Below are 115,343 nucleotides of genomic sequence, written 5' to 3' on the forward strand. Positions count from 1 at the left end.
CAATGGCTGCTGAAATATCTGATTGAAAATAATTTGGTAGATATAAAAAAGAAAAAGACAGAGAACGGATCGCAAGAGCTGATCCAAGCACCAAGTGTTTATTATCGAAGAAAAGATTCCCTAGATTGTTTTACCTTCAAATTGGGTGGAAAACATCACAAAGAATTTCTATTGATGGGATCAGTTCTGGAAGAACTATTCTTAGGTGATCTAGTTGAAGTGGATCGTGCACCTATGTTTGTCACGTATAAACTGTTGCTGGACACGAAGGATCGTCGTCTATCTATTCGAGAGGTCAAAGCGAAAGATGGATCAATCGAGCTGATGAAAGGTGTCTTTTGGGATTTCGATAAAATGCCGAATCTACTCATAAGTGGAGGAATTGGGGGCGGGAAGACTTTTTTCATTTATACATTAATCAAAGTATTTATGGAAATTGGAACGGTGAAGATTGCGGACCCAAAACGTTCCGACTTAGGTGTTTTAGCAGACCTTCCTGCATTTAAAGGGCATGTCTTCATAGAAAAGGAAGAGATCTTTCGTTTACTGGAAGATAGTTATGAAATGATGATCAAGCGCTATAAATATATGCGTGAACATGAAAACTATACCATGGGAAAAAACTATGCCTTCTATGAAATGCCACCATATGTTGTGATAATTGATGAGTGGGCCGCCTATTATAGTACGTTGGACTATAAGGAATCAGAGAGAGTCTTAAAAGTATTAATGCCATTGATCTTACAAGGCCGTCAAGCAGGAGTCTATATGATTATTGCCTTGCAGCGGCCCGATGCTCAAAATTTACCCAATGGACTACGAGATAATTTACTCGCCAAAGCATCACTAGGTCGCTTATCTGAACTTGGATACACGATGTGTTTTGGTGCCGATCATAAAAACAAAAGTTTCGTCAATAAATCCGGTGTCGGTAGAGGGTATCTGGATATTGGCAAAGGCATTCCTCAAGAATTATACAGTCCATTTGTTCCCGATGACTTTGATTTTCTAACGGAGTTCGCCAAATTTGATCGAATGATCGAGCTTGATTTTGAGGCGATGCGAATCACGAAAAAGGACCAGGAAATGATGAATGCCATGTATAACGAGGAAGATGAACTGCAGACAAGAAAGTTGGTTTCAGAAGAATATCAAAAGGAACGACAAGAACGATTGAACCAATTGGAAAACATTACGATAGAGTAGCTTGCGTTGTTCTGTAACGAGGAGGTGACGGACGTGAGTGAAAAATACTACCGAGTAAAAACGGCAGCTAAATTAATAGATCCAAATTTTTCTGCTCGAACCTTATATTCTTGGATCGCAAAAGTTGAAAAACGAACCACCTATCATTTTTTACGAAAGAGTATTTTGCGAAATGGCATTCCTGTTGTTCAGATTTTATTGAAGGAAGAGGACATTCAACTACTGAAAAAATTGTACTCATTGAGGAATAAGGAAAAGAAGGAGTTAACAGCGGCTATTTTCGCCACCTTCTTGTCACCAGAAGAACTCGATGAACGATTAACCATGGAACGAAATATTTTTTAACCAACTACTATCCAATAGAGATACTGGTGGGGAACTATGCCCAGCATAGCCATGCACTCAATCGAGCGTGGCGTTTGCACGGACAGCGGCGGCAGCCGCTTATGTCAAGGGCAAACGCACACGCCATGAGTGTGCGTGGATGGATGAGGGCAGGCGCCAGCCTGCCCTCATCCGTTACCCCCCAGTATCTAATAGGGGGGGTAGAATTAAAATAACGAAAAGGAAAAAGTGGAATTAAGGTTGATATAGCAGCATCCATCGAAGATGGCGTTTTGTGCGAGTTTTATACTTTTTGAAGTCGCACAAAATTGGAAAGCCAGTTGTTGCAAGGAGATAACCTCGTTGACGATTCATCCACTAAAATTGGAAATTGTTATTTAAAAGTAGGAGTGAGGAAATCGAGTCCAAAAGAATTGAGAAATTATCGGTACAAATTTGGTTTACGCAATACTAAGACGAAGAAGGTAAGACCCGTCTCGCAACGAAGGTTTGCAGAAATTGTGGGCGTTTCTTTGTCCTACTACCAAAAGATGGAACAAGGAAAACGTCCCATCCCAGAGGAGATACAAGAGCGGCTAGAAGCATATTTCCGCATTTATCTTAAACATGGTATGGATATGCGGGTCATGATTGATTATTTACGCTTATCCTTTTTCGGAGTTGATCCAAAAGAGGTCATTCGAACGATTCTAGGAATGAACGAACTCGAATTTGAGACTCGATCCACAGGGCTATATTTATTTGATCAAGTCTCTGTACGAGGTAACATTTGGGTTTTCTGGCATACAAAAGAATCCACGAAAAATGTGTTGGTTCAATTTTCGGGGCAAGGCTGTCGAGAATATGAGGAATTGTTGAAAGAGCGAAAGACAAATTGGCAGGATTTCTTACTTCGTATATGGCAAAAACAAGGAATGGCGGAAAGTTGTTACGACCGTGTACAATGCAGCCGGATCGATATCGCGATTGATGAATTGTGGCTACGTGAAGATGAAGAACACTTTGATCTCTTTTCCATTTTAGAAAAGAAACCCAAAGGATTGTTGGAAGATCGCTTTAAATTGTTTGAAAATTATGGTGGTTATGTGACGGAATCGGATGTTGTTCGAAACAAAGGCTTGTCTTTGTACTTTGGTTCCCGAAAATCACCGCTGTACTTCATTTTTTATGAAAAGCGCCTTGAAATAGCAAGTCGAGAGAAAATGACTGAGGAGGAGGCATTACTGGATTATGGCATTTTCAATCGGTATGAAATTCGTTGTGCAGCGGAACGAGCCATGGATGTGATCAGTCAATTTATTACTGGAACGGATTTAGGAGTGATCGGTGCTGGAATCATTAATTCGAGAATTACCGTGTACGATTTATTGGATTCAGAAGCAAAAATTGTAAATAAGCAATGGGCACAAATGTTTCGAACCGCACGAGAACTAAATTTTACGATGAAAGCAGAAAAGTTCTCACTGGAGCGGGCGGAACGTTGGTTTGAAGGACAAGTCGCACCGACACTGAAACTCTTAAAGCTGGTGGATGAATTAACGGGCCGTGATTTTGTGGATGCAACCATTGAAAAGGTAGAACTAAGTGCGGATCAAGAAAATTATCTGGCTTGGTTTCAATCTTCAGGAGGCGATCAAGTTGGAGGATAAAAATAAGAGTATTTATTCAGGAATAGAAAATCATCAGAAGAAAATCAAGGCGATTGAGCAGCGAATGATTGCTTTGACTGCGTTTAATTATTCGTTGGATTTAGTCGAACGAATGCTTGAGCGTGGAGACTATGAAGGCGACTCCGCATGGGATGAAATCGCGCGATTGATGGAAGTCCGGAAGGACTGTGAAGAGGACTTAGAAGCACTGAGTTGGCAGGTCGCTCCAAGCGACTTGAGTCAAATAGAATTCTATGCGTTCAGTATTCCTAAATCTGCATTAATCGCAGTAAAGATGGGCGTCAAACCATTGCTGGTGTATTCGAATTGTGTAACAGAGATTTACCAGCAACGTGTGTGTTATGAAAAGTGTTCGTTGACGGAAGTCGAACACGTTTTAAGAGAAGCACGCTGTGAGTTAACCGAACAGAAACTAACAGAGCAACAGATTCAAGACGAATTGGTTGACCTAGGAAAACATGGCGAAGAACGTTTTTATCAAGGGTCGGTGTTGTTGATAGAAAATTATTTTGTGTAAGAAGGATCAAGGTGGGAGGAAATATGATGGACGCACAAATCTATATTGCCAATCTTTCTAAATATGTTAGTGGAACGATTCAGGGCGGCTGGTTTGATTTACCAGTGGAATATTTTGAAATTGTAAACAAGTTAGGATTAAATGAATTCGAAGAGGAAACGATTATTTTGGATTCTGAGACACCATTTATCGTGAATTCATACGATAGTTTGGATCAATTAAATGAACGTTATGAACAATATTTGGAATTACCAAGTGAGGTTCGTGATCATGCCAAAGAATTAATTGGAGATTTGTTCGAGTCTGAAGAAGATTTATTGGAAAATGCTGGAGACGTCACCTTTTTATCGGAGGTTGACACGGATGAAAAATTGGGAAGTTATTGGATCAATGAAGGATTGATCACTGTACCAAGTGAATTGGCCTATTATATTGATACGGAAGCTCTTGGTCGGGATATCCGGTTAAACGGTGAAATCCTATACGTATCCGATGGCTGTTTCATGAAATAATGTTGAAAGAAGGGGCAAATTTGGATGGTTGAGTTGAACTATGTCGGTTCGTTTCATTTTGGAAATACTGATTTACTGCAGAATCCAGAAGAATGCCAAGATTTCTTTGGTGAAATGTATCATTGGTACAAAGTAAAATTGATCAACTTTCTTGAAGCCAATCCATTCGAAGATTTACCGTTTGAACCATTTTTTGAACGATTCAGAAATTTATTTATCAAAGAGCGAGAACAGTTGAAAAAGCTAGATGATCCAGTCACATTTGAGAGATTAGATGGACTCTTCAAAATGAACGTTTATGATCCGATACTTGGTCAAATCGTTGAACGCTTGAGAGAGGTGGACCAAGAGCGGACGTACTTCATGAACTATGTAAAAAAGCGACAATGGCAGGTAACAGATCAATTTTGGGAAGGCCTTTGGGCCTATGGAGAGATTCGTGTAATAGAAATCAATTCTGCTTATGCTGAAAAGTTGATCCCAATTGATTTTGTAGAAAAATGTCATTTGAAAATAATCAGATAAACCCGCATTTTATTGTAATAAAAATTGACTATCGAATCAGAGCCACGTTCTAAGGAATCCATTATATAGAGCGTGGCTATTTTTTTGTCTAAAAATGGTGGTGATTGCTTTTCATCGAATTAGAAATAGAAGTCCTTAATCATTCCAGCAGGAAAAGACCCAACGAAAACTATTATGGAGGAACGTTTATGAAAAGAAAAATCAGTAGAATTATTTTTTCACTCGTAATGATCGTGACACTGCTTACTCAGATAATCCCCTTCAATGTGATTACTGCTTATGCAGAAAGTACTGAGACAACACAAGTACAAAAGAATGAGGAGAAACAACAAACCTCAGATTCGACAAAAGAGGCGCCACCTGAGTCAACAAGTGAACCAGCCAAGGAGACTACAGAAAGTACTAGTAGTTCAAAGGTTCCTGAGAGTTCAAAAAAACAAGAAACTGTTGAATCTATTAGTAGTGAAGACAACAATGAGAAAGATAAAGTGGACTTAGATGCTAGTATATATGGTTCTGGTGCAGGTGTTCCTGGAGAACAAGTCCTTTTTCCAAGAGCGAGAGCACTTTCACCTGATTTGCCAACATTCTTTGGTATTTCGACAAATGCGATTACTGCAGAACTGACCGCCCATCAAAATGATTCATTCTACTTGGGCACACCTTATCGTGGTTTATATTTGAATCCCGATGAAGCCTATTGTTTGAGTCCTAATGGCGCTCCAACAAGTTATGGACCTGGGATGAATTGTACAGGATTTGTGGCAACGGTCATTCGTAGAGCTGGCGGCGATATTTCAAGAATCACTAACAACAGTTCTGGTTTTGGTGGTGCTGCGAATGCCTATAACTGGCGTGATGTGTTACGCTCAACGACTTATGCGGATACCTACAATTCGGTATCTGAAATGTTGGCAAGTGGCACGATGCGTAAGGGCGATATTATCTACTTTGAACCGGATAAATCAGTGACAAATTACGATTGTCATATTGGCTTTTTCTGGGGAAATACTTCTAGTGACAACAAATTCTGGCATAGCTATGATCCTGGTGGAAATATTATTTCTGATATCAAAGCGAAATCCCCTGCAGAAAAAATCTATGTTTTCCATAATGCACCACCAGAAGTACCAAAAGGAAAAGTACTGTTGAAAAAAGTCGATGATACTGGCAAAGCGCTTGAAGGCGTTGAATTCAAGCTTACTGCAAATGGAAAAACGACTACGAGTAAAACCAACAGTAAAGGTGAATTAACAACCCCTGATCATGAAGTTGGAACAGAGCTTCATTATGAAGAAACAGCTACCATTGCAGGCCATTATATCGATTCTGCTTCAAAAGGAACCGTCACAATTAAAGAAGGAACAAACACGATTACCGTTAAGAATCCTCGTTATGCCAATCTGACCTTGAATAAAAAGAATGATGCAGGCACTAACTTAGAGGGTGTTGAATTTAAACTTACCTATAACGGGAAAGAGCACAAAGTGAAGACCGGCAAAAACGGGATGATCAAAGTGACCAACGACTTGAAACACAATACCCAAGTCGATTGGGAAGAATTAAAAACGATTAAAGGCCATTATATTGATCCAAAACACTCTAAAGGTTCTCTAGTGGTCAAGTCTGGCGAGAATGCTATTAATGTGAATAACCCAACGTTAAACTTTGGGATGACTTCTCAAGCGAGTAATCAAGATGGCGCTCAATTTGTCAATCCAATGAAGGGCCAACAATTACGGGATGAAGTAATGATTCAAGTCAACCAAGCTCCTGCCAATGCGAAATTACGATTAACGAGTGATTTTGTCGAATTTGGGACAGGGGAACAATTGGGCGAAGAATCATTGAAGCAAGTCAATGAGTTCGAAGCGAAACAACCCGTATTTGTGAAGAACGTTTATTTAGACTTTGACGCAACAGGCATGAATGGTAAAAAAGGTGTTTGGACGAATGTCTTAGAATTTTACAATCCTTCCACTGAGTCATGGGAAGAAGTGGCTCGCCATGATGACTTGACCAATGAAGCAGAGTCGATTCAATTTGTAGCTCCTGAGATTCATACTGAGTTTTTCTTCTATGATCAAAACAACAACGAAACGAAACTGACTGACCCATTGAAAAAGGTGAAAGGTTTTGACCGTGTCTTCTATAAGTATTTGATTTCTGGTCAAACTTATACGTTTGATTTGTCTGTGATGGATCGTGAAACAGAAAAAGAGTTCAAAGACCCAAATGGAGAAATCGTTACAGGATCAATTACAGTGGTTGCAGGAGTTGATGGTGAAGTGACTTCAACCATCAATGCAAAAGAGTACTATGAAAACAGTGCAAAAGAAGAAGTGGAAAAAGAAGCCGAAAGTGAAAATGCGAAAGAAGAAAGCAACGATTCAGACGAGTCAAAAGAAGCGGTTAAACCCATGGATGCAGAAGTCCCTGCAGCCAAAGAGGAGCAAGAAGACGAAACGGAATTCTCAACATTGAGTGAGGTAGAGTTACTCGAAGGTTATGTCGATGTGCCGTTTGAAGCAGACTTGTCCGCAGCGAATGGAAAAATCTTAGTCGCTTATGAGCAGCTTTCAACCAATGGCACACCGATTGCGGAAGAGAAGACGATTGATAATGAGAAACAAACAGGGAAGGTAAGAAATCCTAAGATCGGGACAAAAGCGCTGGTCGATGGTGAGGTAGAAGTAACCACTGACGGCAAAGTAACCCTAACTGATGAAGTCGGTTTTGAAGATTTAACGCCTGATGTGGAGTATGGACAAAAAGTCATCTGGATGGACCCACGGACAAAACAGCCCGTCATGATCGATGGGAAAGAGTTGACTTCAACCATCAAATTCACACCAAAAGAATCAACAGGATCAGTTACGGTCATGATTGAAGATGTGGCGGTTCAACAATTATTTGGGAAGGACAATAAGATTCAATTGGTTGCGTTTGAGGAAACAACTTCTAATGATGAAGTGGTTGCTTCAGAGAAAGACTTCAACAATAAAGGCCAAACCATTACTATCAATAAATCGGTTGAACCATTGAAACCAACGAATCCAACAAATACGTTGCCTCAAACATCAGGATCGTTAGGAGAGTCTATGCTGTGGGTATTCATAGGTGGAATACTGATAGCTGGTGCATTGATTATATTTAAGAGTAAATACAAGAAAAATAGCTAGAATTATCTAAATCGATTCAGCAGATAGTGACTCTGAAATATAGTAATATTCGTTTTCAGAATGATCTCAAACCAAGGTAAATAATAAGCGGACGTGTTGCCAACGTAATCCCAACGTGATAAAATGAAAGTGATGAAGGGAAGTGATTTCATGACTGTATCACGTTTGAATATTCGTATTGATGGAGAACTCAAAGAACAAGCAAAAGAGGTTTACAAAGATATGGGAATGGATTTAACAACGGCAGTGACAGTCTTTTTAAAGCAAAGCGTCAGAGAACAGCGTTTACCATTCCAACCAAGTAGAGAACCTGTAGAAAACATTATTGCTCGTTATGAAGTAGAGAATGGGATGACAACAAAAGTAGATTCCGTCAAAGACCTAATGGAGCATTTAAATGCGGAAGATTGAATATACGTCCATATTTAAGCGAGACTTCAAAAGAATAATGAAAAAACACTACGAAATAAGCAAATTTGAAGACGTAGTTGAACTGCTTGTTGAAAATGATCAAGACACATTAGTACGAAAATATAAGGACCATGCGCTAAAAGGAAATTGGAGAGGGTATCGAGAGTTACATTTAGACAAGGATTGGTTGCTGATTTACAAAATTAATGCTACAAAGCTTGTTTTGACGATGGTAAGAACGGGAAGCCATGATGAACTTTTGTAGAGCATTTGGACTTCAATTAATCTTATTATCTATCTTAATGAACGAATGATTTTTCAGAGTTCCCAATAAAGCGAAAAATGACTAAATCATATGATAATCTTACTTTTTCTAGAAGAAGGGGTAAGGCTATTTTGTAGTAGGAAGATCATTTTCTAAAAAGTAATATTGAAAATCAAAATAGTGAACCAATACCAGCCAGGTGTTAGTAAATTAGCATCTGGCTGTTTTTATTGTCCGCTACGAGGAGGCAAGAAATGATGAAAAAAGTTTGGAAGGTGTTTCCAATTCTATGGTTGAGTTGTGGGGTGTTTTTTTCCGTCGCAAGTTACTATGGCTATCAGTTATTACTTCATGCGAATGAGCAGGCAGAACAACTAACCTATCCTATTGAATCCAAGGGCAAAATGAAAGAAAAGCAGAAACGAAAAATAAAGAATGCCGTTTATTGTCCACGACAAATTAAGCCCGTTACACCAAAGACCTATGCGAAAGCGCAATTACATTATACAGAAATCGTGAATCAGTCGGGCATAGGTGCTTTGTTTATTCCGAGTGCAAACATTCACTCAAAAATTCTTGCAGGAATGGCAAATAAAAACTTGATGGTCGGTGTTGGAACATACTACAAGGATCAACAATTATCCAGCGGCAATTACGTTCTTTTGGCTCACAATTTAGTTCAAGGAGGCGGAATCCTTGGAAGCCTACCAAAAACTTCTTTACAGGAAATCATTTATGCGACTGACTTTACGAATGTGTATGAGTATCAAGCGACAAAAAATGAAGTCGTACCAGCAAGTCGTGGTGATCTGTTGGTTATTCCAGATGATGATAAACCTGCAGTTCTGACGCTTATCAGATGTGAAGGCGGCATCAATACGTCCAATCGTGCGATTGTTCAAGGGGAGTTTTTGAAGGAATATCCAGTAAGTAAAGCTAGTGATTCAGTCAAGCTTGGATTGGGATTAGTTGAAAGTCATTTATTCATTGATGACACAATGATTAGCTCGCAAAACAAATTCCGTGAAACAAAGAATGACGTACAAGCAAAAAAAGGATTAAAGCAGGGGAAGCAAGAACCCAAATTCTCTCCAATTGAAACTCTTTGTATTTATCTATTTACGGTATTGAATGAGTTCCCATTTTTGATGGGAATCAGTTATTTGGAGGGACTTCTTATTTCGACACATATAGCAACTCGCAAACAGGTTGAGCTTTAAAAAAATAGGAGGAGATTATTTTGATTTGGATTATTTTAGCATTTATAGCAGGAACGACATTAGGTGTATCTATGATGGCTTTGTTAAGCGCCGGAAAATACGATGACATGATGAACAACAGGATTGAATGAGGGGATGATTAAATGAAGAAATTTTCAACCATTACTTCGGCACTAATACTTAGTTTACAGGCATTTCTTTCAACACCAGTGACTGTTTTGGCACATGACAGTCTGCCCATTCAAGAAACAACTGAACAAGTTGAACAATCTACCGAAACAGCGGGATCAACAGAAGATAGCAGCGGTTCAAGCAGTGAATCAACTACTACAGAATTGAGTGAAAGCAGTACCACTTCGAGGAGTCAATCAAGCGCTGAATCTTCTAGTAGTATGACGAAACCATCAGAATCTACAACTTCTAGTAGCCAAGAACCACCAAAAAAAGAGAAGCCAAAAGAAGAAACCATACAGGAAGATCCTAAGAAGGAACCAGCAGTAGAACAAACACCACAAAGTCCACAAGAAATCTCAACACGACAAACGATGATTGATCAAGAAGCAACAGTCGATTTATCCCGCTCTGTACCATCAAGCAGTGTCACTCAAGATGGAGCGATTCACTTTGAAAAGGATGAATCAGTCGATAGTTTTATTCGGAAAATAGGTGAGTCTGCTCGGAAAATTGGACAGGAAAAAGACCTTTATGCGTCTGTCATGATCGCACAAGCAATCTTGGAATCGGGCTCTGGTCAAAGCCAATTGGCACAAGCACCGAACTATAATCTGTTTGGTATCAAGGGAACTCACAACGGAAAATCTGTTTCAATGGCAACACAAGAAGACTTAGGAAACAAAACCCTTTATGCGACGCAAGCTGGGTTTCGAGTCTATGAGAACTATGAAGATTGCTTCAATGATTACGCCACCTTGTTAAAAGAAGGTCTTACAGGTGATCCAAATTATTATGCAGGTGTGTGGAAATCGAATGCAAAAACGTATCAAGAAGCAACGAAGTTTCTGAAGGGGCGTTATGCGACAGATACACAATACGATCAAAAGTTAAATGGTCTGATTGAAACCTATGATTTGACCACATATGACAAAGAGATTCAAGGTGCGCCAGTTAGTGCTGCAGGCTATATAGTTCCATTGAATCATTACACAATCTCAAGTCCATATGGAAACCGTGGCTCAGAATTCCATCGAGGGCTAGATATGGCTGCAAATCAAGGCGAAGCAATTCATGCCAGTAAAAAAGGAACAGTCACAAAAGCGGAATACCATTATAGTTGGGGGAATGTCGTTGCCATTGAGCACGAGGATGGTATGACGACTCTTTATGCCCACCAGCAACAGTATATTGTTCAGCCTGGGGATCAAGTCGAACAAGGGCAAATCATTGGTTATGTGGGAAGTACGGGCAACAGTACAGGGAGCCACCTTCATTTTGAGCTTTGTAAGGATAACAGCCTTTCTCAAGGCATGTTGCTTAATCCGCAAAGCGTGATGTTTGGCAATTAAATCTGAATCATTTGTCTAAAGAGTCTTTATTTAAGGCTCTTTTTTGTGGAGGTGAACCTGCAAATGGAGTTTATTGGAAAGCCTATCTTAGAAGAGGAATTTATTGAGCATTACATGCATTTGTTTGAATCAGCCATTCGGCGGTTATGTTCGATTGATGAGTTCTTTCCAAAAGAGAAAGAATACCTTCAAGCAGAATACCGATATGCCTGGTTGTTGTATAGACAATTTGAAGTCGAACAAAAGAGGCCGCCTGACTATCGGTTTTTGAGTGATAGTGTGACCAATGCGGTTATTGCTCGTGAGTACCTGTTTCAAGAACGAGAAAAAAATATCATGAATGCGGAACATTTTGCGGAAAGATATGTTGGTCTTTTACGATCACACGGCTTATTGTCGGTCACAATTTTTGGATCGACTGATTTTGCCTTTGTGCTACAAAGTGAACAACATCGAGCAATGAAACGGTATGAAGAGGAGGATCACTATACTGAGGGCTATGAAATGATGCGTATTCAGAACAATCGATTCCTGCAGAACTATGTGATCCAGCAATTGGCCGATGACTTTCTTGATCTTTACTCCGTGTACATGAAGAAAAACCAGGAGGAGTGAAAAATGATTCGAGTCATTGTTCTATTAGGAATTGTGGTTGCTTTAGTGAAAGTAATTTTCTATGTTTTAGGATCAAAATTTGATTGGTTGCAGAGGAAAGACAAGCTGTCTTGGAAACGAGGATTCAAGCGGAACCGCTATGAGTTGCTTCTAAAATTTGAAGATGGCCGTTTCGCTTTTTACACCTTCTATGCCAACTATACAAACTATAAAGCGGCAGACTTAGTAGCAAAATTATTCAGCGATCATTCTTTTGTCGGAATAGAAGAAAATGGACGTGTCTGTTACTACCATTCTTCCGAGATTACCAAAATTGAAACGCAAAGAATTCCCTTGAGATGGCGAAAGGAAGGCCCCATATAGCATGGTCAATTTCCAAGTTTTGTATGATCATTCTCAGTTTCAAGAATTCCGACACTTGATTGCCGATGTGTTAGCAACAATGAAACCTACCATTCAGCCATTTGTTGGATTACCAAAAGAAATGAAAGTTCAATTTAAACATGATCCAGAAATGTATCAACGGTATGTACAGCAACGAGTTCGATATATCAATGAGCGAGAGCGAAAAAGAAAGCAATTTATGCAGTGGTGTACCAAAGAAGTGATTGAGCAGTGCAAAGAAATCTATCCTGATGAAGATCATGTTCAGTTAGTTACGGAAATAGTATCGGGATTAACTCAATTATTTATGAATCGTTATGAGTTCATAACGGATTTCTCTTTGGAAATAAATTTTTAATGAATGGAGAAAACAAGATATGAAAAATAGAAAGATCACCTTATTAGCTATTACAAGTATGACGTTGTGCGGGCTGCAGCTTGGAGGTCAGATGGCAAACGCCAATGAGCTAAATTTAACAACTGCAGACTCAGAAATACCACTGATGATTTTGCCAACGTCAGAGGGATTGGATGAAGAATTACCAGGAGAGTTGCCGACTGATCCTGAGTTACCCACTGATCCAGAGCTGCCAGAAGAACCAACGGACCCAGAGATTCCGACTGAACCCGAAATTCCTGTAGAACCTGAAATCCCAATAGAGCCAGAAACACCTATTGAGCCAGAAACACCTATTGAACCAGAAGTTCCTGAAACACCCAAGGAGCCAGAAAAGCCGACTGAACCCGAAATACCGATTCAACCAGAGCAGCCGAAAGAACCACAGAAACCACAAGAGCCAGCAGCACCTGAGAATGGGGCTGGAGAGATTATTCATCAACCTACGCCAGAAACACCTATCGTGACCGATACAGGGGAACAAATTATATCGGTTAAGGATGGTGTAGCGTATAAAGAAACTCCAGCAGGATTAACGGCCATTGATAGTGCAGTAACTGCTTTGCCTGACGGAAACATTTCTATAAAAGCGGCAGATGGTTCCACAAAAGTTTTGCCTAATACTGGTGAAGTCGGGGCCAATGGATTATCCATTTTAGGGATGGGATTGATTTCAATGATTGGTTTGATCTGGAAGTTTAAACGATAGAATGAAGTTGATCATTGGAGAGGTGTTGGCTAAGAAATGAAGAAACAATCTCTTCGGAAAAAAGAAAAAACAACAAGTGACAAAATCCCTAAAGCAAGAAGAATCCATACTAAAACAATGAGGCGTGTTTTCTGGGCAGGGATTTTTTTCTTGAGCATTTCTGGCGTTTTGGCGATTCTTCAAACCCAGGGATTGCGATTAAAAATGAGTTCACTCAATAAAGAAGTAGTCACGATTCAGCAGAAGAATAAAAAGGAATCTAGCAACTCAGTGGTTTTAACCCCTGAGATTGAGTCATTCATGAATCGATTTGTCGCTTTGTATATGGCAATTTCAGAAGATAATGAGACTCAGAAATTGCGCCAAGAAACACTCTTGAAAGAGTATTATGCAAAAGGGATCAAGGAAGAGGATTCCTTTTTTTCTGTAAAGCGAACACTTAAATCAGCCGCTTTTACCTCGTTGAAAAAAGTAGATGGGATTGCGACAGCAAGCTACAAAGTGACCTATCTCATTGAAACAAAAAATGAAGAGGATCAAGTGAAGAAATTGACGGTCAGCCAATTATTGAATATTCCTTTTCAATCGTCCAAAGCAGGAAGTCGAGTCATTTCTTATCCCTATTTCACGGCATTAAAAGAGAACAAGGAACGAGCAAAAATCTTAGATTATGATCCCAACGAGTATGATTCTGTCGATGCAACAACTCGTGAAAAGGTAATGGCGTATATCGAGGAGTTTTTAGAAAAGTATGCGGAAAATTCGTCAGAAGATATGCGCTACATGATGGATGATCCAGAAGGATTAAATGGTTCAGCAACCATTGATCAAGTCAGTGGTCAAGTGTTTCAAGAAAATGATCACCTACTGGTGAAGGTTGCAGTTAAGTTTAAGGACAAGGGAATCGATTTGATTTGGCAAGAGAACATGTCAATTGAAGTTGTGAAAAAGGCGGATAAGTATTATGTCCAGCAATTATCACATACGTGGTAATTATCAAGGAGGGAACAATATGGGATTAAAAGGATTGTCGGATTTTGTTTTAGAACAAGGAAAATATGTGATCATTATGTTGGTGGTTTATTTGGCTTCCAAAAACTTTGCAAAATCCAAAGTAGTGCAGATTATTTCTGCATTTGTAGGCGGAGCGGTAGCATATTTCTTCCTAAATGATCCACAAAAAGTATTTGATGGCATGGGAACGATTATCGGAAAGCTGTTTGGTGGGTAATCATGAAATGGGAACCATACAATTACTCAGCGGCCTTCAAAGAACCCTATCGGATACAAGACTTAGGAAATTTAGGTCGATTACCAGCACCAATCGCTGCAGCAAACATTGGAAGTTTCCTATTAGTGTTGGGATTAATGTGGGGAATTTTTCGGGAAGTAATCCAAGGAATATCAGAGACACTTCCTTTCTTTCCAGCTCTATGCTATATCGGAATACCTGCAGGAAGTGTACTTCTAATGAATAAGGTCCAACCTGATGGAAAGAAGATATATTACTATATCTTTGATCTAATTATTTATATTGCGACGATTCAATGGCGAGGTGTTGTTTTCTACAATGGAAAAACCTATAAACAATCAGAAGTAGATGAAACCCTGCATTTCAAATAGTAAGTAAACTCGCATGTCTCAAGAGATGCGAGTTTTAATCCGTAAAAGGGTGTGATAATTTTGGTGTTGAAAACTAAAACTTTCGAGGAAATGAAAGCATTATCCGAAAGCGAAGTGATAAAGTATTCTTGCTATTTGATGGATAGAAAGCTAGAACTCGCTAATTTAGCAATTACCAACGAAAAAAATGTAACGGATGAGAGTATTTGTGAAGCAAATAAAATCAGTGAGCAATTACAGTTATTAGCAGAGGCAAGACAAAGAAGTAAGATCAATAGTTAAATGTTTGATAGCTTTGTCAAATATTACTCATTATTCGTCTAGTTAAGAAAGAGGTTTGTATTTTGAGTATTAACGGCAAATTATTTTGTTGAACGATTTAATGTTGTAAAAATATATCTAATTATTTGATGAAATGGTAGTATTAAATCATATAGATGGATTGTTTGCCGTTATCCTTGGAAGGAGAGGGTTTGATGAATGAAAATAAAAACCAAAAGAAGCATGACTTTTCAAATGAAGAACTCCGCAAGCTTCTTTCTCAACGGATTGAAAGATTATCTAATAAACATTTGCGAGATGTCATGAATTATATTGAACCGCTTTATGCAGAAGATATTCTCAAACCATACTTGCTCGGAAATGAAATGCCAAAGCCAACTTCACAAGAATATATTTTCTTGCAAATGGCTAGTAAGTATAATGGAAACATTATTAGGACGCTTATGCTGGAAGTTGGAATCAGCAGATACAATTTTCGATCATTTGTAGAAAAATATGAATTATTAGAAATTTCACCAGGCTCGTACGTTTATCAAGAAAGCGAAATCGATGGTCCTTTTATGTTTCAACAAAAATATAGTAAAGCAACTATTGCGCTAGAATCAGCGCTATATTTTTATGGGTATTCTGATGTCATACCAAAAGAGACAATTATGTATATGCCTAGAACCTATAATTTGAAACAAATTCATTTTGGGGATCAATCTTTAGTTAAAATAGAAGATACCAGTACTTCGAATACAAGGCAGCAACTAAAGATTTTTTATCCAGACAATGATCCGATTCGCTTAATAAAAAATGTGAAAACAAAGATGGAGTCGCATTCTCAAGTGTCTCAACAAAGTTCTCTTCCTTATTTTGTAGCTACTCTTGAACAAACGCTTGTTGATATCGTGAAGCCACAATTCGCTGTTGAAGAAGAGATCAAAGTTCAGGCCTATAAAAAATACATTGAGAATTATCCAAAGTTTATACCGAGGATTCAACGCATAGCATCCGCTGATGGCGTATTGAACAAGGTCAACTACTACTTAGAAAGAAGGTTATACTAATTGAATCCTCAACGTTTCAAAGACATGATTAGAAATATGCATGGAAATGTAGGATATGAGGAGTATTATGTGCGGTTTGTTACCGAACGTTTCCTTGCCAGATTGGAAACCACACCATATCTCGATAAATTTGTTATTAAGGGCGGCTTTTTGTTAGAGACAATCTATGACATCCAACAACGTACTACTCAGGATTTGGATACGTTGATCAGAAATATGTCTAATGATAAAGAAGAGCTTTCAATAATTTTGGAAGAAATTGCAGCAGTTGATTTGAACGATAATGTTGCCATGGAAGTTTTGAGCGTTGACTCCATTCAAGAACAGAAAAAATATGCGGGAGTTAGGGCGAAATTTGTTTTAAAATTTCTAGGTGAAAACGCAAGTTATCATTTTACTCTTGATATTGGCGTTGGTGACGCAATTACACCGGAACCTAAATTGCGTAAGATTCCTTTATTGTTCAATGATAAGAAGCAGGAGAATAGGGCAATCACTGTCTATGCTTACCCAATAGAAACCATACTTGCAGAAAAAATAGAAACGATTCTTACCCTAAGTATAAGTAATTCTCGTATGAAAGATTTCTATGATATCTATTTAATTCTTTCTGATCCCAATCTGCCATCAATAGAAGACTGCTTCCTAGCCTTTGAAAATACTTGGAAGTTTCGAAGTGGTTTTCCTATTGAGGCGAGTTTTTTTGAAGATTGGTTTTTTGTTATTGATCTGATCCAACAAAATAAATTGATTCAGGAAACGTATTGGCCAAACTATTGTTCAAAGCGAGCATACGCAAAAGATATAGACCTTAATGAAATTTTGTTCCTATTACGAAATTATATGGAAGAACTTCAGCAACAGTTTATAAAACAAACAAGAACAAATGGGGAATGAAATGACAATTGCTAAAAGTCCTATTAAGGCATTGAAAGAGAATCTATTACTGACAAGTGACAATGATATCTGGGCATATTACCAAGTATCACCCAAAACCATTTCACAGAATAATCCGAATGCCATTCAAGAGAATAAAGAGCATATGGCAAATTTAGTACAATTGCTTGCACCTTATGAAGATGTGGAATTAATCATGTTTCCTCGAACGATGAATCTATCCAGTAAGTTCACAAAACTATCCGAGGGATTTGATAAGGAGAATCCAAATTTAGGCGAGTACTATTCAAGTGAAACAGTCAATCTATTAGAAAGGGAAGGTACGATTTATCGTCCTTCTTTTTTGTTGGGCGTAAAGATAAAAGACCAGTATATAGCCGAAAATTTAAAAGAGGTATTTACCAAGTTGACGACAGAATTGGTCGATGAGGTTTTAGGTTTTGCTGGCTATGAATGGATTGATAACAAAGAATTATTGGATCGAATGCTAGAAGTTTCAAATGAAGTGACACAATTACTTTATTCTTTTTCAATCCGACCCTTAGATGAAAATGAAATGATCTATGTGAATCGGCTGCAGTATATTCGAGGAATGTCCCATAAAATTGAAGATGAAAATCATTGGCAGGATATTGAGGATATTCAGTCGGCAGTGATTCGCCCGATCAAAAAAGGGAAGGGAATTCTAAAAATAGAGGATGAATTGGGAGAAAGTTTTTTATCTATTCTGCCAATAGGTAATTTTCCTGACAATATGAGCAATATGAATATCTTTCAGTTTGCGCAGGATTTGAATTTTCCAGTAGAATTTCGAATGAAACTCCATTATCCAGAATTGACGGGTTCTCAAGGACTTCAAATTCGAGCCGGATGGTTGAACAATCGGTTTAAGGATGAACAAAATGATCAAGAAAAACACGGGGATGAACCAACGGATCGTGTACTAACGATTCGCTATTTATTGAAGCATATGCGAGAGCGAATGAATAGTGGGGAACCTATCATTGATTGGTTAGGATGTTTCGTTGTATATGGAAAAACTAGACAAGAAGTACGGCATCGTAGTTTAACCATCATAAAATTGCTGAGTCAAAGTGTGAAAATTTGCCGAGGAAAGAATGATCAAATCAAACTATTTTACAAATTATTAATGGGTCAATCACTTGGAAATCAAACACATTGGAAGCAACGTACGAACGTGGATGCCATAGCTGAGCTTCTTTTTGGGACCATTACCGAATTAGGGATGGATTCGGGTTGGTATATTGGCCGACAAGATGTGGTGGGGTTGAAAGGCTCAAAAGGTGAGAAGACAGAACTGGAAGAATTAATTTATGCTTCCAACAAGTATGTTTTTTTGAATCCTTTGGCGATTGCAGAAGGGATCAAAGGGGCCTTGTATGATGCACCACATATGGCGGTCACTGGAAAAACAGGGAAAGGAAAGACATTTCTTGTTGGATTAATTTTTCTCTACAGTTCGTTTTTAGAAGCCCAAAGTCTTTTCATTGATCCAAAATCTGAAAAACGAATATGGTTTAATAAGCTAGTGAACAATCCGTATTATCAGCAGAATTATCCGCTGTTTGTCCAGCATCTTAATCGAATCAGTTATGTCACCTTAGATGTGAACAAAGAGAAAAACTATGGCGTATTGGACCCTTTTGTTTATTTGGATCGAATTGAGGCAAAGCAAGTGGCTCAAGATATGATCGATGAATTGAGTCCACTAGGATCAGAACACAAATTGAAAGGAGCCGTACTAGAAGGGATTCAGAAAACACTGACTCGCCGTGATGAGGGTGAACGGGTGGGGTTGTTACATGTAGTGGATTGGTTAGAAAAACATTCAGATGAAAAAATTCACGAATATGGCCGATTCTTGCAATTGAGTATTACCGATTCTATTCTACGTTTAGGTTTTTCTTATGGAGAAAATAATGGACTGGATTTTAAAGAGAAGACAACCGTGCTGGAAATTCAAGGATTAACATTGCCGAAAGATGATATCTCGCCTGAACTTTATTCTGATGCCGATAGAAAAGCCTTGTGTTTAATGATCAGTTTAGGTCGCTTTTGTGAAATGTTTGGGAAACGAGATATTGAGAAAAAGACCGCTGTTTACTTTACGGAAGCCTGGATTTGTGCGAAACGTTTGTAGTTGAAAAGACTGCGCACGCTCTAGTAATTTGTCGCTTAGAAAACAATAAGCGAGAAAACTAATTTAAAAGAGCGGAGAACTCTTAACTTGAGAAGTGGAATGATAGAGTAACGTCTTGAAACGCTTCCTCTAATCCCCCGACATGCAATGATTTCGTGCAAAAAGTTATTGTATGAAGCTCGGTAAGGTCGGCAGAAGGTTACCGTAATGAAGACTTATCTTTATCGAAATTGTCCTAGAGGTAGGATATGTAACGGATATGCCGGGAGTCACAAAAAGTTGAATATGGTGAGAATGTCCCGTTCGGGACTGACGAACTGGCGAATGTACGCTCCAAACGCTAACGTATAGAAATATACGAACAATTGAATTGAGGATGAGTAAGAATAGATCCTATGAAAATCCTTGATGTGTTACAGGCACATGATAATTCAGTGGGGTAAAGTCAGCACCTAAGTTCAGCATTGATAGAGTTAAGGGAACGTTGAAAGCTAAAGACGTGGAGGGATGCACAACCAATGAAACGTAGAAAAGGAAATCATAACTTTTCATCATCTTTAGTGAGAGTAGTGGCATGACCAAAGAAGATTCTGTAATGGAATTGGAGGAATAGCCACAAGTCATTTATTTATTGAATAAAACTTAATCACTACTCATGGATTCTGGTAAGACTCAAAAGGTCACGAATCTGACGAGAGGAGTGATAAACCATGAAACAAACAGTAAGAGAAGAAGTTATCTTAAAAGATAACAAGCTGCGTTATGCAGAATATTACGGAATGACGGAGACTTTTGATGAATTATATGGAAAAAGTTGCAATGGAAATACTTTCCATCATCTTATGGATATTATTACCTCCGATGAAAATATTCAACTTGCTTATCGAACAATCAAAAGTAATAAAGGTAGCAGAACCAAAGGTATTGATGGTGTAACGATTAGAGATATCGAAAAACTCCGCTACGCAACTTTTCTGGATATTGTGAAAAAAAGATTCAAAAATTATTCACCAAGAAAAGTTCGTAGAGTAGAAATTCCGAAACCAAATGGTGGGAAACGCCCATTGGGGATCCCCTCAATTTGGGATCGAATTGCTCAACAATGTATTTTACAGGTAATAGAACCAATTTGCGAAGCAAAGTTTTACAAGCGTAGCTATGGATTTCGACCGCAACGTTCTACGGAGAACGCTCTAGCTATGTGTCTACATCGAATAAATAAAGTTCATATGAGTTATGTAGTAGATATTGATATTAAAGGATTCTTTGACCATGTTCATCATGGGAAACTAATGCGCCAAATTTGGACATTAGGTATCCGAGATAAACAATTATTGGTTATTCTTCGGAAAATGTTAAAAGCACCAATCGTTTTTCCTGATGGAAATATTAAAATTCCTACCCTCGGAACCCCCCAGGGAGGCATTCTAAGTCCATTGTTAGCAAATATCAATTTAAACGAATTTGATTGGTGGATTGGCAAGCAGTGGGAAGAACGTACGTGTCGGGAACTTAAACCTTATTTTAGCAAAGAGGGTCATTTAAACAAAGGGTATTGTTTTACTAAATTACGTAAAACAACTACTTTAAAGGAAATGTATATTGTTAGATATTGTGACGACTTCAAAATCTTTTGTAGAAACAGATCAGATGCACATAAAATATTCCACGCTGTTAAATTGTGGCTAAAGGAACGATTAAAGCTTTCTATCTCAGAAGAAAAATCGAAGATCACCAATCTAGAAAAAGAACCAAGTGAATTTCTTGGTTTCACACTTAAACTTGTTTCAAAAGGAGGCAGGAAAATCTGTCATTCCCATATTTCGCCAAAAGCACTAAAGCGTATTAAATTGGGCCTCAAGAAACAAATGAGAAAAATTGAAAAGGTTGGAACACGGTCATATATCGTCAAAGAAATTCAGAAATACAATTCTATGATAATTGGTATTCACCAATACTACAGCATGGCAACTCATATAAATATCGACGTTATGCCAATCAATTATCAATTAATGGTTAGCTTTTACAACCGTTTCCATCTCCATGGGCTAACAAAAATTGGTGTATATAAAGGTCATGACAAAGGAATCAAGAGATATCTAAAGTCAAAGCAAGTAAGATACCTACAAGAATATCCTATCTTACCTTTAGGCTATGTTCAAATGCGAATACCTATGCTAAAGAAACATGCCTACAATAAATATACGCCAGAAGGGCGACGTTCGATACACAAAGAACAACAGTCTGTTCCAGCTTGGAAAATACACTGGTTGCGTCAACATCCTGTGATAAATAAGAGAGCAAGTATTGAACTCAATGATAATCGCATTTCACTATTTGTCGCACAAAAAGGAAGATGCGCAATAACAGGAAAAGAACTGTTTCTGGATGACTTCCACTGTCATCATAAAAAAACTTGGAAAGAGACAAAAAACGATTCCTATCGGAACCTAGTTCTTGTAACAAAAGAAGTCCATATGCTTATTCATGCAACAAAAGGTGAAATAATCAGACGATTGTTGAAGCAATTAGCATTGCCATCAGACCAATTGGAAAGACTAAATAAGCTTCGCGAATTAGTAAATAATCCTGAAATACCAATACCCAATGAAATAGTAATGAGCAATTGACTCTTCTTTTAACTGATTCAAAGATTAAGAAAAATGAATTCAATAAATAAACGATAGAGCGCCGTATGAGGTGAGAGTCTCACGTACGGTGTGGAGCGGGGGAAAATCTGAAGATAACTTCAAAGGATTACCTATCGCTATTCAACAAATCGAATTCAGGTCGAGCCATCATTTCCTCAATGGCTCGTGTAGGTCGGTCGCAAATGAATCAATTGATATTGGATACGCAATTTATTGATGATTTGGGTACAGAAGATGAAAAGGGCAATTATGGCGTAGTCTTTGCCTTTGATGAAGACAGTGAACGAGATAAAATTCTGACTCATCTGGGATTGGAGTGCAACGAGGAGAACCGAAAAGAGATGAAACGAATGATCAAAGGTCAATGCTGGATGCGTGATATTTATGGACGAGTAGGCAAATTGAATGTTCATAGTTTATTTGAAGAATTTACGGAAGCATTAAAGACCACTGAAAAGACTAGTAACAGTGAGGCAGAAGAACAAGGTGCTTAGAATTACTATCTTTTATGAATGCGAGAAATCTTCTACGGTGATTTGAAGAGTCTGGAAACGGGCTCTTTTTTTCTTGAGAATAGGAAAGAGGGATGCTGTGAAAAAAAGCAATAAATATTTGATCCATCTGGTTTTACTCTCCATTTTTTTCGTGTTGATTCTATCGGCTTCTGTTTATGCAAAGTCAGATAAGAATGATCTTTATACGGTTGGGAAGTACCACCTAGATACGTTTTCCTCTTACATTGGTGATACGGAGTATTCGCTTGGGAAAATGCTGTTTGGAAAGAACGGGACAGACTTCATTCAAATGATTACCAATATGATGTTTAGTTCCAATAAAATTGTCTGGCAAGTTTTTGATTTTGTTATCGAAAAACTCTACAAAGGTGCTGCAATGGATGGACTCATTCACACCTTCTTTCAGTTCTCCAAGAATATTTACGATAAGCTATTCAACGCTGTTGGCTTAGGATTAACAGGTATGTATGTTGTTTATATATTCTATTTGAAAGTATGTAAAAGTGGTAATCAAGCAAAAAAGACATTGGTTCGTTTCTTATGTGTGGTTGGATTCTCCATTCCATGGTTTGGCAATGGGACAGTGGCTAGTCAAGGGGAAAAGTTGACCAAGGATTTAAACACCTATTCTACTGCAGTCGAAGGTTTGATTTTTGAAGCGACAAACGGCATTGATGATTTAAGTGTTGCTACGACGAGTGAGGACGCCATCAAGCAAATTCGAGAAATGTATTATCAAAAAGCGGTGGTAGAACCTTATTTATTGCTAAATTATGGCACGACAGATATTGATGAATTAGCCAAAGCAGGGATTGATCCCACAGAATTTTTATCCGAAAACATAAAAAGTGACGATTTAAAAACTATTTCTATAGACGTTACGGATGCCGCAAAAGAAGAGGATGACCAAAAAGAAACCTATCGTGCCTTTATTCAACCTACGAAAAGCATTTATAAAATGATCGTTGGGATCATGAGTCCTAGCTTAAATGTCTCATTAGGAATTCCGATTTTAATGATCGGGATGGTGCGCTTTCTATTTCAATTAGGAGCCTTATTGATGTTGTTGGCACTGGCTTTCATGTTGCTTGTCTCTTTTTTCCCTGGGATGGACTATCTGATTTTTCGAGGGATCAAAACGTTTGTTGGCTTTCTTTTTCAAAAATCGATTTATAGTGTCTTGATCCTAGTGGCCTTTCTTGTCTTCAATAGTATTGATGAGTTGATTCCGATGAATACCGTTGCAGGATTTATTGGCAATATGGTTGTTCGAGGGCTTGTCTCACTGATTGTATTTCTAAAGCGAAAAGCCATTCTGGAGAATCTAGGTTTAGGACAAGTGGATCGAATATTATCCAAAGCAAAAACAAAAGCACAAAATACAAAAAGAGAAGTCACTCAAACTACTCGTAGAGGCAAGGCGTTGACAGAGCAACTTATTTTGAAAGGAACAGCTATTGCTGGGAAGATCCATCCAGGTATTTTGGCAGCCAGTCAGTTGTATCAACGGACGAAGCAAGAAAAAGCTACACCTGCTAGAAAATCGAAAGAAAAACCATTAGAGATTGCGGATGGTCGCAGGAAACAATTACCCTTTGATGATAAGTTGCTTGTCAGTAATATGCCGTCACCATCAATACATCAGACTGTGGCAGCATTACGTCCACGGAAAACTGCTAAGCCAATAGATGAAAAAACAGCAGAGATCAATAAAAAAATCCCCTTACAGACGTCCTCTTTGCCTATTGATCGACTTCTTCAAGGTAGAAATGCAATAGGAGAGAACGATCGGAAATTTTCTATCACTCAACCATCCATGAAACACATTGGACAGAGTATTCCTTTAGCAAAAAATATTCCTCGATTAGTTGCGAATGAGTCATTGACTCAACAAGTAACGCAATTGAAACAATCACGAGCATTGATCACAAATCAAAACAGGATGAAGTCATTGAAACAAGTAAATGCATTATCACAACAGGATCGAACCATAAAAATGATTGATAGCCCAAATGAATCCGTTGGGACGAATCAAGGATCAATCGATTCTACTAGCAGCAAGACAACAAGAAAAACAATTGATGCACAATTGGGTAGAGACTTCACTTTACCAGAAGGAAGAAGCCCACAACAAAGATAAAAATATCTGCAGTCCTAGAGAAAAGACTCTCTAGGGCTTTTTTCATTTAGTAGGAGGGACGGCTGGGATGGAAGAGACAAAGAAAAACAGAGGATGTGGATGTGGTTGTTTAGGGTGCTTGATCCCTCTATTGATTGTTGGATTCTTTTTCATGCTAGGCATGTATATCATGGGCGTGGATGAAGAGAATTATTGTCAGGATAGACCTAGCATGGTATCCGTTGATATTGACAATGCTGGCTCAGAAGAAAATGCAAAAGCGATCTATGATTTTTTTATAAATGAACTGAATGCTACACCTCAAGGAGCTGCAGGACCAATGGGATGTATGGATTTTGAGTCAGGTGGATTTAATCCTGGGATTGAAAATTCTTCCAGTGGTGCCTTTGGGTTAGCCCAATGGTTAGGTTCTCGCAAGGAAGCACTACGGGCATTTGCGGCTGAAAAAGGAAAAGAAATGTCCAACTTAGGACTTCAATTAGAGTTCTTAAAACAAGAACTGGAAAATCCTTACTATGCAAAAGCGAAAGCGGCCCTACGCTTGAATGATGTTCATGAAGCTCAGCATCAATGGTTGTTATGGTTTGAAGGACTTAGCCAAGATTCTTCTCAATGGCATTCTGAGGAACGGAATGCTAGAGCGGATAAATGGTTTGCGAAATTCGGCAATAGTAATCCAATCTCAAGTGTTGCAATGGAAAATGCGGCAAAGGGACAACTAGAAAATTTGGCAGTGGAATGTGCGACAGCCAATCTTGGTGATGGCGGTGATATCCTTGAAGTAGCAAAAAGCTTGTTAGGATACTTTAGTTATTCTCAGGAAAACAGAACCTCTTTTGGCGATCCGATGAATCCAAAAAAGAGCGGACAAGCAGACTGTTCAAGTTTTGTTTGGCTGGTACTTACGAAAGCAGGTTATAAGACACCACAAGTAGCATGGGCGACTCCAACTATGACTTCTGATGCGCGAGGAGCAAAACAATATCTTCAAGAAATACCAGAAAGTGAGGCAAAAGCTGGTGACATACTTGTGGTCAATTTAGGCGCAGGGTTCGGAAATGATGGGCATACGGCAATTCTGGCTGAAAACTGGCATGGGGATACTACGAAAATCATTGAAATGGGGGGCTATGGAGCTGATTCCGTTCATGAAGGACAAGTAGACACCTCTTTTGGCTATCTATTGGCGGGAGACATTTGTTTTGTACGAGCAGTGGGAGCACCAGCAGGCAGCAGCAACAAAGGACAAAAAGGCAATTTTAAAGCGCTGGACCAACTGAATCAATCTGCAGGCAAAGTAGCTTTCGGTATTTTCTATTTTGATGATAAAAAATATCTATCGAATAACAACAATGAGCCAATGATCTCTGCCTCCGTGATAAAAGTATTTATCATGGAATATTTTTATGACAAAGGAAGAATAGATGAAACTGCAGGCGAGCAATCAGTTCAAAATTTGATTGAACGAATGATCACGGTAAGTGATAACGAGGCGACCAATATACTCATTGATCATGTTGGGATGGAAGAATTGAATCAATTCTTTTCAGAAAAAGGCTACTCCAGTACTAAACTGCAACGAAAAATGTTGGCACAAGGAAATGAGAATTATACTTCTCTTCAAGACTGTATGAAGTTTCTTAGAAGGCTTCACGAGAATCAAGGCAATTCAAAGTATTCAGCTATGTTGGAAATCATGAAGCGGCAACAAATAAAAACAAAAATCCCAAGTAAACTAGACGTTCCTGTAGCAAACAAAACGGGTGAGTTGCCAAGAGTTGAGAATGATATCGGGATTGTGTTCAGTGACAAGCCCTATGCGATTGTAGTGTTAACCAATGAAGTGGCAAAGACAAATGAAATTCAAATAGGGATAGGAAATCTAGCAAAAGAAGCGAAGAAATGAGGAGGCTTATGAAAAAGCAAGCAATAGTGTTGGCGACCCTTTTAGTGATTACTGTTGGCATTAGCTACTGGAATGTGGAACAGCACCAAACGATTGTTTCGTTACGAGAAACATCAAGTATACTAAAAAGGGAAAATAAAAAGGTGAAATCGGAAGAACAGGAACTGTCTTCTGAAGTTGATCAATTGAAAAATCAATTGGCTAATTCATCAGAGACATTAAAAAAAATACAAAAACAAAGAACTGATACGGCAACGAATGCTGATCTAATTGGGGAGTATGTCCTTACTGTGACGAAATTATATGAAGCAAATCTGAACTTCACGCCAGAAACTTATAAACACTGCAAGGAGGAAGTGACGAACTATTTATCTGAGGAGTTAGTAAAGGAGTATTTTGGACAGAAAAGAAATACTTATCAGGAAGCCAATGGAATGACCTCTAAGTTGATTTCTTTAGAGGTCTATCCGAAAGTGGAGAAACAGGATGAGATAGAAGGTCTGGCTGTAGCTTATCACCAAAGTAAAATGAATGGGGAGGATTGGATTTCTGGTATGAATATTTTCAAAGTTACCTATGATAGGAATATGAAAAAAGTGACAAAGATAAAGAACTTAGGAAGTGGTTATGTTGGAGACTGAAAAGAATAATGCTCTAAAGAAATTTTTTTGTGACAAGAGCCCCTGTTATTATTAAGTTTGTTTGGTCGAAAAAGATTGTGGCAATTGTCTGTTCAGGATAATTTAGCATCTGTACAAAAATAGAAGCTTGAATTTTGAACTATTGACTGACTTCCTCCCCAACTTCAAGTATATTGAAAACATATTAGATTATGAATCGAAGGCAGTAAGAAAAACTGATTTTTGAGACAGAGTATTTGGTATATTCTTATTTAAGAGAACATTGTTGTGGTGGGGAGACCGAAATACGCTCTTATCAATTTCTAAGAACTAGATGCTCAGATATAGAAATAAGTAAAAAATAAAAGATAATTAAACTAGAAGGAGAAGTCACCATGGGGGAAAGAAATGATAATTCCAAAAGACGATGTACTAATTGTCACAGAGTTATGAAACAACAATTCATTGGATTAAAACATTGCAAATGCGGAATGAGTTGGAGCAAAGAGATGGGCTATTTTCAGCGAACAACTGACATGACTTTTGCATTGCAACGTCAAAAAATAAAGAAATCAAAACATTCAATGAAGAATAAACGAATTCCGATTATTCGCGAGGAAGATTAACATAGTTGAAAAGATAAAAGAAAAGAAATTTTTTAAAATCACATAAACAGACTGTAGACATCAGCCCCGATATGGACTTTGTCTATAGTCTTAGAACTACAGAAGGGGCCTATTGTTTATGGATAACCAACTGAAACATGGGTAGTGAAAGTGGAGGCATTGACCATGGTATTAATAACTATTCCATCTTGTGGTAGAACACCATCCTTCTCTTTGTTATCGTTAAATTCTCTAATTGAAAATATCACAATTTTTTTAAATCTCACTTTATCACTCCGTTTTTGATCATATTCAAATAGTAATTTCCTTCTATTTGATCAAATAAAGCAATGCTTGGAGTTTTTTTGTCAGGAATAAGTATTAAGTATGAAAAAATGGGATTAAAAATATCAACGGACGTGAATGCTTCGAACCAAATATGGTGCCATTTTAGGAGTTCATCAAAGCTCTATCCTGGCCACCAACATATATTCAGTGTGATTGTAATAAAGTAATCGGAAGATCGCAAGGAGGTAACGGATCATACTATTGGAAATGTTAAGAATACGGGAAAGTATTTTCTATGAAAATGGGCACTATTGTTGGAAATTAAGTTGTTTTGACTGTATGCAATTTAGATATCATCATTTCACGCACTTGTGAGCCATCAATCCGCAATATTCACATACAAAGACGATACTTGTTTTTATTAGCTGCAGCAATCGACCAGCTTCACTAATGAGTATCTTTTTTTTTTATTCTCACGTTTTCAATCAGTGTTTGAGCCCCTGTCGGTACCTCATAGTGAGTAAATCTGTAGTTGTTGGAAAGGCTAAAATCATGCTAGAATTTGATTCAAGTAGCTACCAATGGAAGAAGGTTTGAAATGAAGGCGGGTGAAATGTTAAATAGATTAACTGAGAATCCATTTCATGAAGAGTACATAGGCATTTATACGCAATTAGGTGGAAAACTAGTTCCATTGACTGCAGCAAAGCCTGATGATGATGGAAACCTTATTTTTTTTCGCCAGAACAGAAAGCCTCCAATGAGTACGAAAACATTGTTTACGATCTTGTTGTTACACAAGAATAAAAGGATCTTCTGCTGGAACAATCATAAGATTGAGATATACAGTTATCAGATCGATCATGGAAAAATAATCGTATGAAAAAGACCAACAAAGGTGTCTGATCTAAAACAAAAATGTTAGTACATGAAACGAACGTTTTTTTCCGTATTTCAGTTGTCTGTCTTGTCAAATACAAAAAAAAAGACTGACTATCAGGCATAGTCAGCCATGGTCAAAAAACTTCAATTATCTCTTGGTGCTACCAATCGATATTAAAAATATAACATATCCGTGAAATCATTCAAGACTTTTTTTATGTATATGGTCGCTGATGTAGGGAGCAATCGTATAAACAATTCTCAATGGAAGTTTATATGAAGCTTGTCATTTTTGGATTTAATTGGCGTTTTTCTAATGAATATATGACGACAAAAAATCACTCTTCAACTTAAGAAGGGTGATTTTGCTTTTTCTATTTGCTTGTAAGGAAATTCTTTTGCCATAGTTCGATTCTACGTCTATCTATTAATAATTCGAATTCTCATTATTAATTATTTGATCTCCTAGTATTCCATAAAATATTTGTTGTAAAAATATAATGATTTAAGAGTTTTTTTCATAGTTTTATAAAAAACTAGAAACAAACAGGATACGTCAAAAATAAAATAACTAATATATGACATATCGAAAATAATTCATAAAGCAATTATATATTATCTATTATTAATAGGCAATACGAATTATGAAAATAATTATTTTTCAATAGTAAAAGTGAAGATAGGAGAATAGACATACTCCTATCCCTAGCTTTTCAATTAAAAGATTATATAGGACAAAAAATATACACCGTCAGTTACGCCGTCAAAAAATAGGAGGAATGATCGTATGCGCAAAGGTGAAAATATTTATCTTCGGAAAGATGGTCGTTGGGAAGGGCGATTCCCGAAAGGGAGAAAAGCGAGTGGACAAATCAAGTATGGATATGTCTATGGGAAGAGTTATACGGAAGTAAGGCAAAGAATTTATCCGCTTCGAATTCATTATCAATCCCTGCAAAAAATTCAAGGTTCCTCAGTGGTATCTTTTGAAAAATGGACCGAGAGATGGCTTGATGAAGTTCAGGACGAGGTCAAGTCATCAACACTTTCCAGTTACCGTTATAAGTTAACAAAATATGTTTTTCCGATGATTGGAGAAGTTAGTTTAAATGAATTGTCGATTGACTCAGGAAAAATTCTTTTAAAAAGACTGCAGGAGACTTTATCCTGTTCAACCATTCAAGTGGTTTTCAGAATATTGAATAAATGTTTGAATCACGCTAAGAAAACAGGGAAGATTCATTCGAATCCCTTTTTAGAGTTGAGAATTCCAAAGGCGAAACAAACCAAAGTACGGGCCTTGACCCGCATGGAACAAAAGAAAGTGATGGCTATTGCACTGAATGAGAAGAAGGGCTATGGGGTCCCTTCGCTGCTCGCTCTCTATTCAGGCATGCGAATAGGTGAAATTGCGGCGCTTAAATGGGCAGATATTGATTTTGATGCCAACTTGATTCATGTAGTTCACACGTACCAAAGAATTCCAACCAATAGTCCGATTAAAAAAACACAATTGATTTTAGCAGACTCAAAAACGGAAGCTTCTGGGCGGATAATTCCTATGAGTAAGACATTGAAGAAACTATTACTGATGCATCGGAAGCAATCAAAAGGCCACTTTGTCTTTTCCACCAATGGTCAACCATGTGAACCGCGACTACTTACCTATCATTTTCACCGGATTCGTGAAAAAGCGGAGCTTCTCCATATCCATTTTCATCAATTGCGGCATACATTTGCGACTCGCTGTTTAGAAATAAAAGAAGACATTTCCTCTGTGAGTGCTCTTCTTGGTCATGCCTCTACACAGATGACGTTGGATACCTATGTGGACGCGATGCTAGAACAACGGTTTTCAGTAATTAACGAATTGGACAGTTTTCTAAGAAAAAGTATTTTGTAAAATTTTAAAAAAAATAGTCTCTCTTTTTGGGGTATTCTTTTTTCAAAAACCAAGAAAGCGCTTACTTATAACTGTAAATGAACCTCCCAGCAGGAACCCTTCGGTTTATTCATTTTTTTTTGCCAAAATAAATTGATAATTCTAAGCATTCTATGATAAGCCGTCATTCATCGTCAAGGAAGGAGGATAAAGCCCTATTCAAAGGGAGTGGGGGTGTGTTTCTAGTTTTTTATAAGACTAAGAAGAAAATAGTGTATAGATCTATTAAAAACTAGAGGTTTTAACAAAAATGATGAACTTATATCAAGCTTTTGAAAGGAGGTATGTTTATCGAAGGACAGACATACTAGTTTTTCATTAATTTCCAATATAGAACTGGAAGGAGATGTTCTCCATTTGTGTATTGGAATGTATTGGAAAAAATAAGCAATTAGGAAATCGATAATCCTTCTTTCTAATTCTTTATTTTAGCTAATTTAGGAGTAAAAAACAAAAAAAAGCAAGGGAGATAATTATGAAGAGCAAAAGAAAATGGATAAGTAAAGCAGCAATGACGTTGGGTGTATTAACAGTCTTGGGTGCAGCGGGAGCAGGAACGATGGATGTTGCCTTTGCAGTAGATCAAAATATTGGTTCAAATGCGGTTTCTGACAACACATCTGACCGTTCGATCACGATTTGGAAATATGAAATCAACAGTTCATCTGAATTAGGCGATCGTGGAGACGGAATCAATCCCGATCCAAGTAAAGCACCTGATCTTAATGGAAAGAAATTGATGAAAGACGTGAACTTTGAAATTATCCGAGTGAAGCCCAAAGGAAACGCGTCCTTGACGGACCCGTTAAAACAAGTCGAAGGTACAGATTGGGAAGTCGATGCAACATTCACAAAATTGACTGGCAAAACTGATGCTGACGGTAAATTGACCTTTGACGTAGGCACAGGTAAAACAGCGGATGGGATTTACTTAGTTCGAGAAATCAAAGATTCTGTGTCTGGTGATTATACGTATACAGATGAAAACGGCGATACGAAGAAGATCAACAAACCAATGGATCCATTCTTTGTTCACTTGCCACAAACAAAACGAGATGACACTGGCAAATTGATTTATGATGTCCATGTGTATCCGAAGAATATCGTGACGGATACAGAACTAGACAAAACGATCGAAGATGGAAAAGGCTACTCAATCAAAGCGGGAAATGATTTCCAATGGGAAGCAACAACGAAACTTCCATCAGGGCTGTACAGTGAGATCGATAAAGAAATGACGATTACTAATTGGTTGGATCCGGCAGATGGTACGATCAAGGATTTGGTGATTGGAGCGGGCGACTTGCCATTTGATTTATTTGCCAACTACTTCCGAGTAAGCGATAGCATCGATGAAAGACTGAAATTACAAGATGTGGAAGTTTACGTGTTAGACAAAAATGGTGATCCTGTCAAATTAACCAATGGGACAGAATATGAAGTGACACTAGGTGGCACGAAGATTACTGCACCAAATAAAGTAGAAGATTTAACGTTGGGTGCTAAAAAAGAAGTCGTTGTTAGTTTAACGCAAGCTGGGATGAAAAAAGTGACTGTTGATGAGGACACACACTTGCAAGTTGTGTACAAAGTAACGACGGACAAAGACTTTAACGGTACAATCGCCAATAAATATGGCATCGAATACTTGCTTCCTGGACAAGACCCAGTTACAGAAGAAAGTGAAGAGAATCCAGAGTACTTTGATGGTGGATTTGACATTGAAAAGACAGATGAAGGGTCAACAGCGTTGGATGGCGCGGAGTTCCATATTGCGACCAGTGAAGCAGATGCGAATGCGAAGAAATACTTAGCCTCTGATGGCAATTCTTATACATTAAATGATGATGGGACAAGTACACCGGCATTACCGAGCGGCGTTACTTACCTAAAAGCAACTTCTCTTAACGGAAAAGCAGAATTCAATGGATTAGCATTGGATTGGTTTACTGATGATGATGGGGATGGGAAACAAGATCCGACGAATCCAGTTGAAGCAACATGGCCTAAAGCGAACATCAAAAAAGATTATTGGGTAGTGGAAACGAAAGCACCTTCTGGCTATGAATTGATTAAAGATCCCCAAAAAGTAACGGTAACTTTGGATACGGCAGATGATGCAGCTGTAGAACTAACCGTAGTCAACAAGAAGAAAACGGACCTGCCATTTACTGGGGGCGTGGGTACAACATTGATGATTGTGATTGCTTTAGGAGCCATTACAATTGGTACAGCGACGATGGCGATTGAAAAAAAACGTCGTCAAGCGTAAGCGATAACTAGCGCATGACATACGTTGTATTGCAAACTGCTTACGAAGGATTGTCTGAAAAAGACATCCTTCGTATCAATCTGTTAGACAAAATATATGTTTAACGGCTGATAGATTGTCTCTTAAGAAGGCAATGGAAAGGAAAGGAAGACGATGACAAAACCGATTCAATTAAAACGCATGGTCCCCCTCCTTCTTCCTGTCGTGTTGATAATAGGAGTTCTTTTCTTCTATTACCATGGAAAAGCACTAAAAGCATCAGCACCAGACTCGTTAGTCAGTGTAACAGTGGAAAATAAAGCAGTTCCCAATGATTCTTTAGAAACTGATAAAGAAACTGTCGAGCTCGCTTTTAAGGCAAAAGATACAGATATTTTTGAGTTATCGTATGATGACACCGTTTCTATTGTTCCTTTAGATGAAGAAGGACAAGAAATCGCGCATCCTCAATTGGAGGCTTCTGATTTTAAAAAGAGTCAAGCCTTAAAACTCTTTGAAGACCGTTTGAAGACAGAACAATCAAGTGAGAGTAAAAAAACAAAAGAAGAGGATGCAACAACAGAAACCACAGAAGTAATAACGAGTGAAGCAGAGAAGCGTTTACCTTACTATCAAGTTCGCAAGGATGATAAAAAAGGTAACTTCTACTTTGAATTAGAGAAAGACCAGGTCCAAAAAGTTCGGATCACTCGTCTGACGACGAAAGAAAAAATGGTTGAGCTTCGGTCGTTGAAGGATACGACGAAAAAGCAATCCATGGTCGTATTTAAATCAACAGAAGAGTTAAAAGCAGTCGAACAAGAACAACCTGCCGCAGCGCCTGTAGATACAGACAAGGCAGAAGAACCGCCTGCAGCAACAGAAACTGAAGAGCCAGCGAAAAGTGAGAGCGAAGAGGAACCTGCCAAAGATGCCGCAACGGCCAAAGCAGCCATTGATCCGAAAGCAATCAGTACTACGACGCCATTCAAGGTAGATGTCGATGTAGGGAAAACGACGGGTCTGGCTCCTTTTGATACGAAAAAGGAACCTGGCTATGACAATAGTGCAGATGATGATATTGTTCGAACCTTTGATCAGGTGAGCTATCGTGTCATGCTTGGAATCTCAAATATCGATGAAAAATACGCCTCGCTTCGTATTCGACTAGATACTGAGTTATCTGATGCATGGCGAAAAGATTCTTCCGGTCAGATTAGACAAACGGCAGAAATTTCGAACGGTACAATGACTGACACCGGTGATGGGACAAAGAAATCTACCCGGAGTAGCTGGGTAACCTTAAGCAAAGCTACTGGACAAGCGTACTTTACTGAAACGATGGAAACCTTTGGTGGTGTAAACGGGGATGAATTGAATCCGAAATTTACAGTAACGATTGAGAGTGCCGAATTAAGTAATGGTAGTACAGAAACCATTGATCAAGTGATCGATGGGAGTGTTGTTTCCTATTTAGATGATACGGTTTATGTCAGTGCGAAGCCTTTGGTGGATGTGAAGTTAACGCGAAACGCTGGTAAGAATAGTACTTTTGAAAAAGTGTCAGGGACAGATGATAAACCATATCGTCTGGTTACTCCTGTAGCAGCATATGTTCAATTAAAACCACTTCCTGGACGGACAGATATTACTTCTATCAAAGGTTGTACTTATCCTGTTGGAGGGATTGAATACAAACTCGATCAAAAAGTAGTATACACCGGAGGGGCCACAACTAAAGAACTAGTTATTGGAACGGAAACTGATCCTGTGGAAGTGATTGCATACGATGGGTTTAGTGGTGTTTCTATGCCTAATAGGAAATTTACAACGGAGTACTCATCCTATGTATCTTCTTATCAACCAGTTTCATTGCAAGGAACTGTAGCTCCATATGGATATACAAGAAATACCTATCCTCCTACTCAATCCTACAGTAATTTGATAGGTATATACGATACAGGTAATCCAACTGTAGAAAACGTTTCATCAGATCATTCAATTAAAATTTCTAATGATGACTATGCACCAATTAGTGTTGGAAAGAATAAATGGTTCTTTAATGGCGCTACTATGCCAAGCAATACAGAACCGTTTTCTGTGGCGGCCATGCAAGTCGCTTTTCCTTATGAATACTTGGAGAAACAGGTGGGGACGTCTAGTAAACTAGATTATACGTTATCAGTTTCTGAAGTAACATATGAAGGACAGTCTCAAGAAGTAGACAGTAAAGTGGTAGTTTCCTGGGACCGACATTGGCCGGGGGATATGAGAGCTTTTGCTACTTTCTTAGATAGTAAAAATCAGCCTCTTGGTTCTCTTCAATCTGACTATCGAAGTAACGGAGACGGTGTAACGACGCAAGGGAATTCAATTTATGGACAGTTTTTTCAAACTTCAACTGATCCAGAGGTTACGAATGGAGTGATTTATGGTCGATGGAATGCGAATAGTCTAGAATTTGAGGATGGAAAGCAAGCTACATCTAGAGCAGCAAATTCAACAAAAGCTAAACAATTTTACTATGGTGTTGGTGCGAAAATCCCTGATGACAATTTGCGAACTCAAGCACAAATCGAAGCGGCGTATACTTGGTATTCAACTGTTGCGGAAGCCAAAACAGCGGGTGTCATTTCTGCTGTAAAAATGACGTATGATATTCTCGCCATTGACGGGTATAACGGAATTGCTGTTATGGCTCCGTTAAAGGCAACTGGTTCTACGGATAAAGACAGTGAAGGAAATAGTAACATAGGTATCACGAATGCGTTTCATTTTACTGATAAAAATGAACAAACTAAGTATTCTCCAGGGACGTCAGAAGTAAAATATACACCCAGTAAATATGATGACGACGGAAAGTTAGTTTCCACCCATTATCCGTCTGGGTTAAGTTGGGATACTTTATATATTGCTGGAATGACCATTCGCCCTACAATTTCAACGGATAAGAAAACCTATGCCCCAGACGAGACTGTGAAATGGACAGTGGATGGAAAAGTTGAGAGTGGTTCAGAGAATAATCACAAGGTTCAATATGAAGTCACGATTCCAAAGGAAACACAATATACAGATGGGTCGGCTAAAGACCATGAGGGAAATCCCTTACCAGACCCAGTAATTATTCCAAATGGCGATGGTACACATACGTTGAAGTGGGTGTTGGACTATATGGCTGAAGGTAGTACCTATAATCCTAAGGTCACGTTTGATACGTCGATCATTTCTTCTGCGTTGAATTTTGTGAACAATGTGGCGGATATGACTGGGAAAGTAATCGCAGAGGTCTGGTTAGAAGAAGATCCTTCTATTAAGGATACTTCTATAGAGCAACTTAGAACGAGTACGACTGATTTTACGGTGACCAATTCCGGTGTAATCGTCGTGGATAAAGTCGTGGACAAGCCTCATATTGAAAGTGGAAACGAAATTGATCCGGCGAAGCCTTCGGATACCCATCCGACAGACTTTACGTACACGGTTGCCTTCAAGAATCATTCTGTGATACCGATGCAGAATGTTCGTGTACTGGATGTATTGCCGTACATGGGGGATCAACGTGGTACGAACTTTAATGGAAGTTATTCATTGACTCAAGTGGAACAGCTACCGGGAAGTGTTCAGGGAACGATCTGGTATACGAATAATTTTGTTGCAGCGGATATGGATCCCAATGCGGTGGTTCTGAGTTCTGGCTGGTATAAATTAGGCTCCGACATGACGGTATTGAAAAATGCTAGGGCAATCATGGCTGTCTATGATGAATTGGAACAAGGAAAAGACATGTCGATCTCTCTGACTTTACGACCATCCGGTCAAAAAGCAGGGGATAAATATATTAATGCACCATCCCTGAATTCCCATTTGAACAAGTTTGTTCAAGGGGTCCCAAGTGGTGTTCGGGTCTATGGGCGTGATCTATCCGGTGTGGCATGGTATGACGACAGCAATGATGGCTTGATCGGCAACGTTGCCTCTGGTGCGGCAGAAGCGTTTGCCAAAGATATTCCGGTCAAATTGTATCGCACCAGTCTTGAAGTTCCTTCCTATAAGAAAGAGTTAGTGGAGGAAAGTCTAACAGGTGAGAAATTTATTGATGCATCTGGCGATTCGTTAGTGAAAACCGATGCGAATGGGAAGTATCTCTTTGAGAATTTACCAGAGGGGGATTATATCGCGGAGTTTATTATCGGTGATAAGGTCGTTCAACGGGAAGTAAGGGTCACGAAGCAGCTGGTAGGATCGGATCCAACAAAGAACTCAAAAGCAGACAAGGATTCCTATCAAACACCGAAGTATGAACAACCAAGTTTGAGTGACGTTGCTGGTTTAGGTGCAACGGACGCGAAACATCATGTGACCGATGTCAATCTCGGTTTGGTTCGTCCATCAACGATTCGTCTATTTAAATATGCAACAGGGACGGCGACCGATGCTAACGGAGATGGAAAATTAAGTGAAGCTGAAAAAGCAACAGGCACACCATTAAGTGGTGCTGAATTTGAAGTTTATGAAGGGGATGCAAGTACACCTTTTGCGACTGAAACAACAGATGGTAGTGGGTATCTGAATTTTGTGAAGCTGTTCCCAGGGGAACACACCTTGATCGAGACCAAAGCGCCAAGTGGCTATGAATTGATCAAAAATCCGATCAAAGTCACGATCACGGAAGGAAACCAAACGGTGAAGGTTTATCAAGAGAATGACAAGAAGGCGGACCTACCATTTACTGGTGGAAATGGCCCACTACTTGCGATTTTATTGACGGCAAGCGGCGCATTAATCTTCGGATTTGGCTATATGCTTTGGTACTATCGCACACCTAAGAAGAAAGGGGGAAGGTAAATGAACAAGTTTATCAAACTAGGATTTATCTTTCTCTTGATTTTTGGGACATGTGGTTCTTTTGGAAGCACGGCTCAAGCAGAAAAAGCAACGACTGAAGGGTATTCCATTTCAATCGTGAAGTATCGGTTGGAAGATCCAACGATCGTGGAAAATCAATTGCCGTTAGACGGAACGAAGGCGGGAGAAATCAAGGATAGTAATGGGAAATCTCTAGATCCTCTAAAAGGGATTTCCTATGAGATTACCCGTGTCTCTCCTGTTCAAGGGACGACTGATTTTGAACCTGTTATTGGTGAATCTGCCTTTACTACGACAGTGACTACCGATGATGCGGGCTTGGCTCAAGTCACAAATTTGGCTCAAGGAACGTATCGTGTTGTAGAAAAGGAACATGAACTTCTAAAAGAAACCATGGAACCCGTTATTCTGGAATTGCCTTTACCACAACGAACGGGAGAAGCACTGAATGACGTGTACCTCTATCCGAAATCCAGTGTGGTTACGCCAGATGATCCGAAGGATGATCCAACTAAGGGCAATCTGCCAAACACGAATAAATCTGGAAGTAACAGTGCTTCTGGTGCAAGCGAGCGATTACCACAAACTAGTGGGAATATCGGTTCTTACCACTCGTTATTACTCGTTTTAAGCTTCATTCTGATTATGACTCTAATTGGATTTAGAGTTATGAAAACAAAGAAGTTTGATTTTTGATGAAAGTAGAGTAACTCGAGCATTAAGAGTTACTCTTTCTTTTCCAAATTAATGAATAAGAGGATGGCTGATCATGAAGAAACAACCGAATAATAAACGAAATAAGTTTGTCATGAGCTTTGCCATTTTTATGATCGTTGCTGGCATCATTGTTTTAATGTATCCGATTGTTGGGAATTACTTAGCCAATCGTGAACGAAGTGCGGCGAGTACTTCTTATGACAATGCATTGAAGAAAATGTCGGCGAAAGAAAAAAAGGAACAATATGAATTAGCGAAAGTGTACAACAAGTATATCTTTGAGAAGCAACAAGGCAGAACCACGGAATCTGTGGTTTATAAAAATGTTCTTAAAAATGAATCCGGCGTGATGGGAACGATCGATATCCCTGGGATAGACATTAAACAAATGCCTTTTTACCAAGGCACGTCTTTTAAAACACTCGATAAAGGCTTGGGGCATTTAGAAGAATCCTCGATCCCGATAGGGGGCAAAGATACTCGTTCTGTTATTACCGGCCATAGCGGCGTTCAAAATCAGGTTCTGTTTACCGATATAAAAAACTTAGAAGAAGGGGATATTTTCTACGTCAACATATTAGGAAAGCGATTGGCTTACCAAATCGAATCCTTTGAGGAGATATTACCTAGTGAAGCGGAAAAAGTAAAAATCGTCCCAGGAAAGGATATGGTGACACTTTTAACGTGTACACCGCCAGGCATTAATACCTATCGGCTATTAGTGAACGGGCACCGTATTCCTTATAAAGATGCGCAAAAACAAAAAATTAATAAACGAAATTTATGGAGCTATCAGAACGTTGTGTTAGCGACCATTCTTATAAATCTACTATTATTCATTATCTTAGTGAGCATCTATCGTTACCATATCAAGCGGTTCCGTTCTGATGATCCGCTGGTTGTGAACAAAGCACGGAAACGACTGCGTCGTTTATTCCGAATAACGAAACTCTATTTTGTACTGATTTTTGTCGCTATGATGACGGTACTAGCAGTAGCGGCATACGGCTATGTTCAAATGCAAGAAGACACCTCTATAGGAGCTGTTGATGTTGGTCAAAGTGAACACTTAAGTACCTTCAATTTGGATAAGGTCAATCGAGCAAATTATGCAGAGAAACAAATTGCGAGTGTCAATGTCGCAAATTATGCAGAGGCTCGCGGGAATAGTTTTGAGACCACCAACAACTGGGGGATAGGGAAGCTCAATATCCCAAAAGTAGAGGTTGATCTGCCCATTTTAGCTGGGATCGCCAATCAAAATCTCTTGACGGGAGCGGCGACCTATCGGGTGGATCAACAACTCGGAAGAGGGAATTATGTTTTATTGGCACATAATATTTTTGAAACAGATGTGTTGCTCCATCGAATCAAGCAGCTACAACTTGGTGATAAGATGTATGCGACAGATTTTAAGGATATTTATACGTACGATGTTTCGCTGAATAAGGTGGTTGAAGAAACGGAAGTTTCCTATATTGATGCGAAAACAAAGGATGGAAAACAAACGTTAACTCTGCTTCGTTGTGAAGGAGACATCGGGACCATCTACCGACGAGTAGTTCAAGGAAAATTATCAGATGTGCAGCCTATCAATGGTGCGAGTGAGAATTTATTGAAACAATTAGAGATTAAAGCAAGTGAACAGGAACAATCTTCTGGCAAGATCTTAAACGAGCGAAGAATTTCACCTTTTCAACAATTTGCGATGTTGATTGCGGCGAAGTTCGTCTCCGAACCTCTTCAAACAATGGTTCCGATGTTCCTTTTCTTTTTATTACCGATTCTATTCTTTAGTCTGATTCGTTAAGCGTGATTTAGTTCAATTCAGGAAGGAAATTTAATTCATGAAAAAGATAATGATAGGTGTTTGTGGTGTTCTCGTGTTCATTGGCGGACTCGCCGGGATACGCAGCGGGGTATTAAAAGCAGGAGAGTTGACCGAAGAGTCTTCTTTAATAGTAGAAACAGGCACCGTTGAGAGTGCAGCTTCTGTGCCAGAGAGTGTCGTCGAGGCACCAGCGCCCGAAGTGATTACACCCGAACCAGCGACAGAAGCTCCGATTGAAGCACAGCCAGAAGTACCGGTGGAAGCAGCACCAGAAACATCGGTGCCCGCTGTTAGTTCAGAGCCCGTACCAGAAGAGTCTTCAGAACCCGCACCGGTTGAAAGCAGTACGGTAGATTCTTCAACCAATACAGATTCGACGGCGTCGTCATCAAGTGCAAGTACATCAAGCAGTCAAACCAACTCAAGTAGTTCGTCTAATAGTTCAACATCAAGTACGACGAAGCCAAGCAGTTCGACCAAACCAAGTAGTACAACACCGAGCAGCAGTACCAAACCAAGCGCGACAACGCCTAGTAGTTCGGCACCAACGCAGTCGTCTACGAGTCAAGGTAACGAAGAACCACCACCAGTGCAACCAGCACCAACGCCTGTAGTACCAAGCACACCAGCTACGGTGGCGCCAGCGACACCAAGTGTTCAAGCAAATTCATTTGTCGTACCAACTGCACCGGAGGCTTTTTCGGAAACCAGTACGTTGAATCTGCCAAGCGAGTTGAAAACAACGGAAGTCGCACAATCAGATTTGAAAGGCTTTGAATTACCGCTGTTAAGCAGTTTTGAAAACAAAGCCCATGGGGCGTTGATCTATGAAGGAATCAAACAGCTTGGTACAGAACAAGAGGAAAACTATAGTGCGGAACAATTAGCAACAGAGATGTATCAGAACTTATTTGATTTAGAAATTGCTGATAAGCCAGAAAAAATGCCAGAAGAAATTACAGTGGGCAGTTTGGTGTATCAGAAGAAAAAAGATAAGAATGTCTTACTAGGAGTCTACATCGGAGATGACTACTACTTAACCGTTGATGATGTGGAAGTTGAAGAAGCATCTGATACAGAAGAAAGCACCCCAACAGAAAATTCCAATGAGGAATCAGAAGAAACGACAGAACAAGAAACTCAACGCCAAGTCGTTGTGGAATCGATTGATTTAGAAGAAGATCTCTTGGTTCAAGAATTGCCAGAGGTCACTTTGACCGAACATGGTGAACAGACGTTGGCGGAATATCCTGCTTCTATGAACTTCACTGAAAATGAAGGCGCGAAAACCTTTATCGAGAAAATCGCTGAAGACGCTCAAAAGCTAGGACAAGAATACGACGTCTTTGCCTCTGTCATGATTGCCCAAGCCTTACTAGAAAGTGGCTCAGGCACGAGCACCTTATCACTAAAACCAAATCATAACTTGTTCGGAATCAAAGGAACCTATCAGGGGCAATCCGTTTCGATGGCAACCCAAGAAGATCGTGGAAATGGCGACTTGTATTCCATCAATTCGGCGTTTCGTAAGTATCCAAATTATGCGGCGTCACTAGGCGATTACGTGGAACTCTTGCGTGGTGGAATCTCAGGTAATGATAGTTTTTACAAGAATACTTGGCGATCCACGGCTAAGAATTATCTGCGTACGACAAATGCCTTAACCGGAACTTATGCGACGGATACGACTTATGGGCAAAAGTTAAACTCAATTATCGCTTTGTATCACTTGACCCAGTACGATCATGTCAAGACAACAGGTGGAGACTCAGGCGTCTTTATCAAAGGCAAAGAAGAAATTCCAGAGGAATACAGCAGTCGTATGAAATATCCCGATTATAATGGCGTGGATTACAACACTTCCGGCTCCTATCCAGTCGGTCAATGTACCTGGTATGCCTTCAACCGAGTGAATCAATTAGGAAAAACCGTCGATGATTATATGGGAAATGGCGGTCAGTGGGCAACAAAAGGCAAAGCGTTAGGTTATGAAGTCAGCCAAAAACCTAAAGCTGGCTGGTTGATTTCCTTCAAACCTGGGGTTGCCGGATCGGATGCTCGCTATGGGCATGTAGCGTTTGTGGAGGTTGTCCGGCCAGAAGGCATTCTTATTTCAGAAGGAAACGTCTATGGCGGTACGGTGATTTCGTATCGCGTGATTGATGCGGCATTGGCTACCTCTGATCAAGTTTCGTATATTAAAGCAAAGTAATTCAGTTAATAAAAAGGGGTATTGCAACTTATGGCAACTGGTCGTTCACGTCAACTAAAAAAAGAAGGAAACCTACCACAACGTTCGATCGGCAAGAGTTTAGTGCTCACGATTTTGACACTCCTGTTACTGGTCGTGCTGTTTATTTCGGGACAATTAGTGAGAAGGGAATATAGTTTTCATCCTATTTCAGGTACCTCTATGAAGCCTACGTTAACGGAAAAAGATATGGTGCTGGTCAAAAAGCGTGATCCAATCCGTCGATATGACGTTATCGCATTTTCCGTTAAAGGAGAAGATGGGAAATTTGTGAAACGGGTAATTGGCATGCCAGGAGATACGATGTTTATCCGCAATGATCGCATGGTTCTAAACATTGGCGAACATGGAGATTTTGAAACGACCTATACGTTTCAACTCTCACCAGCTATCGCGGAAGAATTTCAAGGATTAACCAAGATTCCTAAAGGAATGTACTTTACAACGGGCGATCATATCGATGTTTCAAAGGACAGTCGGACGTTTGGCTTTGCCAAAAAGAATGATATTGAAGGAACAGTTCAATTCCATCTCCCATCATTGATTAGAAAGCAGGCGAATAGTGAATGAATAAGAGAATCCTGCTAGAGGAGAAAAAATGATGGTCATACTAGGAATAGTCAGTGCTGGATTCGTTGGTTTAGCCATTATTTTTGTCCTCCTTCGATTGGTATTGGATTTACGATTTTCAACGATTCAAAAAGAACCCGATCAAACGCCGATGTTTCGCCGAAAGGTCAATCATCTAAGGAGGATCGAACAAGCCCGGCATATCCGTTATTTACTGTTTACGAGTTTGATGATTGGACTTGGATTGATGGTATTTATTGGTTCGTTTCTAGTTTTAACAGATGATTATCAGAAGCAGAAGACACAAAACATGGAGATGAAGGAACGAATTTCTGAATTAGAGAAGCAACAAACCGCACTTATTGCAAGCATTCCTTTGAAGAATTATCCAGAAGAAGGAATTGGGTTAGAAAAATATGATTGGGAGAAACTAGCGGGAGAAACGAAGGATTCCGACTTACAAAAACAAATAGAATCTGCAATTTCTCAAGCGACTGGTCAATATTTTGGTTTTATTGATACGACGGTTTCACTAGCTGAACCAAACGCATTGTCACTTCAGTTAAGCGGTCAGGTGGATGACGAGGCAAGTGAGGAAACGATCCAAAAGAATATGGATGCCTTGGCAAAGGAAGCCGAAGGGATTCCTGAACTAACCGCTATTCATGTTCGGATGCTTACGTCTGTCGGTAAAGAAAAGAAAGTTGTCTATAACGTGAATTATTCTCGTGAGAACAGTGAGGATGAATTTAATAAGAAAAACGTTTCTGAGCAGAAACTAAAGAATGATGGTGGGAAGGGTTAATGGCAGAAAACAAAAAAAAGAGAAAATGGCTATCAACACAAGCCTTGAAAGAGTTCATCAACGATATCACTGAAGAAGAATTAAATGCGGAGGAACTATACAATGGAACAGATCGTATTCCTGATCCCTTATCTATGGGAGAAGAAATAGATGATTCTGAAACGGAACTTGACACATTGATACAGGAACAAGAACTCTTCGCTGAACAAGCATCCACAAGTCAAAAGTTAGAAATGCAGTCAGAAACGGCTTCTTCTGATCAACGTCCCTCTGAACTAAAACAAATTTATGACGAATTGGTTGTATTAAAAAAGAACGCGGAAGTTCGGATTCATGAATTGGAACTGGAAAATGATGAGTTGAAAGAAAAATTAGACTTTAAACGTATCCACGACGATGATGAGTTAGTAGAACGAGACGAGGAATGGCAAGCGAAGGTTGCCGCGATCGAAGAAGAAAAGAACGAAAAAGAAGCAGCGATCGCACGGCTCCAACAGGAGCTAAAAGAAAAACAGAAAGAACTAACGGATACAGCTGAGCGAATCAAAAAAGAAGCTTTGGAAAGAGAAGCTTCAGTAGTTGATTTGAAAGAATTGACGCGACAGCTGAAGGACTATCAAAAAAAATACCAAGAAGCACAGGAAGAAAATAAAACAAATGAAAAAAAGCTAGTACAGATTACCACAGAACATGACGAAGAAAGAGGGCGGTTGGAGCAGCTAAAAAAGCAATACAGCGAATTGGAACAAAATTATCAACAGTTACATACTCTCCATCAGAAAAATGAAGCCAAAATGGTGGAGCTTCAAGCAGAGAACGATGTGCTAGACGAATTGCTTGAAGAAAAAGAACAAGAAATCGAAGCAGAACTAACACAACTAAAAAAAGAGAACGCAAAGCACAAACAAACGATTCAACAATTAAAAGAGCAGGTCGCTCAAAAGCTTAAAAACGCATTGGAGGAATCACACATGGCTATTGATGAACAAGGGCAAGTACCAGAAGAACAGGAACAAAAAGAAACAAATGAAGACATGAAGCAGCTTGAAGCTGAGAAGGAAGCCCTTAACAGTGCCTTGTTCGATGCGCATGAAGAAATCGCAAATCTGGAAGAAAAAGCGAGCAATCTAGAACAGCTGGAAGCTGAAAAGGAACGCTTAGCTACTCGATTGGCGGATGCACAAATCGAGTTAAGCAGATTAAAGGAACAAAAGGCCCACGAAGAAAGCCTTGAACTGATCCAAGCGAAGAAACAAGTCGATGAATTGATCGAGAAAAACGAACGTCTGAAAAAAGAAGTCGTTCAGTCCCAACAAGAGATTGGCGAAGTCCTAATCTCAGCGAAAAAACAAGCGAATCGAACGATCGAAGAAGCGCAAACCGAGGCGAAACAACTGATCAGTTCTGCGGAATTGGAATTAGAAAACATCAGTAACCGAGCGAGAAAAATCTTGATCGAAGTCTCTGAGTCACGAAAAAATGTGTTATCGATCTATGATGACTTGGAATTTAAAGTCGAGGCCCTCTCGAACGGAACACTGTTAAAAGAGATAAAGAAGCAAAAGCAGGATCAGAAACGATCTGATTATTTTGAGTAAGGGCGAAACTAAACATGGTACGGAAAAGGAGATAAAAATATTTTGATCATGAATTGGATTAGCGTGGGGCTGGTCATTTTAATACTCATTGTTTGGTTTCGGCGCATGATCATTAAGGTGCAATTACAACGTCTTAATGTCCCACCGAATGCACCGCGGTCATTTCAACGAAAGCTAGAACATGTCAAACAAGCAGAACAAACAAAACATGTTTCTGCGTTGCTCTATTTGACCATTTTTTTGGCAATGGGACTCCTGTTGACGACGTATGGTCTCTTTAAGGTGGAAGATCAGTTGCATACGATGTCAGAGCGAAGCAATCAGTTAAAAGATGAGCTGTATACACTGAAAAAAGAACAGAAACAAATCATTACCAAATTACCAATAAAAGCATACCCCAAAAAAGGCATTGGGTTGAAGGACTATGCGTGGGAGGAATTATTTTCAGAGGAAAAACGTGAGAAACAATATGAAATCGAGAGTGATTTATCCACAAAAGTCAGCCCCTACTTTGGACTATCAACTACGTTGATCGTGTTGGATATCCCAACGCAGACATTGAATATTGCGTTGGCGGGGGATTCCGGCAGTGAAGACAATCGCCAACAGATCAAGGATAATGTCAAAGCCTTTGCGAAAGAAGCGAAGGAGGTCTCAAAACTCACCCAGATCACGTTCCAAATGAATCTAATGAACGATAAAAACAAGAAGAAGACCTACAGCTGTACATTTTCACGAGAAAAAGCCGATGAAGACTTTTCATTGATCCAAGAAGACGAGTAAACGAAATGAAAGAAGAGAGGACACACTATGACTGCACAACAAAAGAAAAATGGTTGGTTTTTCAATAAAAATATCATTGACGAAATTAATTCTGTTCCAGAAGAAGAACTGCTATTTGAAGAAGAAACGAATATCCTGCCAGAAAAGCATACAAAAAAGCAACTTGACGAGATTGCAGAATTGAAACGTCTAATCGCTGAAAAAGACGAGCAGCTTGAACAAGTAAAGCGAGACACGGCCTTAGAAAAGCAGCGCCTAACAAAAGAAAATGAGAAATACAAACAAGCACTTCTACGAACCGGCGAAGAAAAAGCGGAGAACCGTCGTCAGATCCAAGACCTAGAGACAGAGGTTCGCCGAAACCGCCAAGAGATCCAACGGTTGCAAGACAATAAAGAAACTGCCTACTTGAAAGAACAGCTGGATCAAGCTGAAGAAGAGGTCAATACCTTGAAGTCCTCATTAGAACAGTATCAGTCGGTAGAAGCCGAGCTGGAAGAAGCCAAGAAACAGCTTCATGAGTTCGCTATGAACCAACAAGACGGTGAACGTCGTTACCAAGAAGCGGTTCAGCAAATCGAGGATCAAATGACTAGTTTGTCGAATGACCTGACCCAAAAAGAAGAATTGGTGGCTCAGTTGGATCAATTGATTATAGATAAGGACCAACAGATTCTGGAAAAAGAAGAGCTGGTTCAGCAATTGATCGAAGATCAAAAGCAACAAGAAGCCGTAATTGAAAGTGAACAGATCGCGAGCTTACATCATCAAATTAACGAATTGAAAACCGAAAATGAGCAGTTGAAGCAAGAAGCGATCCATTCCCAACATGAAATCGGAGAAGTTTTAATCTCTGCTCGCCGTCAAGCGAACCGAATGGTGGAGAAGGCTAAAATGGATGCCCAACGGATCGTCAAAGATTCTGAAGCGGAATTACAAACGATCCATGATCGGGCCAAAGAAATCTCTTGTGAAGTCGACGAATCCCGCCAAACAATCATGAGCATTTATGAAGAAATGAAGACCCGTGTGGATCAATTGGCTCAAAGTGACGTACCGGACTTAGAGGAAATCAAAGAACGTTACGAATATCCAAAAGTCTCTGTGATCTCACGAAAAGAATATAAGTAAGTGAATTAATAGCATCAGGATTAACTAAAAAAGGGGAGATTATTATGAATCAAGTCTTGATTCTGACTAGAAATGTTTTGGCTGAACAAGAGATTCAACAGAAGTTACAGTCACTGAATTATGAGGTTTATTGTTCCTCAAGAGTTTTTAAAAACTGTAGGCAACAATTAGAAACAAGAGAGTTTTTCAAACTCTTCCAGTATGTCATATTAAGTGAAACAGTTTGTGAGAGTGAGGTAACAGAACTTATTCCGTTTTTGAAGAATTATTCTGTTCGAATTATCCGCAAAGTCGAAACCAATGTGACAGAAGTGGATCAGAGATACTTAGAGATTGAACAGTTGAATGCGATTATATCATCCACGGATTCTATTGATGAATTACGTGAATGCTTGTATAACCTGAGGGAAAAGGATGCCCGAACGGAAGCTACGCAACAAACCAGCAATGTTGTTCAATTATCAGGCAAGGTTTCGCCAATTGGTTCGAATTATCTTCAAAATTCAGGTAACCATATAGGTAAAGATAACGAAATGAATTACGGAATTATGGAGACGTTGCATCGATTATCACAAACGGAATCAAAAATTTTATCCATTCTAATTGAAGCAGGGAATCAAGTTGTTACACGAGAAGAAATCTGCCATAAAGTTTGGAACGAAGAAGTAACTAAATCCCATTTAGCGTCTCTTTCCAGTACAGTAACACGAATTAAAATGAAATTCGAACAAGCGAATGTAGAGAAAGTTGCGGTTCAAACTTTATGGGGAAGAGGCTATAGAATTAATACAAATTTATTAAATTATATTCAAAAGGAAGAGCATTTAAAAAGTATTGTCTCACATGGGTGAGGAAGCAACTCAGCAGAATTTTTGAGAGAGTTTTCAATATAAGGTCTTATCCTCTTTTAGAGGTTAGATAAAACAATAAAGGAATAAAAGGAGAGAAAAATGAAAAAGAAATATTTGGCATCACTAACGATAGCATCGGTGTTATTACCCGCATTTCTTGCGACTCAAGGCGTGGTTGCGGCAGAGACTGAGGTTCACTCGCAAGAAATGACGCAAGCGACGGAGGTACCTGCACCGACGATTCCCGCAGTTGAAGTACCGGTGACACCGCCAGTTGCAGAAGCGACACCTGCACCAGAGGTAGCAACACCCGCTCCAGAAGTAGCACCGCCAGTGCAGGAATCACCTCAAGCTGCTACACCAGTACAGGAAAAACCTGCAGTAATAGAAACGCCTCAGGAAAAAATGGTTCCAGAGAAACCGGATGAAGTGAAACCACTAGACGTGAATCCATTTCCGCCAAATGTACCAACCGATTCAGCACCAGCGATTAATATTATCCCAGTCCAATCCATTACTAAAGGAACAGCATTTGATCCAATGGCAGGTGTGAGTGCGACGGATCAAACGGATGGTGATATTACCTCGAAAGTAACGTACACAGGTACTATTGATGTGAATACTGTAGGTTCTTACTTACTTACGTACTCTGTAACAAATTCTAAAGGACAGACGGCTACACAGTCAGCGATTATTAACGTAGTTGAAAGTAACGTGGGGATGTACAGCATTGAATTAGCAGATTTTAGTTTACCTAAGGGTGCGGATTATGTGCAAGCGATTCGTGATCGTATCGTGGTGAAAGACGTGGATGGGACAGTTCTTCCTATTGACCCGTTAAATATTGTTGTCTCTGGTCACCATTCTACAGATGAAGTAGGGACAATTGCGGTTGAAGTAGCTGTTCTTTCAAGCTATAACACCGTTACAAAAACAATTGTCAATATTACAATTGTAGATAACAGTGCCGTAAGAATCGATGCGACAGATGTCACTATAAATGTAGGGGATGCTTTTGATCCGTACAGCTATGCCAAAGGGTATGAGACAGATGTTAATGGTCAAGAGACTGCGTTAGGTCAAGCTGCAGATGCTTCAAGTACGGGACTTTTTGTAGTATCAAATACTGTTGATACAACGAAAGCCGGAACGTATCAAGTGACCTATCAGGTAAGAAGTTCTGCGGGGACTGTAGAGACCAAGACAATCACTGTGACTGTCAGTGACAATGTTAGCGATCGTTTACCAGTCATTCTTGTGGAAGACAAAGTCATGTATGTCGGCGATAAATTGACCGCAGAAATGATTTTAGCTTGGGCATCTACAGAAAATCCAAATGATTTTATTACAGGATTTGAAGTGTTAAACGGCAAGATCAAAGTTAAATTTATTGATGATACCTTAGTAGAACCAGGTGTCCATGAGATTAAGTTTTCTGCGGAAACTGTGGAAGGAAAGACTGCTGAAAAAACGATGACGCTAACGGTTAAGGCAAAAGAAGTACCTGTAGACGGAAATACTTCTGATACACCATCAGAAACACCTACAGATGAACCAACTAAAGACATCGCATCAGATCAGGCCAAAGCAGAAGGAAAGGATACTGTTAAGAAATTGGCAACGACAAAAGCGGAACAAAAAGGATCCGTAAAAGTAGCCTCGGCAAAAGAAACATTACCAAAAACGGGTGAGTCTTCAAGCAATGTATTTTTGACATTACTTGGATTAGTAATGAGTACAGGAGTGGCTGCATTTTTATTCAACCGAAAACGTTTGAATAAAATGTAAAAGTTAAGAAGTCTGTTATACACGTTTATCATACGACCACTAGTCCGATTGCTCGATTGCAGTTAGGCTAGTGGTGTTAATTTTTCTTATCCATTTTTGAGAATATTGTAAACGAGTATAAAAAGGTGAAGCCGAAAATGAATAAATGTATAGAAAGAAGGAAAAAAATGAACAAAAAGGTAGTGGTTTCTCTAGCAACACTTACGTTATTAGGCATTAGTGGTTGTAGTTATAATCAAGGGCCGAATGGTTCGGACTCTAGTGAGCCAAAGCTTTCTTCTAGCACCTCAGAGGTTAAAAAAAGTACTTCTACGACAAGCACCAGTGAAAGAGAAACGACAAATTCTTCTAAAGAAACAGATTGTAATGACGCACAAAAAAAGATAAAAGAAACGACTGAAGCGGAAAAAATGGCGACGCTTTTTGAAAATAATGAGCCGATTGTTCATGGTAACGATCAGGTCAGCTTTACGATAAATGCTTATCAATATATTAAACTAGAAAATGTCTCACGTAATTTTCGTACTATTTTCGGTGATCAGATGAAAGAAGGTGGCGTGTTACTCGTTTCCACTACTTACAAAAATACCAGCGATAAAAGTGTCTATACGGGTCCTAGTTTCTCAATGGGTGTTGTCGGTTATGACTCTGCGATTAGCCGAAATGAAAGTCTTTTAGGAGAAGATTTAGTCAGTGACTTACTTGATAGGGAAAATGAAATCAAACCGAACGAAGAGCTTTCAGGTTATGTCGCTTTAGCAATTAAACCGGCTGCAATGGAGAAAATTTCTGAATCCGGGATAGCAGAATTTGAGTTTCCAGGGATTTATAGCAAGCCTGATAGTTTTAGTAAATCAGATGCCCTTGTTGAACCGAAAAAAGAAACGATTGCTTTGTCTGATGAAGGGAATGGCAGTAAGACTGACAGTTCTAAGTTTTATGAAGACAAGGTAACAAAAGAGAATATGGGTACAAAAACAATGCTTCTTGAAAAAGAATTGAGTAAAGCAGAAACGTTTGAAGATGTGACCGTTACCGCAGAGGGGTACCAAATTACTTCATTTGAACCTAATGAGGAAGAAGCGTCAAGATTTAGCAAATTTGACTCTGGTGTCGTTTTAGTAACAGTGAAGCTTACTATGAAAAATGATGGAGCCGAAGCCTTGAATGTGGATAGCACGTCGGCAACTCTAAAAATCGGTGATAAAGTCAAAATGATGAGTGAGAATATGTTGCAGCTTAAGGATGGGGCAGCAGATGTCGGAAAAGGAAACAGTGCAACGAAATATATCGTTTTTGCATTAGATAAAGAATCCTATGAAACCCTTTATAAGGATCAACCATACGAATTAGATGTCAATCTTTATAATACTAATTTTGAACGCATCACCAAGCTTAGTGATGTTCTATTTGAACTTTCGTAAAAGCAGATGGAAAGGAATGTATGTGTTGCTCAAAATTTATTATTATAAGGAGCTCTTTCTTTTGTTCAATAATTAGTATCAAAATCTGTGGAATTTAACTTCAGATAATAGATCGAAATTATATATTGATAAAACTATACGAACTCTTGAGGCACTTCGTTGTTCGGTCTATTTGTTTTTGAACGCAATCTAATGTTTGCTTGAGTGTATTTGTGTCGCATTGTTTTTTGATGTTTATTTTAAAATTATCTTTTTTTATTTCATTATGAATATTATTGTGTTATGAGATAGTAAATAAGAAACAAAATTTATAAACAATAGGAGGAATTGGATGAAAAGTGTTGTATTTAAAAGAGGAGTATTAGCAGGGGCTGCTTTCCTGTTGGTTATGGGGGTAGCTGGTTGTTCAACAAATGATGGAACGAGTTCTTCAACAAATAGTTCAAGTAAGGTCAAAGAAACGACGGAGTCATCGGTTAAGAAAGTAACAAGTCAAGATATAATTGATGAGTTAGAACTAAAAAAAGTTGATGAGAATGCGGATACGAAAACTAAGAATGAGGTTTTAGTCGAAAATAAAGAAAAAATTGAGGCTGCCGGCTATCTAGTCATAAATGCAAATATGATTTTTATACAAAAATATGAGAGCGCAAAAGCAAGCTTAGTGGCAAGAAATTTGAAAGTAAAAGGGGTCAAAAGTGAACCAACTAGTGATTCTGATAGTGCAGGGAAAATTATTTCCACCGATTATCCGGATGCAATAAAATTCACTTCTGGTTATATTGGACCAGCAATCAAGGTAATGACTGAAGGCGATAAAGTCATACTAAACTATTATGAAGGAACTACAACGAGCAGTTCTGAAAAGACTGAAAAGACTGAAAAGACTTCTGAAAAGCAGACTAAAAATGACGATGTCATAAGTGAATTAGGCTTAGAGAAAACGGAAGATTATAGTTCTGCGGTATATGTAAAAAATAGAGAAAAGCTGGAAAATGCCGGCTATCTTGTCATTAGCAATAATGATGTTTTTAATTCAAACTATGACAGTGTTAAGGAGAATTTGGAAGAACTAGGATTGAAAGTCACAGGTAATGAGGGGAAAAGTGCAGAAGGCGATAAGACGGCTGGAAACATTTATGAAACCAACTATCCTAATGCAATTAAGCTAAGCTCAAAGTATCTCGGATCGGCATTAAGAGTTCTGTCTGAAGGCGATAAAGTTATTGTAACTTACTATAAATAAAATAGCAGTTCTGGATAAACTTAGGCGAGTTGTTGCTTCACAGTTTTCATTTTCCAAAAATGAGACTAAGAGGTGAATGAGCGCCATATATCAAGGTGCATTTATAAAAGCTTAGTGATAGTTTAATTGAGCTTTCGTAAGTATCGAAACAAGGTGTTTATAGTAAAAAGTGATTATTAGTTATTTCTTATGCGGCGGAGGTGACGGTTTTTGTGAATTCATTCAAGCTGAATGGAAAGGTGCCAAATTCCGATACCTAAACCTTCGTTGGTCGTTTCCAATCGACCATCCGTCAAAAAAGTAGTAGAAACCGCATAAAATCAACGTTTTCTACTACTTAATAGAAGGCACCCTTGGTGCTTGAATGAATGGTTTTCTTCTCTTCGATTGAAAACCTAGTAAGCAATCGTTTCAATTGCCGACCATCCAATTGCTTGATTTCGGAAGAATGCTTCGGCCATTGAAGACGACCATTTTCAAAGCGTTTATACAAAAGTATGAAGCCATCCCCTTCCCAATAAAGAGCCTTAAATCGATCTGGTCTTGACCCGCAAAAGAGAAAGAGTGCATTGTCAAAAACATCCAGTTGGTATGTCTCCATGACATAAGCTGCGAGACCATCAATCCCTTTTCGCAAATCCGTTTTCCCACAAACCAAAAAGATATTAGGTACGCGAGTGAAGTCGAGAAGCATGGATGCTCAGCTCCTTCATGATCGTGGCCAAAATATATTTGTCCGTCCCATTATAAATATAGGCTTCTGCTTGGCCTAATTTGACTCGTGCAGCGAGTTTGGATTTCGCTGGAGCAGTGGGTGTCATAGACGGATTTCGATCCACAATCTGAATAGGAACAATTTCTTTTTTCTCCATATAAATGAACCTCCTGTCGTTGATATAGTTAGTTTAACAATCATCACAGGAGGAAGCGAGACACTTTGTTATATGACGCTTACTTATGAATCGCGCTCGCTCATCTAATGGTTGACAAGGAAAGTAAGCGCTGAACCGGTTTCGGCGCTTACTATACGACACCAGAGACCCAAGCCATTTATCAGCAACAATTGGTACAATGCACAGATTTGGAGAAACTACAGGAACTGCTTCAAGTAATGGAACGGGGGGAGCGACAACTTTATGAGATACAAAAAGCACAGTTTCAGACGTTAGAAACATACATTTGGAAGGTCAATGCACTCGATTATTTGCCTAAGGCAGAAAAAGTAAAGTGGGTAGAACAACTTATCGCCTGTGATTTTGAAGAGGAGATGGCAGCTACATATGCAAAAGCTGTCGAAGCAGATAAGGCAAGCAAAAACGGCCAAGCAGGAGGGTGGACAGTTTTAACTAAGTAGGTAACTGTGAAAAAGGTTTCTGTATGAACTTAAAAGGTCGCTGAGCTTGCTTGTATTCAGTCAAAGTATTTTAACTGGCGCAAGCTAATGTTAAAACTAGAGTAATAAGAAAAGTAGTAGGAGGAAGAAAGAAAATGATCGAGATAAAACGAGTCACGTATTCTGATTCTCATAGACTATCACATCGAACGATTTCTCATTCCGGTATTTCTCTGATTATTCATCAAAAGCAGCTTCCTAGAGAGTAAGCGTCAGATAGTAAGGTGTATTAAAAGCCCATCAATCCTCCTGTATACTTAAGGATGATTGATGGGCGTGCTTTTTTTATTAATAGTTAGCTTGGCACTTTCTTTGAACTTCCTGATTCCAAGGCAAATAAGCTGCCAGCGCAGGTTTTGTTAAACTTGGCAGGTTGGGGATATTTTCAAATAAATAGATCAGATATTTTCTTGGATCTAAGCCATTTTCTACAGCTGTCCGTAGAATGCTCAGAATGATTCCTGTTGCTTGCGCCCCTTTTTCGCTTTTTGAGAACAACCAGTTTTTTCGACCGATCACCAATTCTTTGATGGCTCGTTCCGCGCGATTGTTCGTGGTTTCTAACCGTCCATCCTCTAAGAAAGTACACAATCCTTCCTTGTACTTTAGCAGATACGCAACGGCTTCTCCCAGTTTTGATCTTGGGAGAACACATAGATTAGATGCCCAAGAAAAGAATTCCTCCACGATGGGTTTGATCCATTGACTGCGCTGTTTTTGACGATCCGTTGGATCTAGATGGCGTAGTTTCTTCTCTTCTTTGAAAAGAAGGTCGCAATAGCGCTCGCCTAATAAGGCGGTGCTATATTTTTTGGGCTGTGAGCCGATCGCTTCATGAAATTTCCGACGAACATGTGCCCAGCAGTAAACATTCTTGATGCCAGCCATTTTTCCATAAGCTGCGTAAGCATCACTATGTAGATAGCCAGTAAAGTGTGTAAGAAAATTCTGAGGGATTTCATGTTTGCGCGATAATTCATGTTGGTAAAGAACAATGGGATAGCTTTCTGCTTTTCCAGAAGTATACAGCCAATAATAGGTCGTGGCTTTTGGAACGTCTAAGACATTGTAGTGCGTCTCATCCGCATGAATGACTTCTTGGTTCTGTAAGGTATCTTTTAATAGTTGATACAGCGGCGACAAGACGTAGTCTGTCGCCAGAAGATGCCAATGTGTAATTTTCTGGCGATCCAATGGAAAGCCAAAGGTTTTCCATTCGTTCTCTTGCCGATAGGCAGGCACTTTCTTGATATATTTTTCAACGATTGTCTGAGCTACCATCGTAGGACTGCCAAAACTATTATTGATCAGAGGTTTTGGTACACGAGCTTTCTTAATTGATGTTGTTCCATTGTCTTTTTCACATGTGCAACACTTGTACGCATGCTGGTGAAATAAATTTTTTTCAATATGAGCAGGAATAAATAGAGGTTCTTCACGGACGACGGTGGAGCCAATTTCAGTCATGTGAGTACCACAGGCATCACAAAGACAGTCTTCGCCCTCCAAATAATAGTGAAGATGGTTTGCGGGTAAGTGGGCAAGCGACAAGGCTTTTTTTCCTTTTGTCTTTTTCCGTCTAAAGCTCTTTACCTCAATCAATTCCTGGCTTTCCTGACCAGTCTGCTCTGGTTCCTTAAAAGGGTCTGTATCAAATAAATTTGTTTGCCCATCGACAGATGGCGTATCTTCTTTTTTTCGTCCATACATCTGACGCTGCATCGCGAATAGCTGTTCTTGAAGGTACTGATTTTGTTCAAGGACGAGTTCAAATTGTTCAGTCATTTCTTGGAGACGCTTCTCCAGTTTCTTGTTATCCAAAAGAAGCTGATTTCCCTTTTTAGTCAATCATTTACACCTCCACGCTTGATATCACCTGTTATTATTATACCATTTCTGACGACAAAAAAGTAGTAGAAATCGCATAAAACCAACGTTTCTACTACTTCAATAGAAGGCACCCTTGGTGCTGGAATGAATGGTTTTCTTCTCTTCGATCGAAAAGCCTATAAGCAGTCGTTTCAATTGCCGAACATCTAATTTCTTCATTTCTGAAGAGTTTTTCGGCCATTGAAGCCGACCATTTTCAAATCGTTTGTACAATAATAAAAAGCCATCACCTTCCCAGTAAAGTGCCTTGAAGCGGTCTGGTTTTGAGCCACAAAACAGAAAGAGCGAGTGATCGAAAACATCGAGTTGATATGTTTCTGTGACAAAGGCCGCAAGTCCATCGATTCCTTTTCGAAGATCGGTTTTCCCACAAACGATAAAGATATTAGGTACGTGAGTGAAGTCGAGAAGCATGGATGCTCAACTCCTTCATGATCGTTGCCAAAATATATTTGTCCGTTCCATTGTAGATGTAAGCTTCAGCTTGTCCCAATTTCACTCGAGCCGCGAGTTTTGATTTCGCTGGAGCAGTTGGCGACATCGGTGGATTTCGATCCACGATCTGAATAGGTACGATCTCTTTTTTCTCCATAGTATGCCTCCTGTAAGTTGATACAGTAAGTTTAACAGTCGGCGAAGGAGAAAACGAGACACCCTACTATGTGACGTTTACCCTAGAGATAGGGAGCCAGCTGTTTCTTTCTATATACGAGCTAGTCAAGGGGATCGACCCAAACGAAGTTTGGATGATCCAGAAATACAAGAACTTATATTGGATTTGACTGATTCCTGTCAGTGTCGTGGAGTGGTGGTGATCCCACTAAAAGCAACGCGAGAAATGCGACAGAAAACGTCTTTGTTATTTACCTACTTCATACAAGAAATTGGAAACTACACGGTAGATGAGGTTATTGCCAAACTAGTAGACCAAATGATTCAAGCAAATGAAGATGTTTTATACCGGAACCATTCTTATGTAACCTTGATACGGTTTATGGAAGAACAGGTGGATAAGCAGCTAACCCGAAAAGATTTTTGTCTGTTGTTACACATGAGTCCAACAGCGTTACAACAGATGTGCCTAAAATATGCGGGGATGTCAGCCATGAGATTATTTGCCAAAGTTAAATATCGTGAAGCAGAGCGGTTATTGATAGAAACGTCGCTTTCAATTAAAGAGATCAGTGAGAAGCTCGGGTTTAAGAATAGTAAACATTTTTCAACCTATTTTAGGAAACAAAAGGGAAAGACACCAAGTCAAGTGAGAAAAGAGAGAGGAGCGAGTATATATGAAAGAAGATGAAAAAAAAACGGATTTATCAGCAAATGACCCTTCTTTTAGACGAGATCGACCGACTGACGACGCTTTATGACTCATGGAAAGAGCGACTGTTGGATGGACCAATGGCTCGGAATGTGAATAAGCGATCTACCCCACGATCAATATATAGTGTAGAAGTTGAAAACCAACACTATTTCGAGAATAAACGAGTGCAACGAAGGAATTATGATTATCAAAAAATTGCTTTATGGATCGCTTCTATATTGAAGGAGAGTGGCCGGCCATTGTCAACAAAGGAAATTTATCAGAGGCTAGCTGAATCAGACTGTACCTTAACTTATGCCAATCTTTCGAGTAATATTTTGAGAAAGCTGCACGAGGACTCTAAAATTAATGTAGAAAAAGTAACTCGTGGTTATTGGCAATACCGATTTCCGTAAGAGAAAGACCGTTCATTCATTTCTTGAAGCATTCAAAAGTTGGATGTTTCAAGAAGTAAGTGATCTTACTTCACCATAGTTAAAATATGGACTATTTGATCCTTGAAAACAGCATATACACTACTAGGTACGTTTATTTTTGGAAGAGCTGTCGTAACCTATCGCCAAGAAGCAGTGACACTGTGGAGCGAGAGAAATAGGTATACGAATCTAATAAGCTACGATTAGATGCGAAGAAAGCCAAAAAGATAATGATACTTCTGTAAAGCTTGCGTAAATAGCAAGAGGTGAGAGACCTATGTGCCTTGAGTAGTAAGGTAGCCTAGTAGAAGAGTAAAACAAATTTAATGAGATATTGGATGGAAATTTTGATCTTTGAACGTTTATATGATGAAAAAAGCTGACTTGATGTGATTTATCTTACTTCATTTTGTTTAAACATCAGTAAATATTGATATAATGATACTGCTACTACAATCTACAAAATGTAATTGGAGGGATAAAGATAGTAAATCAAAACAACGAGACAAAAGAAACGTACTCTATTAATGAGATTGCCCAAATTTTGGACATCAGTAACAAGACAGCGTATTCTTTAGTTCAGGAAAATCTTTTCAGACATGTAAGGATTGGTCGAATTATACGTATTTCAAAAAAATCTTTTGATCAGTGGTTAAACAATTTTGCTGATGTCTAATTGTCTATATGGGAGAGATTTCTAATGGCATCAATCATACCAAGAAATAAAAAATTAGTTGTAGTCTATAGTTATATCAATGAAGAAAAGAAACGTAAACAAAAGTGGGATTCATTCTCTTCAAAGTCAGAAGCAAGCAAAAGAAAAAAGTTTGTAGAATATTATCAGTCAGTGTATGGATCAGTTTTAGTTCCTGATGAAAAAGAATTATCTTTGGGGCCGCTAAGCAGCAATGAAGCTGAGACAAGTGAAAGAATCTCTTTAAGCGAATTCATTGGGATATATGTTGAAATATATGGACAAGCTAATTGGTCAGTCACAACGTATAGAAACAAGAAAGCTTTGATAAACAATTATATTGATCCTTTAATCGGGGCTACAAAACTTGATGAACTTTCTACTAGAAAACTATCGAAGTTCTATAATGAGCTGTTAGATGTTGAAGAAGCTACGGGTAATCGACCTACGAATGGAAAAACGTTGCAGCCTGCAAATATCAAAAAAATTCATGATTTGATTCGTTCTGCGCTTAATCAAGCTATCGCTTGGGAATATTTACCACCTACTGCAACAAATCCAGCGAAAATGGCTGTGTTACCAAAGATTCCTAAATATGAAAGAAAAGTTTGGGAAATCGATACATTCAAACTAGCTATTGAGAAGACTGATGACGATCTCTTAAGATTGTGTATGCATTTGGCTTTTGCTTGTTCTCTCAGAATTGGAGAAATTCTTGGATTAACTTGGAGTGACCTTGTTATTGATGAACAATCAATTGAGGACGGAACTGCGAGACTAACTGTTGAAAAGCAACTTTCGAGAGTATCAAAAAATGCAATTGAGCAATTGCGTGAAAAAGATATTATCAAAGTGTTCCCCTCTAATAAGAAAAATAAAACCAGTTTAGTTCTAATGACACCTAAAACTGATTCAAGTCGTAGAACTGTTTGGTTACCTAGAACGGTTGCAAAAATGTTAGTTCAACACAGAGAAAAGCAAAATTCAATGAAGAAATTTTTTGGATCGGAATATAATAATCATAAGTTAGTCATTTCTCATGAAGATGGTAGTCCGGTTGAAAACAAGATAATTGGAAAACGGCTTAGAAAGCTCTGTACAAAGTTTGATTTACCAAAGGTAGAATTCCATAGTCTGCGTCATTTAAGCACGAATTACAAGCTTAAAATGACAAATGGCGATATAAAGAGTGTGCAAGGCGACACAGGACATTCAAAGGCTGATATGGTTACAGAAGTTTATACTCATATCATTGATGAGGATCGCAGACACAATGCAGAAAAATTGAATCAGTCTTTTTATGAAAGTGATCCTATTAAGAAAAATGAACTCGATCAAAATTTAAAAATAATGAGTTTCATTCAATCTTTGCCTGATGACGTTAAAGAAAAATTGTTGTCTTTGGATGGCGAAGTCAGTAAAGTGGATTTAGAAGGATTAAAAGTATAGGTGCTTGCAAAAAAGAGTGTTAGCAAAAGTGTTAGCAGAAACGAGGTTTTTTGATGATTTTTCGAGAAAATAAAAAATCTGTTAGCAGATGTCGGAGTCAACTAACAGATCATTTTGAGCAAAGTGTTAGCAAGAATAACTTCTCGCTAACGACTCGATAAATTGTTAAAACGTTGATACATCAACGCTTAGAACGTTCCAGGAGGGATTCGAACCCCCGACCGCTCGCTTAGAAGGCGAGTGCTCTATCCAGCTGAGCTACTAGAACAATGGTAATTTAGGCGCATGGTCAGTCGCCCGCTTAGAAGGCGGATGCTCTATCCAGCTGAGCTACTGTGACAGTAGTTTTGCAACAAGAACTATTATAGAAAAACTACCTTTGCTTGTCAACCTAATTCGTTATTTTACTGATTCGAAAAGATATTCCTTGATCAGTTTCAATGTTTTAGGATTTTCGATGAGTGATCCGTGATCTGCTTGTTCCTCGACAATTATTTCCTTATATTTTTCACTATTTCCATAAATCAGACGGCCAGCCAAGACGCTCGTTAGCGGCACAGTGGTGTCCGTGTTCTGATGATCAACGTTACCGGCAATATTATAAACGGTGATGTTTTTAGGAATATTCTTTTTGTTTTTCAAATAATAATTCAGTAATTCACTTTTGGCCTTTGGTTTGGTGAATGAGTTGCTGTTGTCATTGTATTCCCAAGAGGTATCATTATAAGGTGTACCTAGTGTAATCAAATGATAGAGGGCAGGATCATCGCTTTTTTGTTCATTCTCCAAATAACCGGTAATGATCAATCCGCCGTTTGAATAGCCTAAGTAATCATAAGTGTTAAACGTATATTTTTTTTCGGCATACGCTAAAGCCTGTTGAAACCAACGAGATTGTTTCGGTAATGAGGGATCTGAACCATCTTCAAAGGCGACGGCGATAATGGGCCGTTTTGTCTCTTTCGTAAAATGGCCTGAAGAGGTGATAGAATCATCTTTATTTACCGTAATTTTTACTTCCTCCACACCTTTTTCCGTTTGTTTTAATGAATCAACCAAACTATCGAAGCGATCAACATCCCCATTGGTTCCCGGAACCATAATCACTGGTGCTGGAATCGCTAAAGAGGTGTCCCCATTCTTTATTGCGTGTACATGATCTTTTGCTTCGAAAAGGAGTATTCCGAGGATGCATACGACTAAAATTGCTAGGATGCTCCCGATTTTTTTGTTTTTCATAGGCAATTCCTCCATTTCAGTTTCCTAGTGTACGCCGATTTTTCTCAGGTACAAGTAAAAAAGACGGAAATTCAAAAAAGATTCAAATTTCCGCCATACATCTATTTATTTTTAGAAATCAGTGCTACGCCATCACCTAAAGGTAGTAGGGTGGAAGTAAGCTCTGATGATTTAGTAATTTCCTCTAAGAATTCATTTAAATGCCGATGGATCGAACGATTTTTACGTGGAATCTCTTCGATCGGCTGCAGCACCGTGCCTGCTTGGAAAACATCATCTACCATCAACACCCCATCGTCTGATAATAAACGCAGACATTCCGGCAAGAAGGTGATGTATTTTGATTTCGCGCTATCCATGAAAATAAAATCGTAAGGACCTTCTAGACTGCTGAGTAAATCTGCCGCATCTCCTTCTAATAGAGTGACTTGATCAGTTAAACCAAGTTTTTCAAAATTTTTCTTTGCTTTTTCGATCATGACAGGGAAACGATCGATGGTCGTTATTTTTGCGTCTTCGCCAAGGGTTTCCGCCATCAAACTAGCTGAAAAACCAATAGCGGTACCAATCTCTAAGACATTTTTTGGCTGTTTTTGTTTTAATAAAAATTGCAGGAAGACTACCGTTTCATGTGGGATTACAGGTACGCCATTTTCATGAGCCAGTTCTTCTAATTCGCCTAGTGATCCAGTCAGTTGTTTTTGTTCTGTTCGCAGATAGTGCAGGATATCTTCATTAATAATTGGGCGGTACATCATTTCATTGCGCATTATATTTCCTCTTTCTCTAGTAGTTTTCCGATGTTTAACCAGTCGGTCGCTATTTTTTCTTTCAGTGAACGATTATAGAAAATCGCTGCCGGATGAAAAAGCGGGATGACTGTATATTCTTTTTTGGTTGGTTGATAGTTATTCTGTTCTCGGTTCAGCTCTAACACAGGACCATGGTAAATTTCCCCGTGTCGTTCGCTGATCTGCCACTTTGGTCCTAGTAAGCGCTGTAGTCCAATATTGCCTAAAGTCGCGATGATTTTTGGCTGAATTATTTCCAATTCATAATCCAGAATTGGTGCATGTGCTAGGATTTCTTTTTTATTTGGTGTTCGATTGGGATAAACAATTTCGTTTTCTTGTGTCCGTTTGTTTAAACGTTGCACGACTTTATAGGGACGACTTCTAACTGCGCTGGTGATATATGTGTTTTCTCGAGTAAGCCCGATTGACGCCATCACTTGGATTAATTCTTTTCCCGCTGCACCAGAAAAGGGAATGTGATTTACTACTTCTTTACGACCGGGGGCTTCACCAACCAACATCAACTTCGGGTGGAGCGGTCCTTGTCCGGCGATAAAGCCTTCAAGCTGAAATCCTTTTGAACGTTCTTCAACGAACGTGACCAAACTATTTGGATAGTCCATTTACTTCGCCTCACTTTGTCATCCTCCTAATAGTAGAAAAAACCAAGGCATGCGTCAATAATTAATCATTGACTTGACCTATCTTTTTTAGTAAACTATGAATGTTGTAATTGTGGAACTCACAGCTACAACCGCACAGAACAAGTTATTAAGAACTTCGGTCACTTGGGATGGCGAGTCTAAGTATTTATTATAAGGAGGTGCCACAAGCATGTACGCAATCATCAAAACTGGCGGTAAACAAATCAAAGTTGAAGAAGGTCAAGCAGTCTACATTGAAAAATTAGACGTTGAAGCTGGCGAAAAAGTTGTCTTCGACCAAGTAGTTTTAGTAGGCGGCGAATCTACGAAAGTAGGAGCTCCTATCGTTGAAGGTGCAACTGTTGAAGGAACTGTTGAAAAACACGGCAAACAAAAGAAAGTCGTTACTTTCAAATACAAACCTAAAAAACATTCACACCGTAAACAAGGTCATCGCCAACCTTACACTAAAGTTGTCATTGACTCAATCAAAGCATAAAAAAGAAGGTGCCTAAGTTGATCAAAGGTACATTCACTCGAAATCAAGCAGGACTAATCAGCGAATTTACTTTGACTGGTCATGCTGAAGCCGGTCCTTACGGTAGCGATATCGTTTGTTCCGCTGTTTCCGCATTAGCCATCAGCACAGTAAATAGCTTGGATGCATTAGCAGGTGTCACTCCGAATATCGAAACCAACGATGCTGAAGGTGGTTATCTTCATGTAGCGTTGAAGGAAGATGATTCCATGACACAAGAGCAGATGAATATCTCGCAAATTTTGCTGGAGCATTTATTATTAGGCTTGCAATCAATCGAAACTGAATATTTGGATTTCATTGAGATCCAAACAGAATCTAAATCATAGGAGGTGCAGCTCATGTTATTGAATATGAACTTACAATTATTCGCCCACAAAAAAGGTGGCGGGTCAACTTCTAACGGACGTGACTCAGAATCAAAACGTTTAGGTGCTAAACGTGCTGACGGTCAAACTGTTACTGGTGGATCAATTCTTTATCGCCAACGTGGTACTAAAATTTTCCCTGGTGTAAACGTAGGTATCGGTGGCGATGACACATTGTTTGCTAAAGTTGACGGCGTGGTACGTTTTGAACGTAAAGGTCGCGACAAAAAACAAGTGTCTGTATACCCAGTAGCTCAAGAAGCTTAAAGACTACACGCTCTATCCCTTGGGACACAAGGGATAGAGCTTTTTTGTTTGGTCAAACAAAAAATTGAATGCCATATTGAATGCCATTTATAATAACAAGCAAGGTTAGAAGTCGGCGAACTTCGCTAGTTTTTCTGCGGTCTCATTTTTTTGTTTTTCACTCAAATGAGTGTAGATAGTATTCGTGATTTCAAGAGAGGCATGTCCTAGTCGAACTTGTGCTTCCTTCATTGGCAAACCTGCTTCATACAACATAGAAGCGTGCGAATGTCGCCAACCATGTGTACCGATATTTGGTAGACCAACAAATTCAGCAATTCTTGAAGATCGCATGTACAAAGCCTGTCGGTTTGAATGATTCCCATCTAAGTCACAAAAAATAATATCAGATAGAGGAGTTCCATTTGCGAAATGAAGCTCCCGTTGATGTAATCGCCATTTCTTGAGAATCTGAAGCGTTTTATTATCCAGTGAGATAATTCTATTTGAGGATTTAGTCTTTGGCGCAGAAACGGCAAATCCTTCTCTGGTTTGAGACAGAGTCTTGTTTATAGTTAATTGTTTGCGGTCATAACCAAGATCCGAATATGTTAATGCGAGAGCTTCACCACCTCTGATTCCGGTGAATGCAAGTGTTCGATACAATACATAATCCCATTCAGCAAAGTAGCGGTAGAGTAGATTCTCCTGTTTAACCGACATATACCGTTTTTCAAGATGATTTAAAACCCTTTTTACTTCCTCGGTCGTATAAAACTTAACCTTTTTTTCTTTTCTAGTTCGTTTTACTTTCGGACGAATGACCTTCTCAAAAGGATTTCTCTCGATCAATTCAAGAGCGATAGCATAATCAAATATTTTAATGACATACTGATGAATGAGTTTATACACTTGTAGTTTATCTGCCCATTCGTTGACAGCCTTTTGAGCCATTAGAGGACTTATTTTTGATAACTGTATATCTCCAAATTTTGGAATTACATGTATCTTTATATATCTTTCAGTAGCTATGCTAGTTGATTCTTTTACTGTTCTCTTGTAATTCTCATACCAAAGTTCATAGATTTCTTTAAAGGTCGACGTATCCTGTTTAACTAGACCTGATTTTTCGAATTCTACCTGTAATCGTGCCAGTTCCCGTTGTGCCTCTTTCTGTGTTCTGAAATTTCTTCGTGTAGTTTTTGTTGATTTCCCAGTCACTGGATCAATACCAAGGTATGCTTGGAACTGCCATGCTTTTGTTCCGTCCTTTTTTTGATATTCTTTAAATGTTGCCATTTGCAAATCTCCTTTTATGTGTGGGGCACATAGGAAAAGAAATGAACTTCATCTATCTTTGTCAGAGGTCGAATCGTTCCCAAGAAATAGTTGGCAACGATTCAACCTTCTTTTTTTCACTCGTAATTCTCTCTAAAAGAATGGTGGGTTATATGTTCTTTTTACTCTCGAGAATAACTTTTATTTGATGGTAGGTCTTGTCAATTTTGTCAAAAGGAATCGCATCAATCGTTGTTGACGTAACAACATTGTGATTTTCATCAAAAATCGGATCACCCTCTTGATAGGTTACTTGTGGGAAGCAGAACCGTTGGATGTATTGGATCTTTTCTACTAACGTGTCCACGGAATCAAACGGTAGGGAATCGTATATGGTATTAAGAAACACAAAGTTTCCTTTCTCATCAAAAAGAGCTGCGCCCTCCTCATTGGTAGCGTGTGGCCGGTCAACGAAAAATTCTTCTAAGCACTTCGCATTTTTTATCAATTTCTCTATAGATTCATCAATATCTTTTAACGTTCGTTCCGCTTGGAAAATTTGGCGAACACGCTCATCGTACTCATCAATTCGATCAAGTACCTTAGGTACATCTGAGACGGCGACTTCTTTTAAGCTCCCAAATAATTGAATGGGGGAAGCCTTCAGAAAGGAAGCAATTCGCTCAAGACTTTCGAATGTGGGGTATCTCCTTCCGCGTTCGATATTCGAGATCGTTTGCTTCTTTAATCCGACCTTATCTGCCAACTCTTCTTGCGATAGTCCTTTTTCTTTTCTGAGTCTGGTAAGATTGGATCCGAAATTTTCTATCATTTAATTCACCTTGTATATTAGAGTTAGGGTTTTAACCTTCCGGTTTTATCTGGATAACCCTATAAACCATTGTTATTTTAATTTGGTATTAACTCATTAATTTTGAGATAATATATTTATTGGATTGAGAGGGAAAACCGTATTCACCTTGGGTCTTTGAACCTGTACTTGGAGACTGGTACCTCTCTCTGATAAGCGGATCACGTATGAGTTAGATGTTGAAAGTCTTTACTTTACTCCGTATCTCGTACAAGGTAGTGAGGCTTTTCAGTTGAGTGGATTTCAATCCAAAATACTTTTTTAGAAAGGTCAAATCCATGTACTTCTTAGGAATTGATATCGGTAAGCGAACTCACGTAGCTTCTCTAATGAGTGAAGAAGGAAAAGTGATCCTAAAAGGTTTTTCTTTCACTAACACTACGGAAGGAGCTGACTCACTGATTGAACAACTTTCAAAATATTCAAAGACTCCAGCTGACTTTGTTGTCGGAATGGAAGCTACAGGGCATTATTGGCTCTCTATCTTTTCATACCTTCACGAATCAGACTTTTTGATTCACGTTGTGAATCCTCTTCAAACCGATGGCTGGCGAAAAGGAACAGAAATCAGAAAACGGAAAAATGATATTATTGATTCTGTTTTGATCGCTGATTTAATGCGCTATGGTTCCTTTGTAGAAACAGTATTGTCTGATGAAAATGTTTTTTCTTTGAAACAACTTTCTCGCTACCGAACCTATCTAGTAAGCACCGCAAGCGACTTTAAACGAAAAATCATAGCTATCCTAGATCAAGTATTTCCCGAATATGCGTCAATTTTTACTAAACAAGGTATTTTTGGGAAAGCTTCTAAAGAGTTATTGCTTGAGTTTAGTTCCCCTTTAGAGCTAGAAGAAATCTCGGCGGAAACATTGGCGCAATACTTAGCTGAGTTAAGCAGAAACCGAATAAAGCCAGAGAAAGCAGATCAATTGAAGCAAGCAGCTTCTAACTCCTTTGGAGTGAAATTTGCACAAGAAGCTTTTACCTTTCAATTGCGTTCCATGATTGAACAATTGAAATTCATCGAAAGCCAAGTAAAGGAGACTGAAAAAGAAATCAAGCGCATAATGAGCGATTTAGACTCTCTTATTCTCACAATCCCTGGAATCGGTCCTATAAATGGCGCGACTATTCTTGGTGAAATTGGAGATATTCACAAATTTTCTAATCCGAAAAAACTGGTTGCTTATGCTGGCATAGACGCTTCTGTGTCTCAATCGGGGCAGTATGAAGCACTACATAATGTTATGAGCAAGCGTGGTTCTCCTTACTTGCGAAAAGCCTTATTTTCCGCTGCTTTGGTTGCTTCTCAATGTGATCCGGTTTTTAGTGCGTTTTATCAGAAAAAAATTTCTGAGGGAAAGCATCATCTGACTGCCTTAGGTGCTGTTTCTCGAAAACTTTGTTATGTGATTCATGCTATTTTGACTAAAAATGAGCCTTATAAGATTGTTTCCGATTAACCATTGAATAGTCAAAAAAAACTGATAAGGAAAGGTCTATTTGTTGTACACTTTTTTGGGGAATTATTTGTTATGAAATATTTTTTTGATTGTCTCTAATTTTTACTTGACTCTATATAGTTAGTCTCTTCTAGTATCATAGCTTCTAATTTCGAATAAATCAAGCCTGTTGATATTCTTTTAAGCTTGAAAAAATTCATAAAACGGTTATTGACTTCTTTTTTTGTGTGAGTTATAATCGTATTATAGAATATATATATCTTTTGCAGAATGCAAATAGCTCTAAAAGAAGTCTTGGGTATGACGTCAATTGATGAAACACTGATTGAGTGGCAGAAAGAAAATTTCAACTCTGTTTACCAAACAATGAAAGAGGCATTGGATGAAGCGAAAGAGGAAAAAGATGTAGTGAAGCAAAAGTATTGTGCCGATCATTTTGGAGTAAGTGTGAACACGTTGAAATCGTGGGTTCAGTTTGGTTGTCCGGAAATACGCTTGGATTCAGGAATGGTTCTTTATAGTAAGCAAGGGGTTCGACACTGGCTCTTGCAGTATTAACAATAAATCGTGGTGGGGCACAGAAGAAGCAGTGAAGGAAACGAGGCAACAAGGAACACTGACGCTCGTGGCGTGTGCACATGCCCTGGCGTCAGCCAGAAGGGCGTTGTGCACACGCACACGGCAAAGTGTGCGTGGTGGTTTTTGGACAGGCGCTTGCGCCTGTCCAAAAACCTTTACCCCCCAATATCTAATAGGGGGGGGAGAATTAAAATAACGAATAGAAAAAAAGATGCACAAGGTTGAAATAAAGCAGTTTATCGAAGATGAACAGTTGTGCGGGTAGAGGCGATTAAAAAGTAGCACAAAAAGGAAAAACCACTTATAGCAATCGTTCAAGCGTAATTTTCTTTTTTTCGGAAATTTAAAAATTGTTATTTTAAGGAGGGATCGTGTGGAAGCGAAAGAATTACGAGCCTATCGATATAAATTGGGGGTTCCTTATGGAAAAAAGAAACAAGTAAAACCTGTCTCGCAACAGAAATTTGCGGATATCTTAAACATTTCTTTGTCTTACTATGAAAAGATGGAACGCGGAAAACGAGCAATCCCTGCCCGTGTGAAAGAAACCTTAGATACGTATTTTCGAGTGACTGTGAAAGAAGGCGCCAATATGTGGGTGATGATTGATTATTTACGCTTGTCCTTCTTTGATGCGACACCGAAGGAAATTATCACACGTGTCTTGGGTTTGAACGAAGCAGCCTTTGAAACCAGACCTACCGGTCTGTACCTGTTTGATCAGGTCTCTGTGTGTGGCAATATTTGGGTGTTCTGGCATGCAAAGGATACATTTGGCAATGTCCTTGTGCAATTTTCAGGACAAGGCTGCCGAGAATATGAGCGACGATTGGTAGAGGAGAAGACGGATTGGCAGGGATTTCTGTTGGACATTTGGCGAGATCAGGGGAAGTTAGAAAGTGGTTATAGTCGTGTTCAATGCAGTCGAATCGACCTTGCGATTGATGAGGTATGGGAGCGAGAAGACTATGAGTATTTTGATCTCTTTAGCATTTTAAAGAAATACCCGGCAGGGTTGGTCGAGGATCGGTTTAGGACCTTTAATAACTATTGTAGCTACGTGACAGAAGAGGGGAACTCTCAGAGTAAGGGGATGTCACTTTATTTTGGTTCGAGAAAATCGCCGCTTTACTTCAATTTTTATGAGAAACGCTTTGAATTGGCGCGAAAGGAACAGATCTCCGTGAATGACGCGCTGGTGGAACATCAAATTTACAATCGTTATGAAATTCGTTGTAGTGGTGTGAAAGCAGATGAAGTCATCCACCACGTGATTTCCGGAAAAAATTTGGGAGAAATAGCGATGGGTATTATTAATAGCAAAATGATCGTGTATGATTTGTTGGATGACGAGACAAAAATTGTCAATGCCCGTTGGGCAAAGATGTTTCGAAGTGTGGGCGAGTTAACGTTCCATATGAAAGCAAAAAAATTCTCGCTTGAACGAGCGGAACGATGGTTTGAGACACAGGTGGCTCCCACCCTAAAACTGTTACAGCTAAAGGACGAGATAGAAGGGAAGGATCGTGTGGTGCGAACGATTAAAGAAGCCGAGTTAAGCGTTGATCAGCAAAAGTTTATAGAGTCTTTCAAAACGACAGAGCTAGATGCATAGAGGAAAATGATCCATTTAAACAAGGGTTCGAAATTTCAACGGAGGACTTCGGAAAATCATTTGTCTTAATGGTTGGCGTTGATTTTAGTGCGAATCTTGACTCGAATAAACCAGTGAAAAAACGTTGAGTATTTCTATGTGGCGGTTCGGTTAGAGTTAGCAAAGCCTAGCTAGTTGTGCTAATGAAGTCAATAGCTTTAACAGAGCAGTAGGTGATTTTAGTTAAAAACCATGATCATTCGCTTTTTTGGAGCGGAGATCACTTAGTGTATACAATTTTCTTGTTAAGAGAATCATTCAAATTTTAAACTACTTATGAACACGATCCATTTAGCAATGTCCGTTGACAATGTTTGGCGTTTTTTTTACTAGAAATAAGCATTAAGTATGTAAAAATGGGATTAAAAAGATCAACGGACGTGGATGATTCGAACCAAATATGGTGCCAATTTAGGAGTTCAGCAAAGCACTGTTATGGCCGCATCCGTATATTTGTCACCGTCAAGTGGAAATGAGCCATTTTCGCTCATTAATTTTGAGCCACTTGACAGAACTTTGCTCACTTAGTTTGAGCCATTTTTGCTCATTTAAATTGAGCCACTTGCTTTCCTAAGTGTTTTTTTATTAAAAATCCCTTCTCGATGCCGTAGTCGATAACTATCTCCTGATAACTGAATGATTTCCGCGTGTTGAACAATTCGATCTAAAATAGCACCAGTAATTATTTCGTCTCCAATTAGTTGCCCCCAATCCGTGGGATTTTTATTTGAGGTCAAAATGATCGACGTTTGCTCGTAAATCTCATTGATAAGATGGAAAAATAGATTGGCTTCTGTTTTGTCCATTGCCATAAACATCAAATCATCAATAATCAATAGATCGCATTTTTTTATTCTTTTTATTTTAGCTAGAGAGCGATTTGTAAACTCCATTGTTTTTAATAAATGAACTATTTCTCCAGCCGTTACGAAAACTACATTATAGCCTTCTTGAACGGCCTTTATCCCGAGACCTATGGATAAAAATGTTTTTCCTGTTCCTGTTGGTCCTAAAAGGACCAAATTATAATTCTGATCAACCCAGGTCAATTCGATCAGTTTTTGAAAATCTTTTTTGTTTAAAGAGGGCTGTTCAGTAAGATCGAAATCACACAACTCGCGATAATAGGGGAAACTGGCTAGTTTTAATTTCCGCTCTTTGTTTTTTCTTTCTCGCTGCTGAATCTCATTTTCTAATAAGTGTTGGAGAAATTCTAACGGTGTTGAGTCTTTTTCTATTGATTGATTCCATAATTCAGGCAAAGCTTTGGCACTTTCCGCACATTGGATTCTAGTTAACAACGTTGCTACATCTTTGAGTTTATGCTTACTCATCTCATTTTCCACCGCCTAATAAATGAGTATAATTTTCTAGTCCTCGAATTTCTGGCTTAATGCCTAGTAATTTTTGTTTCGTCTCATCAGATACTGCAGGTAAAGAATGCGTTTCAATCTTTTTTACAGCCGTTTTTATTTCTAGTTGTCGCGTCCGGCGTTTTACTATATCGCGGAGTCCTGTTGCTGAAATTATAGAAGATTTTATGCATTGCTCTAAAGCATCGTCTAACATTTCTGTTGGATACTCATTGAACAGTGATTCTATCAATCCTACTTGATCCCGCGCATAACGAGGGAACTTTTGATGGATTTTATTTAAATATGTCTGTGCCTTTTGTTGATCATTAAATTGACTGCCAACTCTTTGAATTAACTGCGCTACGCTAGCACTCATATCTCTGCCATGTCTTCGTTTCTTGATTAAATGACCGCGTTCATGACACAGTTGGTGTGTAGCTAGGTGTTCCCCTGTCTCTGGATCGCAAATTTTTAGCGTATCTTCTATTTTTGATACTGAAACGACGACTTTTTTTAGTCTCGTATACGTACCTAAGGGTACAGAATAACGGTTTGTTTGATATTTGACTGTATTATCCTTATGTACCGCTCTTATTGCTGGGTCGGAGGTAGATAGTTTTCCGCTTGTAGTTGTCATTGATCGGACTGGAATCAAATAGCGTCGTTCTTCTTTAAATACTTCGGAAGGTATCTTCTTTGTTGTATTGTGTACCTTGCCATTTCCTTTTCGCCGTAGCCAAGAAAGTGCTTGCTCATTCCAGTTATCCAACGTCGTATAGCGTCGATTTTTGGCGAAATTATGCTTTATGAAACCAATCACATTTTCAATACGACCTTTAGATTCTGGATCTCTGGATCTGCACGCATGGACTTGAAATTTTTGTGTTTGTCTGTAAGTTTCAAATTTAGCTGTAAAAATAATTTCACCATAATTCTCGTTCACGAACATAGCACGATCTTGGTCATAAACAATCGTTCGTGGCTTTCCGCCAAAAAAATCAAATGCACGTTCATGAGCCTCAATTACATCGGCACAAGAGTACGGATGATCCCACCATTCCATATACTTGTAGCGAGAATGAGAAAGAACGAATGAAATCACATAAAGTTTCACCTGTTTTCCAGTTTCTGTCGGAACCATTATTTGACCAAAATCGATTTGGGCTTGCTCGCCCATTGGTGGATCTTGAATCGCTTCATATTCACGTTGGTGAATCTTCTTAGGAATTTGAAATTCTTCTCTTAGTTCTTTGACATATCGTCTCAACGTACTTTCTGCGATTCCTAGAAATCCACGTTCTTCAAGCCAGTCATGGATTTGTGAAGAAGATAAATCAGGATATTTTCTTAACCAATCTAGAATTCTATTTTGATGTACATCAAGTTTGTGACCGCGCTCTTGAGTGGAAGATAACCAAGTCGTAAAAGTCTCTATATCCTGAGATAGGTATTTCTTAACAGTATTTCTAGAAACTTTGAGTCGTTTGGCGATAACTCTTTGGGAAAAGCCTGCGGCTTCAAGTTCTTTCATTTTTGAATAAAGCATGATTTTTTTCTCCACCTTTGTTCCTCCGATAAAATAAAATGATGTTATTTATTTTATCGAATAAAATTTTTGGTGGCTCAAATTTATTGAGCAAAAGTGGCTCAAAATTAATGAGCAGAAATGGCTCACTTTATTTTAGCAGTCACAATATTCAATATGATTGCGAGAAAGTAGTTGGAGGAACGCAGAAGGGGATACTATTGGAAATGCGAAAAATTTGGGAAGGCATTTTCTATGAAAATGGGCATTATGTTTTTTTAATTAAGTTGTTTTGACTCACTAGTGTTGCACAAATATCGTCAGAATAATCTGACAAATCATTTACTCTAAAAATTTCCAAAAAGTCGAATGCTGACGCAGAGGATGACTTTTTTTCCAGAAATTTTTATGGTTATTCAAATTAATTCAAGAGTGACACCAACTTTTTCATTCTCAGCCATCTGGTCGATGCTTGGCAACCCAACATTCAGCGGGCTCAAACATCAAATAATGAAACGAGCGCTTTAGCTGAAAAAGTGTAGCGGTTGTTTTGAGTTTGAGCTTCACCAAAAAGGTAAGAAGAGTGGCGATCAACGTAAGAATCACTTGATTGATGGCCCCTTGTTCGCTTTGCGAATAAAGCCGCTTGATTGTCAGGTTTTGCTTCAAATGTTTAAAGAAAAGCTCAATGTGCCAGCGTGCTTGGTACATATCTGCGACTTCATTTGGCGAAACATCAAAACGATTCGTGACCAATCGCAAAAGCTTTTGTCCTTTTGTCAGGATCGTGACCAGCCTAAAACGTTCCGTGATATGGTTGACACCTCCGCCAAGAATCACTTGTTGGGCGCTAATGATCTGCCCATCAGATGTCTTGGGGTGATCGACTTCTATTTGACTTAAAACGTTTACTCTCGTATTCGATTTTGTTCTGGTCACAAAGAAGTAGCCGTCGTTGTTTAAGCGATCCAGCAGCTTGTAATCAAAATAGCCGCGATCCATCACATAAGTTGCTTCGGTCTTATCTACCAAACATTCGAATTGATTTCGGTCATGTTCTTCGGCATTTGTGAGGGTGAAGCTTTCCGGATATTGATGATCCTTATCGAGATAACAGAGATTTAGGTGAAGCTTAATGCCAGATTTTGTTTTCCGGAACTTCGCCCACGGGAATAACGTCTTGTTTAACGGAATCGTGGTCGAGTCAATCAATTGTAAACTGGATGTTTTGGCGCTCGGTTTTTGCTTGGCAATTTGATGAACCAGTTGGGCAAAAATATTCATCAAAATAGAGGTATTGATCTTTGGCAACTTGCGGGAAAGCGAACTGTGACACAAAGAATCCAATCCGATTTCTTTGCACAGTCGCGGGTCCATAAAGGCGCGATCGATCTCTCGAAAGCTGGGCATTTCTTCATAAACGGCGTGAAGCAACACGCTTAGGGAGGTATGAAAATCAAGTTTTTTACTATAACAATCAAATTTGATGACACTGTTTCTGGTTTCTTCTGATAAACGAGTCAAATTAATGGAAGAAATCCATTCCTGAAATGACGTTTTTGAGTTATACTTATCCATGCTGTAGTCCTTTTTATTGGTCTTGGATAAGTCATCCTCGATTAGTATAAAGGACTTTTTTGTGTCTGGATAGCTATAAATCATGGATTTATCTAGGTTGAGAATCTTTGCAACACTAGTGGTTTTGACAGTATGCAAATTAGATATCATTATTTCGCGCACTCTGTTGAGTCATTGATCCACAATACACACACATACAAAGACGATACTCGTTTCTAGTAGCTGCAGCAACTAGACAGCTTCACAATTGAGTATCGTTTTTTTTGATACTCAATTTTTCGATCAACGTTTGATATCTTGTTGGCACCTCTTAACGGTTTATTGTTAGGAAATCTGTAGTTGTTAGAAAGGCTAAAATCATGCTAGAATCTGATTCAAGTAGCTACCAACGGAAGAAGGTTTGAAATGAAAGCTGGTGAAATGTTAAATAGTCTAACTGCGAATCCTTTTCATGAAGAGTACATAGGCATTTATACGCAATTAGGTGGAAAACTCGTTCCATTGATTGCTGCAAAGCCTGATGATGAAGGAAACCTCATCTTTTTTGGCCAGAACAGAAAGCCTCCAATGAGTGTGAAAACCTTGTTTACGATCTTGCTGTTACACAAGAATAAAAGTATTTTCTGCTGGAACAACCATAAAATTGAGATATACAGTTATCGGATTGATCATGGGAAAATTATCGTATAAAAAAAGACCAACTAAGGTGTCTGGTCTTAGCAGCTGGTCTAAACAGAAATGTTAGCAAATGAAACTAACTTTTTTTATTATATCTCATTTATCTATCTTGTCAAATGCAAAAAAAGACTGACTATCAGGCATAGTCAGTCACGGTCAAAAACTTCAGTTATCTCTTGGTGCTACCAATCGATATTAGAAATATAACATATTAGTATGATTATGCAACCCTTTTTTTATACATACAATCGCTGATGTAGGGGAGTAACTGTGCAAGCAATTGTCAATTGAAGATTATATGACGACTGACACTTTTTGATTTAAGTGGCGTTTGTCTAAATTGTTGGCGACTCTTCTAGTGATTACTGTTGGCATTAACTACTACTGGAATATGAAGCAACAAATGATTATTTCGTTACGAGAAATGTCAAGTACATCAAAAAGAGAAAATAAAAGAAGAATTTGATTTTTGAGACAGAGTATCTGGTATATTCCTATTTAAGGGGACATGGTAGTGAAGGACAGGCCGAAATAGCTCTTATCAATTTCTAAGAACTTGATGCTCATCTATAGCAATAAGTAAAAAGTAGAAGAGGATTATACTGGAAGGAGAAGTCACCATGGGGAAAGAAATGATAATTCCAAAAAACGATGTATTAATTGTCACAGAGTTATGAAACAACAAGTCATTGGATTAAAACATTGCAAATGCGGAGTAAGTTGGGGTAAAGAGATGGGCTATTTTCAGCGAACAACTGAAATGAGTTTTGCATTGAAACGTCAAAAAATAAAGAAATCAAAACATTCAATGAAGAATAAACAAATTCCGGTTATTCGCGAAGAAGATTGGTAGTTGAAAAGATAATAGAAAAATAGATCGCATATAAAGACTGTCATAAAAGAGAAAACAAAAGATTATCTTGTCAAATTTAGTGAATTATTTAGAAAATTGAATAAAAAGTAAATCCTTCATTCCTTTAGCAATCAAAAAAAGGAGTGAGGGATTATTTGTTGAAATAGGATTTATTTGATAAAACTAAGTCTGTATTTTTTTATTAAAAAGGCTAATTGAAATTATGGTTAATTTTATGTGATTTATTACGTGGTTTGTTCAAAAACACGAAAGGAAGTTCATTAAAAAATCAATATTTCGACAAAAAACTGAATTGATTTGACTTAATTATAAAATGTAATGAAAGATTAATCAATAACTTTATTAATATTTCTAAAAAAATATTTATAAGTGAGAATTAGTACTGACTTCGTTACGAAAAAAGATTAAATAGGACGGCCGCATTTTATTGTATGTCATTATTCATCGTCAAATAAGCCGTCAGGAAGGAAGTAATTATGCGTAGAGGAGAAAATATTTACAAACGAAAAGATGGTCGTTGGGAGGGACGCTATAAAAAGGGTTACAAAGCGAATGGTCAGCTCGTGTACGGTTATGTCTACGAGAAAAGTTACCATGAAGTCAGAAAAAAGTTGTATCCATTGAAGGTTTATCATCAAAGTCATCAAGAAAAATATGGGAAAGGGTGCATTTCTTTAAGAGAATGGGGATGTGCGTGGTTACAAGAGATTCAGGGAGAAATCAAGCCTTCCACTTTTAGCTCGTATTGTTACAAGCTAGAAAACTATGTTTTCTCATTTATTGGGGAGTATTATTTGAATGAGTTGACACTTGATATGGGAAAGAAACTACTCAATTCTTGGGTAGAGAAGGGGCTGTCTTTTTCCACGATGCAGGTTGTTTTGCGCCTTCTTTGTCAATGTTTGACTATCGCAAAAGAAAGGGACTATATAAAGGATCATCCGTTTCACCAGGTTCGGCTACCAAAAAAACGTAAGCAATCCATTCGTGCATTAAGTAAAAAAGAACAACAGACAATTGAAAAAGTTGCTTTAAATGAGAAAAATGATACAGGGCTACCTACGTATTTAGCGTTGCATACGGGGCTTCGTATTGGAGAAATTAGCGCTTTGCGGTGGGAAGATATCGACTTTGAACAGGGGATGATCCGCGTTAGTCATACGTATCAGCGAGTTCCTATGGCATTGGACGGGAAGAAGACACAACTACTTCTGGGGTCTACTAAAACAGAAGCGGGGGCACGATTGGTGCCTATGAGTCGGTCGCTAAAGAAGTTATTGGTCAAGCATAAACAAATGTCGAGTCATTCATTTGTCTTTTCCACGAATGGGAAACCGATGGAACCACGTTTACTGACCCATCACTTTCATCGAATCCGTAAGAAGTGTGGATTGGAAAATGTCCATTTTCATCAACTACGCCACACGTTTGCGACTCGTTGCTTAGAAGCCCAGAATGATATTCTATCCGTGAGTGCCTTGTTGGGGCATACATCCACTCAATTAACACTGGATACCTATGCAGACTCAATGATGGAACAACGAATCGCAGTCATTATCCAGATGGAACGAGCCATTGTGTGAGTAATAATCTATCTAATCAAATGGAATAAAACGTTTTCAAAAAAAGGTTTTTCCAAATTTGAGCCCCCTTTTTTTATTCAAAACAAAAAAAGCGCTTACTAAGCGATGCTTGAAAACTATCGTTCCTTTTTCAGTGCTTTCCAAAATGTTTCCTTCGTTTCAATAAACTCTTTTTCTATTCGCCGTCAATGTCCGTCAAAAGATTCCTGTGAGGGCTGATTTTACAATGGTCAGCTAGGTTCACATGTTTTTGAACAAACTAAGAAGCAGGAAGGGAAAGAAAGTTCTTCCTCATTTTAATATCAAAAGTACAGAATGTACATTTTAGATATAAAAAATTATAAATTAAGGAGAGAAAAGAGATGAACAAGAAAAAATTATCAGCAGCACTATTAGGTACAGCAATGATGGGTGGCTTGTTATTCCAAGCAACACCAACGTCAGCAGCAACTTATAGTGGTCAATCGACAGGATCAGTATCCTTTAAGTCTGGAACATTGGTTACACCACCAACTGATCCTGATATTGATCCAGGACAAACAGGAGGTTCTTTTGGACTATTGTATGTACCCAAAGAATTCAACTTTGCGGAAACTGCTGTACCAACATCAACAGTGGTAGGGAACACGACAATCGCAATTGATACGGACTGGGAAGGAAATCCAGCAACAGATACTGGTGGCGCTGCGGGATCAAATACGGCTACGAAACGTTTCGCCGTAGGTGATGTGCGTGGTACGCGTGCAGCTGGTTGGAAATTAGAAGCGAAACTTACTACTGATTTGACAGATTCAGGTTCAAGTAAAAGTTTAACTGGAGCGACCATTACAATGACTCAAGGAATTAACGAATTGGATCCAACAAGTGCTTGGGCCGCTACAGCAACTACAGCAGGGGCTGGCGCACATACACCGGACACCGTTCCAGCGGCAGTGACGTTGAGTACGACTTCAGCAGTTGTTATGAGCGCATCCGCAGAATCAGCACTGAACGCTGCCGACGGTCGAGGAGAAGGGTATTGGCAAGGAGAATTCACAAATATCAACTTGAATGTCCCAGCAACACCTATGAATGCAGTTGTGGCAGGTGAACAATACGAAGGAACCATTGACTGGACATTAACAGACGCAATTTAATCGAAAACGAGTGAAAGAAAGGTTGGAGATGCGGGAGTGCCTCCAGTCTTTCTTCTTTAAAAGGAGCGAATTATGAAACGAACCCCCCCTATAATAGGTGGATTCATCCTAACTTTCCTACTGATCCTTTTTCCAATTGTCAGTTTTGCGGAGGAAACAAAAGGATCTCAGGGAATCACAGAAAATGAAAAACGAGCAGGCTTTACCGTTCAATCAGTCTTACCAGAAAATCAAGTGAATGATCGGATCAGCTATTACCATTTGTTGGTTCAACCGGAACAAAAACAGACAATTGAGGTAAAGATTCTAAATAATTCGGCTGAAAAGCAAAGCTACAAGGTGGAAGTTATCCGTGCTGCAACCAATAAAAATGGGTTAATCACGTATGATGAGCGGGAGAAACCAGCAGATGAGAGTATGCGTATCCCGATTACCGATGTGGCGAAACCGAAATCTAAGGAAGTGACCGTGGATAAATTCTCTGAGGGAAAAGCGGAGATTGATCTTCATCTACCTTCAGAATCATTTAGTGGCATTCTCCTTGGTGGTATCCGGATTTCTTTAAAATCGGACAAGGATGAGAAGGCCGATCAGGGCATGTCCGTAAAAAATACGTATGGTTATGCGATTGGATTGCTTTTAATTGAAAACGAAAGTACCCCTGTTTATGGTGAAACGGAATTAACGTTGAAGTCGGTGAAACCAGAAATTGACTATGGTAGTAAAATTTTGGAAGCAGCGATTCAAAATTCGCATCCTGAAGCAATGAAAGACTTAACCATTGAAGGGAAAATCCTTCCCAAAGGGAAGAAGCAGGCGGTAGCAGAGAAAAAAATGGAAAAAGTGAAAATTGCGCCTAATTCTACATTACCCTTTCAAATTGATTGGGGGATGCAAGAAGTTTCTGCGGGGGAATATACGTTTAAAGGAAAAGTGAAAGCCGAATCAGGTAAGGAATGGCACTTTGAAAAGAATTTTACGATCACTCGAGCTGTGGCTAAAAAGATGAATAAAGAAACGGCCTTCCAAGTGATGGTTCCTGATTGGTGGGTACATGCGTTTTGGTCGGTATCCATTGTGACAGGCGGTTGTCTTCTTTGGTTAAGCCTTCGCTTGATTAGAAGAACAAAGAAAGGGAGGAAATCTGATGAAACGTAAATTGACAATCATTTGTTTGACCGTCCTACTAGGGTTAGGTCTGAGGACAAATGTATCTGCCCAGAGTTTCAATGGGGAAACAGAAGTAGGCGTGACGTTTGTCGAAAGTACAACAGAACCAAGTACTTCGACGACATCAACAACGGAGCCGAGTAGTTCAACAAAATCCACCTCGGACAGACCTGGGATACCAAAAGCAAGCGGAGGAACAGGGACGACACCTCAACAAGGAACGTTAACAACCACATCTGGAAAGGCGCTACCACAAACGGGAGAAGTGATAAAAATGGGTGTAAGTATTGTGGGAGTGATTCTACTACTTTCTGTGTTAGCTCTACAAGTGAAGAAGAGTGGGGGGCGGAAGGTATGAGTCAAAGGATGAAGAAAATGATCTATGTGGTATGGATATGTTTAATTGGAGTAGGGCTAATGGAATTTCCAATGGAAGTTTTTGCAGCTACTGTGAGCGTGCCATCGTCATCACTTATGACACGCAGTTGGCCATTAGTGGTTGATTTTGATGTGAAAATGTATGATGGAAATGTAGCACCAGTATTGACGCCATACTTTGGCTATACGTATGGAACTGCAATAGTAAATGATGGTGGCTCAAATAAGATGCCATCAAACCCAAACTTTCATCATTCCTCCTATTTTGCATCTAATTGGGTTACAGTTTCTAAAGATGGAGGTGATCTTTATAAATACTATCAAGGAATAGCATCAAATTTTGCTGTGAAAGTTGGGTTTACTGGTTCCTATGATAATGGCGGTGGAGGAAATTCGCCAAATTTTGCAGGAATAACGTCGTATTCTTCTCAAGTAAGAGGATATCTATTCTACTTTCAAAATGTACCAGATTATATACGAGAAATGAGCCTAAATTCATCAAAGATTGGATATATCAGTCAATATAATTATGAGTTTTGGAATCATAGCGGATTAGTATCTAATGACAATAAGAATTACTCAAATCCTACGCTAACATATACAGGACCAGGGACTTTCACTTTTACTGGAGAAACTCTAATGACAGCTAACGAAAGCCATTCGAATCCTTACTACAAAACAGTTCCGTTTGCTGTTTTAATGGGGCAACCAGTGCATACAGCTAATCCAGGATCACCTCACTTGTACTGGGGGAAGGGGACAAATAGTACGGATCCCAATACACGTACAACTTTTTTCTTAAAACCGTATGAAATTAAAGAAACGATTGTGGATGATACTGGAAATACACGAACGGATGTTCCTAGTGGGTACACACAAGGATTGACTACGGATGCAGGGGCAGAACAAGTGACTCATAACCTGCAAAATTTACCAGCAAGCTATGTTGATGGTTCAGGTACGACACTCTACTATCAAGGGTGGTATCGAGGCGCTACGAAACCAGGGACGCTAAATGATCCAAATACACCACCCACGCAAGCAAGTATTGATTATACAACGAAAACCTCAATTGCTGATAGAGATCAATTAGGCGATTTAAAATTTGTATATGGTCTGCCTAAAAACTTTACGCTAAAAGAAAAATACGTGGATGGCACAGATAGTCAATTGAATAGCGGTGCATGGGATACCTCACAAGCCGCAACTCAAGGATCAACTTTTACAGGATCACCTGCAGCAACCAAGACGGATACAACTGGGACACAGTGGGAGTACGATGGCTGGAAAAATGGGCTGAGCGGAACGGTCAACAATGCTTCTGTACCGGTCAGTGTGGCAAATATTCAAGGGAATGAAGACATCTACTATATCTATAAGAAAACGACACGGACAATTACTCAAAAATGGGTGGATCAAGCAGATGGATCGACACTCATTTCCGTTGCAAGCAATCCTAAAACTACCACAATGGATGATAACGATAGCTTGCTATTTACACCTGCGGCATCAATCACAGATACATCTGGGAATACTTGGGATTATACTGGATGGGAAAATGTGACCGATGCACCAGGTACTATCAATCCAACAAGTACACTTGTAATGCTCAATAATGTCAAAGGAAACAAAGAGTTCCGTTATCGGTATGCACCACGAAATACTACAGCGTCATTGGATTTGAATCCAACGCCGCAAGTAACAGCTAATGGCGGGACTGTTTCATGGACGTCGCGTTTGACCAATACAGGTGCGTCAGCAATGAACAATCTGACACTAAAAGCTACTACCGCGTGGGCAAACGGCTTGTCTCAACCGACACAAGTAACAGTCACGCCTGCTGTTGGACCGTCACAGACTTTTGTAGTGAATTCTGGAGATTGGGCAACGGGAGTGACGCTAACTGGGGTTAACATTCCAAGTGGTACAAATAATTATGCTGATATTACCTTCACGAATACAGCCACCGGGGCAGTGAATCAGGTTCTTCCAGCAGAAATTGAAGTTTCTGGAAATATGGCTTCTTCGGTTAAAGCGGATAATTTTGTCCGGATCGACGATCCGGATGAACCCAATATGCAACCAGGTGGGACTGCCGGATTGATTAATATTCCGAACTTCAAGTTTGGACAAGTTGATGTTCGTCCGTTTGCACAAACTAAGGGTCTAGACGCAGCAAGCTATCAAGCAAGCTATGCACCATATATTCGTCTATTGGATCAAGAAAGTACTGCAGGCTGGTCGTTGACTGCAAAATTAGGTCAATTTACCAGTGGCGTAAAAACATTGCCAACGGCGACGACGATTACCTTGAAAAATGGGGATCTGAAAGAAGTTCAAAATTACAATAAGCACAACGAGACTTTGAACAGTATTGGTTCCGTTGGAACGAAGGTCATTCCATCTGATGGCACAACAGTAGCATTGACAAATGGTGGGACACAAGGAGCGTATCAACTGGATTATGCCTTCAACGATGTAGAATTGGATCTATTAGCTCATACAGGGATAGCTGGTCTGTCATATACAGCCACGATGGATTGGATATTGACCACTGCACCATAAAGGAAGAAGGAGTGAGAGAAGAACCATGTACAATTATGTCTGGCTATCGGCTGGAGCGGGTGTGTTTGCGCTCGTCTTTGCGATCTTTTTCTTAGTCAAAGATTTGGCCTATTGTGAGCAAACTCAGCGAAGGAAGCTGACGTATCTGCTCACTGATTGGGGAATGTTTGTCTTAACCGCTGTTTGGGTTGTGTTAAGTATCAGTTTGTATATGATCATTCAGCAACAACTAACGAATTAACAATGACCGCTCGAAACTTCGAGCGGTTTATACATATCAGCTAAGAAATGATGTGAAAAATACGGGGGAATGAATCGAATATTGCTCAACGAGAACTACTTATACACAAAATGATTTAAAAGGCACCTGTAAAAATTGAACTATGAAATGTTATTATCTGTATCTGTTTTGAAAAATGTCAATGAGGCTGAAGAGTCTTTTCGTCGTTTGTTTTTAAGCTGATGTTACCGAAGTAACGCAGTACAGAGCCTAAGTGTGCAATCCCTTAGGGCTCATGTGGGAGCTCCCCATAAATAAAATTAGAAGAAGGAATTGAAATGAGTCAAATTATTTTGTTTACCAATAACCCATTGAATGAATCCATTTTTGAAGAACGCTTGAGGCAACTCGGACATGAAGTCTTTACAACAAAAGGGATGCTTGAGCGGTGCCTGTTAAAAGAGGACATCCAGCAGTTCATCTGTATGTTTCATCAAATCATCCTGAGTGAGACATTGGCGAATGCCGAAGTCAAGGAATTAGTTCAGAAATTGAAGCGTTATTCACTTCCGATTTTTCGAATCACTGATGGACAATTAGAGGAAGCCGAACTAGAAGAATGGCGAGAACTTGGTGTGAGTGAATGGTTTGAAAGTCAGCCCTCGATCGAAACGTTGCGAGAAAAACTCTGTAGCTATAAAGTCAAAGAACAAGGAAACGTTGTTTTTTTGACAACTAATGAAAAGAAACGAGCATTGTCTAGTTTGACTCTGAGTAATGGAGAAGAAAAGTTGTTCTATCTGCTCTATGAACAGCGAGGTCAAACCATTCCACGGGATGAACTTTGTTTGCGTTTGTGGAATCGAAGCCAAAGCAATTCTACCATGTCGCAATTGTCAGTGATGGTTAAACATTTAAAGGACAAACTTTATCGACAAGACATTACTGGCCCCATTATTGAAACCTGTTGGGGACAAGGGTATCGTTTGCATGAAACTGTCTATGAACAAGTATTTTTTGATGTGGAAGAAAGAAAGTATGGCAATGACTAAGCTCTTGTTCATATCCTGCCTGTACTTTTGAAATGACTATAGAGTGCTTAGAAAAAAATAAACGAACGTAGGAAACTGTTATAAACTACTGAACAACTTATTGATCCAACGGTTTCAAAAATGGATGTCCCTCTTATTTATTTAGTAGGAGGGATTTTTATGCTCAAAGATGATGAGAAGGAACAAATCTATCAATTGATGCGAGAGATTAGCGCAGAAAGGTTGTCTTGTCTTGATCAGAAAGAAGCTGATCTATCAGAAAATGGAGAAGCCGCGTTATATACGCTAGAAAGAGAAAAAAATACTCAACAAAACTATTTGTTTAGTAAGAAGCAAAGGTTCTTTCCAATTTCATGGGATTCGATATACTAAATGTAGTATAATTTAATTGTTGGTAGTTACTGTTACATGATAAGGAGGCGTATTTCTTTGGAAGAATTACTTTTATCATTGGACGTTAATTTACATGTTGATGACTGTCAAATAACAAAAGAGAAAATTACCTTTGATGTTTCTTCCATTTTTACCTCGGCAAAGTGCCCCATATGTCGCTGCAAATCCACCAATATTCATGATTCTTATACTACTAAAATTCAAGATCTACCGATTCAAAGTAAGACAGTCTATTTAAATTTACTTATACGAAGATTCAAGTGTCAAAATCCTGACTGTTCTAAAAAAACATTTTCTGAGACGTTCCCTTTTAGGGAACGAAATGCACGAAAAACAACACGATTGATGAAACTAATTGTTGATTTAGCAGAAAGTCGGAGTTCTGTAGGTATGACTAAAGACCTTGAAGAAATGGGAATCATAGTAAGGAAGAGTAGTCTATGTAATTATCTTGGGCAAAAAAAAAATTCACGTAGATTATGATGTAGCTGAGATATGCATTGATGATTTCGCTCTGAAGAAACGCCAACGTTATGGCACAATTATGGTAGATATCAAAACTGGGAAAATTGTTGACCTGCTGGAATCTCGTGAAAAAGAGGATGTGATCGAATGGCTTAAAAAATTCAAATGTGTTGAGCTGGTGTCACGTGATGGTTCTCGTACATACTCTGCAGCGATTAAGAAAGCATTCCCTCATGCAATACAAGTCACCGATAGATTTCATTTGGTTGCTCGTCTTTGTGAACTCGCTCAAACATTCATGCGCCACTCTTTCCCGCCAAGGATTCCAATCGAGATTTCCAATGAAAAATATGAAAAATTTGAAGATTTTCTTCTATATGCTTCACGAAGAGATAAAATTGTTTATGTAAAACGGCTGCATACCGACGGTATGACACAGCAAGAAATTCGAATGAAAACAGGCTTCGGCCTTAAAACTATTTCCAAGTATATAAAAATGAAGGAGAAGGAAATTCCGGAAGATAAAGCAATATTTTGGGAACGACATCATAATGAGCTAATGGAAGAAAAACAACAACAAATTGATGAAGTGAGAGCCCTTGCCAAAAAAGGAGTTGCCCTTTCCGAAATAACTGATATTACAGGATACACGCCTCAAACAATTGTAAGATATTTAGGAAAAGATGCTTCTTCTCTCAGCGGACAATATGGGATCGATCGTCCTGGTAAATTAGAAAAATATCGCAAAGAAGTGCTTGCACTTCGTAAAGAAAGAAAAACATACTCAGAGATTTTTCAAATTATTTCTGAAAAAGGATATACCGGAACAGTAGATGCTATTCGAGGATATATGTCCCGGCAACGTCGTCTTCATAAACATTTTAAAGAAGAGTATCAAGGGAAATCCATTGAAATATTGGAACGAAAATGGTTAATTAAACTATTCTATTTACCGATTGAGAAAGTTCCCGTCATTGATAGTGAGTTATTGGAATTAGTTTTTAATCAGCATCCAAAATACAAACAACTCTATGAATTAGTTTGGAGATTTCGTGATGGTTTAAAAAAACAAGATCTAGAGTCTTTTAAAAGCTGGATGTCTTCTGTAAAAGAAAATTTTGATGATGTCTCTCTATTAAAGTTTGTGGGTAGTCTCTTAAATGATTTCCTAGCAGTCAAATATGCGATTACTCATAAATATAACAATGGTTTAGCTGAAGGTAGCGTAAATAAGATAAAGACCATAAAGAAACAGATGTATGGACGGTGCAGTTTCAATTTATTACGAAAAAAAGTTTTATCATTGGAAAATCGTCGAATCCCATGAAATTGGAAAGAAACTCCTTTCGGCCAGTCCATTTGATAGTTTTGGATAGATCAGGGCATTTTCTATGGCATCTTTGTCTCGTTCCAGTCCATTGACGAATTTATTTAATTCCGAGTTTCTCAGTTCCCTAACTTGTTGAAGCCATTGATCCAACTGCTCAAAGCTGCAATCAGACAAAATTTTTCGAAATTTCTGAACGAATTGGATAATAGTGACCAACAAAGGAGTGTTTTCAAGGACCGTTTTTGACACATTATCTAATTGACACAGTTCAAAGAATGTTCAAAAATAAGCCGATTGATTGGCCTTTTATGTACTTTGGTTCGTGACACATCAGTGTCTGTTTTAGCTAGGACTTGCTTGTAACTTCTTTGAAAGGTTTCGAAAGTACGGTCATGACCAGATTCGACCAAAATTTCGTAGACTTGCTTTAGCGTTGAGCAGACCGTCATTGCTTCAACCAACAGTTCTTTATACTGATCCAATCGGGTAAGTCTCTCTTTTCTCTGATGGTCATCCAATGTATTGATTGAACGGTCACAATACCGTTTGACTGTTCTGGGATCCAGAGAAAAATATCGACCAATTTTAGCGAATTACCACCATAGTCAGGAAAGAACCATTTAGCAATGTCCGTTGACATATATCGCTCCGTACGGAGCGTTTTAGCATTAGAACATTTTCCTGATCGATCAAGATTTACTCGATTATGTGTCAACCTAACTAACCACAGCTATTAAACTCATTCGTTACCGTTTTGTGATTGAACATGCCAATCCTAAAGATCAACTTTTTGCAATTATTGACAGCTTTCCTAGCCCATTGTGTAAACCCGTAAGAAATCGAAGAGCAAAAGTTTTGTCTGAAGTAGCTGATATCGGCTACAACTCAACCAAAAAGTTATATTTTTACGGATTGAAGATTAGTGTTATGGTTACCAAAACGGGCTTTCCCTTAACTTACACAGTCACTAAAGCTTCAATTCATGATGTGAATATGGCTGAAACACTTGCCTTTGATTGTCCTATTGAAAAACTATTGGGCGATAAGGGCTACGTTAGCTCAGACATGCAAGAAAGACTGTTGAATAAAGGTATAGAACTATCTACTCCAGTAAAAAAGAATGCCAAAAATAACAATAAACTTAACGATTCATTATTATCTGAACACCGCAAGGTGATTGAAACGGTGTTTTCTAGTTGGGAAAATTTTGGGATTCAGAATTTTAAAAGTAGGTCATTATTAGGATTTGAAAGTCGATTAGAAAGCATTTTGCTTGTCTACTGTTTAATGCTTTCTAAGGCACAAGAACGTTATGGAGAAACGTTAAAATACTCTTTGGGGCGTTTCTAAAATCAATTAGCACCACGGGTAAAAGTAATATTATGATAAAGGAGAAAGTAAAATGGAGTTGAGTGAAAAGTTGATATAAAAAATAGAAATAAATTCTCTTCACTTAAAATATAATGAAAGTGACACGTGGATTTTGCGAATATATAATATAAAGGTATCTTTTCTAAAACAGAAAAGATGCTTTTATTTTTGTAGTTGAATCGTTGAGAACACCATTTACCAGTATAAGTCTTACTTGGTCTTATAAAAAATAAGAAAACCTCAGGAGAAAACCGCTCCTGAGGACTTTTTGTTTAGATAAATCATTTTATTGTCGATCACTGATTCTAAATTCGTATCCAAGTACGTTCTTATAGTATTCTGGATACATCTCTCCACCACATTTTTCGCAATCAAATTGCGGAGCGTTCTCAGGATCAAATGCAACATCTCCTGCATCCAAAAATTGAACTACTTCCTTTGGAATTTTTTCCTTTATCCCACATTCAAGACAAATGTAATGAACCACTCCATTGGAATCGAAGTTTTTTAAAAGCTGCTTCTTTTTCTTTTTCATACTTACGTTTCGATGCTTCTTCCCCAATTTTTTTATTCTCCTCTCGCATGAATCGTTCCGATTCTTTATTCTTCGCATATTTCACTACAAGTCGTCCATTTTTAGACACACTAACTCCACTAAATTCATAATATTCGCCACATCTAGTACATTCCAATGGATTTACTCCGAATTCTTCGGCTATTCGTTCACACCATGATTTTGGTTTAAGTGCTTTCTTCACATTCACAAGCATTCGTTGAATCTCTTTCTGGTAATTACTTAATACTTTTTTCATGATTGTCTTGATCCGCCGACTATAAATGCCGTATCTACGAATTGTTTTGAACTGGTTCTCTGGAATATGACGAATCAGTGCACCAATAAATTCCTCTGCCGACATCGTCTTTATCTTATCCGTGTTAGTTCGTTTATCATGATACTGAAACATCACTATTTTCCCATCGTACAAAAGGATACGATTTAAAGCAATGGGACCACGTTTCATATAACGACTGATATATTCTAATATCTTTTTGAGAGAAGTTCGGCTCCTTTTGGGTGCATGCACGTAAAAACCCTCTGCATTTTTCGTGTACGCCGCTTGTAAAAGCGGCTGGACTCGTGCCTTATCCCATTGGGATAAGGTTCTTCGAATGAGCTTTAGGACCGCATTCTGCCAATATTTCCTCAACATTGCGAACGGAAAATAGTCATAGTCCTTCCATTTTCCATCCCTCGTCAGTCCACCCATGGTGACGACTAAATGAACATGCGGATTGTATTCTAGCTGAGAACCGAAGGTGTGGAGTGTTGCCACAACCCCAGCTTGTATATGGTGCTTTCTAAAAAAATCTAATAGTATCCGTGCAGCTTCATCCATTAATCCTTTTAAAAGCTCCTTACGATACTTCTCCTTCAGAAAAATCTCACGTAAACCTTCATCGATCGTGAAGATGACGTGTCGATGCGTCACTGTAAACAGATCATTCGCCGCAACCTCTGCCCACCGTTGACTTTCCCCAGTTGCACAAGTTGGACAAAATTTCCCTTTACAACGAAAAGCCACTTTCTTTACATCATGGCATCCTTCACAGACAAATAGACGATAACCTTTTTTAAGGTCACCACAATCGCGAAACTTCTTCACTTCTCTTTTCACAACGGATCGAATCCTTCTCGTGTACCTTTGATTGAATTTCTCCCAGTTTTGATATTCATCAAAGAAAATGGCGTGTAAAATATTGGGTTTCATATCTCCAGTTTAATAGGAAAAAGACCAGATGAAAAGAGGTCAAAAGATTGATGTATCAATCCTTTGACCTCTTAAAATGTTATACTTCCTTTAATGTCTAGAAAAGCACTCGAAGCCTTCTGATATCAAGACTTTGAGTGCTCTTTGACGGAGAATGACGGCGCATCATTATCCCCTTCAAAATAATGAACTTTAATTTTTTTTAAAAGATTACTTATAAATTAACAGTCAATACAAAGAAGAAGTTCGCCACGTTTGGTAAGCGCTTTCTTCGTATAGTTAAAAAATTTAGCCTAAATTTATACTCGAAATTTTTTAAAATTTTAGCACCTTCACCTTATCATTTCCTCCATTTGATCAATAACTTGAACTCGTTGTTCCATTAACGTGTTCACATAAGTGTCCAACGTCATCTGCGTAGAAGCGTGACCTAACAAAGCACTCACAGAGGAGATATCTCCTTTCGCTTCTAGGCACCGGGTTGCAAAAGTGTGACGAAGTTGATGGAAATAGATCTCAGCTAATTGGACTTTGTCTCGAATTCGATGAAAATGGTAGGTGAGTAGCCGTGGTTCACTTGGTTGTCCATTGGTAGAGAATACAAAGGCCTCTGTTGAATTTTTTCGATGCTTCAACAACAATTTTTTAATTGTTTTTCCCATTGGAATCACTCGAACAGAAGCCTCTGTTTTTGATTCCGTAAAAATCAACTCTGTTTTTTTGTTTGCATCTAATGAACTGATTCGTTGATAGGTATTGCTTACATGGATGAAACCAGAATCAAAATCAATATCAGTCCATCTCAACGCAGCTATTTCCCCTATTCTCATCCCCGAATGCAGAGCAAGTAATGTTGGAATTCCTCGCCCCTTCTTTTCTTCTTTTGCGATTTTCATCAACTGGGTTTGTTCAACTCTTGTTAACGGCCTCACCTTCTTGCACTTCGATTTTGGCAGTTGGATTTCAGCGAAAGGATTCGTGATAATCTTGCCATTTTTTTTCGCATGGTTTAAACATTTGTTTAAAATACGGAAAATGACTTGGATCGTCGTTCTTTTGAGTTTTTCCTGAAGATTTTGCAATAGATTTTTGCCTTGTTCTACAGATAACTCATTCAAAGGAACATGCTTGAGCAACGGAAGTACGTATTTTGATAACTTATAATAGTAGCTTGAAAATGTGGAAGGTTTTACTTTTGTTTGCACTTCGCTTAACCATTGAGTCACCCATTCTTCGAGGGAGTCACTGGATATACCATATATTTCCTGAATCGTGTGATAGCGAATTCGTAGTGGAAATAACTTTTGTCGCACCTCCGTGTAACTTTTTCCATAAACATACCCATATTTAATTTTCCCATCGTTCCTTCTTCCTTTTGGATATCTTCCTTCCCATCGTCCATCTTTTCTTAGATAGATATTTTCGCCTTTTCGCATATACTCATTCCTCCAATTTGACGGCTTATCTGACGGCACATAATTCAGTTTTTTTCTTTGAGTTCTGTTAATAACAGGACTCAAAAAAGCAAATGTTATCACGTAATAATTCCTTTTACCTAAATATAATTAATTTAATGATTCCTGTTGCCTAATAATAATTAATAATATATAATTGCTTCGTGAACTATTTTCGAAATAGGTAATAAATAAGTTAATTCATTTTTGACGTGTTATGATTATTTCTAGTTTTTTATAATTCTAAGAAGAAAAACAGGTCATTAAATCCTGTAGGGAACAAAAAAATTAACTTATCAGTGTATTGAAAGGGGGCATGTTTATCGAAGGACGAACATACAAATATATTACTTTATGTCCAATCAAAGCGAATTGCTTCCCTTTGATTGAAAATAAGTGAATAAAATTATGACGGCAATCATTATTTTATTTACTTATTTTAACTAAATTTGAAGAAAAAAACAAAAAAAGCAAAGGAGTTTATGTATGAAGAGCAAAAAAAAATGGATAAGTAAAGTAGCGGTAAGTTTAGGGTTGTTGACAATGTTTGGAGGAGTTGCATTAAGTTGTGGAAGTGCAGTGTATGCAGCACAAACAATTAGTGAGAATCCAACATCAGATGACAAAACGTCTCGTTCGATTACATTATGGAAATATGAAATTAAAAGTGGTGCTGAATTAGGTGAGCGTGGAGACGGACTTGAACTTGCTGGAACAGCACCAGAATTAGCTGGAAAAACAGTCATGGAAGATGTTTGGTTTGAAATTGTCCGAGTGACTGCAAATACAGGGAAAGTCTTGACCGATCCTTTGAAACAAAAAGAAGGTGCCTCAGATGATTATGTGATTGATACATCATTTCCTAAGACTACTGGGTCAACAGATGCTAGTGGTAAGTTAACTTTTGATGTTAGTACGATTCTAGGGATTACTGGCGCAACGGGCCATAAAAAGGCGGACGGTATCTACTTAATTAGAGAAATTCCGAATCCAACTACTGGTAACTACGATTATCGGGTGAATGCAGAAGGGCCAGGAACGGTCCCTGATACGACTGCTCCCGGCAAGTTCAGAAAAGAAATTGCTACACCAATGAGTCCGTTCTTTGCTTATTTACCACAAACGAAACGAGTTAAAGATCCATCTAATCCAGGCCAATATATCTCTAGTGGTGAATTAATTTACGACGTGCATGTGCATCCTAAAAATATTGTAACGGATAGCGAGCTAGATAAAACAGTTAACGGCGGAAAAGGCTACTCAATCAAAGCTGGCGAAAAGTTCCAATGGGAAGCAACAACGAAACTTCCTGATGGTTTGTACTATGTAGTCAAAGAAGATGGAACCATCATCAATCGTCATGATAAAGATGGAAATCCTATAGCAGATTTGCCAGTTGTTGCTGGGGATAAAATCTATGCGGATTATTACTATGTACATGACGAACTTGCACAGGAATTACATTTGGATGGTGTTGAAGTAGAGTTCTTTAATCCAAATACAAGCACATGGGATAAGATGACACTAAACAATGAGTATGAAGTATTTAAAAATGGTAGTGCTACAAAAGAAACTGCTGATCCAATTACTGATGGTGTTACTGGGAAAACAGATATTCGTGTCGAACTGACAAAAGCTGGTATGGAGAAAATCGAAACTCTTTCACCAAAACGTTACTCTGATATCCGAGTAATCTATAATACCCACACGGAAAAAGATTTTAACGGAATCATTGAGAATAAATATGATACTGGTTACTTGATCCCAGGTCAAAAACCTAAAACTGATGAAAGTGAAAAAAATCCAGAATACTATGATGGTGGATTCAACATCAGAAAAGAAACTGAAAAAGGCGCTGATTTAGCAGGCGCTGAATTCCATATTGCTTTGACTGAACAAGATGCAAAAGATGAAATTTTCTTGGCAGATGATGGGAAAGCCTATCCTAAAGGAACTCCAGGTGTGAACTTCTTGACTTCTACTTCTGATGCGTCAGGTAATGCGAAATTTGATGGATTGAAATTAGATTGGTTTACTGATGCTGTTAAAGATGGTCAACAAGATCCTAATAATCCAGCTGAGGCAACTTGGCCAAAAACTGAACCAACAGGTGGCGGAGACTATATTCATAAAAAATACTGGGTAGTGGAAACAAAAGCGCCAGCAGGATATGAACTATTGAAAACCCCTCAAGAAGTAACAGTTGATCTTTACACTCACGAAGATGTAGGTGGAGTTGTAGTTCCAGAACTTACAGTAGAAAATAAATCCAAAACAGATCTACCATTCACTGGTGGCACTGGAACGATGTTACTAGTAATTATTGCAATTGGATCAATCACGATTGGTACTGCAGCAATCGCTATCGATAAGAAACGTCGCGCTGTTTAAAGAAAAGATGTAGAAAGGATGGGTAAGACCGTGCGAAATCTAAAAAAGACAGTCACCATTTTTCTTCCCATCATCCTTCTGTTAGGAGTAGTAACGGCTGTTGCTGCTCCTAGAGGGGGAATATTAAAGGCTTTTACAGCGCTACCCCCACTTGTAGATTTACGAGTAGAGGATGAAGAAGTTACTAAAGATGATTTTAAGGTTGAAAAAGATGAGATTGAAATTGAACTCACAGCTAAAGAAAAAGAGACGATAAAACTTCCTTACAACGGTGAGTACGAGGTTGTTCCATTAGATAAAAAGGGAAAAGAAATATCTGCTCCGATTTATCATAAGGATCGTTTCAAAGAAGAAATCATGAATAAAGATAAAACAGTCCAAAGTTTTCAAATTGAAGAGGCTTCAGAAGCAATTGAACAGGAAAAACAACGTTTTATCAATGTTGAAACTGTTTTTGGGAAAGGCTTCTATTATCTAAATATGGAGAAGGATCAAAAGCAACGATTTAGAATCCGGCGTAATGCTAGTAAAAAAGTAGAAGTCAAGATAGTTAATGCTGAAGACCAAGAACATGAGCAAAAGTTGTTTACTTTTCCAGAAATCAAACCTTTGGTAAAGGAAGAAGCTCCGAAAGAATCGAACACCACTGAAGAATCAATCCATACTTCAGAAGAAGCTGATAAAACAATTACTTCGGAAACAAAGAAAGCATTTCAACCAAAAGATACGAAGCAATCAACTGAGACTTCCGAGTCGAAAGATGTGGATTCAAAAAAAATAACTGAAACATCTGAATCAAAAACTGAAGAAAAAGATGTTGATAAGACAGACTCTAAAGAAAAAGCTTCTGAAAAGAATGAGCCAGAAAATTATGCTAAGGTTTTGGCTGTTGAAACAAAAGAAACGAAGAAGTCATTAAAAGAGTTGGAAGATGCGGATTACAAATCAAAAGACTCTTTAAAGAAACCACAAATGTTTGGTACGTTGGAAACAAAAAAATCTACTACAAAAGCTACTAAAGAGACAAAAGCAGCTAGTCCAATTATTGTAAAAGATGTAAGTATTCCAATAAAAACAGGAACAACATCATTTGATGAAGGTAGTGGTAATAAACCAGGCTATGATGAGAACGAGGAAAATGAGTTTGTTCGTTCGTTTGATCAAGTTAGTTATCTAGTTTCTTTCTCTATTCAAAATACAGAATTTGAAGAACGTTACACCGATATTCGTTACCGAGTGATTAGTGAACTGCCTAATGCAATAACGTTAGTTGGTGGGAAGCCCAGATACAATGGTGAAATTGGTAACGGAACATTAATTGACAAGCCAGGAGGCAGTGCTGGAGAAAAGATTTCACAAGGTGTGATGGAGTCAGTTATTAGTGATAGCGGACAAGTCTTCGTTCCGGTCATTGTGAATATTTTTGGTGCAGCGCATGATACAAGGATTAAACCAAGTTTTAAACTAGAAATTGTGGATGCAACGAATGTTAAAACAGGGAAAACTGAAACGTTTAATGAAATTTTTGACAACATCCCTAATGATAAAAATGAAAACAAATTGGATGTTAAGGAAACAAAAGTTTCTGCGAAACCGTCAGTAGTGGTTCGGTTGACTCAAGGAGAAATAAAACCTAGTAGCAGTGGGATTTATTCACCAGCAAGTGCGAATATTGATGCTTATAATGTTGGGATAACCACTGTACTTGAACCCATTGATGCTGATAGAAGAGAAAAGAAGGACTATCGTGGGTCTACCTTTCCTGATGGAGCCATCAAGTATCAGATAAAGGAAAAAGCGACTTATCAAATTGGAACAAATGCAACGCAGTCTATGCCTGACTCGCAACGATCCGGATTTTGGCTTACTGCTCACTCAGTTCCGGAGAAGGATCGAACAGCTGCAACTTGGACTCAAGCAAAAGCAACAGACATAAGTAAACTCCAAAACACATTGAATGTACCTAAAGGCAAATCAGAGAAAATCTATACAGATGAGCCGCCAGGAGACCATTCTGAAATTGGGGTGTATGATTCTGGAAAATTCACTGTTAACAGTACTGCGTCAAATTTTTATAACGATATCACCAATACGGATTATGTCGGTGTGTTAAATCCATATACGTATACGATGACTGGAAAACGCACACAATCAGCGACAGACAAAGTTTTTTCTAGTATGGAAGCTGTGTTTTACTGGGATCGCACCAAAACGGCGACAGCAGCCGTCGCAAATAAGTGGTCACGGTATGATATGGTCTTGTATGTTGATGCTGTTCAATATGCTGACGGAAGGAAAGACTCTTTTGAAAAACCTTCTAGTGTCACTTATCCAACAGTAGTTGCAACAGACGGGGATTATCGCAGAGCGCCAGCAATTGGCGTGTATAGTAATAACGTTGATTCAAATACTCATGGTTCGCTTGTGCAAGCTGTTCCAGGAGTCGATGGTAATTTAAATTATAACTATGGAAAAGCACAATTAGCCCTTGGTCAAAAGGCAGTGTTTATAGATTATACCTCACTAGGTGGTAGTCATGCTGCAGAGGCTAAAATCAGCGAACATATACAGATGTGGGATCCTACTGGATTTGAATATGATACTTCAAGGACTCCAACCTATGACTCGTGGACTTTGGATAACCTCAAAGTTGAATACCAATATGGAGTAGCAAAAAATTTAGGAACGAGTCCTCCTTATACAATGCAAGTTCCACAAGTTTATGCGGGGAAAAATTTGTATAACTGGTATAACACGCCAGAAGCTGCCATAGCAAGTGGAGGGAAAATTAGCGCAGTTTATACAAAAGCCACATTTGATTTAGATCATTCTGCTTGGGCTGGGAAAATGCAGACTGGTTCATTTGTTCCAGTAAAGGTTATCGCTTCTGGTAATAAAACGCCAGCAGGAAATAGTTTTGTACATCTTGCGTGCGGAAGATTTTCTCGGAAGGATTCTACTCTTATCCGACAGGCACCATCGGTGGGGAATAACAAAGGTGATGATCCTAAAAGAAATGATTTGTATGGGCAAGTTGTAAATTACATCGGGAGATATGGTCCGACAAACTTTACAAGTTCTGGAGCAGTTACTTCAACACCAATGATATATTACAATTTCATTGGCGAATCTGCCTTTGTAAAACCTTTTCTAATTACTACGAAAACGGAGATTGGAAAACCTTTATATCAATCCGATGAAGACATAGATATCAAGTTGACCGGTGTTCTATCCGGTGATGATTCAATTAAATATGGAGCTGCTTTGACTACAACATTACCTAAAGGGATTTCCTATAAACAACACTCTTCACTGAATGGAAAAGATGATAGTCCTTTACCCGAACCCACTTCAACTGGTAATTCAAATGGCACGACTACATTGCGTTGGGACTTTGAAGATATTTCTTTAAAAGATGGAAATGATTTGACGATAAAGTTCAAAGCTACATCTGACTTTACTCAGTTGAAATTCAAAGATAGCGGCTATACAGATGCACTAGAAGTGAAAACTGTTGGAGATATGTGGACTGCTGCTAATCCTAATATTAAAGATGATTCTCCTGAACCAGTTCGTTCATCTAAGGGGACTTTTATTGAGCATCTAATTCAGCAAGTTATCTTAAGCAAAACAACGACGAAACCTTCTATTGAAGTTGGTAATAAAGATCCACGACCTTCAGGAGAAGATACTTCCATTATGTATAAGATAAGGATACTGAATGAAAGTGCTGCTCCGATTCCCGGTACAAAGATCTTAGATGTTCTTCCATACAATGGGGATTCAAGAGGAACTACGTTCAAAGGTAGTTATAACATAACTGATCTGAAAGTAAGTGATCCTAGTGTAGTGGTTAACTTTTCAAATAGTGTTGCAAATGAATCCGCCGATCCTAATAAGGTCATGAACACTGGCACTTGGAATACGTTTATTTCTGGAACTGATTCTGTTACAAAGATTCAAAACGCTAAATCTATTGTTATTGATAAAGACATATTAGATGTTGGTGAAGAAATTGAAATAATGATCAAGATTCAGCCAGTTAATCAACAGCCTGGCGATGTATTGATAAACAATGCAGGTATGAATTCAGAGTTGAATCTTCCAGTCAGCTCCCAAACTGCTATCACTCGTGTCTATGGAAGAAAGCTGACTGGTTATGTCTGGTATGACGATGATTACAATGGATTAATCGGCGCGAAGAAAGATGGGACGCCGGAAGATCCGGTTGCAAATATTCCAGTGAAGCTTTATCGAACAAGCTATGTGGATGGGAGTTATGCAAATAAACTGGTTGAAAAAGATTTATTGGGGAACACGTTTAATGTCAAAACTGATGCGAATGGGAAATATGAGTTCAACAACCTTCCAGAAGGGAAGTATGTAGCAGAGTTTGTTGTCAATGATTTGGTTATTAAAAAAGTTTTCATTGTAACGCAGCAGTTAATAGGGAGCGATGCCTCTAAGAACTCAAAAGCTAGTCAGACTGCTGATGCTGTGACTAAAGAGTATCAGACACCTGATTATAAGCTTCCTACTTTAAATGATCTACCGGGGATATTAACGGGTGCTGATAAGGTTCATCTTACACAGCATGTCAATGCTGGATTAACTCGATTATCAGAAATACGTCTATTCAAGTATGAAGAGGGAAGCGCAATTGACGAAAACAATGATGGTAAATTAAGTGAAGCAGAGATTGAGAAAGCTAAACCATTAGCAGGTGCTACTTTTGATATTTATAAGGGAAATAGTACCGCGGAGAAAGATAAAATTGGCTCTGGTACAACAGATTCAAGTGGTTGGTTAAAAGATACTGATAAAGTCTTTTCTGGATTACTTCCTGGAGATTATACACTAGTCGAAACAAAAGCCCCGGCAGGTTATGAACTGTTGAAGGAACCAATCAGAGTGAACGTACCAACTTATAATCATACTGTTAAGGTTCATGTACCAAATAATGATCAAACGAAGCTACCATTTACCGGTGGTACGAAAGCAATGAGATTCATCTTAATTGGAGCAGCAAGTCTACTAGTTATTGGTATGGTCGGAGTATTCCTGCATTTTCGACCAACCAAGGTCAGAGTAAAGGGAGGAAAATAAAATGAAAAAAGTTCGTTGTTTGTTATTCTGTTTGTTTGCTTTCTCCCTGAGCTTTGGAGGAGTGATGTCTGCTCATGCCGAAGCAGAAGCCACTTCTTCAACTGGCTACAATATTTATATTAAAAAATATAAAATTGAAGACTTTGCTAAGATCGCTGATACATTGCCGTTGGATGGTACTAAAGTGGATCAAGTCAAGGATGCCGATGGAAAGAATCTTGATCCACTACCTGGAATGTCTTATGAGATCACTCGGGTGACACCGATCCAAGGAGCCTCTGGCTTTGAACCTGTTCAAGGGGATGGGGCATTCCATACGACGGTTAAGACGGATAGTCAGGGTCTCGCTCATGCGGGAAATCTTGCGCAAGGAATGTATCAAATTGTTGAGAAAGAACATGCACAGCTAAAAGATGTGATGGAACCCGTGATCGTCGAATTGCCATTTCCCCAACAAACCGGTGAACCCTTGAATGAAGTATATATTTATCCCAAGTCCAGTGTTTTAGGTGAGACGCCTAAATTGCCTGTGACTAAAGGACCCGACGGTCAGCCAATTCCTGTTGAAGTCGATGAAAAAGGTGAGATTAAGAAGTTGCCGCAAACCAGCGGAAACATTGGAACCGCACAGGTTTTGATGTGGATCTTAGCCATGATCGTTGCGATGGGCGGAGTTGGAATGTTTAGTATCCACCGCAAAAAAGACGTTTTTTAATCAAGTCATGCATCATCACTGAAGAAAGAATCTCGGATGCGGAACTGTTAGTGTCCTGGATTCTTTCTTTCAACTTGTAAATCCCTATTGGAAAGAAGGAACCGCCATGAAGAAGACCCCAAAAAAGAAACGAAAACATTCCTTTCTAAAGATTTTCGCAATCATCATGATTGTCGGCGGAGTCTTGACATTACTCTATCCAATTGCTGGGAATTACTTGGCAAATCGTGAACGTAGTCAGGCGGTATCTGAGTACGACGACACGATGAAGAAAATGTCTCAGAAGGAAAAAGATGAACAATGGGCGTTGGCAAAAGCCTATAATGAATACATCTACAACAAGCAAGAAGGCTTGCCGAAGGGCAATCCAGTCGTTTACAATAAGGTCATGAAACAAGGGGATGTCATGGGAACCGTTGATATTCCTGCGATTGATATCAAACAAATGCCTTTTTTTCACGGCACGTCGTTCAAAACATTAGAGAAGGGTTTAGGACATTTTGAGCCGACTTCGATCCCGATTGGTGGGAAAAATACCCGCTCAGTCATTACGGGACATAGTGGAGTCAAAAACCAAGTCTTGTTTACGGATATCCGTAATTTAAAAGAAGGCGATTTGTTTTTTATTAATATTTTAGGCAAGCGATTGGCGTATGAGATTGATTCTTTTGAGGAAATCCTGCCTAGCGATGTCGATAAGGTCAAAATTTATAAAGGGAAAGATAAAGTGACCCTGCTTACCTGTACACCGCCAGGTATCAACACTTTCCGGCTATTAGTAACTGGTCATCGAACGGATTATAAAGCCGCGGTTCAAAGAAAAGTCAAAAAACGGAATACCTGGAGTTATCAAAATATTGTTCTGACGACACTAGGATTGAATGTGGCGATCTTCATCTTATTGATGAGCCTATATCGCCGCTTCATCAAACGTTTCCGCTCAGACGATCCAGTCGTTTCAGCGAAAGCTCGAAAGAATCTGAAACGCTTGTTCCAAGTCACGAAAACCTTATTCATCATTCTGTTCGTCACGATGACCGCTGTTCTAGTCACCGCGATCTATGGCTACCTGCACATGGAACAAGAGCCCGCTTCGGCAGCGGTCAATGTGGGACCGAAGGAAGAACTGAGTGCCTACAACATCGACAAAATTGATGAGGCGAATTATGGCGAGAAACAAATCGCCAGTGTAAAAATCTCCGATTACGCCAAAGCGAAATCAGTGGTCCAGAATACAACCAATAACTGGGGGATCGGCAAGCTTGTGATCCCGGATGTGTCGATTGATCTGCCGATCTTAGCCGGGATGGCGAATGAAAACCTGTTAACGGGAGCGGCGACCTACCGCTCCGATCAACAGTTAGGACGAGGCAACTTCGTTGCACTAGCCCACAACATCTTCGATAAGGATGTGCTCTTGCATCGCATCCAAGATTTGAAAAAAGGACAGCTGATCTATGCGACAGATTTCAAGGATGTCTATGTTTACGAGGTTTTTTTGAACAAGATTATCGAAGAAACAGAGGTTTCATACGTTGAAAAGGAACCAAAAAATGGGATCGCCAAGCTGACACTTTTACGTTGTGAGGGAGACATCGGCACGATCTATCGGCGTCTTGTTCAAGGAAATCTCAAAAGCGTTCAGCCGCTTCATGACGCCAAAGACGATCTGTTCGATCAAATGAAGCTGAAACGAAATGATGGGAAAATCGACGGCACCATCATGAAGAAGGATCCAGTGTCTGAGCTCGAACGGGTAAGCATGACACTGGCTGCGAAGATCATTTCTGATCCGATGCAGACGGTCGTGCCATTGTTCTTATTATTCTTATTACCGATTTTATTCTTTAGTTTGATCTAGAAAGACAAACTATATTGAGTCAAGTACAAAATGAAAGGAACAAATACATGAAAAAGCTAGTGATAGGTATTTGTGGGTTGCTTGTATTTATCGGCGGGCTCGTCAGTATACACAGCGGCGTCTTAAAAGCAGGAGAGCTGACAAAAGATTCTTCTTTAATAGTAGAAACAGGAACGGTAGAAAGTCAGGTGTCAATTCCAGAAAGTAGCGAAGCGCGAGTAAATGACGTGAGTACAGTGGAATTGGAATCACCCATTCCCATGGAAGAAGTAGAAGAATCAACGGATCCACCAGAACCTTCTAGCAGTTCCGAATCGGAAGCCTTAAGTACGTCGGAAATTGCTTCTTCAGAAAGCAGCTCAGTCGATTCGTCAACGAACTCGACGGCTTCTTCGACAAATTCAAGTACATCCAGTTCGACGAAGCCTTCCAGCAGTTCGTCCAATTCAAGTTCGACAAGGCCGAGCAGTGCACCATCAAGCAGTACGCAACCAAATAAAACGAAGCCAAGCACGGCAACTCCGAGTAGTTCCGTGCCAACACAGCCGACCACAAGTAAAGATGAACCGAAACAGTCTATGGCTCCAATACCAGTTGTACCGAATGAGCCTGCCGCAGTAATGCCAGCTGCACCAAAAGATTCAAGTGTTCGACCGAACGCGTTTGTTGCGCCGACGGCACCGGATGCCTTTTCAGAAACCAGCAATTTAAAGCTGCCAAGTGAGCTGAAGGCAACGGAAGTTGCTCAATCCGATTTGAAGGGATTCGAATTACCGTTACTAAGCAGTCTTGAAAATAAAACTCATGGAGCATTAATCTATGAAGGGATCAAGCAACTTGGAACTGAACAGGAAGAAGGCTATGATCCGGAGCAATTAGCGACAGACATCTATCAAAATCTATTCGCGTTAGAGCTTGAAGAAAAGCCAGAAAAAATGCCTGAAGAAATCGAAGTGGGCAGTCTGTTATATCAAAAGAAAAAGGACAAGAACATTCTACTCGGTGTCTATCTTGGAGATGACTATTATTTGACTGTCGATGATGTAGAAGTCGAAAAAGAGGCGGATAAAGAAAAAGCGACAGAAGAAAAAGGAACGACTGATTCGGAATCTGATGAAATTGAAGCCCAACGTCAAGTCGTTATAGAAACGATTGATTTAGAAGAGGATTTATTAGTTCAAGAACTGCCAGAAACACCCTTGACCCAATATGGTGAAGAGATTCTAGCGGAATATCCTGCCTCAATGAACTTTAAAGAAAACGAAGGTGCTAAGAATTTTATTAAGAAGGTTGGAGACGATGCTCGTAAGTTAGGACAGGAGTACGATGTCTTTGCCTCAGTCATGATCGCCCAAGCATTATTGGAAAGTGGATCTGGAACAAGCACCTTATCTTTAGCACCAAATCATAATTTATTCGGGATTAAAGGAACCTATCAAGGTCAATCAGTTTCGATGGCGACTCAAGAGGACCGTGGAAATGGCGATCTTTACTCGATAAACGCAGCTTTCCGTAAATACCCAAATTATGCGGCGTCGCTGGGGGATTATGTAGAATTATTACGCGGTGGAATTTCAGGAAATGCTAGGTATTACAAACAAACGTGGCGTTCAACTGCGAAAAACTACCTACGCACCACAAATGCATTGACCGGTACTTACGCGACGGATACCACGTATGGCAAGAAACTGAATTCGATTATCGCGCTCTATCATTTGACGCAATACGATCAGGTGAAAACAGACGGCAAAGATTCGGGCATCTTCATCAAAGGCAAAGAGGCGATTCCAGCGGAGTACCGCAGTCGGATGAAATACCCGGACTACAATGGTGTGGACTACAACAGCTCCGGCTCTTACCCCGTCGGTCAATGTACCTGGTATGCCTTCAATCGTGTGAAGCAATTAGGCAAAACGGTCAATGATTACATGGGAAATGGCGGCGAGTGGGCGATAAAAGGTAAAGCGTTAGGCTATCAAGTCAGCCAAAAACCAAAAGCAGGTTGGTTGATTTCCTTTAAACCAGGTACCGTTGGTTCCGATCCACGCTACGGACATGTGGCGTTTGTGGAAGTTGTTCGACCAGAAGGAATTCTGATTTCAGAAGGAAATGTTTACGGCGGTACGGTGATCTCGTATCGAGTAATCGATACGGCTTTAGCAACATCTGACCAGGTATCTTATATCAAAGCGAAGTAAAAAGAATACCCAGTCAGACTTTATCTGACAATACTACTATACAAGGAGCACTGTAACTTATGGCAACTGTTCGATCACGTCAAACAAAAAAAGAAGAAAGTCCGCCTCACCGCTCGATCGCTAAAAGCCTTGTCTTAACGATTCTGACCCTGTTGTTATTAGTGGTTCTGTTTGTTTCCGGGCAGCTCGTTCGAAGAGAGTATAGCTTTCATCCCATCTCAGGAACTTCTATGAATCCAACCTTGACGGAAAAGGATATGGTTTTAGTGAAAAAAAGGGATCCGATTCACCGATACGATGTGATCGCCTTTTCCGTCAAAGGAGAGAATGGGAAATTTGTGAAACGAGTGATCGGGATACCAGGGGATACGATGTTTATCCGCAATGATCGAATGGTTTTGAATATTGGTGATCATGGAGATTTTGAGACGACTTATACGTTTCAATTATCTCCGGCTGTCGCGGAAGAATTTCAAGCGTTGACGAAGATTCCAAAGGGCTTGTATTTTACGACAGGGGATCATATTGATGTGTCGAAAGATAGTCGCACATTTGGTTTTGTCTACAAACGAGATGTTGAAGGGACAGTTCAGTTTCATCTTCCCTCCTTGATCAGAAAGCAGGCGGACAGCGAATGAGACAACACAACCTGCTGGAGGAGGAACCATGATGGTGATACTAGGGATAGCTAGTGCGGGCTTAATTATTATAGCTCTTATTTTAACCTTTCTAAGACTTGTCTTCGATTTACGGTTCGCTGCGATTCAAAAGGAATCCGATCAATCGCCTTTGTTTCGACGAAAGGTTAATTATCTCAGAAAACTCGAACAGACTCGCCACATTCGCTATTTACTTCTTACTTGTCTAGCCATCGGAATCGCGTTAATGCTTTTTATTGGTTCTTTTCTACTGTTGACTAACGACTATCAAAGTATGAAAAAGAAGACTGTTCATTTAGAAGATCGGTTAGAACGCTTGGAAGAGCAGCACAAACAGCTATCCGCCAGTATTCCTTTGAAAAATTATCCGGCAGAAGGAATTGGTCTCAAAGAATATGAGTGGGAGAAACTAACTGTGGAAAAGAAAGACTCCGCCTTCCAGCATCAAGTGGAAGCCGCTATTTCCCAAAAGACAAGTCCATATTTTGGTTCTTCTGATACAGAGGTTTCTTTGATTGTTCCGAAAGCAATAACACTTCATCTAAAAGGGCAAGCGAATGATAGAGGCGAAAAAGAAACAATTCAGAAGAATATTGATGCATTCGCGAAAGAAGCTGAAGGAGTTTCTGAATTGACCGATATCCATGTTCGGATGATCGCTTCTATAGGCAAAGAAAAGAAGATTGTTTATAGCGTGAATTACTCTCGTAAAAATAGTGAAGAGAACTTTAGTAAAAAAAGTATTTCCGAGCAAAATCTAAAGAATGATGGTGGGAAGGGTTAATGGCAGAGAACAAGAAAAAGCGAAAATGGCTATCGACGCAATCGCTGAAAGAATTTATCAACGATATTACTGAGGAAGAACTAAACGCAGAGGAACGATATATTGAAACAAAAGAGGTTCCAGAGGCGTCCTTTTCAATTGAGGAAGATAACCAAATTAAATTAGAAGGATCAACTCAAGAACAGGAGCAAGAAAAACGTAAATTCGCTCAACAATTAAAGCAAAGTGACTTTGAACAGAAGACAGAAATTCAGCAATTTCAGACAGAATTAGAAGCACTAAAAGAAGAAACAGAAATTCATGTTCATAAATTAGAGTTGGAAAATGAGTCATTAAGAGAAAAGTTGGCATTTGAGCGGATTCGATTAACTGACGAGCTGAAGGAACAAGAAAAGGAGTGGCAAACGAAACTTACAGAAATAGCTGAAGAAAAGAACGAGGCAGAATTAAACATCCAACAGCTCCAACAAGAACTAGAGGAAAAGCAACGAGAGTTAAACGATACAGTTGAGCGAATCAAAGAAGATGAAACTAAAGAAGAAACTGTCACCACAGACTTGAAGGAACTCACTCGACAACTTGCAGAGTACAAAAAAAATTATCAAGAGTCACAAGAAGAGAGCAAACAAAATGTAAAAAAGTTAGCTCAGATCCAAACGGAAATGGAGTATTACAAAAATGAACTCGAAGAGTTCAATCAGTTAAAAAAACAACATGGTGAATTGGAAAAAGACTACCAACAGTTACATACCATTAATAAAAAGAATGAGACAAAAATGATTGAACTTCAAGCTGAAAACGACATACTCGATGAGATGCTTGAGGAAAAAGATCAAGAAATTGAAGCGGAGCTGAAGAGTTTAAAGGAAAAAAACGCGAAGTACAAACGAACGATCCAACAATTGAACGAGCAGGTTGCTCAAAAGCTTGAAAATGCATTGGAGGAATCACAAATGGCGATTGATGAACAAGGACAAATTCTGGAAGAACAAGTACAAGAAGAACCTACAGAAACGATGGAACAGCTAGCTGCGGAGAAGGAAGCTCTCAACAGCGCCTTGTTTGATGCCCATGAAGAAATCGCAAAGCTGGAGGAGAAGACGAACGCGCTGGAACAGCTCGAGGCGGAAAAAGAACGACTGGCCAGTCGTTTAGCCGATGCGCAAGTCGAATTAAGCAAGCTGAAGGAACAAAAAGACGCGGAAGAAAGTCTTGAATTGATCCAAGCGAAGAAACAAGTCGATGAACTGATGGAAAAAAATGAACGCCTCAAAAAAGAAGTGGTTCAATCCCAACAAGAAATTGGCGAGGTGCTGATCTCAGCGAAGAAACAAGCCAATCGGACCGTGGAGGAAGCGCAAGTAGAAGCGAAGCACATGATCAGTTCAGCCGAATTGGAACTAGAAAATATCAGTAACCGGGCGAAAAAAATTCTTATCGAAGTTTCTGAATCAAGAAAAAGTGTGCTTTCCATTTATGATGATTTGGAATTCAAGGTAGAAGCCTTGTCGAACGGAACGCTGTTACAAGAGATAAAGAAAAAGAAGCACGATCAAAAGCTAGCGGATTATTTTGATTAAGCAGGAAACGAAACCAACGAGAGAAAAGGGGATAGAAACATTTTGATCATAAATTGGATTAGCGTGGTGCTAGTCATTTTGATACTGATTGTTTGGTTTCGGCGAATGGTCATCAAGGTGCAATTGCAGAGGCTGAAGCTGCCGCCAAATACACCCGCATCATTCCAACGGAAGTTGGAGATTGTCAAACAAGCGGAACAAGGTAAGCATGTGTCGTCCTTGTTGTACCTGACGATCTTATTAGCACTCGGCCTATTGTTGACGACCTATAGTTTGTTTCAAATGGAGGACCAGCTGCACGACATTACGGAGCGAAGCAATCAGTTAAAAGATGAACTGTATACGCTAAAAAAAGAACAGAAACAACTCATCAATAAATTGCCTATCAAAGTCTACCCCCAAAAGGGGATAGGATTGAAAGACTATCCATGGAAGGAATTGTTCTCCAATGAAAATCGGGAGAAACAGTACGAGATCGAGAGTGATCTTTCAGCGAAGGTCAGTCCGTATTTCGGTTTATCCACCACCTTGATCGTCTTGGATATTCCAACCCAAACACTAAATATTGCCTTGGCAGGGGATTCCGGCAGTGAAGAAAATCGCCAACAGATCAAGGAAAACATCAAAGCTTTCGCGAAAGAGGCGAAAGATGTATCGAACTTGACGCAGATCACGTTCCAGATGAATTTGATGAACGATAAGAATAAGAAGAAGACCTATAGCTGCACATTTTCTCGTGAGAAACCAGGTGAAGAATTCTCATTGATCCAAGAAGAAGAGTAAAGAAAGAAGGAGTATTATGAACGCACAGCAAAAAAAGAACGGTTGGTTTTTTAATAAGAATATCATTGACGAGATCAATTCAGTTCCAGAAGAAGAGGTTATGCTCGAGGAACGGCCTGCTAGTTTTGTTGAACCTCCAGTCAAAAAGCAAATGAATGAGATCGCTGAATTGAAGCAAGCACTAGTTGAAAAGGATGGACAGCTAGAACAGCTTAGAAATGAAACTGTGCTGGATAAACAGCGTTTAACGAAGGAAAACGAAAAATACAAGCAAGCGGTCTTACGTAATGGCGAAGAAAAAGCGGAAAATCGTCGCCATATCCAGGAATTAGAAACTGAGCTGCGCCGCAATCGGCAGGAAATTCAACGCCTTCAGGATAATAAAGAGACAGGCCATTTACAAGATCAGCTCGATCAAGCGGAAGCAAAAGTAAACACATTACAAGCATCTCTAGAAAATTATAAAAACATGGAACAGGATTTACAAGAAGCGAAGCAGCAATTACATGAAATGTCTATGACACAAAAAGATGAGGAGCTGGATCACTTTGATGCGGTTCAACAGCTGGAACGGCAGTTGGATAAATTGAGTGGCGAGCTCAACGAAAAAGAAGAACTGGTTGTTCAATTGGATCAATTAATCGCAGACAAAGATCAGCAAATTTTAGAAAAAGAAGAACTCGTTCAACAATTGATTGAAGATCAAAAGCATCACGATTCTGTGATTGAAAGTGAATTGATTGAGAAACTACAAACTCAAATTACGGCTATTAAAAAAGAAAATGAAGAATTAAAGCAAGAAGCCGTCCATTCGCAGCATGAAATCGGCGAAGTATTGATTTCAGCACGCAGACAAGCCAATCGGATGGTGGAAAAAGCTAAATTAGACGCCCAACGAATTGTTAAAAATTCGGAGGCGGAACTTCAAACCATCCATGATCGCGCAAGAGAGATTTCTTGTGAAGTAGATGAATCACGCCAGACTATTTTGAGTATCTATGAAGAAATGAAGAGCCGAGTTGATCAATTGGCTCAAAGAGATGTACCCGATTTGGATGAAATTAAGGGACGGTATGAGTATCCGAAAGTTTCTGTGATGACTCGAAAAGAGCAGCAATAATTAAGTGATATAGGGAGCATTGCATGGAAGGTGTTTGTGCCGAACATCATTGTTTCCCTTGATGTACATAGTGTTTCAGTAAATTAGCTGAATCATTATTAATAGATAAAAAGGGGAGATTATTTTAATGAATCAAGTGTTGATTCTGACTAGGAATATTTTAGCTGAAAAGGAAATCCAGCATAAGTTACAAACTTTGAATTATGAGGTTTATTGTTCATCGAGAATTTTTGAAAAATGCAATCAACAGATAGAATCACTGGATTTTTTGAACTTTTTTCAATATGTCGTTTTAAGTGAAACGATCTGCGAATCGGAAATCATGCAATTGGTTCCGCGTTTTAAAGAATATTCCATACGAATTATTCGTAAGGTAGAAAAAAAGGTAACGGAAATAGATCATCATTATTTAGAAAAAAAATTAATCAATGCAATTATTTCAAATGATGATTCTATTGATGAGCTTCGGGAATGTTTCCATATGTTGAAGCAGCAAAATCATCCCGAAGAAACCTTTGAGAATAAAAGGTTTGTACAATTGTCAGATAAGGTGTCATTAATCCGGCCAAATAGCATGCAGGAAGAAGTATTACCAATTCAAAATAATTATCAGTTGATGGAAGCCCTACACAACCTGTCACAGACTGAGACGAAAATACTAACAATTCTAATTCAGGCGGAAGGCGGGATAGTGACGAGGGAAAAGATTTGTCATCAAATCTGGGAGGAAGAAGTCAATCGTTCGCATCTAGCCTCCCTTTCCAGCACCATCACACGAATCAAAAGTAAATTTGAACATGCCGATATGACAAATAAAGCGATCCATACCTTATGGGGAAAAGGGTATCGAATCAATTTAGAGTTATTGGATCAAATTAAGAAAAGTGCTTCTTTTAATAAATTAGTTTTAAATGGATAGTTCACTAGCGAAGGATTCGCAGTGTTGGAAACCTAATTTCCTTTACAAGATGACAAAATAAAAAAAGTAATTTATCCTGAAAACTGATTAAAGGGAGAGATAAAATGAAAAAGAAATGTTTAGCTAGTTTGACTTTGGCAACAATCGTAATGCCGACAGTTTTTTCAACACAATCTGTCAGCGCAAATGATAATGGATTGAGTACGACAGAGGTGTCCCAAACGGGTCAAGCACTAGCATCAACAGATACTTCTGCGATACTAGAACAATCACCTGCACCAGAGACAATAAAGGAGCAAGCTCCTGACCCTGAGGTAGTTTCACCTGCTCTACCAGAGCAAACACCTGTAGCTGAAGCAGTCACAACTGCTGAACCGACTGCTCCAGCTACCCAGGTAGAAGAGGTGGTAACGGTATCAGAAAATCAACAGAATAATGAAACATCAGATGGGAATGTTCAGGAACAAAAGGCTGGTATTCAACCGCAGGATGTTAATCCGTTTCCACCAAATATTCCAACAGATTCTGCTCCGGCAATAAACATTATCCCTGTACAAACGATTTACAGAGGGGATGTAAACTATGATCCGATGGCTGGTGTACATGCGATGGATAAAACAGATGGGGATATTACTTCTAAGGTTACTTATACTGGTAGTGTGAATATTCATGTTGCAGGAAAATATACGTTGGTTTATTCTGTAACTAACTCAAAGGGGCAAACGGCTTTTCAAACGGTCATTGTTGATGTGGTTGATAAGCCTAGCATGTATTTTATTCAATTAGGAGATTTTTCTGTACCACAGGGAACAGATTACATCGAACACATTCGTAAATATATTATTATCAAAGATGTTGACGGTAAAGTAATTCCGACTGAGTCAGTAAATATTCAAGTCAGCGGATTTCATTCAACAGAAAAGCTAGGTATTTTTAAAGTAGAAGTAGCGGTCCTCTCAAAATACAATACGATTACTAAAAAAGTAATTAATGTTAGAGTTTTTGATACAAGTAAGGTACGTCTTGATGTAAAAGAAAATAACGTTGTATTGAATGTGGGAGATAGTTTTGATCCATGTGACTATTTCAAAGCATACAATATTGACTATAAGGGGACAGAAACGCTTTTAAACCTCACAAACAATGATAAAAATTCAGGTTTATTTATTAGACATAATGATGTAGATACAACAAAACCAGGAATTTATAGTGTCATGTGCAGTGCTAGAAGTACCTCAGGCGCTTATGTTGCGAAATCGATTCGTGTGTATGTTCTAGCAAAAGAGAAACGAGTGCCGGAAATTTTGATTGATAATAAGCAAATGAATGTTGGGGATAAATTAACAAAAGATATGATCCTTGCCTGGGCAAGAACAGAGGATGAACAAGATGTTATTACTGGCTTTAAGGTTGTTAATGGAGAGATCAAGGTCAAAGTCTTAGATGATACCTTAGTTGAACCTGGCGTTCATCAGATTACTTTCTATGCTATAACACCAGAAGGAGAACGATCAGAAAAGACAATAACTTTGACAGTTAGAGCAACAGGTGTGTCAGGTGATGGTGCAAATACATCAAAAGATCCAACGAATTCAATAGATAAAGGGAATTTAACAGAAAAAAATCCAGTTGACACTCAAGGAAAAACAAATGATAAACCTGCAAACATACAACACCTGAATGTGAATATAAAGGAAAATGATCAAAAAGGAAATGGAAAAGTCAAAGGAACTAATGAAATAAACTCAAGAAAATCAGTATTGCCAAAAACAGGTGATCAATTGAGTAGTAAGCTATTATCAGTGACTGGTCTGATTATGATTGTGGGAATATGCATGACCTTCTTTAAAAGAAGAAAAGGAACAGGTGCTAAGCCCTAGTTATAACAGGAACGCGTTCAAAATCATCCATCATTCGAGATTTAGCGGTTAGTTCTCATTAATGATTTTTTCAATTTAAGATGAAAAAACTAAACTCTTTTTTAGCAATAAAAATAAACACTATTTTCTTTTCCTATGTGCCCCACAAGAATTTTGAATGCCAAATTGAATGCCATTTTGTTAATTTTTGTTGATATTTAGTGATATGTTGAATCCGTCTAAACATTGATATAAATGGGTTTTGACAGATAATGCGACCTAGTGATTTGGCTTCCCATCTGTACCCAGTCGCTCAAGAAGCTTAATCGAGTATTGAAGTCCTAATCCTGATTACAGGGTTAGGGCTTTTTTTTCGCTTCTTTTTTTATTTGGGTTAGTATTTTACTAATGAAAAAAGTTTTGAGGTGTGTTTATTGAATAAGAAGGATCGAACAGTACTGATTTTTGGAAGGATCGCTTCGTTTCTATCGGTGATGATGTATGTTTCATATACCCCACAGATTATGAATAATTTAGATGGAAATAAAGGTAATCCAATACAACCCTTAGTAGCGATGATTAACTGTATCTTTTGGGTCATCTATGCTACGATGCAGAAGAAAAAAGATTATCCAATTATTGTTGCGAATATACCAGGTATCTTTTTAGGTGCCATTACATTTCTCACAGCGATAATATAGCGTAGATTAATGTGCAAAGAGTATTTTAAGTAGTAATTTCTGCTTAGAGTGCTTTTTTATTTTATATTCAGATGGAGAGGCTCGTCGAAAAAACAAGTATCCTTTTGCAAATTTTTGTTTACTTTTTCCCTTAAATGGTGTGGATTTTATAATAGTTTTGTTTTTTTCTTGAACAAACCAAAAAATCGCTTTATTTTGAATAATTATGGAAAAATCCTTTTTGCAAAGTCCGTTGTTTTCCTATGTAGAAAAGGCTAGAATGGAGGATAAGAATATCAATTTTTAGCTGGAGGATAGAATGAAAATTATTGTTTTGGGTGCTGGAAAAGTCGGCAAAGCGCTGACTCAGCATTTATCTGATGAAGACTATGATTATGATGTAGTTGTCATTGATTTACATGCTGAAAAGGTCGAGGCAATCGTCAATCAGTACGATGTATTAGGCGTTGTAGGCAATGGAGCTTCTTATGATATTTTATTGGAGGCTGGCGTTAATGATACAGACATCATTATTGCAGTGACAGAATCGGATGAGCTAAACATTTTAGCTTGCTTAATGGCGAAAAAAATGGGGGCTAAAAATTCGATTGCTCGTGTTCGAAACCCTGATTATTTAAAACAGCGGTCCTTTATGCGGGATCAGCTTGGGATTTCTATGATCATTAATCCAGAACTGGAAGCTGCTAATGAAATTCGTCGGATATTGTTGTTTCCTTCGGCGTTTAAAGTGGATACCTTTGTTGGCGGTAAGATCGAGATGGCAGAGTTCCGCTTACGGGAAAATGCGAAATTGATCAATGTGCCGTTAAATCGTTTGTATAAGATTTCTAAAACCAATGTATTGATTTGCGCAGTTCGCAGAAAAGACGTGCTGATCATTCCTGATGGCAATACAGTCCTTGAACAAGGAGATCGCATCCATGTGATGGGACAACATCGCGATTTAGTTCGGTTTTGTCATGATATTAATTTATTTGAGCAAAAAACAAAACGAGTGATTATCGTCGGCGGTGGAAGAATCGCCTTTTATTTGTCGCGCCAACTTGTAGAGCAGGGAATCGAAGTAAAAATTATTGAAAATAATCCGAAGCGTTGTTTAGAGCTTTCGAGAAAACTCCCAGATGTGACGATCATCGAATCTGATGGCAGCGATGAGGAAGTGTTGATCGAAGAAGGAATCGAAAATGTGGATGCTTTTGTCGCTCTAACTGGTTTAGATGAAGAAAACATCGTGATTTCTTTATATGGCAAACAAATGAAAGCCAAAAAAACGGTCGCAAAAGTTACTCGGACGAATTTTATGGACGTCTTAGATCAATTAGACATTGATAGTATCATTTCGCCGAAGAATATTATCGCGGGACATATTCTGCGTTTTGTACGCGCAAAGAACAATAAAGACGAGGACGGCGGTGTAAGAACGCTTCATCGCTTAGTCAATGACGAGGTGGAAGCGATGGAATTCGTAGTGACACCGCAAACCTGCTTCTTAAATAAAAAAGTTTCTGAGGTTAATTTGAAAAATAATACGTTGATTGCGGCGATCTCAAGAGAACGAGGTTTTGTGATTCCAAAGGGGGATACCCAGATTCGCTTGAAGGATCATCTAGTCGTCATAACAACTAATCGGAAAATTTGTAATTTAAATGATCTGGTAAGGAAATAATGGTGAATCATAATGAATAAAAAAATGGTTCTATTCACATTGGGAAAATTATTAAAGGTCGAAGCGGTTCTGTTGCTTCTTCCGTTAGTAGTCTCCTTCATCTACCAAGAGCACATCGGCCTTTCCTATGCGATCGTAGCGGTATTTGTTTTCTTGATTGGGTTATTAATGAGTCGAAAGCTTCCGAAAAATCGTAATATTTATGCTAGAGAAGGGTTCTTCATTGTTGGAGTCAGCTGGGTTCTTTTATCGGTTTTTGGTGCCCTTCCTTTTATGCTTACTGGAGAAATTCCTTCTTTTACGGATGCTTTTTTTGAAACTGTTTCTGGTTTTACCACGACAGGCTCATCCATTTTATCTAATTTAGATGGCTTAAGCCATGCAAGTCTATTCTGGCGAAGCTTTACTCATTGGGTTGGTGGTATGGGAATATTAGTGTTCACTGTCGCCTTCATTCCGCTGGCCTCTGGACGCACAATGCACATCTTAAAAGCTGAGATGCCTGGTCCTGTTATTGGTAAATTGGTTTCTAAGGTTCGAGTGACTGCTCGAATTCTTTATGTGATCTATGCTGCGTTGACCTTAGTGCAGATTATTTTGCTGATTCTGGGAGGTATGCCAGTTTTTGACAGTATTTTAAATTCGTTTGCGACTGCTGGAACAGGTGGCTTCTCCATGTCTAACGAAGGGATCGCAGTTTACAACAGTGCGTATATTGATGGCGTCATTACTACCTTCATGATTCTGTTTGGAATCAATTTTAATCTGATTTATTTCTTTTTGATCGGAAAAATTGCTCCGGTTCTGAAGAGTGAAGAATTGCGAGGCTATTTAGCGATTATTGCAGGTTCGACTCTTTTGATTACGCTCAACATTGCTCCACAGTTTCCGTCTTATTTGAAAGCATTTCGTTATGCGGTGTTTCAAGTGGCTTCAATCATCACCACAACAGGCTTTACCACAACCAATTATGACAAGTGGCCAATGTTTTCTCAAACGATCTTGCTGTTATTAATGTTTATTGGTGCTTGTGCGGGCTCAACCGGTGGTGGAATCAAGGTTTCTCGGATCATTATGCTATCAAAACAGGCTATCCAAGAGTTGAAAAAAATGATCCATTCTCGTAGTGTAACGACTTTGAATTTTGAAGGAGAGGCGATCGCGCCTAAAACGATTAGTAATGTTTATTCTTATTTAGTTCTCTATCTATTGGTGTTTGCAGCGTCATTGCTTATTTTGTCTTTGGAAAATCTTGATTTTCAAACAACCTTTTCTGCTGTTGCAACCTGTATCAATAATGTTGGTCCTGGATTTAAGGCAGTAGGTCCAACGGGAAACTTTGGCTTTTTATCAGATTTTTCTAAGTGGACGCTTTCCTTTGCGATGCTGGCAGGCAGACTGGAAATTTTCCCGATTCTTTTACTTTTTTCAAAATCACTTTGGAAGAGTTAATGGTCAAAGAGCGTATGTTAAAATCTTATCTCGTTTTGAGGTAAGATTTTTTATTATTCATGTGACATTGAAGTAGTAAACTAACCGAGTCGGATTTTTAGTGACTGGCAAAATCCAATAAAAATTTGGCTCTTTCTTGGCAAATGGAAAAATAGTTCCCCGAATAGACGCTTTGGTAAAAAATAAATTTTCTTTTTTGTTTTGAAAAAGAACCGAAGTTATCTTCTATTATAATAGAAGAAACACGACACGGAAAACATAATACCAAAGAAAAAGGTAAAAAAGCTTAAGTATATTTAAGGTTAATTGGGAGAAAATCCCAAAAACTTTCATTTTCAAAAAATATAGTGTATTATTTTGTAGCGAAATATTTGACATTTTAATAAAAACTATAGATGATTGATAATATAGAATACACTAATAAAGAAGGTGACTGAATGGAACGACGGATTGACCGCATTTATCGCTTTGTTTCAGAGAATGCAAATGTAACGACGAAAGATGTAGCGGATTCATTGGATATTCAACGGACAAATGCTAGTAAAGATTTAAATCTTCTTGTTAAGGATGGTCATTTAAGCAAAAGTGAAGGAAGACCTGTTCGCTATTTTGTTTCGAACCAATCAGCAGCAACGTCGTTTGACGCAGAA

The 115,343-nt window shown here is 38.9% G+C and carries 99 protein-coding genes, 1 tRNA gene and 1 other annotated feature (2 of these 101 only partly in view); of the genes, 82 read left to right on the plus strand and 18 right to left on the minus strand.

Translation table 11 applies throughout. The features are described 5' to 3' along the window. The 43 genes from IGI52_RS18625 to IGI52_RS18835 form a co-directional block, all read left to right on the plus strand. Positions 1-1,206: the 3' portion of a hypothetical protein gene (locus IGI52_RS18625; protein ID WP_438782044.1), read on the plus strand. It extends 291 nt beyond the left edge of the window; 1,206 of the gene's 1,497 nt are visible here — the last part of the coding sequence; its start codon lies off the left edge, out of view; it ends in the stop codon at positions 1,204-1,206. Between the two features lie 33 nt (positions 1,207-1,239). Beyond that, the gene (locus IGI52_RS18630) at positions 1,240-1,551 is read left to right on the plus strand and encodes a hypothetical protein (protein ID WP_137665516.1); all 312 of its coding nucleotides are present in this window, start codon (positions 1,240-1,242) and stop codon (positions 1,549-1,551) included. A 389-nt stretch (positions 1,552-1,940) separates the two neighbouring features. After that, on the plus strand, positions 1,941-3,200 hold the full coding sequence (locus tag IGI52_RS18635; protein WP_438782045.1) for a replication initiation factor domain-containing protein: 1,260 nt from the start codon (positions 1,941-1,943) through the stop codon (positions 3,198-3,200). Then, entirely contained in the window at positions 3,190-3,738 is a 549-nt protein-coding gene (locus tag IGI52_RS18640; protein WP_438782046.1) for a hypothetical protein, read from the plus strand. Before IGI52_RS18635 ends, IGI52_RS18640 begins: the two co-directional genes overlap by 11 nt. Positions 3,739-3,764: 26 nt before the next feature. Further along, entirely contained in the window at positions 3,765-4,250 is a 486-nt protein-coding gene (locus IGI52_RS18645; RefSeq protein ID WP_438782047.1) for an antirestriction protein ArdA, read from the plus strand. Between the two features lie 24 nt (positions 4,251-4,274). Next, entirely contained in the window at positions 4,275-4,775 is a 501-nt protein-coding gene (locus IGI52_RS18650) for a hypothetical protein (RefSeq protein ID WP_438782048.1), read from the plus strand. A gap of 188 nt (positions 4,776-4,963) precedes the next feature. Next, complete coding sequence (locus IGI52_RS18655; RefSeq protein ID WP_438782049.1) at positions 4,964-7,957, plus strand: VaFE repeat-containing surface-anchored protein; 2,994 nt, start codon at positions 4,964-4,966, stop codon at positions 7,955-7,957. Positions 7,958-8,107: 150 nt separating this feature from the next. After that, positions 8,108-8,368 carry a type II toxin-antitoxin system RelB/DinJ family antitoxin gene (locus IGI52_RS18660; protein WP_438782050.1) on the plus strand — a complete coding sequence of 87 codons (261 nt, stop codon included), beginning with the start codon at positions 8,108-8,110 and terminating at the stop codon, positions 8,366-8,368. After that, entirely contained in the window at positions 8,355-8,633 is a 279-nt protein-coding gene (locus tag IGI52_RS18665; protein ID WP_438782051.1) for a type II toxin-antitoxin system RelE/ParE family toxin, read from the plus strand. The genes IGI52_RS18660 and IGI52_RS18665 overlap by 14 nt, the downstream gene beginning before the upstream one ends. 257 nt (positions 8,634-8,890) lie before the next feature. Then, positions 8,891-9,853 (plus strand): class A sortase, encoded by a 963-nt coding sequence (locus tag IGI52_RS18670; RefSeq protein ID WP_438782265.1) that lies wholly within the window; start codon positions 8,891-8,893, stop codon positions 9,851-9,853. Between the two features lie 143 nt (positions 9,854-9,996). After that, a complete protein-coding gene (locus IGI52_RS18675) occupies positions 9,997-11,376 on the plus strand; it encodes a glucosaminidase domain-containing protein (RefSeq protein WP_438782052.1) in 1,380 nt (459 codons plus the stop codon). Between the two features lie 63 nt (positions 11,377-11,439). Next, the gene (locus IGI52_RS18680) at positions 11,440-11,991 is read left to right on the plus strand and encodes a hypothetical protein (RefSeq protein WP_438782053.1); all 552 of its coding nucleotides are present in this window, start codon (positions 11,440-11,442) and stop codon (positions 11,989-11,991) included. A 3-nt stretch (positions 11,992-11,994) separates the two neighbouring features. Beyond that, complete coding sequence (locus IGI52_RS18685) at positions 11,995-12,354, plus strand: hypothetical protein (protein ID WP_438782054.1); 360 nt, start codon at positions 11,995-11,997, stop codon at positions 12,352-12,354. Position 12,355: 1 nt separating this feature from the next. After that, on the plus strand, positions 12,356-12,733 hold the full coding sequence (locus IGI52_RS18690; RefSeq protein WP_438782055.1) for a hypothetical protein: 378 nt from the start codon (positions 12,356-12,358) through the stop codon (positions 12,731-12,733). Between the two features lie 19 nt (positions 12,734-12,752). Further along, positions 12,753-13,481: an LPXTG cell wall anchor domain-containing protein gene (locus tag IGI52_RS18695; protein ID WP_438782056.1), complete on the plus strand. Its 729-nt coding sequence runs from the start codon at positions 12,753-12,755 to the stop codon at positions 13,479-13,481. 36 nt (positions 13,482-13,517) lie between these two features. Next, positions 13,518-14,474, plus strand: coding sequence for a conjugal transfer protein (locus IGI52_RS18700; protein WP_438782057.1), 957 nt, complete (start codon positions 13,518-13,520; stop codon positions 14,472-14,474). A 19-nt stretch (positions 14,475-14,493) separates the two neighbouring features. Then, on the plus strand, positions 14,494-14,712 hold the full coding sequence (locus tag IGI52_RS18705) for a TcpD family membrane protein (RefSeq protein WP_438782058.1): 219 nt from the start codon (positions 14,494-14,496) through the stop codon (positions 14,710-14,712). A 2-nt stretch (positions 14,713-14,714) separates the two neighbouring features. After that, entirely contained in the window at positions 14,715-15,104 is a 390-nt protein-coding gene (locus IGI52_RS18710) for a TcpE family conjugal transfer membrane protein (protein WP_438782059.1), read from the plus strand. 63 nt (positions 15,105-15,167) lie between these two features. Then, a complete protein-coding gene (locus IGI52_RS18715; RefSeq protein WP_438782060.1) occupies positions 15,168-15,386 on the plus strand; it encodes a hypothetical protein in 219 nt (72 codons plus the stop codon). Between the two features lie 194 nt (positions 15,387-15,580). After that, a complete protein-coding gene (locus IGI52_RS18720; RefSeq protein WP_438782061.1) occupies positions 15,581-16,438 on the plus strand; it encodes a type IV toxin-antitoxin system AbiEi family antitoxin domain-containing protein in 858 nt (285 codons plus the stop codon). Next, entirely contained in the window at positions 16,439-17,335 is an 897-nt protein-coding gene (locus IGI52_RS18725; RefSeq protein WP_438782062.1) for a nucleotidyl transferase AbiEii/AbiGii toxin family protein, read from the plus strand. It abuts the gene before it with no gap. A gap of 1 nt (position 17,336) precedes the next feature. Next, entirely contained in the window at positions 17,337-19,496 is a 2,160-nt protein-coding gene (locus tag IGI52_RS18730) for an ATP-binding protein (protein ID WP_438782063.1), read from the plus strand. A gap of 710 nt (positions 19,497-20,206) precedes the next feature. Continuing rightward, on the plus strand, positions 20,207-22,126 hold the full coding sequence (gene ltrA / locus IGI52_RS18735; protein ID WP_438780261.1) for a group II intron reverse transcriptase/maturase: 1,920 nt from the start codon (positions 20,207-20,209) through the stop codon (positions 22,124-22,126). Between the two features lie 107 nt (positions 22,127-22,233). Beyond that, entirely contained in the window at positions 22,234-22,641 is a 408-nt protein-coding gene (locus IGI52_RS18740) for an ATP-binding protein (protein ID WP_438782266.1), read from the plus strand. A gap of 97 nt (positions 22,642-22,738) precedes the next feature. Beyond that, positions 22,739-24,802: a CD3337/EF1877 family mobilome membrane protein gene (locus IGI52_RS18745; RefSeq protein ID WP_438782064.1), complete on the plus strand. Its 2,064-nt coding sequence runs from the start codon at positions 22,739-22,741 to the stop codon at positions 24,800-24,802. A 67-nt stretch (positions 24,803-24,869) separates the two neighbouring features. Then, positions 24,870-26,708, plus strand: a complete 1,839-nt coding sequence (locus IGI52_RS18750) for a phage tail tip lysozyme (RefSeq protein WP_438782065.1) — start codon at positions 24,870-24,872, stop codon at positions 26,706-26,708. Positions 26,709-26,716: 8 nt separating this feature from the next. Then, on the plus strand, positions 26,717-27,349 hold the full coding sequence (locus IGI52_RS18755) for a hypothetical protein (RefSeq protein WP_438782066.1): 633 nt from the start codon (positions 26,717-26,719) through the stop codon (positions 27,347-27,349). 1,485 nt (positions 27,350-28,834) lie between these two features. Beyond that, on the plus strand, positions 28,835-29,104 hold the full coding sequence (locus IGI52_RS18760; protein WP_438782067.1) for a hypothetical protein: 270 nt from the start codon (positions 28,835-28,837) through the stop codon (positions 29,102-29,104). A gap of 786 nt (positions 29,105-29,890) precedes the next feature. Further along, complete coding sequence (locus IGI52_RS18765) at positions 29,891-31,006, plus strand: tyrosine-type recombinase/integrase (RefSeq protein WP_438782068.1); 1,116 nt, start codon at positions 29,891-29,893, stop codon at positions 31,004-31,006. Between the two features lie 514 nt (positions 31,007-31,520). After that, complete coding sequence (locus IGI52_RS18770; protein WP_438782069.1) at positions 31,521-33,317, plus strand: SpaH/EbpB family LPXTG-anchored major pilin; 1,797 nt, start codon at positions 31,521-31,523, stop codon at positions 33,315-33,317. Positions 33,318-33,470: 153 nt separating this feature from the next. Beyond that, a complete protein-coding gene (locus IGI52_RS18775) occupies positions 33,471-38,141 on the plus strand; it encodes a SpaA isopeptide-forming pilin-related protein (RefSeq protein WP_438782070.1) in 4,671 nt (1,556 codons plus the stop codon). Then, positions 38,142-38,858, plus strand: a complete 717-nt coding sequence (locus IGI52_RS18780; RefSeq protein ID WP_438782071.1) for a pilin N-terminal domain-containing protein — start codon at positions 38,142-38,144, stop codon at positions 38,856-38,858. 73 nt (positions 38,859-38,931) lie between these two features. Then, a complete protein-coding gene (locus IGI52_RS18785) occupies positions 38,932-40,689 on the plus strand; it encodes a class C sortase (protein ID WP_438782072.1) in 1,758 nt (585 codons plus the stop codon). Positions 40,690-40,726: 37 nt separating this feature from the next. After that, positions 40,727-42,922, plus strand: a complete 2,196-nt coding sequence (locus IGI52_RS18790) for a glucosaminidase domain-containing protein (protein ID WP_438782073.1) — start codon at positions 40,727-40,729, stop codon at positions 42,920-42,922. Between the two features lie 30 nt (positions 42,923-42,952). Further along, the gene (lepB, locus tag IGI52_RS18795; RefSeq protein ID WP_438782074.1) at positions 42,953-43,531 is read left to right on the plus strand and encodes a signal peptidase I; all 579 of its coding nucleotides are present in this window, start codon (positions 42,953-42,955) and stop codon (positions 43,529-43,531) included. A 31-nt stretch (positions 43,532-43,562) separates the two neighbouring features. After that, complete coding sequence (locus tag IGI52_RS18800) at positions 43,563-44,336, plus strand: hypothetical protein (protein WP_438782075.1); 774 nt, start codon at positions 43,563-43,565, stop codon at positions 44,334-44,336. Beyond that, on the plus strand, positions 44,336-45,934 hold the full coding sequence (locus IGI52_RS18805) for a hypothetical protein (RefSeq protein ID WP_438782076.1): 1,599 nt from the start codon (positions 44,336-44,338) through the stop codon (positions 45,932-45,934). Before IGI52_RS18800 ends, IGI52_RS18805 begins: the two co-directional genes overlap by 1 nt. A 48-nt stretch (positions 45,935-45,982) precedes the next feature. After that, a complete protein-coding gene (locus IGI52_RS18810) occupies positions 45,983-46,717 on the plus strand; it encodes a hypothetical protein (protein ID WP_438782267.1) in 735 nt (244 codons plus the stop codon). A gap of 27 nt (positions 46,718-46,744) precedes the next feature. Then, positions 46,745-47,848 carry a hypothetical protein gene (locus tag IGI52_RS18815; RefSeq protein WP_438782077.1) on the plus strand — a complete coding sequence of 368 codons (1,104 nt, stop codon included), beginning with the start codon at positions 46,745-46,747 and terminating at the stop codon, positions 47,846-47,848. Between the two features lie 44 nt (positions 47,849-47,892). Further along, positions 47,893-48,699 (plus strand): helix-turn-helix domain-containing protein, encoded by an 807-nt coding sequence (locus IGI52_RS18820; protein ID WP_438782078.1) that lies wholly within the window; start codon positions 47,893-47,895, stop codon positions 48,697-48,699. A 99-nt stretch (positions 48,700-48,798) separates the two neighbouring features. After that, complete coding sequence (locus IGI52_RS18825; protein ID WP_438782079.1) at positions 48,799-50,487, plus strand: immunoglobulin-like domain-containing protein; 1,689 nt, start codon at positions 48,799-48,801, stop codon at positions 50,485-50,487. Between the two features lie 167 nt (positions 50,488-50,654). Then, positions 50,655-51,911: a DUF4352 domain-containing protein gene (locus IGI52_RS18830; RefSeq protein WP_438782080.1), complete on the plus strand. Its 1,257-nt coding sequence runs from the start codon at positions 50,655-50,657 to the stop codon at positions 51,909-51,911. Positions 51,912-52,242: 331 nt separating this feature from the next. Next, positions 52,243-53,157, plus strand: a complete 915-nt coding sequence (locus tag IGI52_RS18835; RefSeq protein WP_438782081.1) for a hypothetical protein — start codon at positions 52,243-52,245, stop codon at positions 53,155-53,157. A 337-nt stretch (positions 53,158-53,494) separates the two neighbouring features. Here the strand turns inward: IGI52_RS18835 and tnpB (IGI52_RS18840) are convergent, their stop codons facing one another. Next, complete coding sequence (gene tnpB / locus IGI52_RS18840) at positions 53,495-53,851, minus strand: IS66 family insertion sequence element accessory protein TnpB (RefSeq protein WP_438782082.1); 357 nt, start codon at positions 53,849-53,851, stop codon at positions 53,495-53,497. Then, positions 53,823-54,029 carry a hypothetical protein gene (locus IGI52_RS18845; RefSeq protein ID WP_438781670.1) on the minus strand — a complete coding sequence of 69 codons (207 nt, stop codon included), beginning with the start codon at positions 54,027-54,029 and terminating at the stop codon, positions 53,823-53,825. Before IGI52_RS18845 ends, tnpB (IGI52_RS18840) begins: the two co-directional genes overlap by 29 nt. A 239-nt stretch (positions 54,030-54,268) precedes the next feature. Between IGI52_RS18845 and IGI52_RS18850 the strand changes: the two genes are divergently transcribed. Then, positions 54,269-54,511 (plus strand): hypothetical protein, encoded by a 243-nt coding sequence (locus IGI52_RS18850; RefSeq protein WP_438782083.1) that lies wholly within the window; start codon positions 54,269-54,271, stop codon positions 54,509-54,511. Between the two features lie 327 nt (positions 54,512-54,838). Here IGI52_RS18850 and tnpC read toward each other — a convergent pair whose 3' ends face one another. From tnpC to IGI52_RS18865, 3 genes are all read right to left on the minus strand, one after another. Further along, on the minus strand, positions 54,839-56,398 hold the full coding sequence (gene tnpC / locus IGI52_RS18855; protein WP_438780295.1) for an IS66 family transposase: 1,560 nt from the start codon (positions 56,396-56,398) through the stop codon (positions 54,839-54,841). Between the two features lie 99 nt (positions 56,399-56,497). Next, positions 56,498-56,854, minus strand: a complete 357-nt coding sequence (tnpB, locus tag IGI52_RS18860; protein ID WP_216411126.1) for an IS66 family insertion sequence element accessory protein TnpB — start codon at positions 56,852-56,854, stop codon at positions 56,498-56,500. Continuing rightward, positions 56,826-57,032, minus strand: a complete 207-nt coding sequence (locus tag IGI52_RS18865) for a hypothetical protein (RefSeq protein ID WP_270791438.1) — start codon at positions 57,030-57,032, stop codon at positions 56,826-56,828. The genes tnpB (IGI52_RS18860) and IGI52_RS18865 overlap by 29 nt, the downstream gene beginning before the upstream one ends. Before the next feature lie 150 nt (positions 57,033-57,182). Here IGI52_RS18865 and IGI52_RS18870 point away from each other — a divergent pair, with 150 nt between their 5' ends. From IGI52_RS18870 to IGI52_RS18885, 4 genes are all read left to right on the plus strand, one after another. Further along, positions 57,183-57,743: a helix-turn-helix domain-containing protein gene (locus tag IGI52_RS18870; RefSeq protein WP_438782084.1), complete on the plus strand. Its 561-nt coding sequence runs from the start codon at positions 57,183-57,185 to the stop codon at positions 57,741-57,743. Further along, positions 57,740-58,162 carry a hypothetical protein gene (locus tag IGI52_RS18875; protein ID WP_438782085.1) on the plus strand — a complete coding sequence of 141 codons (423 nt, stop codon included), beginning with the start codon at positions 57,740-57,742 and terminating at the stop codon, positions 58,160-58,162. The genes IGI52_RS18870 and IGI52_RS18875 overlap by 4 nt, the downstream gene beginning before the upstream one ends. A 544-nt stretch (positions 58,163-58,706) precedes the next feature. Next, positions 58,707-58,859 carry a helix-turn-helix domain-containing protein gene (locus IGI52_RS18880; protein ID WP_438782268.1) on the plus strand — a complete coding sequence of 51 codons (153 nt, stop codon included), beginning with the start codon at positions 58,707-58,709 and terminating at the stop codon, positions 58,857-58,859. 24 nt (positions 58,860-58,883) lie between these two features. Beyond that, entirely contained in the window at positions 58,884-60,326 is a 1,443-nt protein-coding gene (locus IGI52_RS18885; RefSeq protein WP_438782086.1) for a site-specific integrase, read from the plus strand. 194 nt (positions 60,327-60,520) lie between these two features. Here IGI52_RS18885 and IGI52_RS18890 read toward each other — a convergent pair. The 4 genes from IGI52_RS18890 to IGI52_RS18905 all read right to left on the minus strand — a co-directional run bounded on the left by IGI52_RS18890 (position 60,521) and on the right by IGI52_RS18905 (position 62,982). After that, positions 60,521-60,594 (minus strand) — tRNA-Arg (locus tag IGI52_RS18890). Positions 60,595-60,725: 131 nt separating this feature from the next. After that, on the minus strand, positions 60,726-61,565 hold the full coding sequence (locus IGI52_RS18895) for an alpha/beta hydrolase (protein WP_048719123.1): 840 nt from the start codon (positions 61,563-61,565) through the stop codon (positions 60,726-60,728). Positions 61,566-61,666: 101 nt separating this feature from the next. Further along, positions 61,667-62,335 (minus strand): O-methyltransferase, encoded by a 669-nt coding sequence (locus tag IGI52_RS18900; RefSeq protein ID WP_016180389.1) that lies wholly within the window; start codon positions 62,333-62,335, stop codon positions 61,667-61,669. Further along, positions 62,335-62,982 (minus strand): uracil-DNA glycosylase, encoded by a 648-nt coding sequence (locus IGI52_RS18905; RefSeq protein WP_016180390.1) that lies wholly within the window; start codon positions 62,980-62,982, stop codon positions 62,335-62,337. Before IGI52_RS18905 ends, IGI52_RS18900 begins: the two co-directional genes overlap by 1 nt. A gap of 119 nt (positions 62,983-63,101) precedes the next feature. Next, positions 63,102-63,173 (plus strand) — a sequence feature (ribosomal protein L21 leader region). Positions 63,174-63,193: 20 nt separating this feature from the next. Between IGI52_RS18905 and rplU the strand changes: the two genes are divergently transcribed. From rplU to rpmA, 3 genes are read left to right on the plus strand one after another with little or no spacing between them, the layout of a single operon-like run. After that, positions 63,194-63,502, plus strand: coding sequence for a 50S ribosomal protein L21 (gene rplU, locus IGI52_RS18910; protein ID WP_010740661.1), 309 nt, complete (start codon positions 63,194-63,196; stop codon positions 63,500-63,502). A gap of 17 nt (positions 63,503-63,519) precedes the next feature. Beyond that, a complete protein-coding gene (locus tag IGI52_RS18915) occupies positions 63,520-63,870 on the plus strand; it encodes a ribosomal-processing cysteine protease Prp (protein WP_016180391.1) in 351 nt (116 codons plus the stop codon). A 12-nt stretch (positions 63,871-63,882) separates the two neighbouring features. Then, positions 63,883-64,176, plus strand: coding sequence for a 50S ribosomal protein L27 (gene rpmA / locus IGI52_RS18920; RefSeq protein WP_010745708.1), 294 nt, complete (start codon positions 63,883-63,885; stop codon positions 64,174-64,176). Positions 64,177-64,281: 105 nt separating this feature from the next. Here the strand turns inward: rpmA and IGI52_RS18925 are convergent, their stop codons facing one another. Both IGI52_RS18925 and IGI52_RS18930 read right to left on the minus strand, forming a co-directional pair. Further along, a complete protein-coding gene (locus tag IGI52_RS18925) occupies positions 64,282-65,454 on the minus strand; it encodes a tyrosine-type recombinase/integrase (protein ID WP_438782087.1) in 1,173 nt (390 codons plus the stop codon). Between the two features lie 148 nt (positions 65,455-65,602). Continuing rightward, positions 65,603-66,265 carry a helix-turn-helix domain-containing protein gene (locus tag IGI52_RS18930; RefSeq protein ID WP_438782088.1) on the minus strand — a complete coding sequence of 221 codons (663 nt, stop codon included), beginning with the start codon at positions 66,263-66,265 and terminating at the stop codon, positions 65,603-65,605. Positions 66,266-66,582: 317 nt separating this feature from the next. On the opposite strand from IGI52_RS18930, the gene IGI52_RS18935 reads away from it, so the two are divergent. The 3 genes from IGI52_RS18935 (at position 66,583) to IGI52_RS18945 (ending at position 69,964) form a co-directional block, all read left to right on the plus strand. Then, the gene (locus tag IGI52_RS18935; RefSeq protein WP_438782089.1) at positions 66,583-67,770 is read left to right on the plus strand and encodes an IS110 family transposase; all 1,188 of its coding nucleotides are present in this window, start codon (positions 66,583-66,585) and stop codon (positions 67,768-67,770) included. 300 nt (positions 67,771-68,070) lie between these two features. Next, entirely contained in the window at positions 68,071-68,328 is a 258-nt protein-coding gene (locus tag IGI52_RS18940) for a DNA-binding protein (RefSeq protein WP_438782090.1), read from the plus strand. 394 nt (positions 68,329-68,722) lie between these two features. Beyond that, positions 68,723-69,964 carry a replication initiation factor domain-containing protein gene (locus tag IGI52_RS18945; RefSeq protein ID WP_438782091.1) on the plus strand — a complete coding sequence of 414 codons (1,242 nt, stop codon included), beginning with the start codon at positions 68,723-68,725 and terminating at the stop codon, positions 69,962-69,964. A gap of 587 nt (positions 69,965-70,551) precedes the next feature. On the opposite strand, the gene istB is transcribed toward IGI52_RS18945, so the two are convergent. The 3 genes from istB to IGI52_RS18960 all read right to left on the minus strand — a co-directional run bounded on the left by istB (position 70,552) and on the right by IGI52_RS18960 (position 74,461). Next, positions 70,552-71,337, minus strand: coding sequence for an IS21-like element helper ATPase IstB (istB, locus tag IGI52_RS18950; RefSeq protein WP_438782092.1), 786 nt, complete (start codon positions 71,335-71,337; stop codon positions 70,552-70,554). Between the two features lies 1 nt (position 71,338). After that, positions 71,339-72,919 (minus strand): IS21 family transposase, encoded by a 1,581-nt coding sequence (gene istA / locus IGI52_RS18955; RefSeq protein WP_438782093.1) that lies wholly within the window; start codon positions 72,917-72,919, stop codon positions 71,339-71,341. 417 nt (positions 72,920-73,336) lie between these two features. Continuing rightward, on the minus strand, positions 73,337-74,461 hold the full coding sequence (locus IGI52_RS18960) for an IS4 family transposase (protein WP_438782094.1): 1,125 nt from the start codon (positions 74,459-74,461) through the stop codon (positions 73,337-73,339). Between the two features lie 405 nt (positions 74,462-74,866). Between IGI52_RS18960 and IGI52_RS18965 the strand changes: the two genes are divergently transcribed. From IGI52_RS18965 to IGI52_RS19015, 11 genes are all read left to right on the plus strand, one after another. After that, on the plus strand, positions 74,867-75,151 hold the full coding sequence (locus IGI52_RS18965) for a hypothetical protein (protein WP_438782095.1): 285 nt from the start codon (positions 74,867-74,869) through the stop codon (positions 75,149-75,151). A 1,338-nt stretch (positions 75,152-76,489) separates the two neighbouring features. Further along, positions 76,490-77,596, plus strand: coding sequence for a tyrosine-type recombinase/integrase (locus tag IGI52_RS18970; RefSeq protein ID WP_438782096.1), 1,107 nt, complete (start codon positions 76,490-76,492; stop codon positions 77,594-77,596). Positions 77,597-77,958: 362 nt separating this feature from the next. After that, positions 77,959-78,732, plus strand: coding sequence for a WxL domain-containing protein (locus IGI52_RS18975; RefSeq protein ID WP_438782097.1), 774 nt, complete (start codon positions 77,959-77,961; stop codon positions 78,730-78,732). A 72-nt stretch (positions 78,733-78,804) separates the two neighbouring features. Beyond that, positions 78,805-79,890: a DUF916 and DUF3324 domain-containing protein gene (locus IGI52_RS18980; protein ID WP_438782098.1), complete on the plus strand. Its 1,086-nt coding sequence runs from the start codon at positions 78,805-78,807 to the stop codon at positions 79,888-79,890. Continuing rightward, on the plus strand, positions 79,880-80,260 hold the full coding sequence (locus tag IGI52_RS18985; RefSeq protein WP_438782099.1) for an LPXTG cell wall anchor domain-containing protein: 381 nt from the start codon (positions 79,880-79,882) through the stop codon (positions 80,258-80,260). The genes IGI52_RS18980 and IGI52_RS18985 overlap by 11 nt, the downstream gene beginning before the upstream one ends. Then, positions 80,257-82,845 carry a WxL domain-containing protein gene (locus IGI52_RS18990; RefSeq protein ID WP_438782100.1) on the plus strand — a complete coding sequence of 863 codons (2,589 nt, stop codon included), beginning with the start codon at positions 80,257-80,259 and terminating at the stop codon, positions 82,843-82,845. Before IGI52_RS18985 ends, IGI52_RS18990 begins: the two co-directional genes overlap by 4 nt. A gap of 25 nt (positions 82,846-82,870) precedes the next feature. Next, the gene (locus tag IGI52_RS18995) at positions 82,871-83,086 is read left to right on the plus strand and encodes a hypothetical protein (RefSeq protein WP_438782101.1); all 216 of its coding nucleotides are present in this window, start codon (positions 82,871-82,873) and stop codon (positions 83,084-83,086) included. A 317-nt stretch (positions 83,087-83,403) separates the two neighbouring features. Further along, on the plus strand, positions 83,404-84,117 hold the full coding sequence (locus tag IGI52_RS19000) for a helix-turn-helix domain-containing protein (protein WP_438782102.1): 714 nt from the start codon (positions 83,404-83,406) through the stop codon (positions 84,115-84,117). 159 nt (positions 84,118-84,276) lie between these two features. Beyond that, positions 84,277-84,489, plus strand: a complete 213-nt coding sequence (locus tag IGI52_RS19005) for a hypothetical protein (RefSeq protein ID WP_438782103.1) — start codon at positions 84,277-84,279, stop codon at positions 84,487-84,489. 57 nt (positions 84,490-84,546) lie between these two features. Next, entirely contained in the window at positions 84,547-84,993 is a 447-nt protein-coding gene (locus IGI52_RS19010) for a transposase family protein (RefSeq protein ID WP_438782104.1), read from the plus strand. Then, positions 84,962-86,302 carry an ISL3 family transposase gene (locus IGI52_RS19015; protein WP_438782105.1) on the plus strand — a complete coding sequence of 447 codons (1,341 nt, stop codon included), beginning with the start codon at positions 84,962-84,964 and terminating at the stop codon, positions 86,300-86,302. Before IGI52_RS19010 ends, IGI52_RS19015 begins: the two co-directional genes overlap by 32 nt. Before the next feature lie 257 nt (positions 86,303-86,559). Here IGI52_RS19015 and IGI52_RS19020 read toward each other — a convergent pair whose 3' ends face one another. After that, positions 86,560-86,787 carry a hypothetical protein gene (locus tag IGI52_RS19020; protein WP_438782106.1) on the minus strand — a complete coding sequence of 76 codons (228 nt, stop codon included), beginning with the start codon at positions 86,785-86,787 and terminating at the stop codon, positions 86,560-86,562. A gap of 250 nt (positions 86,788-87,037) precedes the next feature. Here IGI52_RS19020 and IGI52_RS19025 point away from each other — a divergent pair, with 250 nt between their 5' ends. Next, the gene (locus IGI52_RS19025) at positions 87,038-87,655 is read left to right on the plus strand and encodes an IS982 family transposase (RefSeq protein ID WP_438782269.1); all 618 of its coding nucleotides are present in this window, start codon (positions 87,038-87,040) and stop codon (positions 87,653-87,655) included. Between the two features lie 307 nt (positions 87,656-87,962). On the opposite strand, the gene IGI52_RS19030 is transcribed toward IGI52_RS19025, so the two are convergent. From IGI52_RS19030 to IGI52_RS19040, 3 genes are all read right to left on the minus strand, one after another. Beyond that, positions 87,963-88,097 (minus strand): hypothetical protein, encoded by a 135-nt coding sequence (locus tag IGI52_RS19030; protein WP_002302374.1) that lies wholly within the window; start codon positions 88,095-88,097, stop codon positions 87,963-87,965. Between the two features lie 43 nt (positions 88,098-88,140). Further along, a complete protein-coding gene (locus IGI52_RS19035) occupies positions 88,141-89,445 on the minus strand; it encodes an IS91 family transposase (protein ID WP_438781589.1) in 1,305 nt (434 codons plus the stop codon). Positions 89,446-89,777: 332 nt separating this feature from the next. Further along, a complete protein-coding gene (locus tag IGI52_RS19040) occupies positions 89,778-90,881 on the minus strand; it encodes a tyrosine-type recombinase/integrase (RefSeq protein ID WP_438782107.1) in 1,104 nt (367 codons plus the stop codon). A gap of 504 nt (positions 90,882-91,385) precedes the next feature. Here IGI52_RS19040 and IGI52_RS19045 point away from each other — a divergent pair. From IGI52_RS19045 to IGI52_RS19120, 16 genes are all read left to right on the plus strand, one after another. Next, on the plus strand, positions 91,386-93,290 hold the full coding sequence (locus IGI52_RS19045) for a SpaH/EbpB family LPXTG-anchored major pilin (protein WP_438782108.1): 1,905 nt from the start codon (positions 91,386-91,388) through the stop codon (positions 93,288-93,290). Positions 93,291-93,320: 30 nt separating this feature from the next. Then, positions 93,321-98,396 carry a SpaA isopeptide-forming pilin-related protein gene (locus IGI52_RS19050; RefSeq protein ID WP_438782109.1) on the plus strand — a complete coding sequence of 1,692 codons (5,076 nt, stop codon included), beginning with the start codon at positions 93,321-93,323 and terminating at the stop codon, positions 98,394-98,396. A 1-nt stretch (position 98,397) separates the two neighbouring features. Next, positions 98,398-99,111: a pilin N-terminal domain-containing protein gene (locus tag IGI52_RS19055; RefSeq protein ID WP_438782110.1), complete on the plus strand. Its 714-nt coding sequence runs from the start codon at positions 98,398-98,400 to the stop codon at positions 99,109-99,111. Positions 99,112-99,217: 106 nt separating this feature from the next. Beyond that, on the plus strand, positions 99,218-100,972 hold the full coding sequence (locus tag IGI52_RS19060; RefSeq protein WP_438782111.1) for a class C sortase: 1,755 nt from the start codon (positions 99,218-99,220) through the stop codon (positions 100,970-100,972). A gap of 47 nt (positions 100,973-101,019) precedes the next feature. Continuing rightward, on the plus strand, positions 101,020-103,170 hold the full coding sequence (locus IGI52_RS19065; RefSeq protein ID WP_438782112.1) for a glucosaminidase domain-containing protein: 2,151 nt from the start codon (positions 101,020-101,022) through the stop codon (positions 103,168-103,170). Positions 103,171-103,229: 59 nt separating this feature from the next. Next, positions 103,230-103,808 (plus strand): signal peptidase I, encoded by a 579-nt coding sequence (gene lepB / locus IGI52_RS19070; protein ID WP_438782113.1) that lies wholly within the window; start codon positions 103,230-103,232, stop codon positions 103,806-103,808. Positions 103,809-103,836: 28 nt separating this feature from the next. Then, the gene (locus IGI52_RS19075; protein WP_438782114.1) at positions 103,837-104,613 is read left to right on the plus strand and encodes a hypothetical protein; all 777 of its coding nucleotides are present in this window, start codon (positions 103,837-103,839) and stop codon (positions 104,611-104,613) included. Then, the gene (locus IGI52_RS19080) at positions 104,613-106,193 is read left to right on the plus strand and encodes a hypothetical protein (RefSeq protein ID WP_438782115.1); all 1,581 of its coding nucleotides are present in this window, start codon (positions 104,613-104,615) and stop codon (positions 106,191-106,193) included. The genes IGI52_RS19075 and IGI52_RS19080 overlap by 1 nt, the downstream gene beginning before the upstream one ends. A 42-nt stretch (positions 106,194-106,235) precedes the next feature. Continuing rightward, positions 106,236-106,976, plus strand: a complete 741-nt coding sequence (locus IGI52_RS19085; RefSeq protein WP_438782116.1) for a hypothetical protein — start codon at positions 106,236-106,238, stop codon at positions 106,974-106,976. Positions 106,977-106,992: 16 nt separating this feature from the next. Beyond that, positions 106,993-108,096 carry a hypothetical protein gene (locus IGI52_RS19090; RefSeq protein WP_438782117.1) on the plus strand — a complete coding sequence of 368 codons (1,104 nt, stop codon included), beginning with the start codon at positions 106,993-106,995 and terminating at the stop codon, positions 108,094-108,096. A 127-nt stretch (positions 108,097-108,223) separates the two neighbouring features. Beyond that, the gene (locus IGI52_RS19095) at positions 108,224-109,015 is read left to right on the plus strand and encodes a helix-turn-helix domain-containing protein (RefSeq protein ID WP_438782118.1); all 792 of its coding nucleotides are present in this window, start codon (positions 108,224-108,226) and stop codon (positions 109,013-109,015) included. Between the two features lie 104 nt (positions 109,016-109,119). Then, positions 109,120-110,895, plus strand: a complete 1,776-nt coding sequence (locus IGI52_RS19100) for an immunoglobulin-like domain-containing protein (RefSeq protein WP_438782119.1) — start codon at positions 109,120-109,122, stop codon at positions 110,893-110,895. 413 nt (positions 110,896-111,308) lie between these two features. After that, positions 111,309-111,575 (plus strand): SemiSWEET family transporter, encoded by a 267-nt coding sequence (locus IGI52_RS19105; protein ID WP_016180392.1) that lies wholly within the window; start codon positions 111,309-111,311, stop codon positions 111,573-111,575. Positions 111,576-111,873: 298 nt separating this feature from the next. Further along, on the plus strand, positions 111,874-113,241 hold the full coding sequence (trkA, locus tag IGI52_RS19110) for a Trk system potassium transporter TrkA (protein WP_016180393.1): 1,368 nt from the start codon (positions 111,874-111,876) through the stop codon (positions 113,239-113,241). A gap of 12 nt (positions 113,242-113,253) precedes the next feature. Next, positions 113,254-114,693, plus strand: coding sequence for a TrkH family potassium uptake protein (locus tag IGI52_RS19115; RefSeq protein WP_438782120.1), 1,440 nt, complete (start codon positions 113,254-113,256; stop codon positions 114,691-114,693). A gap of 437 nt (positions 114,694-115,130) precedes the next feature. Further along, on the plus strand, positions 115,131-115,343 hold the 5' portion of the coding sequence (locus IGI52_RS19120; protein ID WP_016180395.1) for a sigma-54-dependent transcriptional regulator. It continues 2,562 nt past the right edge of the window; the window shows 213 of its 2,775 coding nt (coding positions 1-213); it begins with the start codon at positions 115,131-115,133; the stop codon falls past the right edge of the window.

Source organism: Enterococcus sp. DIV0187, from assembly GCF_051713785.1.
Lineage (GTDB): Bacteria > Bacillota > Bacilli > Lactobacillales > Enterococcaceae > Enterococcus_A > Enterococcus_A avium.

What these genes read in the sequence shown, in the direction of transcription:
- IGI52_RS18645 (WP_438782047.1), top strand. Translation starts at nt 3,765, where the DNA reads ATGGACGCACAAATCTATATTGCCAATCTTTCTAAATATGTTAGTGGA.
- IGI52_RS18650 (WP_438782048.1), top strand. Translation starts at nt 4,275, where the DNA reads ATGGTTGAGTTGAACTATGTCGGTTCGTTTCATTTTGGAAATACTGAT.
- IGI52_RS18655 (WP_438782049.1), top strand. Translation starts at nt 4,964, where the DNA reads ATGAAAAGAAAAATCAGTAGAATTATTTTTTCACTCGTAATGATCGTG.
- IGI52_RS18660 (WP_438782050.1), top strand. Translation starts at nt 8,108, where the DNA reads ATGACTGTATCACGTTTGAATATTCGTATTGATGGAGAACTCAAAGAA.
- IGI52_RS18665 (WP_438782051.1), top strand. Translation starts at nt 8,355, where the DNA reads ATGCGGAAGATTGAATATACGTCCATATTTAAGCGAGACTTCAAAAGA.
- IGI52_RS18670 (WP_438782265.1), top strand. Translation starts at nt 8,891, where the DNA reads ATGAAAAAAGTTTGGAAGGTGTTTCCAATTCTATGGTTGAGTTGTGGG.
- IGI52_RS18675 (WP_438782052.1), top strand. Translation starts at nt 9,997, where the DNA reads ATGAAGAAATTTTCAACCATTACTTCGGCACTAATACTTAGTTTACAG.
- IGI52_RS18680 (WP_438782053.1), top strand. Translation starts at nt 11,440, where the DNA reads ATGGAGTTTATTGGAAAGCCTATCTTAGAAGAGGAATTTATTGAGCAT.
- IGI52_RS18685 (WP_438782054.1), top strand. Translation starts at nt 11,995, where the DNA reads ATGATTCGAGTCATTGTTCTATTAGGAATTGTGGTTGCTTTAGTGAAA.
- IGI52_RS18690 (WP_438782055.1), top strand. Translation starts at nt 12,356, where the DNA reads ATGGTCAATTTCCAAGTTTTGTATGATCATTCTCAGTTTCAAGAATTC.
- IGI52_RS18695 (WP_438782056.1), top strand. Translation starts at nt 12,753, where the DNA reads ATGAAAAATAGAAAGATCACCTTATTAGCTATTACAAGTATGACGTTG.
- IGI52_RS18700 (WP_438782057.1), top strand. Translation starts at nt 13,518, where the DNA reads ATGAAGAAACAATCTCTTCGGAAAAAAGAAAAAACAACAAGTGACAAA.
- IGI52_RS18705 (WP_438782058.1), top strand. Translation starts at nt 14,494, where the DNA reads ATGGGATTAAAAGGATTGTCGGATTTTGTTTTAGAACAAGGAAAATAT.
- IGI52_RS18710 (WP_438782059.1), top strand. Translation starts at nt 14,715, where the DNA reads ATGAAATGGGAACCATACAATTACTCAGCGGCCTTCAAAGAACCCTAT.
- IGI52_RS18720 (WP_438782061.1), top strand. Translation starts at nt 15,581, where the DNA reads ATGAATGAAAATAAAAACCAAAAGAAGCATGACTTTTCAAATGAAGAA.
- IGI52_RS18730 (WP_438782063.1), top strand. Translation starts at nt 17,337, where the DNA reads ATGACAATTGCTAAAAGTCCTATTAAGGCATTGAAAGAGAATCTATTA.
- ltrA (WP_438780261.1), top strand. Translation starts at nt 20,207, where the DNA reads ATGAAACAAACAGTAAGAGAAGAAGTTATCTTAAAAGATAACAAGCTG.
- IGI52_RS18750 (WP_438782065.1), top strand. Translation starts at nt 24,870, where the DNA reads ATGGAAGAGACAAAGAAAAACAGAGGATGTGGATGTGGTTGTTTAGGG.
- IGI52_RS18755 (WP_438782066.1), top strand. Translation starts at nt 26,717, where the DNA reads ATGAAAAAGCAAGCAATAGTGTTGGCGACCCTTTTAGTGATTACTGTT.
- IGI52_RS18760 (WP_438782067.1), top strand. Translation starts at nt 28,835, where the DNA reads ATGTTAAATAGATTAACTGAGAATCCATTTCATGAAGAGTACATAGGC.
- IGI52_RS18765 (WP_438782068.1), top strand. Translation starts at nt 29,891, where the DNA reads ATGCGCAAAGGTGAAAATATTTATCTTCGGAAAGATGGTCGTTGGGAA.
- IGI52_RS18770 (WP_438782069.1), top strand. Translation starts at nt 31,521, where the DNA reads ATGAAGAGCAAAAGAAAATGGATAAGTAAAGCAGCAATGACGTTGGGT.
- IGI52_RS18775 (WP_438782070.1), top strand. Translation starts at nt 33,471, where the DNA reads ATGACAAAACCGATTCAATTAAAACGCATGGTCCCCCTCCTTCTTCCT.
- IGI52_RS18780 (WP_438782071.1), top strand. Translation starts at nt 38,142, where the DNA reads ATGAACAAGTTTATCAAACTAGGATTTATCTTTCTCTTGATTTTTGGG.
- IGI52_RS18785 (WP_438782072.1), top strand. Translation starts at nt 38,932, where the DNA reads ATGAAGAAACAACCGAATAATAAACGAAATAAGTTTGTCATGAGCTTT.
- IGI52_RS18790 (WP_438782073.1), top strand. Translation starts at nt 40,727, where the DNA reads ATGAAAAAGATAATGATAGGTGTTTGTGGTGTTCTCGTGTTCATTGGC.
- lepB (WP_438782074.1), top strand. Translation starts at nt 42,953, where the DNA reads ATGGCAACTGGTCGTTCACGTCAACTAAAAAAAGAAGGAAACCTACCA.
- IGI52_RS18800 (WP_438782075.1), top strand. Translation starts at nt 43,563, where the DNA reads ATGGTCATACTAGGAATAGTCAGTGCTGGATTCGTTGGTTTAGCCATT.
- IGI52_RS18805 (WP_438782076.1), top strand. Translation starts at nt 44,336, where the DNA reads ATGGCAGAAAACAAAAAAAAGAGAAAATGGCTATCAACACAAGCCTTG.
- IGI52_RS18810 (WP_438782267.1), top strand. Translation starts at nt 45,983, where the DNA reads ATGAATTGGATTAGCGTGGGGCTGGTCATTTTAATACTCATTGTTTGG.
- IGI52_RS18815 (WP_438782077.1), top strand. Translation starts at nt 46,745, where the DNA reads ATGACTGCACAACAAAAGAAAAATGGTTGGTTTTTCAATAAAAATATC.
- IGI52_RS18820 (WP_438782078.1), top strand. Translation starts at nt 47,893, where the DNA reads ATGAATCAAGTCTTGATTCTGACTAGAAATGTTTTGGCTGAACAAGAG.
- IGI52_RS18825 (WP_438782079.1), top strand. Translation starts at nt 48,799, where the DNA reads ATGAAAAAGAAATATTTGGCATCACTAACGATAGCATCGGTGTTATTA.
- IGI52_RS18830 (WP_438782080.1), top strand. Translation starts at nt 50,655, where the DNA reads ATGAACAAAAAGGTAGTGGTTTCTCTAGCAACACTTACGTTATTAGGC.
- IGI52_RS18835 (WP_438782081.1), top strand. Translation starts at nt 52,243, where the DNA reads ATGAAAAGTGTTGTATTTAAAAGAGGAGTATTAGCAGGGGCTGCTTTC.
- tnpB (WP_438782082.1), bottom strand. Translation starts at nt 53,851, where the DNA reads ATGCTTCTCGACTTCACTCGCGTACCTAATATCTTTTTGGTTTGTGGG.
- IGI52_RS18845 (WP_438781670.1), bottom strand. Translation starts at nt 54,029, where the DNA reads ATGGAGAAAAAAGAAATTGTTCCTATTCAGATTGTGGATCGAAATCCG.
- IGI52_RS18850 (WP_438782083.1), top strand. Translation starts at nt 54,269, where the DNA reads ATGGAACGGGGGGAGCGACAACTTTATGAGATACAAAAAGCACAGTTT.
- tnpB (WP_216411126.1), bottom strand. Translation starts at nt 56,854, where the DNA reads ATGCTTCTCGACTTCACTCACGTACCTAATATCTTTATCGTTTGTGGG.
- IGI52_RS18865 (WP_270791438.1), bottom strand. Translation starts at nt 57,032, where the DNA reads ATGGAGAAAAAAGAGATCGTACCTATTCAGATCGTGGATCGAAATCCA.
- IGI52_RS18875 (WP_438782085.1), top strand. Translation starts at nt 57,740, where the DNA reads ATGAAAAAAAAACGGATTTATCAGCAAATGACCCTTCTTTTAGACGAG.
- IGI52_RS18885 (WP_438782086.1), top strand. Translation starts at nt 58,884, where the DNA reads ATGGCATCAATCATACCAAGAAATAAAAAATTAGTTGTAGTCTATAGT.
- IGI52_RS18895 (WP_048719123.1), bottom strand. Translation starts at nt 61,565, where the DNA reads ATGAAAAACAAAAAAATCGGGAGCATCCTAGCAATTTTAGTCGTATGC.
- IGI52_RS18900 (WP_016180389.1), bottom strand. Translation starts at nt 62,335, where the DNA reads ATGCGCAATGAAATGATGTACCGCCCAATTATTAATGAAGATATCCTG.
- IGI52_RS18905 (WP_016180390.1), bottom strand. Translation starts at nt 62,982, where the DNA reads ATGGACTATCCAAATAGTTTGGTCACGTTCGTTGAAGAACGTTCAAAA.
- rplU (WP_010740661.1), top strand. Translation starts at nt 63,194, where the DNA reads ATGTACGCAATCATCAAAACTGGCGGTAAACAAATCAAAGTTGAAGAA.
- rpmA (WP_010745708.1), top strand. Translation starts at nt 63,883, where the DNA reads ATGTTATTGAATATGAACTTACAATTATTCGCCCACAAAAAAGGTGGC.
- IGI52_RS18925 (WP_438782087.1), bottom strand. Translation starts at nt 65,454, where the DNA reads ATGGCAACATTTAAAGAATATCAAAAAAAGGACGGAACAAAAGCATGG.
- IGI52_RS18930 (WP_438782088.1), bottom strand. Translation starts at nt 66,265, where the DNA reads ATGATAGAAAATTTCGGATCCAATCTTACCAGACTCAGAAAAGAAAAA.
- IGI52_RS18935 (WP_438782089.1), top strand. Translation starts at nt 66,583, where the DNA reads ATGTACTTCTTAGGAATTGATATCGGTAAGCGAACTCACGTAGCTTCT.
- IGI52_RS18940 (WP_438782090.1), top strand. Translation starts at nt 68,071, where the DNA reads ATGACGTCAATTGATGAAACACTGATTGAGTGGCAGAAAGAAAATTTC.
- istB (WP_438782092.1), bottom strand. Translation starts at nt 71,337, where the DNA reads ATGAGTAAGCATAAACTCAAAGATGTAGCAACGTTGTTAACTAGAATC.
- IGI52_RS18960 (WP_438782094.1), bottom strand. Translation starts at nt 74,461, where the DNA reads ATGGATAAGTATAACTCAAAAACGTCATTTCAGGAATGGATTTCTTCC.
- IGI52_RS18965 (WP_438782095.1), top strand. Translation starts at nt 74,867, where the DNA reads ATGAAAGCTGGTGAAATGTTAAATAGTCTAACTGCGAATCCTTTTCAT.
- IGI52_RS18970 (WP_438782096.1), top strand. Translation starts at nt 76,490, where the DNA reads ATGCGTAGAGGAGAAAATATTTACAAACGAAAAGATGGTCGTTGGGAG.
- IGI52_RS18975 (WP_438782097.1), top strand. Translation starts at nt 77,959, where the DNA reads ATGAACAAGAAAAAATTATCAGCAGCACTATTAGGTACAGCAATGATG.
- IGI52_RS18980 (WP_438782098.1), top strand. Translation starts at nt 78,805, where the DNA reads ATGAAACGAACCCCCCCTATAATAGGTGGATTCATCCTAACTTTCCTA.
- IGI52_RS18985 (WP_438782099.1), top strand. Translation starts at nt 79,880, where the DNA reads ATGAAACGTAAATTGACAATCATTTGTTTGACCGTCCTACTAGGGTTA.
- IGI52_RS18990 (WP_438782100.1), top strand. Translation starts at nt 80,257, where the DNA reads ATGAGTCAAAGGATGAAGAAAATGATCTATGTGGTATGGATATGTTTA.
- IGI52_RS18995 (WP_438782101.1), top strand. Translation starts at nt 82,871, where the DNA reads ATGTACAATTATGTCTGGCTATCGGCTGGAGCGGGTGTGTTTGCGCTC.
- IGI52_RS19000 (WP_438782102.1), top strand. Translation starts at nt 83,404, where the DNA reads ATGAGTCAAATTATTTTGTTTACCAATAACCCATTGAATGAATCCATT.
- IGI52_RS19005 (WP_438782103.1), top strand. Translation starts at nt 84,277, where the DNA reads ATGCTCAAAGATGATGAGAAGGAACAAATCTATCAATTGATGCGAGAG.
- IGI52_RS19035 (WP_438781589.1), bottom strand. Translation starts at nt 89,445, where the DNA reads ATGAAACCCAATATTTTACACGCCATTTTCTTTGATGAATATCAAAAC.
- IGI52_RS19040 (WP_438782107.1), bottom strand. Translation starts at nt 90,881, where the DNA reads ATGCGAAAAGGCGAAAATATCTATCTAAGAAAAGATGGACGATGGGAA.
- IGI52_RS19045 (WP_438782108.1), top strand. Translation starts at nt 91,386, where the DNA reads ATGAAGAGCAAAAAAAAATGGATAAGTAAAGTAGCGGTAAGTTTAGGG.
- IGI52_RS19055 (WP_438782110.1), top strand. Translation starts at nt 98,398, where the DNA reads ATGAAAAAAGTTCGTTGTTTGTTATTCTGTTTGTTTGCTTTCTCCCTG.
- IGI52_RS19060 (WP_438782111.1), top strand. Translation starts at nt 99,218, where the DNA reads ATGAAGAAGACCCCAAAAAAGAAACGAAAACATTCCTTTCTAAAGATT.
- IGI52_RS19065 (WP_438782112.1), top strand. Translation starts at nt 101,020, where the DNA reads ATGAAAAAGCTAGTGATAGGTATTTGTGGGTTGCTTGTATTTATCGGC.
- lepB (WP_438782113.1), top strand. Translation starts at nt 103,230, where the DNA reads ATGGCAACTGTTCGATCACGTCAAACAAAAAAAGAAGAAAGTCCGCCT.
- IGI52_RS19075 (WP_438782114.1), top strand. Translation starts at nt 103,837, where the DNA reads ATGATGGTGATACTAGGGATAGCTAGTGCGGGCTTAATTATTATAGCT.
- IGI52_RS19080 (WP_438782115.1), top strand. Translation starts at nt 104,613, where the DNA reads ATGGCAGAGAACAAGAAAAAGCGAAAATGGCTATCGACGCAATCGCTG.
- IGI52_RS19090 (WP_438782117.1), top strand. Translation starts at nt 106,993, where the DNA reads ATGAACGCACAGCAAAAAAAGAACGGTTGGTTTTTTAATAAGAATATC.
- IGI52_RS19095 (WP_438782118.1), top strand. Translation starts at nt 108,224, where the DNA reads ATGAATCAAGTGTTGATTCTGACTAGGAATATTTTAGCTGAAAAGGAA.
- IGI52_RS19100 (WP_438782119.1), top strand. Translation starts at nt 109,120, where the DNA reads ATGAAAAAGAAATGTTTAGCTAGTTTGACTTTGGCAACAATCGTAATG.
- trkA (WP_016180393.1), top strand. Translation starts at nt 111,874, where the DNA reads ATGAAAATTATTGTTTTGGGTGCTGGAAAAGTCGGCAAAGCGCTGACT.
- IGI52_RS19115 (WP_438782120.1), top strand. Translation starts at nt 113,254, where the DNA reads ATGAATAAAAAAATGGTTCTATTCACATTGGGAAAATTATTAAAGGTC.